This window comes from Thalassotalea fusca (genome assembly GCF_053485835.1).
The window spans coordinates 346,029-461,371 of sequence record NZ_JBQRUN010000002.1 but is presented as its reverse complement, the minus strand read 5'-3'; the positions used below and the strand labels follow the sequence as shown (position 1 = coordinate 461,371).

The following is a 115,343-nucleotide window of genomic DNA, read 5'->3' as shown; positions in this document are numbered from 1 at the left end:
ACCCCTTGAATTAGGCAGGAACTGATTTTCTACTTCAAGAATCTTATAATCGATACCGAAATCAATAACATGATCATCCAGTAAATAACTACCATCGAATTTTAAAATTGTTAGGTCATTGTTTAAGCTGTTTGAATGACGGAAAGCATCAGAACCAAAGGCTAATGAACCACGATCTCCATCGCCATCAATGTCAATATTGCGAATAGTAACGTCACCTAAACCTAAATCTTTTTTTAGTGATACTTGACCGGTCTCAACAGATTTTTGAGTAATACTGATTTCCGTTGAAAAATTGTCAGTCCAATCAGAGTAAAGTTTTGCACTAAAGTTATTTAACTCTTCAAATTTGTTATACCAATGTGTATCTAAACGTAATTCACGATCAGATGTTGTCATGTTACGCGTGTTGTTACCTTCGTTAAACATGTAAACGAAGTTAGCACGATGATAGTCATTGATATTCCAATCTAGCTTTAGAATGTATTTTTCATCATCCAACAAAGGTTGTGAATCATATTCACCAATATCAGAAACACCGTAAACACGATTCGCAATTTCACGCACGGCGTCTACTTCAGCTGCCGTAACAGTTGTTTGGTTTGCACCAATTGTGGTACCACCGGCACCATATTCAATAACTTGAGGCGATTTAAACTTTTCGTAAGCAGCGAAGAAGAAAAGTTTATCTTCGATGATTGGCCCACCAACTGTAAAACCATAATTTTCTTCTTCGAAATCGATTGGACGTTTTCCGTCATCGTCTTCATCTCGAGCCATAGAATCAACAGGCGTACCTGCTAATGCGTCACTTGTTCTTTCAAAGAACATGTTTCCATGGAATTCGTTTGTGCCTGATTTAAAAACGGCGTCAACGCTACCACCAGTAAAGCCACTTGATTTGGCATGTGTGGGAGCTACTTCTACTGAAACTTGATCTAAAGCATCTAACGGGAATGGATTACGCTGCGTAGGGTAACCATTGTTATTCAAACCAAAATCATCATTTAATGGAATGCCATCAATACTAATTGAATTAAAACGAGGGTTGCTACCCGCGATAGTCATCGCACTATCATCACCTGGTTGAATAACCACTAGAGGGTTATTTCTTACCACATCTTTTAAATCACGGTTTAAGCTAGGCGTATTTGCGATATCATCCGCACCAAAGTAACTTTTGTTTGCAGTTGAGTCATATACCACTCTAGAACCAGTAACTGAAATTACCTCTACGTTCTCTGATTTAAGTTGTTGATCAACTCGATGTGTTTCACCTAAAGAAAGGTAAATATTATCGATGTTAACGTCTTGGAACTTGTCAGAATCAACTTCTAATCTATAAGGGCCACCTACTCGTAGGCCTTTAACATTATAAGCACCACTAGCATTTGTAGTTACTGTACGTCGAGTACCAGTTGGTTCGTGGATAATAGTTATCTTAGTGTTTTCAGCTGCATTACCCTGAGGACCAACAATTGTTCCACGGATATTTGAAGCAGTGTCAGCTGCCATTGCGGACGTTGAAAGTCCTAGCGCAAATATTACCGCACCAGAGATGCGTGAAAGGCGATGGGTATTCATCTTTTTATTCCTTGGTGTATGTATAATATGTTTTTGTATAACTGACCAATTAATCAGTATTTTTCAAAAATTCTAATTATGCTTTCTAAAGCCAATTTTCTGTAGAATTACAGCAGACTTTTCTTACAGTTTGATTACAATATTTTACAACGAACAAAAAAACAAGTTTTATCTAACTGTTTAAATTTGACACATCTGACAGGTTTTAAATAACAAATCTTTTTGTAGCAACCCATAAGGCCACTTTACATTGATAAAACACACGTTTGAAAAAAATTAATATTTTTTGAACAAAGAGCGAATCACCAACCAATAAGCACATAAACTTACCAACTGGTCAGGTTTGAAACACCAAATACAATGACGCCATTATTTAACTGCCTGAGAGCACCTTTAATAAAAAGACTGATTGAACAGGTTACTTCTTAAAAACTTCAACAAGCACCCGAAAAATGGAACTTTAATCGAATTTAGTGAATAAACACCTCGTTACTCTCATAACAGCTATTTATTTCATATATATGTCTAGAATGTGTCATAAAATAGCGCTATGCTGTTAACTTATTTCATGGATTATAACATCAGGCTTAGTGCAATTATCTGACCTAATGGTCGACAACTTAGTAAAATAAGTTAATGACTTATGGCGTATAGATTGTTAAAAGTATCGGCAAATAAAAATGACCATTTCATTAGTGAATATGACGCAAAATAAATCGTCCGGTAAACAAGGACAAATCAGAATAAAAAGTCAGGAAAAAATACTTGCTGCTGCACAGGAAGAATTTATTTTACAAGGATATAAAGGCGCTACTGTGCAATCTATCGCAGATAGAGCAGGATTGCCTAAAGCCAACGTCCTTTATTATTTCAAAAATAAAGAAAACATCTATCATGCTGTGCTCGAACAAACGCTCAATATGTGGGATCAAGGAATTGGTGATATCCATTATGAAGACGGCCCTAAAATAGCGATTGAAAAATTTATTGCCGCTAAAGTTCGCATGTCTTTTGAACACCCTTCTGCCTCAAAAATATACGCAATGGAGATTATTCAAGGTGCTCAGCATTTAAAGGAGTTTGCGCGCACATACCTAAGAAAGTGGGTACGTGAAAAAGCCAAAATTTTTCAGCGTTGGGCTGACGAAGGCAAGATGAACGACGTAGATCCTATTAGCTTAATCTTTTTAATATGGTCAACAACCCAACATTACGCTGACTTTGAGACTCAAATTCTAACGATAATGAACCGAGCAGATTACGAAGAAGAAGACGTACAACACGTTACGAAGTTTCTAACTGATTTCATTCTGCGCGGTCTAGGTGTAAGTTAAAGTAAAATGAATAAAATTAAGTTGGCTGTAGCTACAGCATTATTTATGACACAAGTAAATGCCAGTGAAGTAAACACAATAAGAGTTGCTACGTTTAACGTGAGCATGGAAGCGCTGAATTACGTTGAACGTAAGAAAGGTGAGCAACCAAAAGTAACAGGAAACGAACTTTCTCACGCGTTAGCAAACCAACACCAGCAAATTAAAAACATTGCTGAAATAATACAGCGGGTAAATCCTGACATATTGCTGTTGAACGAATTTGATAATGTCGATAAAAACGCGCTGCAAAACTTTGTCAAAAACTTTTTAGCTGTGCCTCAGGCTAATCAAAAAGCTATTTCCTACCCATACAGTTTTCAGGCACCTGTGAATACAGGAGTGCTATTAACCGCGGACGCTACAGGTGATAACAGTATTACTCACCCTGCTGATACGCATGGTTTTGGTTACTTTCCTGGACACTTCGGTATGGCTTTGCTTTCTAAACACCCTATCAATAAAGATGCCGTTCGTACGTTCCAAAAGTTTCTTTGGAAAGACATGCCAAATGCCCTTGTTCCAGTTGACCCAGATACAAACAAGCCATGGTACAGTGACACCGTGTGGAAACAATTGCGCCTATCTTCTAAATCACATTGGGACCTTCCTATTGTAGTAAATGGAAGAACAATTCATGTTTTAGCTAGCCACCCAACCCCACCAGTGTTTGACGGGCCCGAAGATAGAAATGGAAAACGAAACCATGACGAAATTCGCTTTTGGCACGACTACATTTCAGACCAAAGCAGCGGCTATATCTATGATGACAACAACAAGCGTGGTGGTCTACCAACTAATAGCACGTTCGTTATTCTTGGCGACCAGAATGCATCAGCTAATGAAGGTGATGCCATTAATTCCGGTATTGCCAGTTTAACTAATCACCCACTTGTTATTGATCCTATGCCTACAAGTGAAGGCGGCAAAAAAAGTAAAGCTGATAACCCGAATGCTAAGTACCATACCGCATATTGGGGTATGCGTGCCGACTATGTATTGCCTTCTAAACATGGCTGGACAGTTACTGGCACTGGTGTTTTTTGGCCAAACGAGGACAGTAACGAATTCCGTCTTATTAAAGATCGACAAGCGTCATCTGATCATAGATTAGTGTGGGTTGATTTACAGATTAGCAAATAAATTATTAGGATTTTCGATGAAAAAATTATTGCCGTCTATTTTAAGCCTTGCAATGCTTTCTGCTTGTGCAAATACGAACACAGCGCATACGACGCGAATTGAAGCACAGCCAGTAAAAAACATCATTATGATCGTGGCTGACGGTATGGGGCCTGCGTACACTTCCGCCTACCGTTATTATAACGATGATCCTTCTACGGAAGTTATCGAACAAACCGTGTTTGAAAGACATTTAGTCGGAAGCGCCAGCACTTACCCTGCACCTATTTCAGGCTACGTAACGGATTCAGCAGCTGGTGCAACTGCACTTGCAAGCGGTATCAAGAGTTATAATGGTGCAATCGGTGTAGACGTAAATAAACAACCGGTTAAATCAGTGTTACATGCGGCAAAAGCGAAAGGAATGAAGACTGGCGTAGTTGTTACTTCGCAAGTTAACCACGCTACACCCGCTTCCTATATCACACATAATGAAAGTCGTAGAAACTACAATCAAATAGCTGACAGTTATGTTGATAACGGCATAAATACCGACTTGTTGTTAGGTGGCGGTACCTCATATTTCATTCGCGACGATCGAAACTTGGTTGAAGAGTATAAAGCTAAAGGTTTCCAATATATTGATGCTTATCAACAACTCAATGATATCAACACCAACCAACCTGTATTAGGCCTGTTCGCACCAGTTGGTCTGCCTTGGTCATTAGATGACACTGACAAACATCGTTTATCTACAATGACAAAAGCAGCAACAGAATATCTCATAAATGATAGTGGGTATTTTTTGTTGATCGAAGCTAGTCAGGTCGACTGGGCGGGACACGCGAATGACGTTGGCTCTGCAATGGCGGAGATGGATGACTTGGCGAAAACGCTAGAGTACTTAGAAGACTATGTACAGAAACACCCTAATACGCTAGTGGTACTAACCGCAGATCATAGTACTGGCGGGTTTACCATTGCTGCGAACGGCAAATACAAATGGGATCCGACAGTGCTGCGAACGCTTAAGCAATCAACTCAAGCAGTAGCGAAGGAACTAACCGAAAAAGAAGTTACCGTTGAGCATTTAAGCACTTGGTTGAATACTAAAATAACGCAGGACACTGTTGATAAAGTTAATGAAGCCAAGACAAACGCATTAAAAGCAATCGCGGAATACGAACAGTTGTCATCAGAACAACAAGCTAAAAAGCGTAAGCCAAACGTGACTGAAGCTATTTTCAAAGCTTTAACTAAAGTTGTCGATGAGTTAACTAACACTGGATGGACGTCGAGCGGCCATACGGGTATCGATGTTCCGGTGATAGCATTGGGTGCAGGCAAAGAAGCGTTCATCGGCGGACAAGATAATACAGACATAGCCAAGAAAATCTTTAAACTTCTTAAATAGATTTATTTTAGATACAAATACAAAAGCCACGGCAGTGATTCACTGAAGTGGCTTTTTAGCAATTTGGGTCAGGTAATTCTTAATCTCGTTAATGATAATTGCGCATGAACGTTTGAATTTAGGATAAAAATGAAACAGCACTATATCGATATCTATCAGCGAACAATCGATTATATCGAGCACAACTTGTTTGATGAACTCTCGTTAGAACAAATAGCCAAATCAGTCTATTGTTCAAAGTATCATTTACACCGAATTTTCAATTCAGTAAATGGACAAACCATTGGTCAGCATATTATTGAGCAAAAGCTAAATAAAGCGGCATACCAATTAGTGTTTCGTTCAGACCTCTCAATAACCGACATTGGTTTAGCAACAGGCTTTGCCAATTCTGAGTCATTTAGTCGTGCATTCAAACGTGTTTATCAGCAGACACCTCGAGAATATCGTAATAATCCAATACGTAAACCGTGGCTGTCTAGTCAACACGATCAAAAGGAATACTCTATGAAAAATCACTCGGACATCGCCCAAGTAGAAATTGTTTATCTCGATGATATCGAATTAGCAGTGTTGTCACATGTTGGCCACCCCGCCACATTACACGACACGCTGAACACGTTTATACAATGGCGAAAAGCAAATGGATTAACCCCAAACAAATACCGAACCTTTAACCTGTTTGAAAACGATCCAACTCAAGTGCCTCCCGAAGAATTCAGCGTAGGAATATGTACCCAAGTTCCTTCTGGGTTTTCAAATATTAGCGAAGATATAACACTTACATCATTACCTGCAGGTCGCTACGCCAAATTAAGACATAAAGGTAGCGAAGCACAACTACCTAACTCTATTAATACGCTTTATCGCGATTGGCTGATCAATTCAGATGAAATGCCAAAAGATTTTCCATTAATTTTAGAAAGATTAACGCTCTATCCTGATGTTGATGCTTGTGACAATATAATTGATATTTATGTAGCGCTTAACGATTAACTAAAGAGGGTTTGTATAAATACGTTCAACGGCATCTTGCGCAGCTTCCGCCCATTTTTCATAACCCAGTTCATTCGGATGAAAACCATCAATAGCAAAACCGTTAATATGGTCGTCAAGATCAGGTGTTAACAAGTGTATATAAGAGCGATCACGACTGTATTTAGCCAATGCATGATTAAGCTGGTTTGCACGCCAACCCAAAAGCCAATTCAACGGCCAACGTAACGCAGGGAAAGACGCCATAGGTGGTACACATGTAATTAAGATATGTGAACAATGATACTTATGGCGCAATAACTCAATCAATGAGTGCATTGTTTGTCGCCATACATTTATTGGACATCCACACGTGACTTCATTTACGCCAAGTGAAATAATCGCTATATCAACCTCATTGGTATAGAGGTTTTCTAGTCGACTAATAGCATCGTGAGTCCTGTCGCCGTTTTGCGCAATCAGCTGCCAGTTAACCGTATATTTTTTTGCTAATTTACGATTTAGTTTGCCAACCAAAGCGTTATCAAGATGATCAACTCCAACACCGGCAGCCGCCGAATCGCCTAGATAGAGTATATTTAATGAATCACCTTCTCCTATTGTTCCTTCCCTCACTCCACTCGCTTCTGGCAACTTAATTGTCGTTCGTCTCAAGTAAATAGATTGCCAAGCGATAATCGGTGATAACAAAAAGGAAGCAACATAAAACATACTTTTATAAAACCTAGTTACACCATGCAACTATTATGAAATGAAGCTGCTTGGAACGCACTATAGCTTTCAACTTTTTGAGAAAGTTGAGCCAACGAAGGAAAACACTCCTCGTCAACAACTTCAGGAATAACTTCACGCGCAAAATACCAAGCAACAGCTGTGCTAATGACCGCTTGATCAATGTTATCTTCAGTAACTGAATGCCATAGCGGCTTGATAGCGTTTTCAAGTAGTACAAATGTTTCTTTGGCTTGTTCGGTAACTCGCGAGAGCCATCGTTTGTCTTGTTTATCTTCGCTTCGTAGGTGTTGTTCATAATACACTTGAACGCTCTTTTCATTAGCGACAAGCGCTAACCCAACGATATGCAGTGTTTTTCTACGCTGTTCTGCATTGCATGGAACTAATCGTTGTTTTGGTGCAACCAGATTCTCGGCATAATCTAAAATAACAGAAGAATCCATCAAAACAGTACCGTCTTCACAGATAACGGTTGGCGCTTTAACAACAGGATTGTGTTGCTTAAATTCTTCGTAATTCTGAAATACCGATAAGGAGTGATGTTCAAAGGTTAACCCCAAATATTGCAAAGAAATAGCAACCCTTCTTACATACGGAGAATCTAACTTGCCAATTAACTTCATTTTGCTACTCCCTTATCAAAAGATTAGTCTGATAAATAATACTCTACAGTCGTGACGACTCTAATTTTCTTTATGTGTGGATTATTAGTATCTCGCGAACGGATACTAAATTGGCCTTGCGAAGCGCTTTTAATTTTTCCTAACTGACTATCTGAATCTTGAGCAAACTTTTGCGCTACCTCTCGGGCATTTTTTGTTGCTTCTTCTATCATAGCGGGTTTAATGTCATTGAGACGTTCGAACAAAAACTCTGTTTGTGTTTGATAATTATTACCCACAAAAACAATGCCTTGTTTTCCCAACACCGAAAGTGACGACATTAAAGAGCGTACCTCTTCAATACGCTCAGAATAGACTGTCACCGTTTGTTGTGCTGTATAGCGATATTCATTACGATTGTTTGAACCGTATTGTTGCGCTGAGCGATCATTGATCGCGGGTGCTGCTTGGGTTAGTTCTTTTTCAGTCAGGCCATTTAACAACAAATAGGCACGAATTTTATCGGCATTCTTTTCCATTTGAATATACAAGTCTTCAAGATCATTGCTTGCAGAAACAAACTGAATCGGCCAAATAACTATATCTGCTAGGTGTTCCTGCTCAGCTAGTCCCTTTACACGAACAACCCGGTCAAATTGCTTAAATCTTTCTATAGAGGCATACAAACTTACCGAGAGAATTAATGAGGCAACGATAACACCAATGGACAATGACAACTTAGCACCTGGAGTTTTTTCTCGCACTGCACTTCCTTATAACAGATATTATTTGGCTATTTATAACTTTAAACTACGCTCAATCTTCATATTTTTCAACACAGGAGCTGTCTTTTTATATTACGAATTGTTGTGCAAGTTAGCCTAATTTAGACCAATATATATGGAATACAGTTATTCATAGGAAGTTTAATGAAACACACGCGAATTGAAAAAGACAGCATGGGAGAACTTGAAGTTCCACACAAAGCACTATACGGTGCACAGACTCAACGTGCGGTGAATAACTTTCCTATCAGTAACCAATCAATGCCCAAACCGTTTATTGAGGCATTACTAACCATTAAACTCGTTGCTGCCAATACAAACAAAAAGCTGGAACTATTAGCACAGCCCGTAACTGAGGCAATTGTCAGTGCATGCACAGAATTACTCGCAAATAACAATCTAATGAGTCATTTTCCTGTCGATATATTTCAAACAGGATCAGGGACAAGTTCTAATATGAATGCGAATGAAGTCATAGCGACTATCGCTTCCCAGCATGCCAAGCAAGAAATTTCGCCCAATGACCATGTAAACTATGGGCAAAGTAGCAACGATGTTATCCCTACGGCCATTCATTTAACTGCTGCCCTATTGTTGGAAAATAGCTTACTGCCAGCACTAACTCATTTAGTAAAAGAAACCAAATATAAAGCGAAAAGCTTAACTGAGTGCATCAAAACTGGTCGAACGCATTTAATGGACGCGATGCCAGTCAGTCTTGAACAAACCTTAAATGGCTGGGCGGCACAGATTGAAGAACAAATCGCACTACTCAAACGTATACAACCTTCGTTGCACGCATTAGCTCAAGGCGGCACAGCTGTAGGTACAGGTGTAAATGCACATCCACAGTTCGCCGAGATTTTTGCGCAGGAATTAAGCCAACATACCAATATAGAATTTTCAGCGGCTGATAATTTGTTTGCACGAATTGGTTCACAAGACACTGCGGTTTCTTTATCGGGTCAACTAAAATCACTGTCAGTGACTTTAATGAAAATTAGTAATGATTTACGTTGGATGAATTCAGGGCCGTTGGCAGGATTAAGCGAAATCTCGCTAGAAGCATTACAGCCCGGTTCTTCTATCATGCCCGGTAAAGTGAACCCGGTAATTCCTGAAGCTACTGCGATGGTTTGTGCACAAGTAATAGGTAATGACACAGCCATCACCGTTGCAGGACAATCTGGCAACTTTGAACTGAATGTTATGCTTCCTATGATTGCCAATAACTTGATAAGCAGCCTAACACTGTTATCAAACGCTAGTACGCTTCTCGCAGACAAGGCAATCAAGAGTTTTTCCGTAAACAACGAAAACCTAACACGTTCATTAGCGAAAAACCCGATTTTAGTAACCGCTCTAAATCCGGTGATCGGGTATATAAAAGCAGCAGAGATAGCTAAAATTGCCTATAAAGAAAAGCGAGATATTCTTGACGTAGCCGCCGAGCATACTGATATTGATATCGACGAGCTAAAAACGTTACTTGATCCGAAACGCCTTATTTCAGGCGGTACTTAATTTTTGGTAACGACAGCAACCAATTTAAGTAGCCTGCAACTAGTTTTAGATATCATTCAAACCATTCAAGCCCTTCATAAGGGGTTTCTACTAAAGATCGTAGTCTCGTTGAAAGATCACCAACATGCAATTCTAATTTGTGTTGATCTGGATCCAGCAAATACAGTGAGTCACCTTCACTCGTGTTTTCCTGCCACAAGGGCAAGTTTATCGTCTGAATCAACGCGCTAACTTCATCTAATTCATGTTGAGTTAAGGTGAACGCAATATGAGAGTAATCTTGACTCGGTTTTGCTTCGCCAACAGCCAAACACAGCCAAATACCATTAGTTTGTAAATATGCGCCTTTTCGCCATTTACAGATAGGTTTAAACTTCAATACATTAACATAAAAATCCAAGGATACGTATAGATTAGTAACGCTTAACGTTATGTGATTTAAGCCTTTAGTCATTGATCAGCTCTTCATTTTTGGTTTATTAAGTAACTTCATACAACTCTAATGGCAAGTCGTCTGGATCGCTAAAAAAGGTAAACTTTTTGCCTGTATATTCGTCTACTCGGATTGGCTCTACATCAATATTATTGTCGTTTAAATAAGAAACGACTTTTTGAATGTCAGTAACGGAAAATGCTAGATGCCGCAACCCTCTAGCTTCTGGAAAACTAGGTCTTTTAGGTCTATAGGGAAATGAAAAAAGCTCCAATTGACTTCCATCTGGTAATAGTAAATCAAGCTTGTATGAGTCTCGTTCCACCCGATAATTCTCTGCAATTATCGGCAGTTGAAGTACATTCGAATAAAAGTCCTTAGACTTTTCGTAATCACTACAAATAATTGCGGCATGATGTATCCCTTTTAATAGCATAGTTAGACTGTACTGTTCCGCAGTGGCTTTCTAATTAGGACAAATTTAACTTCATGGGCAAGTCTTTAATACCGCCTCTGATTCGATACTCAGATACAGGCTCAAAACCAAGTTGCCGATAAAATTTAACTGCATTGAATGACGCATTCACTGTGATAGTATTTGCGCCAAGCTCGTTTATAGCAAAGTCACGAGCACAGTACCAAAGTCTCTTGCCAATACCACTTTTTTGCTCTCCTGGTAATACAAATAAATGATAAAGGTGACAATTTCTCCGTAAACCAATGACACCGATAATTCGTTGAGCTGACTTCGCTAGAAAGTACACTGTACCTTCTCGCATTTCAGACAAAATAGAGGTTTCAGATGTAGCGTTAAGCAACCGCTGGGCACCCTGTTCACTACACTCAGGTAGGATAAACGCTGTTAACGCTGCCTGAATAACAATCGACATGTCACTCGCGTTTACTTCTGTTGCTTTTACTATATCGATTACAACTTCTTCCATACTATCCTTTTACAATTGGTTCATTCCATACTTATGACAAATTCGCATTGGCGTACGGTTCAACAATAAGAGTGTGTTAAGTTAGGCAGCCTTAAACTGATTGTCTAATTGGCTATAGCCTAGGCCATTGTGCTTTTTAACGGCGATTTGTGTCGTGATACGCTCTTTTAATACATCTATGTGGCTAATTACGCCGATCATCTTGCCTTGTGCATTCAGGTTATCGAGGGCATCTAAAGCAACTTCCAACGTTTCATTGTCTAAAGTGCCAAAGCCTTCATCTAAGAACAACGAATCAATACTTGTTTTATTACTAACGAGGTCAGATAACGCTAATGCAAGTGCCAAACTCACTAAAAAGCTTTCACCGCCTGACAGCGTTTTGGTGTCTCTCACCGCGTCCGCCTGCCAAGTGTCTACAACTTCAATTAAAAGCTGTTCGCTGTTTTGGCGTTGTAGCTGATATCGCGATTGAATATTTTGCAATTGTCTATTGGCTAAAACTATTAAGTGTTCAAGCGTTAATCCTTGGGCAAAGCGCCTAAATTTCGCACCATCTGCTGAACCAATTAAGCCATTGAGTAATGTTAGATCCACTAACTGCTCACGCTGAGAATCAATTTGTTTTGCAATATCCTGTGCTTGTGACTGTAATTCTGATTGATTACTAATTTTTTGATTTAGCTGCCCTATTTTCTCTTGCATTTCATTCAACGCTGTTTCTTCAGTTGTGATATTCAGAGCAATTTCCGCTAACGTAGGTAATTCATTCGGTTCAGCAATTGATTTGGGCTTGTTCTCCTCAGACGTTTGCAGTTTAGCTTTATATTCTTTAATCAGAGACTGGTTCTGCGTCGTTTTCTCATCAAGCGCTTGTTTTAACGCAACTAAGTGACTTCTTTCTTCGTTACTTATTAAGGCATTAACAAATGCAGCTTCACATTCAAAGTCACTATCTATAATAGCTTGTTGCCATTGCTCGGTCAGTGTTTGATACTCAGCAGACATCGTCTGCAAATATTGCTGCTGTTGCTGTAGTTGCCCTTCAAGTGCTTTAATTTGTTGTAAGAGCTCCACTTGTTTGTCTTGAAACACTTGCCACTGGTGCTTAGCTTGTTCCGTTGCCTGTTTAAGTTGCTCACGTACCTCTATTACGACTTGTGTCCCAAACAATGCTGTGCGTTCCGCTTGTTTTTGCGATGCTTGCGCTAAAAGCGCGTTTATTGCTGAAGTTTGGCTGTCTATCAGTGCTACTTGATTTGTACGTTTTTCATTTAAAGAGATCGATTGTCGTTCTAGCTCGAGACTTTTGGTTTTCAGCGACTCTAGCGCATCTATGTGTTTTACATATTCCGCTTGTTGCTGCTCAAGATTAGCAACAAATGCTGCTAACTGTTGTTCGTTTTGAAATACATCCAAAGAGTGCTCAAGTCGATGCGAACTAAAGTCAGCCGACAGTGCTTGTTTTTCTTGTTCAACTTGCGCTGTTAGCTGCGCGATGCGTTCTTGATTTTCAATAAGCCCACGCTTTGTATTATCGAACTCTTGCTGAGTTAAGCCCAATTGCCCCGCCAACTCAGTTCTTGATTGAATCAAATGAGATAAGCTTTCCTGGGCTTTATTCATTGCTTGAGACAGCGTTGACCATTGTTCATGTGTCTGGTTGATCACGCTATTCAGCTGTTCACTCTGTGCTATTTGGCTAGATATCGCTTCATGATCTGACAAGCTGCACGGCCAATTTAGCTGCATCATTAACTCACTCCACTGCTCAACAATTTTAACGTTAGCTTGTTGTTTCTCTGCCAAAGTTTGTTGGGCAAGTTGAAGCTGTGCTGAAATCTGCGTTGCGTGATCTCTGGCATCTTTTCCCTGCTGCTCAATTTTCTGTAACTCAACGTCTAGTGCAGCTAAACGCAGCTCGTGCTCGTTGGCATTCAACGCACCATATTGTGCAATTGCGGGATGCTCTGTTGAACCACAAAGCGGGCATTCATCGCCGGGTTGTAATTTTGCTCTATGATCGGATAAGGATGCAATGGTACGTTGCTGCTCAAGAATGGTGGAAACATCGTTTCTACTTTGCTGTAGCCCTTTAAACTCGCCTCGTAACCGCTTGAGTTCTTCGTCTGCTATTACTTTCTGTTGTTCAAGTTCGCTGATACGAGTTGTGGTTTGCGTTAATTCAACAGCGAGTTGCTGATAGTGTTCATAACAATGCTTAACATTTACCAACACTGAGTTGGTGTACTGCATGTTAGTTTGCTTCGCTAACAATGCTTCATAGTCTGCACAATTTACCGAAGCTAATAATGACTGACATTGTTGGGTCAAACTTTGTTTTAATGTGTTAGCTTGTTCAATTTCAAGATCAAGCTGTGTGAGCTTTTTAGTTGATTGTGAGATGTTTTGCTCATTCTGCTGAATAGTTTTTTGTGAATTTACAATCACACTTTCAAGAGTAACCACTTCTTGATGTGATTTGATCACTGAAATTATCTGGTTTTGCCAAAGCGGGAGCTTTTGTTGTACAACATTGAGATGGCTATTCTCTTCAAGAAATTGTTGATGCTTATCGAGTTCCAATTGCAATAGCCGTGTACTCTCAGCTTTTGATTTAACCTCAATTTCAGTTTTTTCTTGTAGCTGATTTAGCTCATTTAATTGATTTTTCAGTTTAAGCGCTTGCTGATTGTCGTATTCAATTGCAGAATCGAGCGGTGCTATTTTGTCGACGATTAACGCTTCTGTCGTTTGTTGTTTTGTTGATTCTTCATCCCATTTCAGTTTAGCGTTAACCAACGATTCATCTGTTGATGACAGTTGTTGTTTGATATTACCTAAGTGCTCACCTAGCTGCGTTACTTGAGATTTGGCTGAAATGATTTGGTCGCCCAGCTTCGTTTTAGCGTCAAACTTATTGCGAAGTTTCTCAGCGGGATCACTAAGTGCTAGCGTGTCGAGTTGAGGCTGAGCTTGCTGAATTTCATCTTTTATAATTACTTCGTCAGCGATGAGTTTTTCTAAGGAATCAGTAATCGCTTGTCTTTCTGTTAGCCACCTTTCAGTTACACGTAACTCACCAACCTTTTGTATTGAAAGGTTTATTTCACTTTTCAATTTTTCTTGCGTAGCGACAAGTTCAGAGAGTTCGTCAGCACTCATTAAGGTTATGCCACTACGTTTTGCTTCAAGATTTTTTAATGCAGCAGTTGCCTCTCGATGATTCTCGAATACTTGCTGAGAAATCTCGCCGTAAATTTCACTCCCCGTTAGCTCTTCTAACAACTCGGCCCGCTCGTTTGCATGTGCATTTAGAAACGCTGCAAATTGCCCTTGTGACAACATCATTGAACGGGTAAATCGTGCAAAATCTAAACCCGTAATTTCTGCTATTTTGCTACGAACTTGCGAAACTTTGGTAGCTATAATCTCACCCGTCTTTAGTGCGAGTTCAGCAGTAGGCTTTTGAAGGTTTCCATCAACCGCATTTTTCGCTCGTCGTTGGCTCCAAAATGCACGATAGGCCACGCCCCTAACTTCAAACTCTACTTCTGCAACACAATGCGCAGTATAACGCGTCATTAATTGGTTATTTTTGTCTGAAATGGTTAGCCTTGGCGTTTGATGATAAAGTGCCAAACAAATCGCATCTAAAATGGTTGTTTTTCCTGCCCCCGTAGGCCCCGTAATGGCAAAAACGCCATGTTGATCAAACGGTGGCTGAGTAAAGTCTATATGCCAATGCCCTTTTAACGAGTTAACATTCTCAAATCGAAGCGTTAATATTTTCATTGAATCACCTCCGCAGTTTCTACGGGCAATTGCAGTGAGTTGGATTCGTCTTCTGGAGGTGTTTTAATTTGCTCAACGGTTTGCATGTAAAGTGTTTTAAGTCGGTCAGCCTGCGCATCATCACTGACGTCAATTGTGCTAAGTTTCGCATCAAATACCTCTGCAACCGACAACTCATCTAACGTTATTTTTTCTTCATAAATTGATGATTGTTCTTTCGCTGATTTTGTTCGACGAATTCGTAATACTTCTACCGGTAGTGACGCCGTTAATTCTTCTATTTTGGCGCCCAAGTCACTTAGATAATCAGCAGTAGATACTTCTATGTCTAACCATAAAATAGACTGTTCGGTAAAATTATCACCAAACGCTTCAATTGCTAGTTCTACATCATTAACCAGCGTTGACATACTCGTTTTGAGCGTAGCCAAAAATTGAAAACTAGGTATCTTTAGCGGTGTCACGTTTAACAATTGACCTTTGTCGAAACACACTAAATTAACTTGTTTTATCGTACTAGCTTCATCAAAACTTAATGGAATGGGTGAGCCGCAATAGCGAATATGCTCACTCTTGGCAACCTTTTGAGGGCGATGTATATGCCCTAACGCGATATAGTCAGCTGGGGGAAAGTCGCTAGCAGGCACGGCGTCTAGTGTACCTATATAGATATCCCGTACCGACTCTGACATTTTGGCCCCAACAGCTGTTAAATGACCCGTTGCAATAATCGGTATTGCATGATCACCCGCTATTTGGGTTGCCGCATTATATATTTCCAGATAATGCGCTGCTATCTGTTGACGTAAGTCATGCTGTTTTTCACTAGCCGACTGCCCAAAGCTACTTTGTTGGATGTCTTTAGGTCGTAAAAACGGTACTGCACAAATTACACCAAGCGGTTGATCGTTTGAGTCTGTTATCGTGACGATCTGATCTTGAATGTTCGCTTGCGGTTGAGCGATGACGTGGCAAGATAAATGCGACGCCATGCCCTTAGATTCTGCGAGCATTGATACTGAGTCGTGGTTGCCTGCTAATACAATGAGTTGACACGCTAATTGATGAATGCGAACAATAAAGTTGTAATACATTTCACGTGCATAACTTGGCGGCGTGCCCGTATCGAAGACATCACCAGCAACAATGATTGCGTTTACCTGATTGACTTCTACCTGTTCAACTAGCCAATCTAAGAATTCCGTATGTTCCTTTATACGATTTTTTCCATAGAAATTTTGTCCTAAGTGCCAGTCAGAAGTATGAAGAATTTTGAAGGTCATGAAATGTTTTTATCTTGTTGTGTTTATGCGGCAATGGGTTATATTCACTTATATGACGCGATAATTCAACGGATCTTACATGCAAATAGTCAGAGAAATAACTATTTGCGTTATTAATCTACAGCGTACTCAAGTTTTGACAAAATATAACAATAAATTGGAGGGAATATGGACAATCAGGTGGTTTGGGTTGACGTACCTGTTGTGGACTTAGACAGAGCAATTAAGTTCTATAGTGCAATACTGGGTGAAGCAGTAACTAAGGAGCAATTTGGCGATTGCGCTTTTGGCTTGCTTCCACACGCACAAACAAATGTTGCTGGCTGTTTAGCCGTAATGGAAGATCGTAAGCCTTCAGCGAATGGACCTTTAGTGTATTTTAATGCTAATGGTCGAATTGATGACGCTGTAAATGCAGCGAAGTCTTTTAATGTAGAAATCATAGAAGAGCGCCTCGAAATGGGCGAACATGGTGTTCGTGCTGTACTCTTTGATTCTGAAGGCAACAAGATCGCACTACACAGTAACAGTAAATAGCTTTACCGCGACGCACCCTATAGTTTTAGTGCTAAATGTAACCAAATATCAAATAGCTTTAGCACTAAACTATTCTCTACTTTGGTTTCTCTCACCTATTTTACACCGACCAAATGCGTTACATTCGTTTGAAACGAGCAGAATCTCTGTAGTTTATTATCATTTGTTTTAACTCAATAGTGAAAGTCTATATGGCTTATTTCATACGCCATTTCAGCGATATACTGCTAGTTTTCATCGCTATTTACCATTACGATGAACACGTAGAAACTAATTCCATTCGAGTTGAGAATCAGACGAATATGCAATACAAATCGATAGTGGCACCGCAGAATAAAGCAATCGCCCTAGTGGCACATGATAATATGAAACAAGCACTCATCAATTGGTGTGTGACCCATCAAGATAAACTTAAGATCCATAACTTATTCGCGACAGGTACTACAGGTTCGCTACTTGAAAAAGCGTCATCGATATCGATCAATAAGTTGATTAGTGGTCCACTTGGTGGCGACCAACAAATTGGTGCGTTAATTTCTGAACAAAAAATAGATTTGATGGTATTTTTCTGGGATCCTTTACAAGCACAACCTCATGATCCAGACGTTAAGGCACTTTTACGATTAGCGGCAGTTTGGAACATTCCTGTCGCCTGTAACATCGCAACAGCTGATTTTATGATTTCTTCACCATTATTTTCACAGACTTACGAAAAACAAATACCTGATTACGAACAATACATGGCAAGCAGGACCAAGTCTTAAATATTGAACCTAGACGGTGAGCCGTTGATGCCCTGAATAAACGTTGAATCCCTTTACGCTAACAAAGCCTATTAATGTAAGTCCGAATCGGTTCGCAGCATCGATTGCTAAACTTGACGCACCACCTACAGCCACAAGAACCGGAATGCCAGCGACCAATGTTTTTTGCACCATTTCTAAACTGATTCGACTACTCAACACAATCACCGCTTCATGCAAGTCTACTTTTCGACAATTGATCGCCAAATGCCCTAGTAATTTATCAAGTGCATTATGGCGTCCTATGTCTTCATGCAAAGTGATCAGCTTGCCATTTATATCGAATAAACTAGCGGCATGATTTCCTCCTGTCTGAGCAAATAAAGATTGGTGCTGCTTCATTTGCTCGGCATAATGATTCAAGTCATCAGCATTTAGCCATGCTTCTTTTGTAGATAGACAAATATCATGTTTTGTTTCGAACTGCTTAATTGATGTACTGCCGCACAAGCCGCAACTGCTATACGTTGGTTGATATTTTTGGCTAAGTTCTAATGCATTAAATTTGTCATCAGTTAACTGCACATTCCAACGATTTTGGCTTGCTTCATCGTCGTCCACCGCCAATTTGATTATATCTGTTGGTGATTTAATCACCCCTTCGCTTAAGAGTAGCCCTGTAATAAGAGCGCCATCTTCTCCAGGCGTGCGATAGGTGATGGTGTATACAATCGGCTTCGCCAGCGCTATCTCTGGAGATATCACCACCTGTAATGGCTGCTCAACGATAACGCTATCATTTGCTTTTTCAAACTTACCATGTCGATAACGAAACTTGGTGATTTTCTTAATAGCTGGCAAAAGTGATCCTTATGGCGTGAATCGACAAACAAAACGTATTATCAATCATATAATTATACACGTCTAACCCATAAATGGTGTTGGTACAGCATTTTTAGAAATTTACGCTAAACTGAATTAAAACCAGTTGAATTAAGATAATACTAGACATCAAGGATTGATATAGTGAAACCTTTATCCCCGACCCTTGTAAATACATGGCTTTATTTGCGTACTTGCAGCGACCCAAAGCTTGCTAAAGCGAGGTTTTTCGCGAACAAACAAATTATTAAGCATTTTGGCTCGTGCTTAATGGCAAATATTTATGTCGAGCAATGCCAAGATGAGACGATAGAAGTCTATATTATCTAGCTATAGACAAGAGACTTTGCGCAAATCGGATCAAGATATTATTTTCGCAAGTGTCTTTCACCATAAGCAAATTGAGTTGCTTATGGTGAAATTGTTGGTATTAATACTGTTTATCTACGCGTACAGAGCCATCTTTTAGATAGATCAAACGAATTTCGTCTTTTGCCTTGAATGACATTTTGGGATCGCGATCTTGTACAACCATATATTCATCGCCATTTTCAATCTTAAGCATCAGTTCAACCAGCTGAATACTTTTTTGACGGACCCGTGGTTTACTATTACTTGCCATAGAGCCACCAACAATCGCTCCCAAGATTGTCGCAACATCGCGGCCGCTGCCACTGCCGAATTGATTACCAATAGCCGCACCAATCAGCGCTCCGCCAAAGGTTTTCCAACCACTATTTTTATCTTCAATTAATTCTTGTTCCGTTATATTACGCACTGATTGTACGGTACCAAAAAGTACTTTTTCCACTGGAACGGCTTTATTTCTATCGTAATCAGCAAGTACATTGGTACTAAAAAATATAAACAACATATAGAGAAACGCTCTCATCGCTGCCTCCTATTTTATGCTTTAAACCATGGTATCTCGTTTTTACCAACCGATGGTTTTCTTCTCACTGGTTTTACGGATTTCAGTTTCGTCAGCCCACTCTACCAAGCCGCTCTCAAGATCCATTAGACGCAAAGTAAATTTGTAATAAACATCAGACTTATCTTGATTTGACTTTACAATGCTTGATAAGTTGCCATACAACATGTATTCAGCGCCAACTTGTTTACCAAATTGAATCGCCTTGGTTGCGTCAACCATGCCGCTTTCCTGTTGAAAGTCGATTTGTTTTTTAACGGCATCAACACGTGTCATGTCAACGAATCTGAATTTTCCTGATTGCAACAATTTAGTTGATAACGAATCTGTCACTGATTCAGTATCAATGTGTTCACTGGTCTTATTTTTAATTCGCTCGACAAATAAAATTGGCCGCTTGTTTTGTGTCATTGTGCCAACAACAGGTGAAGCAATGAGCGAATTTGCCATATTAGCTGCAACTTTTTGTAAGTCTGTTGAACCAAAATTAATATCTGTTGTTTCAACTGCTTTCTCATCACCGTATTGAACAACGGTACGTTGAGAGCAACCTGCAATAATCACGGCGCTAGCAATTGTTGAAATTAAAAGTAACTTTTTCATAATCGTTCCTATATTGAGTTTTCTAGCGTTAAAAAATATTCTTGTTAATAAGCCACCTGACGTGTACGAAGTTTTCCTCCAACGTCAATCACGTTCAGTAAATATCGGCTGCCTTTGCTGACATCTAGCGAAATGTTTGTTACATCACGCCCATTTGACAACGAAAGCACCTGATTACCTGCTTGTAGCGGCATCCTAATAACCTTGACGATTGCAGGTAGTGTTGACCAGCTTCGAGTATCTGCTTTTTCGGTCGTTACGTTATAAATACTCGCAATGATATTGCCAAGATCACCACCTTCTTTTGCCATTTTCCTGCGTAACTCTTCTTTCGCTACGACACGTACCACTTGGCGTGATAATAACCAAGGTAATTCATCAACGAGCGATTTAGCAGCAAGTGATTGTACTTGCACAATATCTTCTGCCCCATATGAAAGGCCCTTATGTGTTAATGCAAACTTGCTACTAACGGTGCTTTGTTTATAAACAGGTAAAGAGAAACTGAAAAATCGAATATCATTGTGGCGGGTAAATACGGGTAAATTTAGTGAAATGTTTTGGCGACTTGGTACCAATCCTTGTTCAACGATAATTATCGCTTCACCACCATTTGGATCAGTTTTTGATTTCCTTGGAAGTGTAACGTCTAGCTCTTTTTCAAACAATGCTAGTTCGTCTTGCATATTTAGAGTGTGTGCAAGCCTCAGCACGTCTTGTTGGATATATTTATTATCCGTTGAAATCTCTAACGCTCTTTTGTAATCAATGTATGCATCGTTCAAATCACCGTTTATTTCATAAAGCACACCAGACAAATAAAAAGTGAAAGCATTTTGAAAATTGTTTTTAACCCCCCCTATTACTCCTGACATATCAGGATAGGCAGAGTATAATTTTGTTACATCTACGCCTTCATTTAGTAACGAGCTTTTTGCTTTCTCTATCGACTGTTGATTATCGCGCAAAGCTTGTTCTTGAACTAAATTGGCCCGTCTTACTTCTACTAAACTAGCGGTTAGATCACCTTGAAAAGCAAAGTTTAATGCTTGGTAAGTATGTAGCATTCCTTGCTCATATGAAGGAATTTGATAATTTAACGCACTGTCATTACTCAATACGGCGCCAACATTTTGTACCCCTTTACTAATTTGATACTTCGCGGCACGGCTTTGCTTTTCTACCTCGTTGTATACGATGTCAAACGACTGTTGGCTTTTTTGCCAGTCACCCATCAAATAATGAAGCCTCCCTTCTTCTAGCTTGGCTAATGCATAGCTATTGTGACGCTCGTTATAATCCGGTAGTTTGTCTAGTGCCGTAACATAGTTGCCATTTAGCGCTGCTTGCTTACTTACCTGCATTTGTGAATGATAACTTGAGAACAGGTCATTCAAACCCATCGTGGCGCAGCCAGACAGTGTTATCATCAACATACAAGAAATCAAGAACGACTTATTCAATCTAAAATCCAATAAAACAAAGGTCTACAAAGCATCGACAACATATAAACAACATAATTCTATTATTGACTGCTAAATGAAAAATTTCCCCAATGCAACGAGGGTGTTTCAAAATATAACGGCCTAAAGCTTAATCAATGCTGAACATTCATAACTGAAGTTTATACGTTTGCTCATAATAAAACTGTTGAAAATTTGTAAGCACGTTGTATTTACTAGCCCAACTCATATATTGTTGCTTTTTTCATCGTTATTCACTTTGTGTTACATATTCATTAAAGAAATATAAAAATAGTACTTACACTGTAACAAAATTGTCATTATCATAGCCCGCGAATAATTATCATTTAACGGATGAATTGATGAAGTTCGTCCAATAACTATAAAATCTGGGTATTTCTAATGGACAAAAGAGTATCACTTTTTCTCGCTGCTATCGCAGCCACACCAAGCTCAGCTTTCGCTGTAGATATTTCAGCAAATGTCGGAATCACAAGTAACTACGTTTGGCGTGGTGTAACACAAAGCGATGACCATGTTGCGGTTTCAGCAGGCGTAGATGCTTCTCATAACAGCGGTATTTACGGTGGCATTTGGGCAAGTACGGTTGACTACAACGACGATACAAACGCAGAAATTGATTTTTATACCGGCTACCAGTTTAAAGCAAACGGTTGGGATTTCGATATCGGCTATATCTACTATGGCTACCAAGGCAATAATGATTTAGCGTTCAGTGAGTTTTATTCAAAGGCTGCTATCAACAATATTGAGTTTGGCTATTCTGTACTGGCTGATAGCAAATCTGGTGGCGATTTCGGCGATAGCCAATACTTTGAAGTTAACTACGAATACGGGTTAACAGAAGAAATAAGCCTAGGGTTGCACGCTGGGTATGCTGAATTTGATGACGCTGAAAACTATCAAGATTACAGTATTTCATTAAGTGAAGGTGGTTTATCAATTACGTATAGCAAAGCGACAGGTTTTGACGCGATAGAAGATAATATCTTATTTGTTAGCTATCAAATGGATTTTGAACTTTAGTCTGCTGCGCCACATAACACATGTGGCGCTATTGCGACTAGACATATAAAACTAGGAACAGCCGATGACAATTAAAAAGAAACTATTGTTGCAAGCTTTACTGCTTGCACTAGTACCCACGCTAATCACCGCCGTAATCATTACTTATCAAGCCAATCGCGCTACATTTGCTGCGCTTGAACACACAACACAAAGCCAATTGACTTCGTTGCGTGAGCTCAAAAAAGCACAAATTGAATCTTACCTGCACACCATTGAGCAACAGGTGTTGTCAATGACATCTAACGTGGCAATACAGCAAAGTGCTAAAGCCTTTACTGAGTCTTTTCATCAAGCGCCAATCGCTAATGATTCTCTAACAAATGCCAAATCAGCGTTAGGTAACTATTACCAGAATTCGTTTGATACCACTTTTCAAGCCAAAAACCCGGGGGTTAATAACTCGTCTTATAGCAAATTAAGTGCATTAGATAATAAGGCACTTTATTTTCAAAACCGCTACATTGCTCAAAACCAACACCCGCTTGGAAACAAGAACAAACTATTTTCTGCGGGTGGTGAAGCTTACGATAAATTTCACTCACAATACCACGGCATGTACGCAGACTTTTTAACACGCTTTGGCTATTACGATATATTCATTGTTGATGCTGCCTCCGGTCATGTCGTTTATTCCGTATTTAAGGAAATTGACTATGCCACGTCTCTTAGAACAGGGCCATTTGCTAACAGCAATTTAGCCAAGACCTTCAATAAGGTGATCAACAACCCTGCGAAAAATACCGCACAGCTTGTTGATTTTGAAAGCTACTACCCTTCATATAATCAAGCGGCTTCATTTATTGGTGCGCCAATTCTTGATCAAAACAATGCGGTACAAGCTGTATTAATATTCCAAATGCCAATAGATGGCATTAACTCAATAATGGTGAACAACCAAGATTGGCAAAAAGTAGGTTTGGGTGCTTCAGGAGAAACCTATCTTGTAGGCGCTGATAAAAAACTAAGAAGTGAAAGCCGATTCCTGATTGAAGACAAGAAAAATTATATCGCTGCGCTTATTGAGTCTAAGTCTCAACCTAATGTTCAACAAATAAGTGCAAACAATTCAGCGTTAGGCCTGCAATACGTGAATACTCCAGGTGTTGAGCAAGCACTATCTGGCCAATCAGGATTCGAAACTTTTGCTGATTATCGAAACGTTGACGTGCTATCGGCTTATACACCGATACAGTACGGTGAATTTAATTGGGCTCTTATGGCGGAAATCGACGTAGAAGAAGCTTTCGCAGATGCTGTGGCGTTAACCAATGATTTATATTTTTATATGTTTTGTTGCTTGGTTATTGTTGGTGTAATAAGTGTGAGCGCGGGTCTAATTAGCGCAAACAGACTAACTAACCCGATAAACGTGCTAGTACACCGAATCACTGAAATTTCACAAGGTGACGGAGACTTAACGGTAAACTTATCGCTAGCTAAACGAAAAGACGAAATCGGTGCTGTTGGCAAGGCATTCAATCATTTCGTTGGACAAATCCGTTCCATCATTGCCGAAATCGATCATCATGCAACACAACTGGCTTCTTCGTCAGAAGAGCTCTCTGCGGTGACAAACGAAACAAATAGCATTGTTATTAAACAAAAAGACAAGACTGGCGTAACATCGAATGTTATGTCTGAACTCAATGAAAATGTGGGTGAGATTGCCGATAATTCAGGATTAACAGCTCAATTAACTCATCAGGCTAATACAGAATCCATTAAAGGCGCTAACTTAAGCCAAGATGCTAAGAACGCTATTGATTCACTTGTAACATCTGTTGACTCTGCGGCTGTGGAGCTGAATCAACTAAACGAACAAGTAGAACAGATTACTGAAATCCTCACCGTAATCGACAGCATTGCAGATCAAACTAACTTGTTAGCTCTAAACGCTGCGATAGAAGCTGCTCGTGCGGGTGAATCTGGTCGAGGTTTCTCGGTTGTCGCTGATGAAGTCAGAACGTTGGCTGCGAAGACGCAAGAATCAACGGTAGAGATTCAAAAGCGCATATCAGCGTTAAAACTGTCGTCAAACAACTCCGTGAGCGCAATGGAGAATGCTTCGCTTGAAGCAAGAAAAGGCATTACCCTCGTTGAACATACAGCTAATAGTTTGCAGACAGTGTCTCAGTTAGTTGCCGATGTTAGCCAGAAAAATGCAGCAAATGCAGAAGTTGCCAAGCTACAAAGCGACAGCGTTACCAATGTGCATCAGAACATCATCGACATAGCCCAGTACACTGAGAATACATCAAGTGCTTCGCTTCAAACGTCACAGGCATCAAACGAACTCGCAAAACTTGCAGTAAATATGTCTTCAATCGTGCAGCAGTTTAAGTTCTAACTTTGCTATAACTCTCAAAAATACTGAATGTAGGCGTCTATGTTCAGTATTTTAACTTCCATCTTCTCCATTGCGCTGTACTCTAACAATAACATTATAGTTTGAACTACCAAGCAACGTTTCTATATGCTGACTATCGTACTATCAATAACTTAAAATAAAGTTTTACTTTAAACTACTTTAAACTACTTGAATCTACAGCTCGCACAGTTAAGAATAGTCTTATACCTCATTTAATAAGGATGCTAATGAAAAAGCTCAACACCTTAACAATTATCGTGAGCGCGCTAGCCTTGTCAGCCTGTGCACAAACAGCACGCGAAGCATATTCATCGCCAAATGAACGCCCGAAAGTATATAACGCTTGCGAAAAGATAGATGCCCTTGTTAACGAGCATGGCAATAACTTTGAGCGGGTGAAAGGAGACAAGATTCAGACACGTCTCAGTAATATCTGGAAGGCAAAACATCACCTTGTCGGACAAGATTGCCAAGTTTGGTCGTGGGGAGCTAATCACTCGACTTATTCTTGTAGTACGTCAGCTCCTAGTAAAGAGGTAGCACTGGAATATTTTAATAATGCGAAAAACACGGCAGCCCAATGCTTAGGAAAAGCGTGGACGCTTTCGGAAACACAACGCGTTAATGATGATGGCCTCAAGGCTGAATTCAGTCACCCAACCATCAATACTGTTATTGCGACGCACATTGTACCAACTAAAGGGTTGTTTAATTCTGAATGGACCGTGTATTACTATGTTGGCAGTGACAGAAAGTAACACGTAACTGAAGTCATATCGGCGTACCCTACTAACAAATGGCTTTCGGCATAACGCTGTTTATGTGAAAACGCTGTCGTTAAGCGCCACTTTTAAATCTTTATAAATGGCGCTTAAGTCTGTTCGTTACAGAACATTATTAAGTGCGATACCAATACCAAACCTTGTTTGCTTATAGTTATAGTCAATCATACTTTCACCATATCCTGTAAACGCGGTTGCGTATCCACGCAATTTTCCCCAAAGCGGAAATGTAAAACCTAACTCCAGAGAACCGTGATGTTCTCCAAAGTTTTGCCTACCTCCAAGACTAAATTCATAGTCATCCACTTTATAAACCATACCTAGTTGAAAGTGCCCCATATAATGGTCGATATCTGGATTGTCGTCCCCATCAGGGTCTAGCGGGTGCTCTTTTTCGTCTTCATTAATACGAATCCATGGTTTAAATGACAAAGCAAAATCGCCTTTCTCAAATAAAAAGCCAGCGTATACACGATTCCAACTGCGAGACAATAATTGACTACGGCCGTTAGATTGATGCTCTACCCCCAACACAAACCCAGTATTACCTTCAAATGGATGCCACTGTAATGGTGATAGATAAAAAAGTTCAGGACGGTAGTTTGTTTCTCTAAATGGTTTTGAAATGTTGTCTGAATAGACTTGCCACCACGCTTCCAACGTAAATGCGAACATGAGTGCATCACCACGCGTAAAAATATCACGGTGATTTAACGGTGCTTTTAAGCTCAACTGGAACTTTGACTCAATATCAACAAGATTGTCAGCATAGCCTTCAACGTGATCATAGGCTGCTTTGTTTATTTGGTTCGTTGTTAATACCGGTAAAACGTAATTCATTCGATGAGGCGTGATCACGTATGGGTCAAATGCCGTGCGACGCTCTTTTAACATACGTTCCGAAATCGGCCCTTTGGAATGCTTTGTGGGCTTGCGTTCTACAGATGCACTATCAACAACCTGACAAAGCATGCGTATTTCAGCGATAGACGTGTTTTCATCCATTGAGGACACTTTTTCGATAACACAATCGTTATCTAACTGAGCTTCTTGTGCATGTGTTACTGGTAGTGCAACGGCAGATGCTATCAAGAGCGCCAGCGATGATTTATTGAACGTCATATCATATTCCTTAGAGTTACAACGCAATTAAACGCAAGACTAACTTACAAAGACGTTGATTTTAATACAACTCTAATTCGCATACTACACCCATACGTAGATAAAGCTGGTTAATATAATCATCTTACCTATTGGTTAATTTAATGAATGGTTTCGTTTTAGCATGCGCAAATGTCTGCTTACTCGATGCAGGTATTTGCATGTGTCTGTTGTGCCGTACGTGAAATTTTGGCAATAAAAACACGCATGCGCTTTTGGTAACGATGATTAAAATTAAACGCCGGCAAATGAGAAGCCGGCGGGATATTAGACACATTTAATAACTCAAACAAGGTTACTCTATAAAGCTTAAAACATGTTATTAATTAGCCGTTTATTTACTTTCCGGCGCTGTGCTTTCTTGGGTTTGTTCTTTAAGTTTGTCAGGGTACCATTCCTGAATTTTAGTGATTCTACAGTGCAGTCCTTTAAAATCCTGAGAATCTGTATACAACTTGTCATGCTTAGTAATACAATGCGAAGCAATCTTGTTTTCTATCCCAATGGCAAAATTTGCCCATTCAGGCTGGCACGCCCCCACAAGGCTCAATTTATAAGATTTTTTGTGGCTTAAGTTAACAACAAGTGCGTTCCTGTCGTTATCGACTTGACTCCAACCTCGAATATGTCGAATTGAACATGCACGATCGACCTCTGGACCAATTCTGGGATCATCTTCTATTGCTACTGTTGGTTGATTTTCTGTCGTAGCGCAGGCCGCAATGACGCCCGTTAACAGTATAGAAATAATGACTTTTCTCATAAATACCTCTTCAATATTTAATCCATATAGCTACTAGTATACGCCATCAGCAATAATAACTAGGTAACTTTTTGTAATGATTCAACATTTAATTGTTCCTTAGGTTGTATTGCTGGTTTCTCATGCACAATTACTCCGTGCTTTACTGGCACTCCGTAATCGTTTGATTGCATACCCTGAAGTTATGTATGCTCGACATATTTGCATAACTTTTTCAGTAAATAAAACGATATACTCAATTAATCAATTGTGAATGAGGTAAAACGATGCGTTTTTGGGCAATAATTTCAGTCATGCTTTTGTGTGCCAATGTGACTTTAGCCAAGCAACTTACAATAAAAGCCAACATTGTAAATGAGTCTGATCTTCCGATTAGCTCAGCTTCGATCGTAATCAATGGTCAGGAGGCATTTTCAAGTGATTTAGGTATCTTTGAATTTCCCATGCCTCATCAAAATACCGTGAAAATTGAAATTCGCAAAGAAGGCTATTACCCAAGAATTCATACATTTAGCAAAAGTGAGCTTCAAAACAGCTTAAACAGTAAACTCAAATTTGAATTGATTGAACATAAGCAAGCACGCGTAATGTTTGCGTTTGGCGGTGATGTGATGTTGGGGCGTCGATACTACTCCCCTCATTTTAACGAAAGCCCTGCGATCAGCGAGCACAATCAATTAGCCGATAGCAAAGCGTTATTGGAGCAAGTAAAACCTTATCTTGAGATTGCTGACATAGCTGTGGTCAACTTAGAAAGTCAAATTGCAGATCAACAACCTGAACAACGCGCCAAAAAATCAGTAACATTTTTTTCTAAACCATCACTAGTTTCAACATTAAAGTGGGCAGGTATTGATTATGTAACATTGGGAAATAATCATACTTATGACTACTTGGACGAAGGCCTTAGTTCTACGCTCGCTGCTTTAGAAGGCGAACAGCTCCCCTATTCTGGTGCGGGCTTTACTGAGCAACAAGCGCTAAAACCATACCTATACAACATCAATGAAAATCAATTCGCGCTGTTAGGTTTTGTTGGGTGGCAAGGGTCATCAAAAATTAAACAAACAGCTACAAATTCGCAAGGCGGTGCTGCATATGGATCGCTGGCTAATATTACCAAAAGCGTACAAACTGCTTCATCTAACCGTCAAATTCCGATTGTGCAATATCATGGGAGCTTAGAGTACACAAACGAACCTACCGGTGTTACAGAACAGCGATTAAAAGCCGCTTTAGATCAAGGAGCCGCGTTAGCGATTGCACATCACCCACACGTAACACAAGGTATTGAGCTATATAATGAAAAGCTCATAGCCTACTCCATGGGAAATTTCATTTTCGATCAAAATTTCAGCTCGACACAACAAAGTTTTTTACTATACGTTTGGCTGGACAATGGAAAATTTCATCGCGCTGAAATTGTCCCATTGTATATAAAAGGATATAAACCGACACCGGCGATCGATGCCGAAAGAGTAGCTATACTAAAACGTATCAATACGCTCTCTTCTAAACGAAACACACCGCTGCGTGATCATCAAGGTCATGGCGTTATTAAGCTTGAATATGGGCGTCCGGTTCAGAATGAAGAAACTTCAATCCCTTTAGATATTAAAGTAAAAACAATCCATTCTTTGCAGGATCTTCCGTGGAATTCTACAGTCAATCAAGTCATCTCGAAAGACGACTCTTTGCAATATCGACTCGGTACAAATCTTATTAGCGGCAGCAATTTTGCAAGTCATACATGGTTCAATGCAGTAGAACGAGGTTTCCTATTAGATAAGAAAGTAGCAACGGCTGATAAGAATTCAAACATGTTTGAATCGATTCGTTTACCGTTAGACTCCTCTCAATGGCTTGGCATGAAATATTTTAGGCGCGTGTATAAGCCAAGCAATCCAATGACGCTAACAATGGATGTGAAAACAGACGCCAACGTGACTATTAATGTTTATTGGCAAGGAAGAAAGACTAGACAAAAATTATTTGATGCGCTCGAGAATAGTCCTAAAAATTTGATAAAAACTATCAAAATGAAGGCACAAGACAAATGGCATCATCTTGATATTGATTTCAACTCTCCTCGCATTGGATACCGTAGCTATCGTGTGCTTGTTGAGTTTGTATCAGAACAAGGTGACAACAAATATATTCAAGTGAACAACTTTTCACTACTTGAATGGCAAACGGCGTTTCAATCTAAACAACAACCCACATTCTTTAACGATGAAAGCCGAATGGCAACTCATATTGGCTTCAATAAGAATGCTGACCACCAAGTGATTTTGGTCGCAAAATGATGTTAAGAAAGCCGCGTTCCTCTTCTTGCGGTATGTTAGAGAAATTTAAAGAGCTGTTGTCTGAAAAACAATACGGCTCACAAAAAGCGTTGATTCGCGCCTTAACCTCTTTAGGTTTTGACGATGTTTCTCAAGCTAAAGTGTCGCGCATGATCAACAAAGTTGGAGCCGTCAAGATTAGGAATCAATTTAACCAATTGGTTTACTATCTACCTAATGCGGTTCCTTTTCCAAAGACTGGTCAGTCGATAGATTCACTGACAATCAAGTTAAGACGCAATCAGACGCACATCATCATTAAAACCGTTTCAGGAGGCGCTCGCATTATATCGCGCTTAATCGACGCCTTAGGTGAAAAACAAGGCATACTTGCAACGATAGCCGACGACAACACGGTTTTAGTCATCCCCACTTCTACAGAACGCATCGAGGAAATTATGACACATCTAAGCAACCACTTTAACGTGGCTTAGTACGTGACTCAGACACTGTTTTAGCACCTTAAAATTTCATCCACCTAGTTTTAAGGATGAAACACAGGTGATGGCCAAGATAAACCAATGTGAAAAGTATGTACTTAATCTGTTAGATGCGAGCGGCAGGATTTAATCAAACCTGACAGCGTATTGGTGTCAATTACAACTCTCACCAACTGCCATTAAGAGCAAGGATTGTAATATTCATTTTGTGACCGAAACATAGCTTCATTTACTATATTTTGAGTTGAGTCAATAGCATTAAACAGAGTTAAATTATCCAGCCAATGCTGAAATAAAGACTCATCATATTGAATTAGCGCTAACGTTTTTTGGTATTCATCAGATCGAATTCGCTCATGAATTAGTTTTATTTTTTCTGAAGTCTCTTGAAGATACTGATCATCTTTAAGATAGCTAAACGCGATTTTTTGTAAGTTCAAACCTATCATAGTACCTATTTCAGTTTTACTATTTTTTTCCAGCTTTTCACCAATAGATAAACATACATGAGCATTTTCGCCTTTTTCACTAATACTTTGTTTACAAAAACTATGTATTGCAAAAAATCCTTTCATAATATTAGAACCTGTTGCTTGGATAAGCCTTTCTCTAACCGAAAGGTCCGAATGGTGTATTAGAACATTGTTATTAAAATGAATTTGCTCTACGAAGTAGTCATTAAATTCAGGTGCATTGCTAGCATTCTCTAGCGCCTCAACAACCCCATTAGAATCTATATTTTTTAGCCTCAATGCTGCAACATTAAGCCACAATGCTGCATTAGTTTTATCAGTAGCTATGATGTCAGACTCGGTTTTTTCATCACAAACATTTGCCGATTGACAGGCAATTAATAATGCCCAATTAGATAATTTGGAAGGAGTGTTTTGTTGATTATAAGTTCTTAACAGTACGGCTCTTTCATTATGTTCTTCAAGTTGTGAAGCCATAGCGTAATACAGCTGTTCTTCTATAATTGGCGAATTTTTAAGTTTATCAAAAAATGTTTCCAATTTGCTTTTAGGAAGCTCATATTCCTGACCACAAGACACAATTTCGAGGCGATGATGTTTAATCTCTTTAATTTCTCGAGTTTCAGTTATTTCCGGGTGCAATGAATCTGAAGAACTGGTTTTGAATGAAATAGGCTTAACTTCTTGATTAAAATTGTTTTGAATACCTTCGATATTTTTAGGGGTAGAATATTGATTAACTAAATGAGATTCGTTATTCACTAAAACGTAAAAATAACAACCAAAACCAATAAGTAATATTGCTGCTGAAAACTTGACAAGCCGACTCAAACCACGCTTCCTTTCTTATGTAGTCAAACAATTAATGAAGCGCAATTATTAAATAGCTAAAAATTTTTATCTACTGATACTTACACTTACCTTAACTAATTTAGAATCAATGTAAGTTAATTTATTAGATTGTACTTACTTCGAAGAATCGTAAATTAGACAACTCGATTGTTTCTTATTCGCGGTAAGATCAATTGGTCTGAGCTAAGCTATTTTATTGACCAAAGCATCCTGCAAATCAGTTTGTTGATTAGTGGTGATCGCTTGGTTATCTTTAGTAGAAATTAAAAATACGTTTTCACTACTTTCACCTAAAGAGCTAATTTTTGCTGAATGAATCATCAGTTCATTTTGTTTGAACACCTGACAAATACGTTCTACAAATCTTGGATCATCCAACGCATTAATACGAAGTAAGGTTTTTCCCTTCTTAGCTGATGGCAAAAATTCGATGGTAGGATTGTGTTCAAAATTCTCGACAAATTTTGGTCGCACAGGTTTTCGCAATTGCTTCTTGTTGGCTACTGTTTCTTGAATTCGCTTCGTTATTTGTTCTATTCGATATTTATCACGAATTACTTCATCATATTGGTCAAGAAACTTTATGACTTCTAATACTTTGTTATTCTTCGTCTTCAAGATCTTGGCCGACTTCACTCGTACTTTCAGTGTTGCAAGCGTATTAAATAGATCTACAAATAACATGCTGCGGTCACTGGCGTAAACCAGCAAGTTATTACAACCAAAGCTGGCATCTTCATTGATTGAGACAACAGTATCATCGGCACTAATAATTAAATCAGTAAAGTCAGACAGTTCTTCTGCTTGATGTTCGATAAAGAAACTTGATGGTAGTTCTGTCCAAAGGGTTAACACCTTGCTTTCATCAAAGCCCTTATCTGTTAGCAACTGCATGGCGTCTGCTTTGTTTTCTCTAATCACAGTTCGTTGTTCAAAAACGTTTTCAAGCCCTTGTTTTAAGGCCCGCCTCAATGAAAAATACAGCTCGTTTAAAAGGCTCTCCTGCCATTCATTCCACATCAGGTCATTGGTTGCCATCATATCGGCAACGGTAAAACAAAATAGCGCATTAAGTTTTACTTCTGTACGTACCGTTTTTGCAATTTTATTTATAACATCTGGATCATGAATATCTTGCGTTTGAACAGTTGATACCAACAAGTGTTGCTGGTTCACCAACCATACAATAAGGTCAATTTCAGATTGCTTGAGTTGGTGCAACGTCGCAAATTCACGAGCGTGGGCAGCACTAACTTCATTTGATTCATTTGATTGCTTACCTGACAAGTCATGGCACATTGCTGCAATTACAATCACATGTTTGGAAACATTTTGCTTAAATACACTACTTGCAAGTAGTTTTGATTTGTCACTAGATTTAAAGCTGTCAATATACTGAATTAACTTAAATGCGTGCTCATCAACAGTATATGCGTTATGCATGTCAAACTGCATCTGACCTTCAATTGCACGCCATTGGGGAAAGTAAGATGCCAAAATGCCATATCGATGCATTAGACTAAAAGGTAGTTTCAAACCATTTGCATGCTTCAAAATACGTAGAAACTCTATCCTGCATCCGTGGTAATCTTGCAACTCTCCTAATAATCCTCTTCGCGTTTGGCGAATTAGACGAATCGTTTCCGGTGCAATATTGGTTATCTGTGGATATTCGGCGATATAGCGAAAAAGCTTAATTACATTAGTCTTATCATAAAATACTTCATCAAAATTTGCTTGAATCATGCCATTGCAAATAGAAAACCCATCGTCAATGTGCGTAACACTGGCATTTGATGACTGCTCACATATTTCGCGCAAAAATACATTACAAATAATTTGATTTAATTCGCGAACTCTAGTCATTGCTCTAAACAACTGACGCATCATTTTCTCAACGGCCAATTGCGCATTATTGCCATGCCCAAATTTCATAAACTCTGCGACATCCAATTGATGTTCAAACAGCAAACGCTCTTCCGCCCTATTTGCAACTGAATGTAATGCCCAACGAATTCGACAAATAAAATCGTATGATTCTCTCAATTCAGTGTATTCATCTTGCTTAAGAAACCCTAACGACTTAAGAGCGGCCGCATCAGCTACGTTGTAGTGCTTTCGTGCTATCCAAACAATCGTTTGGACATCACGCATACCACCAGGGTTATTCTTTAAGTTAGGTTCTAAGAAAAGTGCAGTATTTTTGGCTTTTTCATGACGACTGTTTTGTTCGTCAATTTTGAATTCAAAGAACGATTCACTTGTCCATAGGTTGTTTTCATAAATCAAGGCTCTAATATCACGTGCATGTGCTTGATTACCGTGCATTGTTCTAATATCCAACAAATTAGTAGCAATGCTAATGTCTGATTTTGCAGCTTCAATATTTTCTGCCGTAGAGCGAACGGCGTGGCCAATATCGACAGAGAAGTCCCATAAAGCGGTTAAAAACGAAGAAATCCCCTGCTTTTCATCTTCGTTTAACGCTTTATCATGCAGTATACAAAGATCAATATCTGATTTGGGATGTAAAGTACCTCTGCCATAGCCTCCAACAGCATTTAGGGAAATATGTGGGCGGTCAAGGTTAAACGATTGCCAAAGTCTGACCAACAACTGGTCGAACATTTGCGCTCTGGCCGCCTGCAAGTCTTGAATAGACATATCGAAAAATTGAGCGTTTAGCCACTGGTCGTATTCAAACAAAAAGGCTTTGATTTCTTTGGGGTTAGACAGATTGACGTTGTTTGTATCCATAAATTGAAGCGACATATCCTAGCTACAACCTCCTATTTTATTACACAGTGGCATTCAGTTTTCTCAGAAAGGTGCGACGTGAAATAGATTATCATAGACAGATCCCTTATTAAATTCCGGGCAAATACTATCAACTCTAAGTATAAATTTCAACCACCCCACTATTAATCGCAGTAGTTTCTAGGTAAAAAAGACAAGTTTGAGCACAACATATTAATTAGAGTTAAAAGCTTTATCACAGTCTCGGCATTTCAATGTAACGCTATGCAATCGATATTTATTTGAATTACCACAAGGCAGTAGCTATGAAAGGTAGTTTGCATTAGAATCATTCTCAAAAGACTTACTACCTAACCTATATGGAAAAACACGAAGAGCTACTAATATCAATACGCAAGGTAATACGCGCAATTGATTTGCACTCTAAACAACTTAATAAGTCATCTGGGCTCACTGGGCCACAACTCTTAATCATGCAGGAAATTTCCAAGCTTGATGGTGTTACTGCTGGCCAAGTCGCAAAGACGATTAATCTTAGTGCTGCAACGGTGACAAATATACTGGATAGATTAGAAAGTAGATCTTTAATAAAACGTGTACGAAATGCGCAAGATAAAAGAAGAGTTGATCTCTTTTTAACACAACAAGGTAAGCATTTATTAGTTGATGCTCCACAACCTTTGCAAGAGCATTTCATTAAAAAATTCAGAGATCTAGCGGATTGGGAGCAATCACAGTTGTTGTCGTCAATGCAAAGAATTGCGTCAATGATGGATGCGGAAGACCTTGATGCCGCGCCGGTACTTGAGCTAGAACCTATGCAACGAAGCAGTGAAAAACAATCGTAAAATTAAACAAATAACCTAAACCTAAGCTTCTCGGCGATTTGCCCCGATTGACGGGGCAATTCACAAACAAAGATTACCCAATTGCACTTAACGATAGTGGTTGTCTGAAATCCCTCCCCATAACTTATCGTTTAGTGTACTCATATTTCCTTGTTGATATTGAAAACCGTATTCTCTGTCTTTCGCCACAATCAATGGCCCATCAAGATCAACATATTTAGCTTGGCTGGAAAGTAAAAAAGCTGGCGCCATCGCAAGTGAAGACCCCACCATGCACCCAACCATAATTTCAAAGCCGCATTCAATAGCGTCATTGCATAGTTTAAATGCTTCGGTAAGACCGCCTGTTTTATCGAGCTTTATATTAATAGCGTCATATCGCCCTTTTAGATACGGCAAGTCTCGACGCGTATGGCACGATTCATCAGCACACAGCGAAATAGGAAGATTTAAGTCTAATAAAGCATCGTCTTTTCCAACCGCCAACGGTTGCTCGATAAGTACTACGTTTAACGCTGCCAATGCGTCAGCACTATTAACTAAGTCATCAAGCGACCAGCCTTCGTTAGCATCAACGATAAATTGGCTTAACGGTGCTGCTTCTTTAATTGCCGCCATTCGGTCAACAATGTCTTGGTTGTCCAATTTAACTTTGATTAATTTAGGGTGTTCTAACTTTGCTGCTGCTTCTGCCATTTTCTCCGGTGTATCTATGCTTAAGGTTTGAGCCGTCACACACGAAGCCATTGATTGTATGTCTAACAAACGATGAACTGGTTTTTGGTATTGTTTCGCTTTTAGATCCCATTGAGCACAATCTAGTGCATTTTTGGCCGCTCCAGGTGCCATGGAAGAGAGAATGTTTTCAATACTATACCCACGCGATAATTTATGTTGAACATAAGTGAGTTGATTTACAACACTATCTCTTGTTTCCTGATACCGATTGTATGGAACTGATTCGGCTCGACCAATGTTTACGCCGTCAGACAAATGAACTTCAACAACTTCTGCCTTTGTTTTTGCGCCCCTTGCTATTCTAAATTCGCTCGCGAGCGGAAAATCTACTTGCACAATGCGAAGAGAAATCATAGTAAATATCCTCTAACATTGTTCTACTAAGTATTTAACAATCTCATGGCTGCCATCACGCACCGGATCAACACATGGCACATTGAATTCTTTTGCTAATTTATTGCAATATAATCGCCCTTCTTCAGTAGATACGCTGGATGTATTTACTGATATCCCGACTACTTTTACGTTAGGGTTAGTAAGCTTCGCTGCTGCTAAATTCATCTGTATTGTTTGCGCAACGCTAGGTAATTCAGTATGCGGTAATCCACGCATATGCTCACGATTTAGCGCATGGCAAATTACAAGGGCATCAGGCTGCGCCCCATGCAATAAACCTAAGCTTACCCCCGCAAATGCTGGGTGAGATAATGACCCCTGGCCTTCTATAACGTCCCAGTGATCATCGCTATTGTTTGGGGATAAACTTTCCGTAGCGCCCGCTATAAAATCAGAGACTACACAATCAATAGCCACCCCCTGACCAGCAATCAAAATACCGCTTTGCCCTGTTGCCCTGAAATCTGCGTTTATTTGTAGCTGCTTCATCGCTTTTTCAATGCTTAGCGAGGTGTACATTTTTCCCACTGAACAATCTGTACCAACGGTTAAGAGACGCTTACCAGTTCGTTTGACTCCCGTGCCTGTTTTAAAATGAGCTGTTGGATGGCGTATATCAATTAATTGACAATTGTGTCTTTTAGCAACTGCGACTATTTCAGGAATATCGACAAGTTTGTCGTGTAATCCACTCACTACATCTAGCCCTGATTCTAAAGCATCGATGATAAATGGATACCATTTAGCGTCTAACACACCGCCACTGTTGGCAAAACCTAATACTAGTGTTCTAGCACCATCTTTAGCTGCGCTTTCGATGTTAGTTTTCGGTAAACCGGTCGTGACCGTGCACCCGTCAACTTTCATCTCTCCAATACAATGATCTGGTCGCCAATCTGCGACTCCTCGCGCCATTTTAATCGAAAGTTCATCTGTCGCGTCGCCGATAAATAATAAATAAGGAGCTGCTATTACCATGTTGATTACCTAAAAAATACTGAATAAAGTCAGCGTAAAATCGTATATGGTCAGCTTATTAGCAATGGCTTGGGTTGAAAAATACTATGAATTAGCTACGCCATAACTTTAGGTTATACCTATTGGTATAAGTGAATCATTAGACATGTTTTTTTGAAAAACTTTGCAATCAATTAACCCACAAGCTAACTGAAACAATGGAAAAAAATAATCTTAGATCATGTGTACAACATTAAAGTTGTGCAATTAAGTATGGGATGAAATCTTCTGCCACCCTTGAAATTCCACGACTTTCTAAATGAGAAATGCTAACGTTGAACGTCAATTTAGGTTCAAATGAAGCAAATGCGATATCTTCAGCCGTATTGCCAAGCGCGGTAAACTTGTCTACGACACAAATACCAGCCCCCTTCGCAACCATTCTCGCTGCAATGAAGTAGGTTTGTACCTTAATCGTTGAGTCAATAGCAACATTTTCTTCCATCATTCGTGTCCACAATAGATCACCTAATGGCCCACTATCACTAATATCAATGAAGGGATATGGAGATAACTCAGTTAACGTTAATGCTGAAGGACGATTAGGAAACAGATGTTTGGGATACATTACAACGAGTTCAGACTCTGCACAGGGTTTACAGGAAATACCTGCCATGGCTGATGGAGAGAACAACATGGCAAAATCACATTTGTGTTCAAACAAAGCTTGCGTGACTTCGTCATTATGAACTGTTTGTATTGTAAAATTGACTTTAGGGTGTTTTTCTTGAAAAGCAGCGATTGCACTAGGCAAAACATCAAAACCTAGTGCAGGGGTAACGCCAATACAAATATTACCAAAATCCGTTTTTTTAATATTTTCTGCCGTATTTTTAATTGACCTCATCTGCTGATAAATTTTGTCAACTTCATCAAACAGCATCGATGCTTCATTCGTCGGAATAAGTCGCCCTTTTACACGCTCAAAAAGCTTGAAGCCTAACTGCAATTCAGCATGAGATAACACTTTACTTACCGACGGTTGAGAAACGTGTAGAATCTTAGCCGCATTGGTAATAGAACCTGTTGTATAAATGGCATGAAAAACTTCAATGTGTCTAAGTCGCATAAAATTTAGCCTAGTAATTATCTACGTTAAAGCGCTTGCTTAAAACTTAAGTGAATCCGCATTAAGCAAAAAGCACCGCACATGCAGTCCATAAACAAGCCGCGATTGATGCGGCAAATGTTGCAGGTACAATTTGTGATTTAACATGATCCATTAAGTCACACCCTGTTGTCATAGAGCTCAGTATAGTTGTATCAGAAATTGGTGAACATTGGTCACCATACACACTACCATTTAGTACAGTAGCAAAACATATCATCATGAATATTTCAGGATTATCTAATAACTGGTTTTGGCTTAGAGCCCATGCTAAAGGCATTGCCAAAGGAAAAGCTATGGCATACGTTCCCCAGCTAGTACCAGTAGAAAATGCAATTATCATCGTAATCAGTTGCAGCGTTACAGGTAATAGCCAATAAGGCAGCTGCTCACCAAGCAACGAAACTAAATAAAGGCCGCCACCAGTTTCCTTACTAATAAACCCTATGATGACTGCCAGCATTAGGATTACAGACGCTACAACAACGCCTTTTAAACCATTACCAAAGCCATCAATTAGCGCCGTCAACGACATACCTTTAGCCAATGCCACTGCCGCAGATAAAACGAGTGCGACACCAAACGCCCAATTTACCTTCGGAGAACCTAACGCAATGAAAGTGACAATAGCGATACCAATCAAAAATATTAAAGGAATTATAAACTCTAAAAAATGTGGATTGTACCCTTCAGGCACTTGGCTTGATTGCAACTCTTTAGCACTCAAAGGTTTGGCGTTAGGTGCATCCAATTGACCGGTTGTGTTTGCTCTGTATTGGGCTTCTTTGATTCTTCTCCCTGCAAACGTTGTAATATTTAAACTTAATAACAACGTCCCAAGTACCGCGAAAATACCGTAAAAACTAAATGGGATACTGCTAAAGAAAAACGCGATGCGATCAGATTCTGTTGCTAGAAAACTAACACCAGGAACAAATATCAATGCTTGTACATAAGCTGGCCAAGCATTGAATGCTATGACAGAAGCAATAGGAGACGCGGTTGAGTCAACTATATAACTCATTTCTTCGTGGCTTACTTTTGCTTTATCTGCAAGTGGACGCACAGTAGTACCAACAAGCACTGTGCTCATTGTTCCCCCTTGAAAAAATAGTACGCCCAAAAACCACGAGACAAGTTTTGCTGAACGAGGGCCTGTTACAAACCTTTCCGTCATCATGCTCGCAAACGCTTGTGCTGCACCTGTTTTAGACCAAATACCGAGCAGTCCGCCAAGTAACCATAAATAGAGAAGTAATAATGCCGCCGTACCTTCTTGTGCTAAATTGGGAATAATCACGCTATCGGTAATGTCATACTCACCTAGCATGAGTGCGCCCGTGACAATCCCTGAAAGTAATGCAGTGATAGGTTCTCGCGTAATTAAACACAAAGCGATCGTAATTAACGCAGGCAACAAAGACCACAAGCCAAAATGAAATGCTGGTTTTAATAACTGTAACTGCCCATTACTCATTTCAACCCACTGTTGCGCAATGGTTGGCTGCTCACCTTTATTTAGATTTTGTTGATTAAGTACGGAATCTTCGTAGGTAACTTCGCCATTAATAATGACCTCTGCACCTTTATATTTATATGCATTTTGCCCTTTATCTGTTTGATAAACATCATATATGTACGCTTGTTCTAGCCAAATCTTTTCAACTGATGTATTTACGTACAATGCTGATAACATTCCAACAATAAAGATAAAAAATGCAAATTGATTATTTACTCTCACAACAATTTTCCAATAGTTATTTAAACAGGTAACACGCTTATTTTTATTTGTACTACTTAAACAGCACTACATTGCATAACACAAACATGCGTTTATTTATATTTCGGTCTTACGTTAGCAATTTATTTGGGCGCTGTATTTTAGTTTATGCTCCATTAGCTATAACCTTAGGTTATAGGTTGCATATGAACTGTCAATTGTATCTTTAAACATTTTTGCGCATGGTAAATATGAAAATAAAAAACAGTAAGTTAAAACTGTGTTGTCACTAACTCTGGGAAACATAACGGTGAGAGTCATGAAAAAACAAGTAAATAAACATCACAAGCTATCGCGCCTTAGCTTGTGTTTAATTGCAGCCTTATCTCCGCAACTAGCGTTGGCTCAAGAAAGTAGTACTGAAAAAAAGATCACTAATGAAGAAATCGAACAAATTACCGTTGTTGGCTCCCAAATAAGAGGAGGTGCAATTAGTGAAGCACTAGCAGTATCGGTTATTAATGCTGAAGATATTGAAAACCTTGGTATTGACTCAGGTGATGAGTTGATGAGCATGATACCAGAAAACGGCCAAAACTTTTTTAGCGAAGCAGAAAATATTGCGGGTGGCGTAAACTCAGCTCGTGGCGATGTAGGTGCTTTTAATTTAAGAAATATGGGCACAGGAAACACGTTAGTATTATTAAACGGTAGAAGATTGGTAAATTCTGCAACTTATCAAACAGAAGAAGTTGGTGGCAGCTTCGTCCCTGTAAACTCTGCCAACTCTAATGTGATCCCCGTTGTGGGATTACAACAAGTCGAAGTGTTACGTGACGGTGCCTCAGCCATCTATGGTGCTGACGCTGTTGCAGGTGTAATCAACCATGTACTCAAGTCAAACTTTGAAGGCTTAACCGTTAAAGCCAAAGGCTTTCAATACGACAATTTTAGCCGCGGAAGCAAGACGCTGACAATTGAAGCAGGTAAAGACTTTAACGACGGCAAAACAAACATTAGTACGTTTTTTAACTTCTACGACCGAGACCGTATCAATTCACAAGACGATAAACGATGGTCAACGTCAGATTTTCGCGATCGCCTGTCTGAAGATTCTCCTTGGTTTGGCAATACTAGATTTCGAAACGATAGTGCTAACTCAAATTTCGGGCAGTTCGATATCGTGCCGGGCAATGAAGGCGCACTCGACGACAATAACCTAGTAGATTCAAACGGAGAGTTTGAGACTTACCCCATTGGAGACCCTCGATGTGAAGGTGGTTATGTGCTCAACGCAACCACTTGTGCGGCTAAAGATGGTCAAGGAACATACCGATACAATCTCAATGAAAATAGAGACCTTCGCTCTGATTTAAAACGATATAACACCTTTGTTTTTATTAATCATGAATTTGACAACGAAATTGAGAGCTTCACAGAACTTTCTTATTACAAGTCAGAAACAAACATGTATCGACACCCTTCTGCTTCATTCTCTAGCTCCAAGCTACGTGTTGCTGCAGAAAATTACTATAACCCTTTTGGTGTCGCTGGATCGGTCAATCGATTACCTGAAGAAATAACTGGAGAGTTCCCAGCTGAGGGGTTTGATCTGACCATCGACAACTATCGATTCGCTGAAGTGCCACGTATCGTTGATAATGATGGAAGTACCTATAGATTCTTGCAAGGGTTTAGAGGGATTATCGGTGAATGGGACTGGGAAAGTGCAGTTTCTCATTCAAAAGCTAAAAAAGAAGATATCACACGCAATCGTGTATCAAATACGTTGATGCAAGAAGCATTAAATGATCCAACGTCAGCTGCATATAACCCATTTTCTGGCGGTGTTAATTCTAATATTGAACGTGCTTTAATTGACGTTAAACGTGTTAGTGAAACTAAACTGACAACATTCGACATAAAATTTTCAAATGCAGATTTATTTGAACTTCCTGCGGGTATGGTCGCGTTTGTAGCGGGATTTGAATGGCGCAAAGAGAGTTTTAATGACGATAGAGATGATCGCTTAGACGGCACAATCACCTTTACTGATTGGGAAGGCGATACATATCCATTTGTTTCTGACGTCGTGAATTCAAGCCCAACGCCTGATAACAGTGGCAAGCGTCAGGTAACTTCACTGTTTACAGAGTTGCAAATTCCAGTACTCGATAATTTAGACGTTCAAGCCGCACTTCGTTATGAAGACTTTGACGATATTGACGAGAGTACCACTGTTGGTAAAGTTGCTTTCGGTTGGCGTCCAATTGATAACCTGCTTGTACGTGGTTCATGGTCAGAGGCTTTCCGCGCACCGAACTTAGTAACAGTCAATGAAGACATCGTATCTCGAACCAATACGCGTACCGATTGGGCTTGTCAGTACGCTGCAGATTTTGGCGGTGATCCGAATGAAGACACACTTGATTGTACAAACTCTATTCAACGTACTGCTGAAGGGAGCAAAAATCTAAAACCGGAGCAATCTGAAAATACCTCTATCGGTTTTGTATGGACACCAACTAACAATTTTACGGTGACATTAGATTATTGGTCTATCGAAAAAGAAGACACTATTGGTCTTTTTGGAGAAGAAAACCATACCTTGCTTGATTTAGTCCACCGACTAGAGCAAGGCAATCAAAATTGTGGGTCTAATAGTTTTAATAGTGCGATTGAACGTGAAGCAGTAGACGAAGGAGAAGTTGCATTTTATGAAGCGGCGGGCATTTGCCCTGCTGGCGCTATTAAATATGTGAATGACCAATATGCGAACTTAGATAAACGCACGATTAAAGGACACGATTTAGGTATCTACTACAACGTAGAAACGGAAATCGGAACATTTGATATCAAATACAATGGTGCGTTTTTAGATACCTATGAACAGGACGCAGGAGGCATGGCACAAACCTTAGTTAATGCACAAGCTTCAGGTATTTTACCAGCCAATTATCCAGTAGATGGTTTTGCTGATCTAATCGGAAAAGACGGAAATCAAGACGAACGTCATTCAGCTAAATTCCGTTGGTACAACGATAGCTGGGGTTTCTCACTTAACATGTTTAAAGTTGGAAGCTTCTATCAAAGCTCATTAACCTTAGATGACGGCACCAAATACATCGTTCCATCGATGACTACGTATAATGCAAGCATTGATTATAAGTTTACATTAGCTGGTGCTGATTCTCGTGTTCGTTTTGGTGTGAATAACTTAACCGACGAACGAGCTCCATTGGCCGATCGCTACTTCGGATACTTTGCCGATGCACACAGCGACTATGGTAGAGGGTATTATTTAGAAGTAAAAGCTTCCTTTTAAGTGCCTACGCACAGCGAGGATCATTGGTTTTGTTTCTCGCTGCGCTTACCACTTAACAAATGACAACGCGCTTAGCGTTATGTTTTAACATTGAAACAAAGAGTGTACAACATGAAGCGAATTTCAGTACTACTTGTGTTAGCTTTTTTCCAGCTTCAGGTAGAAGCATGCGAGTCTAGTAGTATTAGCATTAAAAATAATTTCCCTAGTGCCACATCTGCAGCGCTACTTAAACAATGTGCTATCAACCAAGAAAGCAATCATATAACGGTGCATATTCAGCCTGAAAATACGCCAATTAACAATAGCCCATGGTATGCATTTCAAGTAGTCAGCGAACAAAAACAAACGGTCACTATGACAATTAACGTTGAAAATGGCACTCAACGCTACGAGCCTAAAATTAGTTCAGATGGTAAAACTTGGGACAAAATAGACTTTAGTAAGAGCGAACAAAGCATTCACTTTGACTTGCCTCTTACCAAACAAACGCTTTGGATTTCAGCGCAAGAAATCATAAATAATCAAGATTATATTGATTGGGGCAATGCACTTAGCACTAAGCAATATATCAAGCATGAAGTTATCGGGCACTCTGTCCAAAACCGCCCTATCTATAAGCTCAGTGCATTAAATAAGAATACTAACGACTGGCTTGTGTTACTTGGTCGCCAGCATCCGCCGGAGATTACAGGTGCCCTCGCCTTGTTTCCTTTTGCATCGTCAATACTGTCTGAAGACAAGTTAGCCAGCACATTTCGAGAACGATTCAACATTCTAATTATTCCGAATATGAACCCTGACGGTGTTGAATTAGGATATTGGCGTCACAATGCAAATGGTATCGATCTTAATAGAGACTGGAAAACGTTGAATCAACCAGAGGTTAAAGCAGTTGACTCATTACTCAAAAAAATAACGGCGAGCGGAGGGAAAATTGCTATGGCGGTTGACTTTCATTCTACACACCAAGACATTTTTTATACTATGCCAAATAATTACGGCGTTGAGCAGCGCTATTTGGTCAATAATTGGCTTGGTACGCTAGATAAACAACTCCCTGATTTCAACGTAATCGAAAAGCCCGGCAACAATCCTAATGCAGGCGTGTTTAAGCAATACATTGCAGATACATACAAAGTACACGCTATCACCTACGAAATGGGTGATCATACAGATCGTCAATTTATTGAAGCACTTGCAATCGATGCAGCGAATACGTTGATGTCTACTATGCTAAAAGACAACACAACTAAGCGTCACTAAAATGAACAATAATTTTAAACAAACGGTTATCGCTTGCTTATTTACTGCGGGCGTACTAGGGTGCAAACACACAGCACCACCTATCATGGCAGATATCCTTATTACCAATGGCAATGTATATATTGGCGATGGTAGCGGTGAAAATTCACTTGATATTGCCATATGTCAACAACACATATGTGCCGTTTCACCGAAAAACTCGCAGAGAATCATCGCAAAAAGAACCATTGATGCGCAACACCTTGTCGTAAGTCCTGGCTTTATCGATCCTCATACGCATTCATTATCTGAATTACTGAGCGATACCCAAAATGTAAACCTTAATTATCTAACGCAAGGTGTTACAACGGTGATTAACGGTAACGATGGTGCTGGGCCCTTTCAAATCAGCGAAACAGCCAAAGCGCTGGAAGAAAATGGGATCGGCACCAATGTCGCCTTGTTAGCTGGACACAATACAATTCGCAAACATGTTATGGGGCTTGTTAACCGCGAGGCAACGCTAGATGAATTGAAAGCAATGAATGCTTTAGTAGATAAAGCCATGAGTGAAGGTGCTTTGGGCTTATCAACAGGGTTATATTATGTTCCTGGCAGCTACGCATCTACACAAGAGGTGTTGTCTCTCGCTAAAACTACTGCAAAGTATCATGGCATTTACGACACTCATTTGCGAGATGAAAGTACATTCAATATTGGTTTACTCGCGGCTATCGACGAAGCTATCGATATCGCACAGCAATCAGGCGTGCACCTTCACCTAGCACACATAAAAGCCCTTGGTGTTGACGTTTGGGGGCAAAGCGAGCAAGTTGTCGATAAAATATCCCGCGCACAAGCTAATGGTTTCAGTATTACAGCAGATCAGTACCCTTGGTTGGCATCAGGCACAATGCTACATAGTGCGATTATCCCTAAATGGCTCATGGCAGATTCAAAAGACGCTTTTCACTTGCGACTTAAAGATCCTAACCTACAATCAAAAATCGAAAATGAAATAACAGAAAATATTCGTCGTCGTGGAGGCGCTAGTGCACTGTTGATCACTGCATCTTCTAATGAGCACATTATCGGCAAAACACTTAAAGATATTGCTAATGAGCAAAATACTACCGCAGCTAAAGCGGCAATTGAGCTCGTTCAACAAGGCGATATTCGCGTTGCATCTTTTAATATGGCCGAAAACGATTTGAAACGGTTTATGGTGCAACCATGGGTAGTAACCTCTTCTGATGGCACTGATGGCCATCCTAGGAAATACGCCAGCTTTCCTAAAAAGTTTCACGATTACGTAAAACAGACTCCGCTATTGTCTATAGAAGAATTTATTATCAAAAGTGCTTCTCAAACTGCTGAGTTGTTGAATATTGGTGATCGGGGATTATTAAAAGTAGGTATGGTAGCAGACGTCATCATTTGGGATCCTAACAACTACAAACCAAATGCTAACTTTTCCAAATGGAATCAATTATCTACAGGTGTTCATAGTGTTCTAGTAAACGGCAAGTTAGCCATAGAAAACGGCGAATACACGGGTGTGCTTGCGGGTAGGTTTTTAAAGAAGTCTAGGTAACTAAAATTAAAAATAGCTGGCTAATAATAATTAGCCAGCCTGCTTGCTTAGTTATAACCAAGTACATAATATGCATTCGCACTTTCATTAAATTCATAGCGTGTTTCCTCTTCGTCAATTCCTTTTTTAAAACAGCTCGCTATTTTAGCTTTTGATGGTGCAGCACTTTCTTGATTTACCTGAATTGCTTCGTCTGTTGCTTGATCTGTATTCATTTTTTAATCCCCTCATTAAATTACTATTTAATAACTATGCAACGAATAGCAGTAGATAAACATGAAATAGATTTTCGCACCCTATAAACTGATGTTATATCTTATAGGCACAGCTTCCGCGTCCTGCTCACGCTAAGTACCTACATCCTTGTAGGCACAGCTCCCGCGTCCTGCTCACGCTAAGTACCTACATCCTTGTAGGCATTAACCTTTTGGGGCTACAGGCCTTTAGCTTTACCCTTTTAGCGATGATAATCTTGCAGAAATGCGTTGTTTTCGTCGTTCGCTGGCTTCCTTTGCTAATAAATTAGTCAAATATTGCATTTGCGCCTCATTTAATGCTTCATCACTCGTGCTCTTCACGTCAGGAGTCACGCCTGTTTTCTCCCAATTTGTTTGCGTAACAGGGCTAACACCTCTGGCGGTAGGCAAAAACATACTAAAGTGGTCGGTAATCGCAACAAAGTCACCCGAGTTTGCTGCGCCACCTGTTTGCTCACCGACTATAGTAGCGCGCTTAAAGTGCTTCATCGCATAGCTAAAATCTTCTGCTGCTGAAACTGTATTTTTATCTACCAGTATGATCACTTCCTTATTTTCATTATATCTTGGCCCTTCTACATAAGTGGTTGTCCAATGTTGAACGGCCATATTTTCTTTAGGCGTAATCATTGTTAACGTATGCGTTGGTTGCTCAAAGAAATAACTAAGTAGTAATTGAACAGTTTGCTCTTCTCCACCAAAGTTACCACATAGATCAATGATCAGTGCATCAGAATTACTCAATAAGGTCATCGTTGATGCTAATAGCTTACCAACATGCTCAGTTGGACCAAAAGCGCTTAGCTTAAAGTAGCCAATGTTAAATGGAAGGCGTTCAATTTTTTCAAAGCCGAAGTTTTGCGCTTGCCACATTTCAAGTTCAAATGCTCCCTTGTCCGCTTCAGCATTGGGATCATCCGCAGGCACTGGATGCGCATTGTATTCAACCTGTAAATGCTTATCTTGTGAAAGTTCCTGCAGCTTTTCAGTTAGCAATCTAGCAAATTCGTCGCCTTGAGTGACGCTATTAAACTTCTCTATTTCAACATGCTTCAGCAATTGCTCAGATAACTGCTTTCCTTTTTCGGGGAACACATATTCTTGCGCCAATTTGTCAGCTATCGCCCGCACAACATTGTGGCTATTGAATGCTTTGTCAATTTGCCCAGATTCGTTTGCCGCGACGTTAGTACAATTAATCGACAAGCCAAACACAATTGCACTGACTAAGGGTTTGAAAATACCGTGAGTACTTGAGTGAATTAATTTCGTCATGTTGTTCTACCTCTCCAATTGGAAACTCGCTAAATCTAAACTACTTAATTTATTGAGTTATTTAGTTTATGGAGGGAATTGTATAGAATGATTTTCACCGTAAAATCGACAAATTGTCACTTTTTTGTCATCAACAGAGATATTCTGTTATTTAGAAAAACATCAACTATAAGAATAATAATTAAGATGCCCTATTTCCTGACCTTTGTTTTTTATCTCGTTTCCGCGGTTGGTATTATCAATGTAATCAATTTACTAGGCGTGTATTTTTACGGTCTCGATTTCTTAACTTGGTGGCCTTTAGGTAGTGCCATGTTATTTGGATTAGGTGGTGAGCCTCAATCGATTTTAGCAACTAATGTCTCCGGGTTATCAATCGATCTGCGTGTGCCTGGACTAAGCGACAACTTAACAACATATTGGCTTACTCGAACAGGATTATCTTTAATAACGATTGTGCTGTTTCTCACAATTTTAGGCACTTTTCGTCAAATGCTAAAAACGGTGAGTGTCGAAAAGCCTTTTGATTTAGCTAATATTAGACGCGTGCAATTTATCATTGCACTCGTGTTGGTTGAGATTATTGCACTCGACTATTGGCGAACCGAAAGCATGGCCCCCATTAAGACATTGGTAGACAACATGGGAGCACCAATAGTCAGCACCAATAGCAGCTACCAAAATGCCGATGCGTTTGCGTACATACTGCTGCTATTGTTATTAACATTGCTGTCGATATTTCGCAGAGGCCTTGCGCTATACCAAGAACAAAAAGTTCTCGAAGAACAACTTCATAAAAAAAATAAGTTTGCGGCTATTGGTACTTTAGCTACAGGAGTTGGTCATGATTTTAATAACATCCTAACATCGATAATCGGCTACACCGAAATGGCAGTTACAGCCAAAAATAAAGAAGAATCCCAGTACGCACTAAACCAAGTATTGGCCTCATCTACGAGAGCAAAGCGCTTAACACAACAATTGCGAGCAATCGGTAACCAACAATTTCACCAAAAGAATGATGAAGTGCTTGATTTAAAAAATGAACTATCCGAGTTATTAGTTTCGATAGAGCCAATGCAGCCGGATAACATATTAGTTAGAAAACACTTTAGTAATACCGACACTTACCCAGCTATTGCCGATTCAACCAAGCTTTATCAAGTGTTCTTAAATCTGGTAACCAATGCATTTCAAGCGATGAAATCAGGTGGTGAGTTAAATGTCGATATCAAGCATTGCGAATATCATGACCGACAAGGGTTTATTATTACCTTTAGCGATTCAGGTTGTGGTATTTCTGCTGAACACCAACAAAAGATATTTGAACCATATTACACAACAAAACATCAATCAGGGGGAACCGGTTTGGGTCTAGCAATGTGCTACAGCATTGTAGACGCCTACAAAGGTTATATCAGCGTTGACAGTATGTTGAATAAAGGCAGTACGTTTAGTGTTTGGCTGCCACAGCACCAATAATCACATGCCGCTTAGTTTGTATCCAATGCCAGAGACAGTTTTTATCAAGCTTCCTTTATTACCTAGTTTCTTGCGAAGTTTGTAGATCTGATTATCAATGGCGCGATCTGTTATGTAATAGTTATCACCTTTACTCAATGATATCAGTTCATCTCGGGAAAAGACTCTGTCAGGTGAATTAACTAAGAGCCTTAAAATATCAAACTCCATTTTTTGTAAAAGCACACACTCTTCATCAACTATTACCGTTCTGGAGTCGCCATCAACATTGATACCACTATACGCTATTATGTTTTTCGGTTTTGATTGCAGTGTAGAATCGTGTCTCCTCAAACTTGCTTTAATGCGCGCTACAAGCAGTCTAGGATTGAATGGCTTTGCAATGTAATCATCGGCAATTTCTGAAAGACCTTTTTCGATGTCATCGACATCCGCTAGATCTGTAAGCATGATAATGATCGGTAAATTGATATATTGTTTTTGTAACTGATCACAAAACTCGTAACCGTTCATGCCCGGTAGTTCAATATCTAACAGAATCAAATCAGGCATATTGTGTTCACACGCAGCCAAAGCATCTTCTGCGCTTGATACTGCGGTAACTGAGTATGATTCTTTTTCCAGAATATACTGCACCATTGTTCTGATGTGCTCGTCGTCTTCTACGATTAAAATAGTCGGCATGCGTGGGTTATAAGTCAGTTATTTTTATAATATTCCTAGGCATAGCATATGCGAAGCTAATACGGTAAGGAATAGCCAGAGCGAGTTTATTTGTAATTCGTGCCAAATTCATTCCAGTGATTGCAACGAAGCGTTAATGAAAATCCCGAGATTGCGTATTGAGAGTTTCGAGTTCATTGGTTAAATCAGTCAGCTTACCAGCTATTACATGAGTTACTTCTCCTTCTCTCTCCAGTATTCCTTTAACCATTAATATTTTAGCGGTCATAAAGGGTTCTTTTTGCGCTCTGGATGTAGCAGACCAAACAACCACATTAATATTGCCAGTGTCATCTTCTAACGTCACAAAAGTCACCCCTGATGCAGTACCGGGTGCTTGTTTCCCTGTAACCACACCGACTACGGTAACGAAGGACTTATGCTGTTTTTCTTGTAGCTCCACCATACGCGTGAACTTGCCGAGCTTGCCTGCGTCAGCCATCAAAGTAATGGGATGTTTATTCAATGTAAGCCCTGTCGACGCATAATCTTCTGTTAATGTTTCCAACTCACTCGGGTTAAAATCAAAAGCCTCTTGTTCAGCACAGCCATTTGCAGAAAATAAAGCGATTTCGTCTTCCGTATTCATAATTTGCCAGCGAGTATGATAACGATTTCCCGAAATAGAATGAAAAGCATTGGCACTCGCCAGTTGCTCAATCACAAAACGATTAATTCCTAATCGCTTCACATCACTGACAGTTTGAAAGCCGTCAGCTGGCCTTTGTGCTATCAGTAACTCAGCCGCTTGTTTAGAAAAGCCATTAATAATGCGTAAGCCTAAACGTATCGCCTTGTCATTTTGCTCATCTACTACCATATGATCATAGCTGGACTGATTCACGCAAACGGGAAGTATGGCTATATTATGACGCTTTGCATCCTGAATAAGCTGAGAAGCTGAATAAAAACCCATCGGCAAACTATTTAACAAAGAGGTATAAAATAATGCAGGATAGTAATACTTTAGCCACGCAGAAGCATATGCAAGCACCGCAAAAGAAGCTGAATGACTTTCCGGAAAACCATATTCACCAAACCCCAGTATTTGATTGAAAATTTGTTCTGCAAACTCAATTTTATAGCCTCGTGCTTTCATGCCATCAACTAACTTCGTTTTGAATTGCATCAATTTACCGTTCTTTTTCCAGCTGGCCATTGCCCGACGTAACTGATCGGCCTCGCCGCCACTAAAACCAGCGGCTACCATGGCTAGTTTAATCACTTGCTCCTGAAAAATAGGCACACCTAAGGTTCGCTCGAGCACCCCTTTTACTTCATTTGATGGGTATTCTATTGCTTCAGAGCCATCGCGTCGCTTTAGAAAGGGATGCACCATATCCCCTTGAATTGGACCTGGACGAACAATGGCAATTTGTATCACTAAATCATAATAATTCGCAGGCTTGAGCCTAGGCAGCATGCTCATTTGAGCACGCGATTCTATTTGAAACACGCCAACGGTATCGGCCTTTTGGATCATTGCATAAACAAGTGGATCATCATTTAATCGGGTAATATTAGCTATTGTAAGTGAACGATTATAATGATGTTTAATCAAGGCAAAGCACTTTCGTATCGCACTTAGCATACCTAATGCGAGTACATCTACTTTAAGTAGCCCTAATGACTCCAGATCATCTTTATCCCATTGAATCACCGTTCTGTCTGCCATACTTGCATTTTCCACAGGCACAAGCTCATATAAAGGGCCTGCAGAAATGACAAAACCGCCAACATGTTGCGATAAATGGCGCGGAAAACCTTTTATTTCATTCACCAAGTTAATAAATTGCTGCCCTTTCATTGAGTGAGGGTTCAAGCCAAGTTCAATCACTTGTGATTGCCAATCTAGCTCTTTATCACGGCGATTGATATTTTTAATAAAAAATTCTAGCTGAGTCACATTGAGACCCAGTGCTTTGCCTACTTGTCGAATGGCACTTTTTAGTCGATAAGTTATCACTGTAGCAGCGATTGCGGTACGCTCTCTTCCATACTTTTGATAAATATACTGAATAACTTCTTCCCTACGTTCATGCTCAAAATCAACATCAATATCAGGGGGTTCATCGCGCTCTTTACTAATAAAGCGTTCAAACAACACACTTATTTGCCGCGGATCAACAGAAGTTATTTCTAAGCAGTAACAAACAATTGAGTTGGCAGCGGATCCCCTTCCCTGATACAAAATTCCCTGCTGCTTAGCAAACATCACCACATCATGAATAGTAAGGAAATAGTAGGGATAATCTAACTCCTCAATTAACGTCAATTCCTTTTCAATGGTTTGCTGCATATCTGGTTTAATTCCTTCAGGAAAACGACGTTTAATTCCCTGAGCAACAAGCGCGCGTAAATGTCCCATTGGCGTTTTAGCTTTAGGCACAAGTTCAGCGGGATATTCATATTTGAGCTCTTTTAAATCAAACTCGCACCGTTCAGTGATTTCAAGAGACTCTATCAACCATTGCCGTTCAAATAGTTTGGTTAACTTGGCAATAGAACGTAGCGAACGCTCTGCATTGGCAAGACACTCATAGCCCAACTCACTGATCGGTTTTCCCACTCTGATCGCCGTTAAGGTATGTTGTAATGACAAACGATTCGCGTTATGAAATAACACACCACCACACGCAGTAATAGGTAACGCCATTTGCTTAGCGAGTAACAGGTTATGCTGAATATACTGCTGATCATTGTTGAGCAATCGTCTTTGCGTCCCCAGCCAAAGTCGTCCTTGATGATATTTATTCAGCCAATGTCCCCAATGTGCATCGCTTGAACGCCCTGTTGGTAGCCAAATAACGAAGCAATGTTTAAGTGAAATAACATCCCATTCCTGAAGATTGTAACTGCCTTTTTCACTACGCCTTCTCGCATTCGTAATAACGCGGCACAGCTCTGCGTAGGCCTTACGATTCGGACACAATAATACAAATTGTAACTCGTCATTTAGCCAAAACACGCTCCCCACAATTAACTTGATTGCTAATGAATGCTCTTTGATAGCCGCATAAGCGCGTACAACCCCAGCGACCGAGCACTCATCGGTTATCGCAATTGCTTGATAACCTAAAAAGTTAGCTTGGATAACTAACTCTTCCGGGTGGGATGCACCTTGCAGAAAAGAGAAGTTACTTTGGCAGAATAGTTCACTATAGCTCATCAACTAAACACCCCATGCACAAACCATTGCTGGTTATGGTCTTTAAACAACCACAGCCATCGGCCACTCTCTGTTCTGCCAATGAAATAGTCTCTAATAACTTGATGGTTGTCCCACCAGCCCGTTATTACTCTTTCTGGATAGGGCATTAACGTGATTTGTTCATGAAGCGGTACAGGAGATGAAAACAACAGGCTAGGACGCAATTTTTTATCCATACACTGTGAAGTATATGTCGACAATGGTTCACCTAGCTGGTTTGCTACCTCAGGCCTGTGATCTTGTACAACCTGTACGCCTTTTACGCGATTTTGGCCAAGTTTAGCCGTAAGTATTGCAACTAATTCTTCTGGTGATTGCTGTCCTTTTTCCCCCTGAAATAAGTCAGTATGTTGCACATATTTATTGAGTATACGTTGCGCTTTTAAAGTGATCCCAATCACTGGCGCATTAAGCACAACAGACTCCAACTGAAGCGTTGAAAGCTGTAACCATTTCTCAGCTTTATATTCTCCTTGTGCGGCAATTATCGATAAGCTTAAATCGTCACAATCACGTTGATGCAAAACGACGATAAGCTCACTGGCAGTTTTGTCTTTTAACCGTAAATAGTGCTCCAACAGTTTATACAACTTCAGTAAGGGCTTTTCTAAATACTGACTATTCGAGACTTCATGATATAGCTCTAAATACTGTTCGAAATGTTCCGGTGGTATATAAAAAGTCACATGGTGCCGAATATGCCCTGTTAATTGACCTATGTAATTAACAACGTCCAAACTAAAGCGTTTAGATAATTGAGGAAGCGATAAGGATAATAGTTCAGAAAACGTATGTATGCCGACTTTACGCAAACGAGACACCACTCTTTTATCTAAATCAGCACTGGCCAAAGGCTGCTTTTTTATCTGTTCAATAAGCCAATTTTTATCTGCTGAAATTCGATTTAACCCTTGCCTTGCCAGTATACGTGCGGCGTACGGCGAATAGCCTGTCGCATATTGGTAGCTAAACCCCAAACATTCTAAATGCTGAGATAACACGCGCCAATATTCAGCCAAATTGTGATGTAAACTCAGCATGCTACTAGCGCCAATCAATAAGCCGTTGGGAGGATATAAGGCGATATCAGCGGTTACCGAATACAGCCAATGTGCAATACGTTTTAATACCTTATTCTCAACCATTTGATCATAAGGTTTCACCTGAAGCTCAGCACAAAGCGAAGAAGCAGTGCCTAGCCCCATACCAACTTTTATCCCTTCATTAGCTGCCAATTGATTTAATTGAACAACTTCATTCTGTTTATCATGGACAATAATCAATGGGTATGTCTGAGCATCAGCTTGCTGATACATAGCATCAAGCTGCAATGACGGAAAATGAAGATAAAGCCACAGCGCCATACTTAACCTACATTGGCACTTGGAAAATGAATCAAATTGTTGGGTGCAGGTTGTAGCGTCAATGACGGCCACTGTTCAACCATATTCACAATAAAGCTATCGGTAGGCCAACCGCCTTTACGTTTATTCACTCGAACCGACAATCCCTGAGCATGAGGACGTAATGACAAGCTCAAATCAAAAGGCAGTGAAAGTGATTCAGCCTTCTTCGTACGTAAAATAAACTGGTGACTACACCCTACCTCACTCGCCACTTGTAATCGCTTAATTTGGTGAACTTCTAACGCGCTGTCTGTCCACATAACAACACTGTGGCAAACACCACTACGAAGACATTGTTCAGCCGCCCACAGTGCTTCTTGCTGCTTATCAGGATACACAACAATCACTTTATCTAATGCAAAGCCCTGCGCTATTAACGCCTGAGCACCAACAATACCCGGTGGCGAAATAAACACAATTAATCGCTCTTCAGTAACAGCACGCTTTAATACGGGTAGCAAAACACGAAGTTCGCCAATACCATAATTGGCTTGTATTTCTGTTACCCCTTTTTGAAAGCCCCCGTCAAGGCGTTGGTCTATCTCGCTATAACCTGTAGCATCAACATCCCGCACAGACATTTTTCTTGTGCCCTGCCAAACGAGTTGTTGATGCTGAAGTAAGTCTATTAAATTATTCATATAAACACCTGTATATTTTTACAGTATACAAATAATATTAGTAATTTTCTAGCGTATATTCTGATTAATTTTTAATTTCATTAATTAACAAAGACCTAATTCGCTAGCTAATTCATTGTCCAGCTTCAAGATGAAAACAATCGTGGTGATGCAATGAGATTAGAAGCGACTTACAAGATGCACAATCGCTCGATAAAAAAGTAATAAGCTCTGCAAAACAGGTAGCAAACAACCAATCAACTTAACAAGTAAAGCGGCCTATTTTTGGGAAAGCCTCCCTAATTTTGTTAAACTAAATATTGAACAGAACTAATTATATTGGTGAATTAAGATGTCGCAGTTTAATGTTACTAATATAGTGTTTGAATTGGATTGGATGAAGATACTTAATGACGCTATAAAATTACAAACAAATCAAACAAGTATGAATGAACAAGAGTTGACGATTCATCGTGATTTATGTATCGATGCTTACGGCTATCTTGTATCGTTAAAACAAGAGTTTAGCCTTAGAAGTGAACTTGACGTTGCTGATCAAATTCAAAAATGCTTGCTTAGCCTATCAAAATGTTTAATGTTCATTACCCAAACACTAGATACAATAAAGCAAAGATAAGGTAGCTTAATCACTACCTTATACCAATCCGCATAAGAGATTGCTCACTTAGCGAGAATTTAAAGGTTTAGAGGCAAGGCATTGATTGCTAAGAATGGTTATTCTCGGCAACTGCGTCCTGCGTTGCCCTAATGTCCCACATCCATGTGGGAACCTTGATAAAATCAATAACGCAGCATATAAGCCTTTAAAACTCGCCCTTTGGGAATGCATGGGCAACATGATAACTGCACAAAATAAGCTTAATGTAGAGCAACTATATCTACACTTATTTCGTTTGTTCTAATGTCGCCCATGTCATTCTAAGTGGGCAATTCTTTATACGGATTGGTATTATCTAATCAGGGTTAGTTCTAACCAAATAGCCCTGTGATCACACTAATGGCATCGTTTACGGCGTCACTTAAAACAGTGACAACGCTATTAGCTGAGCTAAATATGTCACCAAAAGCATTGGCAATCCCATCAAGCGCGTTGGTATATGCCTGATTCATTTTAGGAATAAGCGTCAACACAACCTGTTGTAAATTCTTTTGCTCATTCTTATCTAGCCGTTTAGAGTGTGTTTCCAAACTATTAATGAACTTTTCATTAGCTTTACTACACTGTGCGTTCATTTGGTTGAGTAAATTTAACCAGCCTTCGTCAATATTTTTAGTTTGTTGTTCTCGAACTAGCTCACCATGCTCAATAAGCTTAGGTTTTGCTTTTTGAATCATTTGACATACTTCATTTTTCCAAGCTTCCAAATAACCATCAAGCATTTTTTTTGTGTCAGCGTGTAATGTAATAGTAGACTTCTCATCTGCAACAGAAATAGATTTTTTTCCCTGCAAATACAACAGTAAATCATTCCACTTCAATTTTTGTTCAGTAATAACATCCATCATCAATATCCTTATTCCAATAGATGCCAATCCTTAACTAATACTGAGTTTTCTGTTACCTCAGCTTCAGCTTCAATTTTATGTCCGATAGCCGCATCAAACTCAGTATTTTGAAAAGGGTTAGCACCTATTTTTCTGATTAAATAAGGTTTCTTAAAATTTAATGCTTCTGTAGTACCATCACAGTAATCTATGTTTATTACTACAGCCAAATTCTCACTTTTAGAACCTGGTGCATAGTTAATCTTTTCTAAAAAACCAGTAACTTTCATTAATTAACCCTTCGAGTAAAGTATGTCTTTTTTAACCACTTTACCTTGCTCCTCAACTATATGTAATACAACATTACTCACTTGTCCTACAGCGACCCTTTCTACATTAGTATAAATAATAGAGTGAAAATTATGTTGTCGTGCAGGTCGCAAATTTTTGGCCGTTACACTTTCTTGCACTACATTGAGTTGACCGCTGTGAACAACAGGTTCCGATTTTATGCCTAACTTTTCAGTAATGGCATAAATTTCATCTTTTACCACATCTGGCATTGCCATAGATTTACTCACACTATAGTAAGCAATATTAGACTCTGTTAAATCAAAAGCTTTAGCCTTAGCCCTAGCTTTATCAGCTATAACAGGTGCTACTGTTGAATCCCCATAACAAACGAATTGTGCAATTGTTTTTAAATCTGCTGGTGTTAGCGGTGAACTTTGATGAATAAATTGCTGTCTGGCAATTAACATCGCATCAGCTAAATCATGACCTTGTCTCAATGCGTTAACATAAAACTGAGCAATATAATCGGCTTGCCCTTGACCACTTGCTGGGCCATAAGCAATATTCGTACTTCCGCAAAACGTTGACGCTTTGTTTTCTAAATAGCAATTACACAAGCCTGATTGTCCATTAACAGCATAAAGTTGTGCCCCATAACAACATTCCGCCGCAACAATTGCGAACTCTGCACTCTTTCCGGCAAGCTTATCTACAGAAAGAGCCACTGGATAATTTAACCCTTGTTGTCCATACCATTGTTGATCGTGGTCTGCGCCATGACAGTTGATAAAATGACAAGGTGCCCCAAGTTGACTATCAGACCAGTCGTTATTTTCTGGTGGGCAGTATTGGAGTTCATCATCATTACCAAATATATGCGTTACGCTTTCAGCCGTTGAACCTTGCCAAACTTTTGCCGAAATGGCTAAGTAATTATCATAATGAGATTTCTTTTGAGGTACTGAATTAATTGCCGTATCTAGTGCATTAAGCAATGCCGTTGCTTTAGTTGCTTTGATCACGTCAGGCAATCTTGTAATCGCAACAACCGGTTTTAAAAAGTCGGTAATTTTTTCGCTAAATGGTTCACTGCATGCGTAAGGTAAATCGGACGGTACGGCGTCATCTCCATCCGTTGTCATAGGGTTTTCTAATCGTTGAAATGGCACTACTTCTGGACCACCTAAGATCGTAACACTAGCGGGCTTTAATGCTGCTACCAGTGCGGTAATAGCGTCTTTATTTTGTTTCTCATCTTGCGAGTTAGTAACCACAGGCGCTTTAAATCCTTGCATTTTCGCGCTATCGTCAAGATAAATTACCTGAGAATCAATACCTCTTTGGTTATCCGCTTTGATCAGTGCGTTTAGCGACTTTTCAATTAAGCCAATTTCAGATACATATTTATGATTAAGAACAGACAAGTTTGAAATAATAAGCTTTTGTTTCATTGTTAATATCCTATAAACAAATACAAAAAAGCCGGAAATAACTGCTCCGGCTTACAAACATAACGGGAGGTTACGCTTTAGCGGTCTTAAAAAATACTCTCAATAGCACCTACAGCACTTTTGATGGCACCAGTTACAGCATTAATCACAGACTCAACAGCAGAAACTATTGCATTCCAAGCATCACTCAAGAAGTTAAGTACTTTGCTATAAATCCCCATCATAGGACCGATAGCAGCCATCGCTAATTGCTGAAGTGCAGTTTGTTGTGCAGGAGACATATTTGAGGAACTAGATTGTAAATTACTTACAAATTTTTCGTTTGCAGCTTTTGATTCTGCGTTCATTTTATCAAGAATGTTTTTCCAGCCACTTGTTGCTTCTTGTGTATTTCCATCTTTATAAGCATTTCCTTGTTCTTCTAGTGAACTTTTCTTATTTTCAACGTTTCCTTTTGAAGTTTTTTTCCATACACCTTGTTGCTCTGTAAGCAACGCTTCAACTTCCGGATCTTGCCCCTTGCTAGTTGGTAAAAACTTAAAGCTGTGTTTTTCACCATTCAGCATTTTAGTCAGTTCAACCCAATTCTTATTCACTTGGTTAATCAGTTCTTTTTCTTGAGGCATTGCAATTGTTGTCATTTGGATTCTCCATATCTATTTAAATGATTTGTGTGGCTAAAACCACATCAACAAGGTTAGTTGAGAGTGTCGCTATTTCAAGGAAACAACGAAAATAAAATAATCATTTGTTTACAATAGCTTAGAGTGAAGAATGATAGCCATTAATCTTAAGTTTATGAAATCAGTAGGTAAAAAAATTAAAACTATATTAATAAGGCAAACCATTTAAATTACATTTTTTATACAAAACTTCATCGAATATATAGCTATTTGTTAACGCTATTACCCCCTAGATGCTTGCTACTTACAAGAACACAGTGAGACACAATTAATTTAGCTAACCATTCAATACCTCAGCGATACTTTAGTTTCGATGCCGCGTGATATTGGCTGAGCTCAAAAATCATAGCTGTGATTAAATTGGAGAAATTATTTTAGCGGAAACCATCTATTAAAAGACGGCACAATTTACGAACGACAAAATAGCACAAAAAAAGGGCTGTATTTCTACAGCCCTTTATTCGTAATTTGGTGCGGATGGCGGGACTTGAACCCGCACGCCGTGAAGCACCACCCCCTCAAGATGGCGTGTCTACCAATTCCACCACATCCGCGAAACTTTTAGTTTGGAACGTCTGACGTATTATCTTGCTCAGTTTCTGTTGATACTGGAACGTCATCGTTCGCTGCTGCTTGAGGCTCAGCACTATCAGTAGGCACGTCGTCAGCAGGAATTGTTTGTTCAACTGGCGTTGCTAAATCATTCCACTCGTCAGTTGCTTTTACACGGTTAGCCGTTAAGTTACCAAGCACTAAGCTGATCGCGAAGAATGCGATGGCCAACCAAGTTGTTGCCTTAGTTAGGAAGTTACCTGAACCACTTGAACCGAAAATAGTTGCTGAAGAACCTGCACCAAATGATGCGCCCATATCAGCACCTTTACCTTGTTGAATTAACACTAAACCGATTAAGCAAAGCGCAACAAGTACGTAAATGATGATTAAAACTTGATACAACATTATGTCTTATCCTTTATAGGTTGAACAAATTTCTGCGAATTCGTCAACTTTCAAACTCGCACCACCAATAAGACCACCGTCTATATCTGGCTGTGCGAACAATTCATTACAGTTAGCGCCATTAACGCTACCGCCATACAATAATGAAATGCCTTCTGCAATTTCACTATCTAATTGAGCTAAGAAATGACGAATGAAACGATGAGTTTCTTGTGCCATTTCTGGCGATGCTGTTTTGCCAGTACCGATAGCCCAAACAGGCTCGTACGCAACAACAACACGCTTAAAACTTTCAATACCAATTGCATCAACAACCGGTTGTAACTGAGCGGCTAAAACTATTTCAGTTTGCTCTGCAGCTCGCTCTGCTTCACTTTCACCAACACATAAAATGGGTGTTAAGCCTGCCGATAAAACCTGTTTAACTTTATCTGCAACGTGAGTGCTTGTTTCTTTAAAGATGCTACGTCTTTCAGAATGGCCAACTATAACATAGTTAACATTCATTTCCTCTAACATATTTGTCGAGACTTCGCCGGTATAAGCACCCTTTTCGTATTCGCTAGCGTTTTGTGCGCCCAGAAATACGCGTTCATTTAGGTTTTTATGTTCTGCTTTTGCAGAAAACAAACCTAAATAAGGAAAACTAGGACAAACTACCACATCTACACTGTCAGCAATGTTGATTGAAGAAAGCTTATCGATCATGCTATCTACAAGTGATAAGTTTCCATTCATTTTCCAGTTTGCAGCAACTATAAAACGTCTATTCATTTGTCATTCCTTAATTGAAGCGGCGAGATATTATCGAACTCGCGATAAAGTTACAAGCATTTCGCTTAATAACTTTATCGTTTGCTCATATTTCAATCACTTAGCACGCAAGTTTTACGGCTTCTGCTATTTCATTAGCCAATTCGGTGACTTCTTCAACTTCAGGTCCTTCAACCATGACTCGAATTAACGGTTCAGTGCCTGACTTTCTTAACAATACACGACCTCGTCCGGTGAGTTTTTCGTTTACACGATGTACTGCACCAACCACATTGTCATCTTTGAGCGGATCTGAATCACCCGAAAAGCGTACATTGACCAATACTTGTGGAAGCTTGTTCATACCTTGACGGAGTTCGTATAACGACTTTTCTGAGCGACATACCGCTGTTAACACGTTTAGTGCCGCAATTATACCGTCACCTGTTGAAGTATGCTTAAGATTGATTACATGGCCTGAATTTTCAGCACCTAGCTGCCAGCTATTTTCTTTTAGCATTTCCATAACATAACGGTCGCCCACTTTACTTCGCGCAAATGGCACGCCCATATCAGCTAATGCAAGCTCAAGCCCCATGTTACTCATAAGTGTGCCAACAACACCGCCACGAATTTTACCGGCTTTAAGATCGTTACACGCAATAACATAAACACACTCATCACCGTCGACTACGTAGCCTGTATGATCGACCATCATTAAACGATCGCCGTCACCATCTAAAGCAATGCCTAAATCGGCTTGATGTTCAACAACTGCCTTTGAAATAGCATCCATAGAAGTCGCACCAACACCGTCATTAATGTTAGTACCATTAGGAGATGCACCAATCACAATAACTTCAGCCCCTAGCTCTCTGAATACGTTAGGAGCAATATGATACGTTGCACCATGCGCACAATCGACAACAAGCTTTAAGCCTTTTAATGAATAGTGGCTCGGGAAATTACTCTTACAAAATTCAATATAGCGACCAGCTGCATCGTCAATACGCGTCGCTTTACCCAATTTAGCTGAATCCACACAGCTCATTTCTTTGTCTAACTCGGCTTCAATCGCTAGTTCAACGTCATCAGGTAACTTAGAACCGTCTTGAGAGAAAAACTTGATGCCATTATCGTAGTACGGATTATGAGAGGCACTGATCACAATACCCGCTTCTGCTCTAAACGTTTTCGTCAGATAAGCGATACCAGGTGTTGGCATAGGACCAAGTAAACCAATGTCTACGCCCGCAGCGGAAAACCCAGCTTCTAGTGCAGATTCAAGCATATAACCTGAAATACGGGTATCTTTGCCAATTAACACTTTTTTCGTGCCCTGTGCAGCCAACACTTTTCCTGCTGCATACCCTAACTTCATGACAAAGTCAGGAGTAATAGGATATTGGCCTACCAAACCACGTACACCATCAGTACCGAAATACTTTCTTTCTGACATTATTGTCTCCTTGTCAGTATCTTGTTATTTATTGTTTTGTGTTGCATTCAACACTTTTAAAACATCCACAGTTTCTTGAACATCGTGAACGCGAATAATAGATGCACCTTGCTGTGCAGCAAGTAATACCGTTGCCAAACTGCCAGCCAACCTTTCATCGGGTGCGCGTTGAAGTAAATTACCAATCATAGATTTGCGTGAAGTGCCTGACAAAATAGGCAAACCAAAACTTTGAAATTCTGACAACCGAGCAAGTAACGCGTAGTTTTGTTCTAACGTTTTACCAAAACCAAAGCCAGGATCGAGAATGAGGCGCGACTTACTTATCCCAGCATTTATACAGGCTTGAATTCGTTCTTCAAAGAATTGTTGAATATCGCCTACTACGTCGTCGTATGTTGGGTTTTGTTGCATTGTTCTTGGCATGCCCTGCATATGCATTAAGCACACAGGAACATGGCTATTTGCCATTACTTCTAAACAGCCATCATTTTGCAACGCTCTTACATCATTAATAATATCTGCTCCGCTACTAAGCGCAGCAGTCATAACCTCAGCTTTACTGGTATCGATAGAGACTTTGATATCAAAACGCGATTTTATCGCTTCAAGTACGGGTACTACACGTTCTATCTCTTCGTCAGTCAAAACATCTTGAGCACCTGGTCGCGTAGATTCGCCACCGATATCAATAATAGACGCGCCCTGCTTGATCATTATATCGGCTTGTTCAATAGCTGCATCTAGTGTTTGATGTTTGCCGCCATCTGAAAAGGAATCTGGGGTAACATTTAATATCCCCATAACCTGAGGCAATGTGTTGTCTAATGTCATATTAGCGATTTTATTTTATTTGTATGCTGTGAAATATATAGGATTCTTTAATAACAAAAAAGCCTCGATTAACGAGGCTTTAGTTATTCTATCCTATTTTGCGGGGATATCGCTAGGATTGTTTAAATCTGGCTCAACTTTCGCTTCAGATTTAGGTGGTTCATTTGAATCTGAATTGGTGTTTCCACCGTCTGCTGGCGGTCTTACTTCACGTCGTGCCATTAAGTCATCTATTTGTTTTGCATCAATTGTTTCATACTTCATTAATGCATCCTTCATAGAATGAAGAATATCCATATTATCTTTAAGAATTTGCTCTGCACGGTTGTAGTTACGTTCTACAAACTCTTTGATTTCTTCGTCGATAGCTTTTGCTGTTTCATCAGACATATGAAGTGACTTAGCCGTAGTACGTCCTAAGAAAACTTCACCTTCTTCTTCAGCAAACAACATTGGTCCCATTTTCTCAGATAGACCCCATTGCGTTACCATCTTGCGCGCTAAATTCGTTGCGCGTTCAATATCGTTAGAGGCGCCCGTAGACACTTTTTCTGGACCATAAATAAGTTCTTCAGCAATACGACCACCATATAATGACGAAATATTACTTTCTAAATGCTGCTTACTATGGCTAAAGCGATCTTGCTCAGGTAAGTACATCGTCACACCAAGTGCACGGCCACGAGGAATAATACTCACTTTGTACACTGGATCATGCTCAGGCACTAAACGACCAACAATAGCGTGACCTGCTTCATGGTAGGCTGTCATTTCTTTTTCTGACTCGCTCATTACCATCGACTTACGCTCAGCTCCCATTAGGATCTTGTCTTTCGCCTTTTCAAACTCTTCCATCGATACAAGTCGACGTGAACCACGTGCAGCAAATAGCGCAGCTTCATTAACCAAGTTAGCTAAGTCTGCGCCAGAGAATCCTGGCGTGCCACGTGCAATAACTGACGCTTTTACGTCATCTCCTAAAGGCACTTTACGCATATGTACTTTAAGAATCTGTTCACGACCACGAATATCAGGCAAACCAACCGTTACTTGACGGTCAAATCGACCAGGTCTTAATAATGCTGGATCAAGCACGTCTGGGCGGTTAGTCGCAGCAATCACGATAACCCCTTCGTTACCTTCAAATCCGTCCATTTCAACTAGCATTTGGTTCAATGTTTGTTCACGTTCATCGTGTCCACCACCTAAACCAGCACCACGTTGGCGACCTACTGCATCAATCTCATCGATAAATATGATACAAGGCGCAGATTTCTTCGCTTGTTCAAACATGTCACGTACACGAGAAGCACCTACACCAACAAACATTTCAACAAAGTCTGAACCAGAAATTGTAAAGAAAGGTACTTTTGCTTCACCAGCGATTGCTTTTGCTAGTAACGTTTTACCTGTTCCAGGTTGACCCACCATTAACACACCAGAAGGAATGCGGCCGCCAAGTTTTTGGAATCTTGAAGGATCTTTTAAGTAATCCACCAATTCTGACACTTCTTCTTTCGCTTCATCACAACCAGCAACATCAGCAAATGTCGTTTTAATTTGGTCTTCACTTAACAGGCGAGCTTTGCTCTTACCGAACGACATAGCGCCTTTGCCGCCACCGCCTTGCATTTGTCTCATGAAGAAAATCCAAATACCAATTAGCAGCAACATTGGGAACCAAGAAATAAATAACGTGGTTAAAATACTCTGCTCTTCAGGTGCCTTGCCTTTCGCCTTCACGCCATACTTAACGAGATCATTAATTAAATCACGATCGTAAGTACCTGGAATTAAGGTCGTAAATGCTTCACCACTACGCTTAACACCGCTAATAACTGAATTGTCTACCGTAACTTCTCTAATTTGTCCTTGTCTTAAATCTTGTACAAACCGAGTGTAGTCCATTAGTTGTTCATTGTTCTGTCCCGGAGTAAAGCTCTGAAAAACAGACATAAGAACAACGGCTATCACTAACCATAAAATAAGATTTTTTGCCATATCGCTCAACTTAATGACCTCTTGCTATATTGCTAACTGGTGCGATGTATAGATAACATCTAATTTACTACAATTTAAAGCCCGTCGCCACTAGATAAACTTCTCTAGATCGCGCACGTGATGATTTGGGCTTTCTCGTCTTTACTACAGAAAACATTTGTTTAACGTCTTTCATAAAGGCGTCAAACCCCTCTCCTTGGAACACTTTAACGACAAATGAACCATTTTTCTTTAGCACCTGATTACACATATCCAGTGCTAATTCAACTAAATACATACTACGCGCAGAATCTGCCGTATCATTGCCTGTGAAGTTGGCAGCCATATCAGACATGACCACATCGATGTTTTTACCATTGATTTTGTCGAGTAGTGCTTCAAGTACGGCTTCTTCTCTGAAATCACCCTGAAGAAAATCAACGCCGGCGATTGGGTCCATAGACAAAATATCACATGCAACCACTTGACCACTTTCACCAACGGCTTTTACTGCATATTCAGACCAACCACCAGGTGCAGCGCCTAAATCGACTACCTTCATCCCCGGCTTTATTAAATTGTCTTTTTCGTTGATTTCTTCAATCTTAAAAACGGCACGAGACCTCAGCCCTAATTTTTGCGCCTTTTTTACATATTCATCGTCAAAATGCTCTTGCATCCAACGCGCACTACTATTTGTTAACTTCTTTTTACTCATTTATTCGCTTTTTAATAATTTGGACATCATTCATGAGGAGTGATGGCTATTTATACACTTGCCGAATTTTCAGACATCATTCATAAACAACATTAGTATTACAGAGTAGATAAGGGTAAAATAGTGTTAATTCAAGCTAACTTGTAACGAAAATTGTTAATGACTTTAAATAAAAAACAAATTCAACACTTAAAAGGCCTTGCCCACTCACTTAAACCCATTGTTTTACTTGGCAGTAATGGCCTGACTGAAGCCGTAATTGCTGAAATCGACTATGCCCTGAATCACCATGAATTGATCAAAGTAAAAATTCCTACTGATGATCGTGAAGTAAAAGGTCTTATCGTTGAAGCTATCTGCAGAGAAACAAGCGCGACTAAAGTGCAAGTAATCGGCAAAACGTTAATTATTTACCGCCAATCTGACGAAAAGAAAATTCACATTCCTAAGCTTTAGTATGCTTTCGTGAATTCTCGACACAACTGATAATCCTCATTAGCCATCACCTCTGTGGTTTCTTGGCTAATGTTGGGATTATTCAGTAATATGAATTCCCGCTTAGATTGACTCAGTTCTTTTTTAGCTCCCTGTATCAATTCACTCTCATCATAGAACTTCGATAAGCTTCCGTCTTGTTGCGCAATACGAAAACCTTCCAATAATCTATTGGCAAGTCGCTTGTTTTCTCGCGAAACAAAAAAATAGAATGGCGCAGGATAGTAGAACACGAAACGTTTTTCTATCTCCAGATCGGGATACAATGTCTCTTCATGCACTGCTTCAAAAATTGAACGTAAGAATAAATCAAACCGCTTATGAGCCAGCATGCTAAACAAGCCAGTGTGAATGTGGCCCAACACTACTTTGTAGTTATTGGCTATCAGAATATCCGCGTCAGGCCAGTCGTGTCCTTGGCCGATCGGGACAGATTTTAACAGCGCATGTGAAGATATTTCATCAAATAATACTTGTTCGTCTTTTCTGATTAGTCCGACTCTACATCCCCCTAACCCCTTCATCAGAGGCACTCTAATTGGTAATAAGTCCACTTCACGCTGAATATTTGTCACGGTCCAGGCCACAGATAGCTTTTTGTTGTTCTTGAGAAACTCAATCACACGCCCTTGATTAAAAATAAAATCTAAACGACGTATTTCATACGCACCAAAAGTTTCATTTGTCTTGCTTAATGCAAGATCAAGTAAACCAACAAAGTGTTGTTCAAATTTGGCATTGCTTTCACCCGTCCAAGGGTAAACCACGATATCCTTAGCGATAACAACTTTACTAACAACCAATAAGAGCAATGCAACAGCACGTAACATTCAGGTTCCTTTCGTCCTTTGTAATACCATTAGTATAAATAAGAATCACACTATGAAAAAAGGCGCTAAACGCGCCTTCTTACTAAATAATACTGAAATTACTTATGCTCAACAGCAATCACTTCGTATTCCACTGGACCACGAGGCGTTTTAATTTCTATTTCTGTATCAACATTTTTACCGATTAAACCGCGAGCAATTGGTGAATTAATTGAGATACGGTTGTTCTTGATATCCGCTTCATCGTCACCAACGATTTGATACGTTACTTCTTCGTCAGTTTCAATGTTCAACAACGTTACCGTAACACCAAAAATCACTTTACCTGTGTTTGGTATTTTAGTGACATCAATAATTTGAGCATTACCCAATTTGCCTTCGATATCTTGAATTCTTCCCTCACAAAAGCCTTGCTGCTCGCGTGCTGCATGGTATTCAGCGTTTTCTTTTAAATCACCATGCTCTCTCGCTTCAGCAATTGCTTCGATGATTTGCGGGCGCTTTACTGATTTTAAATGATTTAACTCTGCTTTTAGTGCTTCGGCACCTTGTACCGTCATGGGATATTGATTCATTATTCTCTTCTTATCCTAAATAATTAAAGGTGGCCAATGGACCACCTTTAATAAATTTACTTGTCTTTGCCAATAGCATAACAAAACTGTTTGCTATCGACAAAACATTGTTTATCGACTCACACTAACAACGCTTATGAAGTTCCTGAATCGATGTGACTTTATTACGGTCATCTGCAGCGTGAGCCTGACAAGCGGCAAACGCAGCGTTAAGTGTTGTAGTATAAGCTACTTTATAACGTAACGCGCCACCACGTAAAACTTTTGAGTCTTCAATCGCTTTACGACCTTCGGTTGTGTTAACAATGTAGCTATACTCGCCGTTCTTGATTCTATCAAGAATATGTGGACGACCTTCGTGAACCTTATTCACCAAGCGACATGGTATCCCTGCTTCACCTAACTCAACCGCTGTGCCATGTGTAGCATCTAACTCATAACCTAATTCAACCAGTTGTTTTGCTAGCGATACAACACGCTCTTTATCACTGTTACGAACAGAGATTAATGCACGGCCAGACTTAGGAACAGTAACACCAGCGCCTAGGTTAGCTTTGGCGTAAGCTTCTTCAAACGTGTCGCCAACGCCCATAACTTCACCAGTCGAACGCATTTCAGGGCCTACCAATGGGTCACTACCGTGGAACTTGTTAAATGGAATAACCACTTCTTTAACCGAGAAGAATGGCGGAATCGTTTCCTTAGTAATACCTTGTTCAGTCAATGACTTGCCTGACATTACACGAGCAGCAACTTTTGCCAATGGCACTGAAGTCGCTTTCGAAACAAATGGTACAGTACGGGCAGCACGCGGGTTAACTTCAATCAAGTAAACCTCGCCATCTTTAACCGCCATTTGCGTGTTCATTAGGCCAATTACGCCCAACTCAAATGCAAGCTTAGTTACCTGTTCACGCATAACATCTTGAATTTCTTGAGATAAGCTATAAGCAGGTAATGAACATGCTGAGTCACCAGAGTGAACACCCGCCTGCTCAATGTGTTGCATAATGCCGCCAATAACGACATTTTCACCATCACAAATTGCGTCAATATCTACTTCAATCGCATCGTCAAGGAAATGGTCAAGCAATACAGGTGAATCGTTAGATACGCTTACCGCTTCGTTCATGTAACGACGTAAGTCTTGCTCATCGTATACGATTTCCATTGCACGGCCACCTAGTACGTAGGAAGGACGTACAACTAACGGATAACCAATTTTAGCCGCTTCAGTTACTGCTTCTTCGAGCGAAGTAACCGTTGCATTTTCAGGTTGTAATAAGCCTAAACGTTCAACCGCTTGCTGGAAGCGCTCACGGTCTTCTGCACGGTCAATCGCATCAGGTGAAGTACCAATAATTGGTACGCCAGCAGCTTCCAGTGCACGTGCTAGTTTAAGTGGTGTTTGACCACCGTACTGAACGATTACACCTTTTGGCTTTTCAAGGTTTACAATTTCTAATACATCTTCAAATGTGATTGGCTCAAAATATAAACGATCTGATGTGTCATAATCAGTTGAAACTGTTTCAGGGTTACAGTTAACCATGATCGTTTCATAACCGTCATCACGCAAAGCTAGTGCAGCATGTACACAACAGTAGTCAAATTCGATGCCTTGACCAATACGGTTTGGACCACCACCGATAATCATGATTTTTTCTTTATCAGATGGTGCTGCTTCACACTCTTCATCGTAAGTAGAATACATGTAAGCCGTATCTGATTTAAATTCCGCTGCGCAAGTATCAACACGCTTGTAAACAGGGTGAATGTCTGCAGCATGACGCTTTTTACGAATCTCTGCTTCACTTACACCAATAATCTCAGCTAAACGTGCATCAGCAAAACCTTTACGTTTCAATTTACGTAGGTAGCTTGCCGTTAAACTCGCCATGCCACCATCAGCAAGTTTTTGCTCTTCCTGAATTAGATCTTGAATCTGAACTAGGAACCAACGGTCAATTTTAGTGGCATTAAACACTTCATCAAGCGTCATGCCCATACGGAATGCATCACCGATATACCAAATTCGCTCTGCACCAGCTTCTTGTAATTCATGCATAATTGTTGAACGCGCTTCAGGGTCATTCAAATCAACCATAGGATCAAAGCCTGATGCTCCAACTTCCAATCCGCGTAACGCTTTTTGCATTGATTCTTGCTGGTTACGACCAATTGCCATCACCTCGCCCACTGATTTCATTTGCGTGGTTAAACGATCTTCAGAGCCAGCAAATTTCTCAAAGTTAAAACGAGGGATCTTAGTTACTACGTAGTCAATTGTCGGCTCAAACGATGCTGGTGTTGCACCACCAGTGATATCATTTTGTAGCTCATCAAGGGTAAAACCAATCGCAAGCTTCGCTGCAATTTTAGCAATAGGGAAACCTGTTGCTTTAGACGCTAGTGCTGATGAACGTGAAACACGTGGGTTCATCTCAATGATAACCATACGGCCAGTATTAGGACACACACCAAATTGTACGTTTGAACCACCCGTTTCAACGCCAATCTCACGCAAAACGGCTAGCGAAGCGTTACGCATGATTTGGTATTCTTTATCTGTCAACGTTTGAGCAGGTGCAACTGTTATTGAGTCACCTGTGTGAATACCCATAGGGTCAAAGTTTTCGATTGAACAGATGATGATACAGTTGTCGTTTTTGTCACGAACAACTTCCATCTCGTACTCTTTCCATCCAATTAATGATTCATCGATTAATAATTCATTAGTTGGCGAAAGATCTAATCCACGAGTACAGATTTCTTCAAACTCTTCACGGTTATAGGCGATACCACCACCAGTGCCACCCATTGTAAAAGACGGGCGAATAATACATGGGAAACCAATGCGTGTAGAAGTGTCTAGTGCTTCTTCCATTGTATGCACAATTTCAGCACGAGGTGTTTCTAAACCGATTGCTTTCATTGCTTTGTCAAAACGATCACGATCTTCCGCTTTATCAATCGCGTCCGCCGTAGCGCCAATCATTTCAACATTGAATTCTTTCAATACACCGTGCTTTTCTAAGTCAAGCGCACAGTTAAGCGCCGTTTGACCCCCCATAGTTGGCAATACAGCATCTGGGCGCTCTTTTTCGATAATCTTACGAACCACTTCCCAATGAATCGGCTCAATGTAGGTAGCATCAGCCATTTCTGGGTCGGTCATGATTGTCGCAGGATTCGAGTTAACCAAAATAACACGGTAACCTTCTTCACGCAGCGCTTTACACGCTTGTGCACCTGAATAATCGAACTCACACGCCTGTCCAATTACGATTGGACCTGCACCTAAGATTAAAATACTTTTTATGTCAGTACGTTTTGGCATAGTAAATAGTCTCTCTGTGCTTAAGCTTTGCGCGCTTTGATTAAGTCAATAAAGTGGTCGAATAATGGTGCAGCATCGTGTGGTCCTGGGCTCGCTTCTGGATGCCCTTGGAAACTAAATGCAGGTTTGTCTGTGCGGTGAATACCTTGCAACGAACCATCGAACAATGATTTATGCGTCACTTTCAATGTTTCAGGTAATGTATCTTCGTCAACGGCAAAACCGTGGTTTTGTGACGTGATCATTACCACATTTCGGTCATAATCTTTAACTGGGTGGTTAGCACCATGATGACCAAATTTCATTTTAACGGTACCAGCACCACTTGCTAAGCCAAGAAGTTGGTGACCCAAACATATACCAAAAATTGGTAAATCGGTTTCTAAAAACGTCTTAATCGCACTAATTGCGTAGTCACATGGCTCTGGATCACCAGGTCCATTTGATAAGAAGATACCGTCAGGGTTCATTGCTAACACTTCTTCTGCAGGCGTTTGAGCAGGAACTACCGTTAAACGACAACCACGGTCAACCAACATACGTAAAATATTGCGTTTAGCACCAAAATCGTATGCAACCACGTGAAAATCTAACTTTTCTGGAGAAACATGGCCAGAACCTAACTGCCAGCTGCCGTCAGTCCACTCATAGCTTTCTTTAGTAGAAACAACTTTTGCTAAGTCCATTCCTTTAAGACCTGGAAAGTCTTTCGCTTGAGCGAGTGCCGCCGCTTCGTCGATACTCTCTCCCGCTAAGATACAACCGTTTTGCGCACCTTTTTCTCGTAAAATACGAGTCAATTTACGTGTGTCAATGTCAGCAATACCTAAGATATTGTTACGCACTAAATATTCACTTAAATTTTCTTCATTTCTGAAGTTACTTGCCAAAAGAGGTAAATCGCGAATCACTAACCCTTTAGCCCAGATAGTGCCAGACTCTTCGTCTTCAGCGTTTGTACCTGTATTGCCAATATGAGGATAAGTGAGGGTAATAATTTGTTCTGCGTACGAGGGATCAGTAAGAATTTCTTGGTAACCTGTCATTGAAGTATTGAAAACTACTTCCCCAACAGCCGCCCCTTCTGCACCAATTGCGGTACCTTTAAATACAGTGCCGTCTTCAAGCACTAAAATGGCAGATTTAGTCAATTTAACCTCCGAAAAGAAGAATATAATCTTAACAATTACCACCGCAAAAAACGGCGGAATATTAAGCGCGTTATTATGTCGTTAATCCGTCTAATACCTTGCCGAAAGCAAATTTTTGACAAATTCCGCGCATTCTACGCTTATCTTAGCAATTCGTCCAGTCTAAATTGCAAAAATTAGCGTTTAACTCTATTTTTACGTTTAAAGCCCTAAAAGCAGTAGTTATCTCTTTATTACAATTGCTTTAATCCCAATACGTCCTGCATATCGTAGTAACCATTTTCAGCATTCGCTAACCAACTAGCAGCGCGCATAGCGCCTAATGCAAACGTCATTCGAGAGCTTGCACGATGCGTTAGTTCAAGTCGTTCGCCCAAATCTGCAAAAAATGCAGTGTGCTCACCTACAATGTCACCGGCTCTTACCGTAGCAAACCCAATGGTGTTTGGGTCTCGTTCATCAGTTATGCCTTCTCTGCCGTATACAGCACACTGTTGCAAGTCTCTGCCTAGCGTATCAGCAATCACTTGCCCCATTTTCATTGCCGTTCCTGAAGGCGCATCTTTTTTGAACCTGTGATGCGATTCAAAAATTTCTATATCAGTATAGTCGCCAATTGCTTTAGCGGTAATTTCAAGGAGTTTGAAAAGCAAATTAACACCAACGCTCGTGTTAGGTGCCAATAAAACTGGCATTGAATCCCCTGCATCCACTATTTGTTGCACTTGCGTTTCATCAAAGCCGGTAGTACCAATAACCAAAGCCTTTCTATTTTCTTTACACCACGCCATATGCTCAAAAGTAGATTCTATCGATGTGAAATCAATGAACACGTCTGCTGTACTTAATTCATTAATCGTAGTGACTGTTTTAGTACCTATCGAACCGATACCAGCGAGCTCGCCTAAATCAAATCCATTGAATGATGAGCGCTCGCGTACAGTGCCGCCAATTAGTTCTATATTGTTGTCATTGTGAGCTGCTTCGATGAGATTTCGCCCCATGCGACCGCTACAACCTAAAATTGCTACTTTGATTGTCATTTTCATCTCTTTAAAACTTGAAGGAATGGGCAAGTTGCTGATATTGGCCTTCATCGTATGACATAACGTTGACGATTCGCCATTGAGCGTCAATCTTGTGAATCACATAAAACGCGCAGAACGTAGTAAATACTTGTTGATTGGCATCGATAAATTGCCAGTCAACACAGGCGTTAATGAGGGTGTCGCTCATTTGATTATAGCTAGCTCGCGGAGAAACAATATCTGCCATATTCGCACCTTGCAACTGAGCAAAAATTTCACTGAATGCATCGTTAAATGAGTCGTCTGATGTAAGCCATTTAACTTCATCTGGCGTCGCTAGTAAGCAAGGCCGGGAATATAATTTCATTACAGCAGACAGATTATATTGTTTGAACGCTGCAACATAGCTACTGAATAGATCTGTAATCGCCATCGAGGATGACTCTTCCTTTATTAAAGCCCAAAAAAAAGCCGGAAACTCCGGCTTTCAATATTATAAAATGTCTAATAATTCAACGTCGAATACTAACGCTGAATATGGAGGGATCGCGCCCTGTGAGCCACGCTCACCATATGCCAAGTTGTAAGGAATGTACAAACGCCATTTAGCACCAACCGACATTAATTGTAATGCTTCAGTCCAACCAGCGATAACGCCGCCAACTGGGAACTCAGCAGGCTGACCACGATCGTATGAACTATCGAAAACATCACCGTTAATAAAAGTACCATGGTAATGTGTGCGAACAGTGCTTTGTGCCGTAGGCTTGTCGCCTTCGCCAGCAGTCAATATTTCGAATTGTAAGCCTGATTCAGTAACAGTCACTTCGTCACGCTTAGCATTTTCAGCTAAAAATGCTTCGCCTTCTGCTGCTTTTTCTTTTGCAGCAGCCATTTCAGCTTCCTGAAGTTTCTGAGAAACAATACCAAAAGCTTCATTTAATGCTTCGTCTGAAACTTGGCTAGCAACGTTAGCTAGTGCATCAGCTAAACCAGCTTGTACAGCTGTTACGTCGAAATCTTTAAAAGGATTATTGCGCAATTGGTCACCCAATTGACGACCAACGCCATAACTTACACGTTGCTCGATTGATTCAAATTTATTGTCAGACATAAGAAGCTCACTTAAAAGTTAGTGATAAAAATTTCGCGCAAGAATAGCATACTCTCACGCGTATCTGTAGAGGCAATAAGTAACAATCTAGTTATTTGTTATAAATTTCGGATAGGTTGCGATAAATTGCTCAATATTTCGCAATAACGATTTAAAACAGGCGTATAAAGCTGATTAGCTTTGGCAAAGTCAAAAGGGTATTGGCATAAAGCATCAAACTCACCAACCTTTCCCACATATAAATCTCTTTGCAATGAGGTAGTGCTATTAGCAGGTAGTTTGTTAACCGCCTCAAATATCTTTTCTGCGGCATTATCGTTTAGTGTTACGCCATGTGCTTCGGCAATAGTGACATATTCGGCGATCAAGGCGTTCAAATCACTGCGCAAATTATCGTCAGCTAATATTTCACCAATGGGCAACTTCACTGCGCTTGCCAACACGCCCCAAGGAGCAACAAAACAAAATTTTTGCCATAATGAACGACGAATATCTGTCTTTATACTAAAGTCTATATTCGCTCGGGTAAGCGCTTCATTTAATCGCTTAAATTTTTTGTTTAGTAGATCACCACACAGCTCCTTTGATTCGAGTGTAATATGCGGTACCACGCCTGTATGCTGAATATCCCCTACTGCTTTCTCTGACACGATAATGTTAGCGATTGCTGTGCATATGTTATTCATAGGTAAGTGTTTTGAAAGCCGCTCTTTTTGATGAACACCGTTTAACAGGCTGATCAACAATGTATCTTCTTTAACGATTTTTTTGAGCAAGTTAATAATGTCTGGCACCTGCGGGGATTTTATAGCCAACAACACTACATCGAAACCTTCATTAGTCGCTAATAGTTCAGACTCAGTCAGCGTATTCACGTTGGCTATGTGTGCATCACCACATATACTGGTTATTCGAATTCCATGCGTTCGATATAGCTCGGCTCTTTTTTCTCGTGCGAGAAAACTCACACTCTCGCCAGCTTCAACTAATCTCGCACCGAAATAGCTTCCTATTGCGCCAGCACCAACAACAAATACTTTCATTATCAATTACTCTATTCAAATAAATTCAATTTTAACGCCTTCAGATGGACGTCTAGAAATCTAGATTGACACACTATTTTTGCTACTTATAATAATGCCAGTTATAGACTTTTTCTCTGATTCGTTTATTGTCAAAGAATAACAATTAAAAGAGCACGTTGCATGACACAACCACCAATTTCGCATTCTAGCCATTCAAATGCTGATCAAAAACAAAACAAAAATCTCATCAGCCTTTTACCGTTTGGCGTATTTCTCGGGCTATTTTTAGGTACCGGCATCATTTTAACCCTGCAAGGCGTTGAATTTGCGTTTTACCAACTACCTGCAAGTATCGCGATAATTCCGGCAATTTTATTCGCAATTGTTTTGGGTAAGCCGTCAATTAGTGAGCAAATCAATCAATTTATCCAAGGCGCTGGTCACCCAAATATTATTACTATGTGTGTGATTTATCTGCTTGCAGGAGCGTTTGCAACCGTTGCCAAAGCTACTGGCAGTGTGGATGCAAGTGTTCAGTTAGGCTTGTCTATCTTCCCTGATTATTTATTACTGCCAGGTTTATTTATTGTTGCAGCACTTCTTTCTACCGCGATGGGCACATCTATGGGCACCATCGCAGCAATAGCACCGATTGCATTAGGCTTTATAGAATCAGCTGAAATGAGCGCTGCAATAGTTGCTGGGTGTATTATTTCAGGTGCAATATTTGGTGATAACCTATCGATAATTTCTGACACAACGATTGCTTCAACTCGCAGTCAGGGAGCCAGAATGAAAGACAAGTTTAAAGTGAACTTTACCTTTGCCGTACCAGCCGCCATCGTATGTATTGTGCTCTTTGGTTTTTTAGGAGAACCCGTTACCAGAGACGTAACAACCGATTACGCAGTATTAGGTATTGTGCCTTATATAGTCATTCTTGCGTTGGCACTTTCCGGTGTTAACGTATTTGTTGTGTTACTTGTTGGTATTGTGTTGGCGGCAGCCATTGGCATGATGACTTCAGACTATGCATTAGGTCAATGGATTAAAGACATCAATGCAGGATTTGCTGGTATGCAAGACATATTCATATTGTCATTGTTTATTGGTGGGTTAAGTGAATTGATAAAAAACCAAGGTGGTTTAGCTGCGCTAACACATTATATTGAAAAGTTAGCGAACAAAGTAAGCCCAAACAATAAAAAACGCGGTGCTGGGATCGGCATTGCCAGCCTAGCATTTAGCTGTAATTTTTTTACTGCAAATAATACCGTTTCAATAATTGTAGCCGGACAAACGGCGAAAGATCTAGCCGAAGACGGTGAACTAACGCCTGCACAATCAGCGAGTTTGTTAGACGTTTTTGCTTGTATTAACCAAGGATTATTACCTTATGGGGCCCAGGCCTTACTACTCGGCGCCACATTGGGTATTTCACCCTTAGAAGTAGTTACTTGTGCGTTTTATCCGATGATTTTGTTCTTTACGGCTATGTTTGCTTATAGGCGAATGACCAAATAATTAACCACTACCCTTCGATACGTCGTGCCTCCTACTCATCGAACGGAGACACGAGTAGTAGTATTATTTTGGTTTAACACAATTTGGTCGTTGCTTAACGTCAAAATGCCTTTCTGCTTTAGGTAGATGTGCTGTCAATGCAGAAATACGTGTTTTATGTGACGGGTGAGTTGACATAAATTCAGGTGGAGCGCCTTTAGAAACTTTCGCCATATTTTTCCATAATGTAATCGCTGCATCAGGTTTAAATCCGGCTTTGGCCATTAAATCCTGTCCAACAATATCAGCTTCCGATTCGTGTGTTCTGCCATACGGGAGCAAAATGCCATATTGCACCCCCAACCCTAATCCAGCCATATAGAGGTTCTTGTTTTCTACATTCTGGCTTGTCATTACGGCATTAGCAGCAGCTAGCCCTATCTGACTAAACTGATTTGACGACAAACGTTCATTCGAATGTCGCTCAATGACATGCCCTACCTCATGCCCAATAATAGCCGCAAGTTGATCGGCTGAAGTTGCAACGCTTAGAATTCCCGTATAAACGCCAATTTTGCCACCAGGCAATGCGAATGCGTTTACTTGTGGCGAATCAAATACCACGACTTCCCAGTCGCCCGCATGGGCAGAAGATGGCACATGTTTTGTAATACCATTTGCTACGCATTGCACATATTCATTAGTCGTTTTGTTTTGGCTAATTTTTTCTTTCGCTTTCATTTCCTCAAACGACGCTACGCCCATCTTGCCGAGTTCGCTTTCTGAAAATAACGTCAGTTGGTTTCTACCAGTTGAAGATTTAGCACAACCACCTAATAATATTGCCGCGGTTAATGCACAGGTAATTAATCGTTTATTATTCACAGTCTTCCCATATGTTCATTTCAGCATTGGCAATAGTGTATGAAAAATAACGTTTAATATCGAACAAAAATCAGGATTCATGGTTCAGCACCTGATAGTTATTGAATCGAATAATTCACTACGAATTACTAAAACTTGCCTTGCGCACGGTAAACGAAAACGCACTACCTCTACCTAATTCGCTATGCACTTTAATATCTGTTTGTAATAGTTCTAATAGTTTTTTAGTTATCGCCAACCCAAGTCCGGTATGACTTCCATCGCTTTTTGTTGCGTTACTTGCTCGGTAACGCGTATCGAAAATATACGCTATTTCGTCGGTTTTAATACCTGAACCATTGTCTTCCACGATAAGCTGGCAACTGTGATTGTCTACTTCTATCGCTCGTAGCGTAATCGTCCCATTGTTACTTGTATGACGTAACGCATTTTCCAACAAGTTACTCAATACCCTTTCCAATTTAGCGATGTCTGTATGGATCATCAAATCATGTCTTGTACATTCAACCTTAATAGCAATATTTTTTTTGTTGGCGCTGAGGCTGAATTTTGCCACTACATCATAGAGCAATTCAGCTAAATTAATTGTTTCCAGTGAAACAGAAACCTGTCCTCCTTCTAAATGTGCCAATTCAAAAATTTGATCTATCATAGTTTTCAGCTGTTGCGCATTGCGTAAAGCAGTAGTTAGGTATTGTTGTTGATGTTCAGTTAGGGTGTTATCACGGCTGATGGTCAAAGTTTCAATGTAACCCGTTAATGATGCAAGAGGTGTACGAAGATCATGGGAAATATCTGCTAACAGCTCTCTTCGTCGAGTGTCGTTTTCATTTAGCATTTTGAGCTGGTAATTTATCTGTTCAGCCATCTTTTGAAACGCCTCACCCAACTGATGCACTTCATTACTTGAACCTTTTTGCCAGCTTTGCAGTTGAAACGTTTGTAAATCAAATCCGTTATTTATGAGTTGTTGTATATCCTGATTAAGCTTTCGTAAAGGTCGAGTGAAATAGGCAAAAATCCCCATCATTACAATAAATAAGAACGTGATTGCCGCCACAGCGACAGCCATAGATAATTGATTATCGTGAACACTACTGTTTTTCGCGTGAACAGAATCGTATCGTTCACCTGCTACAATCACGTATAAATAACCTTGTAATTGCGCCCCATTAAATAGAGGTGCTGCTGAAAATACTTTTTTACGTTCAAGATGCTTTGGATCGTCTCCATAGATAGGCAAAGGAGCACGATTTTGAGTTAATTGAATCAGCGGCAACAAGTCTATTGTGTTTCGTTTCACATAGGATTGAGGTAAAGAATGTGTGAGTATCTTGCCGTTAGGATCAACAAAATAAAACTCGAATGCAGGCCCTAGAACCATTAGCGTATGGAACAGATTTTTTAGCGCTTCATGATCATATACGCCTTGTTGTAGTAACGGATTATCTCGCGCCAAATTGGCTGCCAAAGAAAGATGTAGGTGTTGCTGAGATTCATAGCGAGTACGTTGGGCGAGTTCTTTTGTCCACAGGTGAATAATCGTAAGCATCGCGACAAAGACAATAAACAGTGAAATTGAAAGCCGCTGATACAGTGACATTTTCACGCTGCCACGCCTTGCCGATTGAATTTATATCCGACACCCCACACTGTTTGAACAATTTGAGGCTGCGCAGCGTCTTGTTCTAACTTATTACGTAGCCGGTTTATGTGAGAATTAACAGTGTGTTCATAGCCACTGTGATGATAACCCCACACAGAGCTTAACAATTGATCACGTGAAAATACCTGTTCAGGATGAGAAGCGAGAAAATAAAGCAGGTCATACTCTGTCGATGTTAGTTCCAGTGGTTTTCCTGCCAAATACGCTGAATGAGTTAAATTATTTATCGCAAGATCACCAAGAACAAGCGTCTGATTTTCTTCAGTCGCAGTTGTTAGCTCATGTTGACACTTGGCTTCCAGCGCATTCAACAACTTAAAGCGTCGGAGTTGTGTTCGCACTCTCGCTTGCAACTCTCTTACGCTAAAGGGCTTGGTCATATAATCATCTGCTCCCAATTCCAGTCCTAGCACTCTGTCTAATTCGGTATCTCGAGAAGTCAAAATAAGAATCGCTTGTTCAGGTTTCTGATCTCGAATTTGACGACAGACATCTAATCCGGAAATGCCCGGCAGCATAACGTCGAGCAATACGAGCCCGTAGTGAGACTTTTCGAATTTTTTCAGTGCAACTTCTCCTGTCTCTGCGTAATCTACTTCAATTGATATCTCAGCAAGGTTTACCGAAACCAATTGAGCTATATCATTGTCGTCTTCAACTAAAAGAACTCGTTCCACTTCTGCTCTCCTCAAATAATTCGATGAGAAAAATAGTGAAACAAGGCGACTTTGAGCCGCCTTAATCTTAGGTTGCACGCTGCAGCTATTCGATACGGGTTACCGTAATCGCCAAAGTCGGATTATCAAACCTGTGCGCTTGTGTTAACACAGAACTGGCTAATCCATCATCTGCCGTAACTACACCAGGATGCATTGCAACGAAGTCAACATCATCTCTTGCCTCGTTATACCCTTCACCTGAACCGCCACTCGCAGGGCCAGGGATCGTGGCAGAAGACTCACTGTTTTTCTCAGTACCTGCATCATAAGAACCCGTTCTTAACGAAATACTTTCGCCAACTGCCATATTTGATATATCCATGGCATTGAAACCGGAAAATGCATCATTTGTGTTAACCAGCATTGTTACTGTAGAGAGCAATTGTGGTGGGGTGTTGCTTGTTGAAACTTCAAGTGTTTCACTTGCACCGGGCATCAAAATTCCTTCACCACTTTGACCTGCAAGCACAAAACCTTCTGCAAGTAATTCGGTATTATTACCACTCTCCGCTAATTGCTCTAACGAAGCAGATGCAGGCATACCCACTTCCCAAACATTTGCTTCGTTGTGAAGCAAAGTAGCAATTGGTGACATTGGCTGTGCATGAGTAAGGTTAACCACAGTCACTTGGTATCTATAGTTAACGACTGGCATTGGCGTTATGGGATCTGGCATTGCAACGCTAGGCGTATCATTATCACTACAGCCACCAATCGCTAACGAAGACAATAATGTGGCAACGAGTGTCAACGAATTTAAACGTTTCATAGTAGCCTCCTATTTCACCACTACAGTGACACGTGCAACCGGGTTGAGCCAACGATGTACCGTATTATCGAGATCACTTTTTCCTCCCGACAAATCATCATCACCTAAGTTGCCTCTATGTACATGTATCATTGTGTTTTCTTCCATGCTGGTTACGCCCGCTCCGCCTGCACCAGCGTCATTGCCAGGAGCGATTGGAATTCCAGCAACGCCCGGAGCGCCACCTCCATTAATGATTTCGTCGTTAGCCTCAGTACCAGCATCATATGCGCTCAAGGTGAAAGAATACGTACCTGACTCGCTCGGTATCATCCAGCTATCAAGGCCAATAAAACCATCATTAGTAGGTAACATCATAGACACTAAGCTTAGATGGGTGTTTCCTTCCATCGTATTCAAGGTAGTCGTTGTAGACGAAGCAGGCGCTAAAAGCCCGCCAGCCGGGTTTTCAACGATATCGGCATTGCCGGCAGTCACTAAGGTAGACAACCCACTAATGTCGCCTCCTTCCGCCATTGCTTGTAATTCATTAGACGCTGCTTCTCCGACTGTGAACATGTCAATATCGGTGTTATGCGCAGCAATTAGGATCGGGGTGTAATAAATTCCTTGTGTGAGGTTAGTTACCGTGATTTCAAGCTCTTGTGCCTGAGTCGCCACCATAAACGACGACGCAATCACACCAGCTAATAAAGTTAATCTTTTCATTTTTATTCCTTTGCAGTAGTAATCCTGTTCAGTATGCAAAGGAAATATCCGCTTTGAATCACAAAGTTCTCACGAAATTATCACAAAAGAAATCGGCGAAAGTGATGAAATTTATCTCACAATTAACGTGTCTACTCCTTTTCGGACATCGTAAATATCACTCGGTGAAAACCCTAAAGTTACATGAAAATCCTTTTCTTTAAGCAGCAACTGTTGGCGTAAAAATTGTCCATCAGGTGAAGAAGCCACAACAAAGTACGTGGTTTTGCCATCTTTACTCACCTTGCCCAAGCCTTGCAACATGACCTTAATCGGTTTTTTAATGTCGATATCATGTGTAACGATGGTTTGGTATTCATAAGGGTTAACTAAGGTTAAGTGAAATAGGCTATGATCTCTTGCAGCTTGGTTTTGTCTAAATTTTTCATGTTCAATGCCAAGTGAGTCCTTCATTTGAACCAAATATCGCTGGAGTTCCGCTTTTGGTACTAACCCGCCTAAATACACTAGCCCTGTACTATCCGTTAATTCAACGGGCTTGATAACAATGTGCTTTGATTGTTTCAGTACTTTTAGCGATGGTTTATTGGGTTGATCGTACGCATGTGTAAACGAACCTAAACTGAAACTTACTGCGACGACAATTAAGTACTGTGAGATTTTTTCGAGGGGCTTCAACATAAGTAGTTTGCTCTAGTAGTTTTTGCTTATTCTTAATTTAATTAATGATACACTTATAATGATGACTTTGATAAAAGGTGCTCTAATTTTTCTATGTTCTCGTGGCTGACTCCCGAAGTTTTTAACTCTGTTGCAATTACCCTATCGAACTGGCGGTGGCGGTTGTTACTATGGAGTCTGTTAGCTTTTGTTTTGTTTCATGTATTGCATAACTTTACGGTTAGCGGCACACCTGACACCTTAATTCTTGTTTTATTGTTCATTTTATTTTTTGCGCTTCAATCGTTGGTATTGGCGGCATTTATATTCTTTTTTCAGGTTTTACCGTCAACCAAAGCCGAAGATAAACATTGGGGTAAATTCTACCGTGCCATCGAATGGTGTGAAACTATTCTTTTTAGTGTACTTCTGCCGCTTCCCATACTACTTTTTATATACGCTTCGTTTTTAATATAGCTTTTTCTTAAATGCTTGGTTCAGCTAATCAGAAATCCGCTAATGAAAAACGCTCCGCTTTAGTCATCGGGAGCACAGGCCTAACTGCGCAACATTTAATTGAACTTCTATTTAACTCTCCTAAATATCAAACTGTCTATGGCTTGCAACGTCGTAGCACTGAGATTAGTTCACATTACACCAGTGTAGTATGTGATTTTGATCAATTATCTGAATACAGTATGTGCTTTGAAGTAGATGATGTATTTTGTTGCTTAGGTACCACACAAAGAGCGGCTGGCAGTAGAGAAACATTCAAGCGTATTGACGTCGACTACGTTGTTTCTTGCGGCGAGTTAGCAGCCAAAGGAAACGCAAAAAATTTTGTGGTAATCAGTGCAACCAATGCTGATGCAAATTCATTATGGTTTTACAATCGAATGAAAGGAGAAATGGAACAGCAATTACAACAATACTTTAAAAATTCCGATTCAACTTTGCATATATGCCGCCCAAGCTTGTTAATAGGCAAACGAGATGATAAACGATTAGGTGAACAACTAGCACAATCCATTTTTGGCCGCCTACCTTTTATTTGGCATGGGCCTTTAACCAAATATCGCCCTATCAAGGCCGCGCAGCTTGCGAGTGCTATGGTGAAGTTGACCGCTACGCATTTTAATCACAAGATTAACATCCATGAAAATGATCAACTAATAAAACTTGCAAATACAAGCGCTGCACATGCAGATTCTCGCTAACTACACTTTCTATATTTGTCGTTGTTTTTGTGCATAAACACCTAGTCCAACAAATATCGAAACAACGAGCGGTACAATATAGACATTAGGTATTTGTGACAGCTGAGCACTGAGCAGTTTAGTTAGCCAAACTGTCAGCAATCCATAGCCAAATGCACAAATAACAATAAAAGCTGTCGTTCTTACAATAAAATGCTGCTTTCGAATTAGCCCTTTAATTGCGTTGTTAATATCATTGCCAAACAACACTAACAGCGTCGCAATGATGGCCAACGCTGCTTGATATTGATACGGCCTAAATTTTTGGCCTAGCTCGATTAACACATCTGTCATTAAACTTGCCCATATTTGCTCAGCAGTGAAACCAGCTCGTCTTCTGTCATAACTGAAACGCCTAAGTCCTGCGCCTTAGTTAATTTAGAACCGGCTTTTTCACCAGCCACTAAATAATGGGTTTTAGCAGATACACTGCCAGACACTTTGGCACCAAGGGCCTGTAATTTAGCTTTGGCGTCAGAGCGCCCCATCTGGCTCAATGTTCCCGTTAAAACGAACGTTTGATCTTTTAGCGGCAAAGCATCTTCATCGCGCTTTTCAATTGCTGGCCACGTTAGAATATCGCGTAATTGTTCTACGACTTCCAAGTTGTGAGCTTGCTTGAAGAATGAACTGATATTCTTGGCAACCACTTCGCCAACATCATCAACTTCCTGCAATTGCTCAACAGACGCATTGATCAAATCATCTAACGTCAAAAAGTGATTCGCTAAGTTGCTGGCGGTAGCCTCGCCTACCTCTCTAATACCAATTGCGTAAATAAACTTCGAAAGTGTCGTTGAACGTGATTTCTCGATGGACTGTATTAGGTTACTCGCTGACTTTGCCCCCATTCGCTCCATCGTACTAATTTGCAGCTCAGTTAATGTAAACAAATCCGCAGGCGTTTTGATTAAGTTTTCATCTACCAGTTGCTCTACCAGTTTGTCACCTAAGCCATCTATATCAATCGCTTTTCTGGAAGCAAAATGCTTTATCGCTTCTTTGCGTTGTGCGGCACAAAATAGGCCTCCTGTACAACGCAGCACAGCTTCACCTTCTTGCCTTACTACGGCAGATTCGCAGATTGGACATGTTGAAGGAAAAACAATATCAATCGCATTATCAGGCCTACGTTCATCAACTACGCTTACTATTTGCGGAATTACATCTCCTGCGCGCCTGATGACAACCGTATCACCAATCTTTATCGACAAACGTTCGATTTCATCCTGGTTATGCAATGTTGCGTTACTGACAGTGACACCGCCAACAAAAACCGGCTTTAATCGAGCCACTGGAGTAATAGCGCCTGTTCTACCAACTTGAAATTCAACGTCTTCTAGCACAGTGAGTTCTTCTTGCGCTGGAAATTTGTATGCAGTCGCCCATCGTGGTGCTCTAGCCACAAACCCTAATTGTTGCTGCAGTTCAACGTTATCAACCTTCAATACCGTGCCGTCTATTTCGTAAGGCAATTCATCACGACGATTAAGAATATCCTGATAAAATGCCTGACATTGTGCTGGCGATTCAAGCAACTTAACATCAGGACACATAGGTAAGCCAAGGTCTCTAATCTGGCAGAGACGTTGATAATGTGAATCCGCTAACCAATCATTATTCGCTAGCCCATCTTTGGTTCCAATAAACCCAATACCATACGCGTAAAACGCCAATTGTCTTTTAGCGGTGATACGTGAGTCCAATTGACGCAAGCTACCAGCAGCTGCATTTCGTGGGTTAGCAAAGGTTTTTTCACCTTTTTTTATCGCCTGCGCGTTTAACTGCTCAAAACTACGCTTAGGCATAAATACCTCGCCCCGCACTTCAATTACTTCAGGTAGGTTATCGCCTTGAAGCCTTAGCGGGATAGACATTATCGTTCTGATGTTTTCAGTAATATTCTCACCAGTGGCGCCGTCACCGCGTGTCGCAGCCTGTACAAGAACGTTATCTTCGTAGCGTAAGCTTACTGCTAAACCATCTAACTTAGGTTCAGCACATAGCGCCAGAGATTTTTGTTCACCGACTCTATCAAATACTCGCTTTACAAACGCCTGCCACTCTTGCTCAGAAAATACGTTATCAAGTGATAACATAGGGATTTGGTGCGTGACTTGGGTAAATGCCTTTAACGGTTTACCACCGACTTTTTGGCTAGGTGAATCGGGAAATTTAAGCGCGGGAAATTCAGCTTCAATATCGTTTAATTCGCGCATTAGCCGATCATACTCAGCATCAGGCACAGACGGGTTGTCTTCTACGTAGTATTGATGATTATATTGATTAATTAAACGATGAAGTTCTTCAACTCGTTGTTGCGTTTCAATTTCTGCCATAGGAGTACTTTTTGATTATTCTTTATAAATTAAAGCCTCCGAGAAAGAGGCTTTGCTATTGGAATGATTAAGCAGTTGCAATTCGATTCATTCGCTCGAATTCTCTTATCTTACTAATGTAGTGTTGCTCTGTTTGTTTTGTCATTACACTACGTTTGTCGTCTAATAATTGTCCATGAAATTCCATAGCCAGCTGCTTAGCCGCAGACATCATTTGTTCAAACACTTCAAAAGGATCACCAGCATTTGGTAATGTCATAAACAAACTAATGCCTTGTGTGGTAAATGTTTCTAATTGGTCTAAATCAAATGTGCCGGGATTCATCATGTTGGCAAGACTAAACGTTACTTTACCGTTTCCTGCGTTATCTTCATGACGATGGAATATATTCATTTCGCCATATCGCAAACCAAGTGTTAACAATGACGGTAACAACGCAGCCCCTGAAATAGTTAAATTTTCAGGCATGACTACAGAAACTACGATTACTTGCTGTTCTATTTCGTTCGCAGGCTTTGTGTCTTCTTGTTTATTCTTTTGGTGAGATTGCTGCTGAGCATTTTCTTCAATTGCATCGTACTCATCACCAAAATTAATTTCCATTTGATTGCGTTTTGCGTTTGCCCCAGTATTTCTGACGTTCTTTTTACGAACAGATGGCTTAGCCTCTGATATTGGGCTTTCATATACCTCTTGTATAGGCTTTTCTTCACTAACTTGCGCAGGCAATGGTGTATCGTCTACTGGCGGCTGTTCATTGATATCCGATAAATCACCTAAAGATGGTTCAAGCGTTAGCACTTCCTGATTATCTTCTTTGATATCTTTAGGTAAAGGTTCAGGCTCGTAAGTTGGCGCAGGAGCTGGTTCTTTTGGTATTTCATCTTCATTCAGTGTATTGGCACTTACAACGCGTGGCTTTCCTACACCATCTTGATCAAAGCCTGAATTGTCAAAGCCCCGAACCTCTGGTTCGGCAGTTTCATGTTTAGCCTTCAACTTGTATGGATTTTTATTCTTGCGAATTGTCCAAAATCCGTGTACGAAAATGGCTGCTATCACTATAGCGCTGATAATAATTAATGCGTTTCTGAAATTATCTTCCATCTTGCCTTGCCTGTTTTAAGATACTTCTGCCATTGCGATAGCTTCATCAATATCAACCGCAACCATTCTAGACACACCAGGTTCAAACATGGTCACTCCAGTCAAATGTGTTGCCATTTCCATCGCTATCTTATTGTGGCTTATATATATAAATTGTACGGTATTTGACATTTCTTTCACCAGATTACAAAACCTTTCAACATTCGCATCGTCCAAAGGCGCGTCGACCTCATCTAACATACAAAATGGTGCAGGGTTTAGCCTAAAAATGGCAAATACTAATGATAAAGCGGTTAATGCTTTTTCACCACCCGATAATAAGTGAATCGTACTATTTTTTTTACCCGGCGGTCGAGCCATAATTGTAACACCGGTTTCTAGTAGATCTTCACCTGTCAATTCTAAGTAGGCTTGTCCGCCACCAAATACTTTAGGAAACAGCTGTTTCAAGTCTTTATTGACAATATCGAATGTTGCCTTAAATTTTTGGCGACTTTCTTTATCAATTTTATCTATCGCTGATTCTAACGTTGTAATTGCAAAATTTAAATCCTGATCTTGTTGATCCAGATAGTTTTTACGCGTTAATTGGCTTTCGTACTCTTCAATAGCTGCCAAATTAATCGTTCCGAGATTTGCAATATCTTTTGTAATTCGAATTAATTGCGCTTGCCATTGGCTTTCTTTAGCTTCTTTCGGAATTGTTTCCTGAACTTGCGCTATAGAAACGCCTATATCTGCAAGCTGCTCCATAGCACTTGACGCTCGTAATTTAGCGCCCTCACTATCGAGTTTTAACTGTGAACTTTCATGCTCTAACGCTTTTAGTTTTAACGAGAGCTCTTTCAACTGGGACTCGTGTTTATCTACGTCTGATTGTTCTTGCGCCAAAGATGTTTGTAGTGTCAATATTGCAGCTTCTACGTCAGCCATCTCCGAAATCCAAACAGCGAGATTCTCTTCGTCTTGCTGCAAAGCGTTTCTGTTGTCATTAAGAATGGTTTGAGCTTTACTTTGCTGTTCGATGAGGTGCTTAATATTCTCTTGAAGTCGAACAATTGTTGCTTCACCTTGCGTCACAATACTATGTTCTTTTTGTAGTTCGAGTGCTAGTTCGTGTAACTTCTGGCGTAGCTGATTGAGTTCAGTATTTTTATTTTCTACTAAGGACGCTGTTTCGTTTAAGCGCTGATAAAGTACTTCTTCTTGGTTACTTGCATTATCGCTTTCACTGTTTGCCGTGTGAGTGCTTAGTGCTTGCTGCAGTGACTCTACTTCTTCAGATAATCGTTGACAGCTTAACTTCAATTGCTCTACTTCTGCCAACTTTTCGGCTTTTTGCTGCTTTGTATGTTGCTGATGGTGCGTTGCAATCGACATTGCTTTGTCATTATCGACTAACTTCTGATTCCACTGAACTAGCCTCTGCTCAACTGCGTTTTGCTTATCGCTTAATTTGGCAATATCTGCATCAACTCTTTCAAGTTCTTTAGTACATAGTTCAAGTAAATACTGCTGTTGAGGTATCTGTTCCGAAACTTCATGGAGCTTAGCGGATATTGCAAGATAGGGTTCTTCTTGGTTTACAAGTGCCTTTCGAACAAAGTCGCTAGATTGCCACAAACCTTCTTTAGTTATCACTGATTCTTGGTCGCTAAGTTGCGAGAGTTTATCAGCCACTGCTTCCTCAGATTCAACAATATGAACGAGGTTAAGTATTGAATAAAATTGTGCTGCTCCTTTAACTTTCTCTGCTAATCGCCCTTTAATAGCTGGTTCAAACGTATTATTTCGCTTTATTAAGAAAAGCTGCTCTAAGTCTGAGTTTTCTGGCAGTTCAGCAACCCATAACGCGGAAAGGTGTTCGGCTAATACCATTTGTACGGCCGCCTCCCAACCTGGATCAATTGTTAACTGACTTTGTACACTGCCATAGTGTGCAATCTGCTTTTCATCAAGAAACTCAACGGTCGTTTCAAGCCATGAATCCACATTCTTTAAGCTGAACGTAAATTCTTCCTTGCGATCATGTAGAAGCTTAATTTTGTTCTCTAAAGACAGCTTGTCTGTAGATAGTTTCAACCGATGTTGTTGTAAAGCAGCGGAGTGCGATTTGATCTCGGTTAGTTGATATTCCTGATTAGCAATTTCCTTGCTATATGAATCATGTAAAGCCTGAAAGGAGACAAGTTGGTCAGATGGAAAATCAGGTAATTGAGCCAAAGATTTTTCTGCCGCACTTAATTGTTGCATTGCCTGATGATAAACAGCTTCTTTTTTAACCAGTTCTTTTTGTAATCCGTGCCGTTGTTCTATATATTCGTTCGCTTGTTGACGAAAGCCACGTAACTGCTCTTCAACTTGAGATTTTTGTTGTACAAGCTCTTGAATATCTTCTTTTATTTTTACTTCCTGTAAATTCAACGCATCTATTTGTGGTTGTATGCTTTTTAACAACTCTTGGTTACGCGATACCTTTTCTTTTTCCTGAAGCAGCATATTTTGAGCATTAATGAGTTGCTGTTGCGACACTTCATTGTCTTTCTCTAATCTAGATGTATGCTGCCTAATGTGTTTGGTATTTTGTTCTGCATGTGCAATTTTTTGCGTTAACGCAAGTTTCTCGTTCTGCTGATTTGACAGCAACTTGAATTGATCACTCGACTGTTGTTTAAGTGAAAAAAGTGCAATATCAATCTCTTTTTGCTGATTAATTAGACTTTCTATGGCAGTCGATTTTTCCTTTAATAAACGTTCATAATTTGTGTGTTGCTGATCGTACTTTTGCCACCTCAAATAAGCTAACTCAGCTTTTAGTTTCCGCTCTTGTGCTTTTAGCTTTTTAAAACGTTTAGCAGCTTCCGCTTGCCCATAAAGCTTTTCGATTTGATTAGCGAGTTCAATGCGAAGATCAGTAAGACGAGATAAATTTTCTCGCGTATGTTTGATACGTAGTTCCGTTTCCTTACGACGTTCTTTATATTTGGAGATCCCAGCAGCTTCTTCAATGAATACGCGCAGTTCCTGAGGCTTAGATTCAATTAATCGAGAAATAGTACCTTGTTCAATAATAGCGTAACTTCTAGGCCCTAAACCTGTACCCAAGAAAATATCAGTGATATCACGGCGGCGGCATTTAGAACCATTCAAGAAGTAACTATTTTGCCCATCTCTATTTACTAATCTACGAACTGATATTTGTGATCGGTCAGCTAAATTTCCTTTGATGCGGCTATCAATATTATCAAAAACAAGCTCAACACTCGCCTGCCCAACTGGCTTTCGGCTAGCAGCACCATTAAAAATGACATCAGTCATTGCGTCGCCGCGCAGATTTTTTGCTGAACTTTCACCCAGTACCCAACGTACCGCATCAATTATATTTGACTTTCCACACCCGTTTGGACCAACAATCGCTGTCATTTGTTGCTCAAATGGCACTTTTGTCGGATCGACAAACGATTTGAATCCTGACAGTTTAATGTGCTTAAGTCGCATTCGAGGGACAAACCTTGGAAGTTGAGGTGATGATTGTTCTAATTGAAATCACTCTAACAGAAATTGATTTACTTTGTAACATTAAGCATCTTTTATCAGCGCGATTGAACTTCTATAATACGAAACACGCTTAGTTTTCATTCAACAACAATAACATGACTTCAACTACTAACGCCTATTCATCGAGTGGCTCACAATATTTTATGCGTGGGTTTACGTTAATTAGACAAAAAGGTCTTCGTCGGTTCGTTTTAATCCCTTTATCTGTCAATCTTATTCTATTTTCCGTCGCCTTTTATTACGTGGTTCAGCAGCTCGACCATTATATGACAATGATTGAAAGCGCCTTACCCGAGTTTTTGTCTTGGCTCAGCACCGTAATTTGGCCAATCGCAATCCTATTTATTTTATTTACGTTTTCTTTCATATTTAGTTCTGTTGCTAACTGGTTAGCAGCGCCATTTAACGGGTTGCTTTCTGAAAAAGTAGAGTCATTACTGACTAAATCGACGCCTCCCTCTGGTGGTTTCGCAGACATAATAAAAGACATACCTCGCACACTAAGTCGCGAGTGGTGTAAATTTCGCTATTACCTACCCAAGGCGCTCGGTTTTTTCATCTTATATTGGATAATTCCTGTAGTAGGGCAAATAATCTGGTTCCTATTTTTGGCTTGGATGATGGCCATTCAATATAAGGACTACCCTTTTGATAATCATAAAATTAATTTTGACGAAATGCGTTCCGCTTTGAAAGAAAAGCAAAAACTGAGCTACAGCTTTGGTGTTACAGCTGCCGTTTTTTCAATGGTGCCGATAATCAATATGATAGTGATGCCTGTAGCTATTTGTGGTGCAACTGCACTTTGGGTGGAGCAGTATAGAGATGAATACGTGTAGATTTCGCCCATAAAGCGGATTTAAACTTAACTACACCATTGTTAAAGCTCGCTTTTTTACATCTGGTGGTTATACTAAAATCACATCTAATGTTCGTTTTATCATTAGATGTGTGACCAAAAATAGAATGCGTTGGCTATATAGATATAACCGACTCGGCATAACCCCTTTGGAGATCCTATGCAAATATTGAAACAAATGTCGATAAAATACACTCTTGCGATGGCATTGTTATCTTTTGGTTGTTATGGCGAGATGACGAGTGACGCAGTTGATATTCCTACGCTAGAGGCAACGAATATATTTGCACACGAAACAACGCTACCTGCTGTTGTTAACTATTACACAAAATCGACCGTGGAAGAAATAAGCGCATTTTACGTTGCTAATTATGGTGATATCACTACGCAAGAAACTAAACGCGGAAGATTAATGCTTAAGTTCAATTCAGGCATGCATAAAATTAGAGTAATAATTTCTGATCAAAATAAAATGCGACAAGTAGACGTAATCGTCACAAGGTAATATTTATAGAACCTGAATGTTATTGCCAAATTTAGGTATTAAAAAAAACCTGCGAATGCGCAGGTTTTTTTTATGTTCAACTCACTAGTGCTTGTCTGCAACTAGTCTTTATCTAAACCAAGGACACCGTCTACTGTGCCTTGTGCTAATGGATGGTAACCAGGTCTGGCTTCATTATAAACATCCGTTACCCATGCCTTTCGTTCAGGGTCTTCCGCCAGCTTTTTATAAATAGGCACGATCAATTTTCTCCGACCGATAGATTCTAGATACTCAGCGACAGCAGGATAAACTTTCTCGTAACCAGCGCTTAAAGCTAGCATATACCACGCATGGGCAATTTCGGCGTTTGAGCTTTTGGTAAGATTAAATGCCGCGTCTAATGCGTTCATTTTATCAAGCGTTAAGTTTAATGGGAGATTGTTGATGAAATGCAACCATTCGTGCACTGTCCATTGTTGCGTAGGAATATCGCTAATAGTAATTGTATCAGCGACGAAACCATGAATTAACTTATCAATATTTAAAAAAGCATCAGATTTAGGACGTGGCACAAAACTCGGTAGCCCTTGACCATAAATCCACTCATTTAGCTCTTGGTTACTGACAACGCCTGGATGAACGTCTAGTAAATTCTTAGTAACATACTTTACAAACTGTTCAGTACCAATGCTTTGAAATGCATGCTCATCAAAATATTTATTGATGAATGCATCAAACTTTTCTCGACCAAACTTATCTTCCAAGTAAATTAGAAACAACTGACCTTTGGTATAAGGCACACCAGAAAACGCGTCATCCGGATCGCGGCCTTTTAAATCAATATAAAGTTGAGTATCACCGGGCGTGAGTTCTGCAATTTCATAACTAAGTTTTTGAGCATCCAAAGCTTGCTCCATTATTGCTCTATCACGACCAAATACATCTTCCATAATGCGATTTTCAACATAGCTAGTGAAACCTTCGTTTAGCCATAAATCACGCCAGCTTTCATTAGTTACCAAGTTGCCTGACCATGAATGCGCAAGTTCATGAGCAATTAGGTTGACCAAACTTTTATCACCAGCAACAACTGTAGGCGTAATAAAAGACAATCTTGGATTTTCCATACCACCAAATGGAAAGCTAGGCGGAAGAATCAATAGATCGTAACGTCCCCAGCGGTATTCTCCGAAGAGCTTTTCAGTTGAATCAATCATCGCTTGCGTGTCATTAAATTCAGCCACCGAACGATCCAAAATGTATTTCTCAGCATATATGCCTGTTTGCTCACTCATTGCCTTGAATTCTAAATCGCCAACTGCAATTGCAATTAAATAAGGCGGAATGGCCTGTGGCATTGAAAAGAAATAGTCGCCATCTCTGGAAGTTTCAGGTTCATTGTTTGCACTCATAACCGCTAATAGAGATTTCGGCGTATTGATTCGAGCAGTATATGTCATGCGCACACTGGGTGTATCTTGAATAGGGATCCAAGAACGCGCATGAATTGCCTGATTTTGGCTAAACATAAAAGGATGGGTTTTACCGGCAGTCTGATTAGGTGTTAACCATTGTAACCCTGAGGCTTTTTCTGTTGAACGGTAATAAATACGCAAAGCTTCAACTTGTGTTTTAGTATCTACAGTTAATTTTGCACCTAATACGTCGTCTCTTGCTGCCAGCGTATGACCTACAGGATACCAAGTACCACTTTTCCTTTTTGCCAGTACCTTATCGATAACAAGATCGCGGGTATCCAGTACAACAGGTACCGGTTGCGAAGTTTGCCAATTCAGTGACAATTCGGCAAAACCATCAAGTGACTTTTCTTCAAAGTTAACACTTAGGTCTAAATATAAATGGCTAACTTTTACTTCATCATAATTTGCATAAGTGTATACATCATTTACTTTTGCATACGCTGTATGCGTAATAAATACTAACGCTGCTGCTAACTTATATACCAGCTTCATAAATTTTCCCCATAAAAAAATAGGTCTGTAGCTTATGCTAAGCGACAGACCTATTCAACTGTATATTGTATGTGATTTCTTAATTAAAAACTTATGGCTTATCCATTCTAATAACAACGCGACGGTTTTTAGCGCGACCTAAAACTGTGTCGTTTGACGCAACGTGACGCTTTTCACCGTAGCCAGTAGAATCAATCAAGCTTGGCTCTACGCCATTGTTTACAAAATATTGCTTAATCTGATCAGCACGTTTTTTCGACATTTTCATGTTGGTATCTCTACCACCATAACTGTCGGTATAGCCATCGATTAGTACTAAGTCTAATTCAGGATCTAAACTCAAATATTCAAGTATCATCGCAATGCGTCGACGCGATGCTTTGGTGAGTTTGTCACTACCAAATTCGTAATTAAGCACCGTGTATTGAATATCTTCAAAGCTATAATTCAAAAGGTTACCAACGCAGCTGACAAACTCGTTATAGGCTTTTTGAAATCTAGCAGTAGACAAACCAACAGAAATCTTGTCGTTATCGTTATACCAGTCATCGTAATAAAATGTTGGACTCATCCCCTGCTCTAGTTCACTCAGCATAGTCCAAGCAACTTTCTTTGAAAGGCCTGGGGAAAACTGTCTGTGCAACTTCATATCAGCTAAAGTACGACCCGGAGTTCCTGGTCGCCACTTAGGCGCTACTGAGCGAACTTTTGATAACGAGTAAGTATCGGGTAGACGCAACATGTCCAATTCAAATTCCATATTCATGTTGCGATTTGCCGTACTATAAAATTTGGCTTCGCCATAATTAGGGATTTGATGAGAAAGCGTGCAAGCCAAGCGAGAATTTTGACTTAATTGCCACTGAGAATTTTCAAGATCAGCGCTATATTGCCGCATACCAGCATAGCTGCTGCAAGCAAACAACGAACATAACAAATAGGTCAGTGATTTCTTCATATCAATGCTCAACGATTCGAACTACTTATTAGATATCGGCACGGCGTTGTTTAACTTTAACAATTTATTCCAAATTTTTACAGTGTATTGGACATAGTGTTAGCTATGTTTTTCTGAGATAATGGCAAAAATTGACGTTTAATTTATCCAAGTTACGATTTATGCCTGAAAATACGACAGTGGCGAAACAAGAACCTGCTACCAACACATCATTTGCAACAAGATTTAGAGGGTACTTCCCAGTGGTAATTGATGTTGAAACTGCGGGGTTCAATGCACAAACTGATGCCTTACTCGAAATAGCCGCCACAACACTTTCGTTTGATGAACAAACGCAGTGTTTTAGTTTGGATGAAACCATACAATTCAATGTAGAACCATTTGAAGGTGCTAACCTTGAACCTGCTGCACTGGATTTTACTGGCATCGACCCAAGCAATCCATTGCGTGGTGCAGTTGACGAAAAAGAAGCACTAACAGAAATATTTAAGCTTGTGCGCAAGAAAATGAAACTAGCAGGATGTCAACGTGCGGTTATGGTGGCACATAATGCTTCCTTTGATTTGGGATTTGTAAACGCAGCAACTGAAAGAGCAAATATTAAACGTTCACCGTTTCACCCATTTGTTAGCTTTGATACAACGACATTGTCTGGTCTCGCGTTAGGACAAACTGTTTTAGCCAAAGCCTGTGAGGCCGCAAATATCGAATTTTGTAACAAAGAAGCGCACTCTGCGCTCTACGATACAGAAAAGACCGCAGAACTCTTTTGCTATATCGTTAATAAATGGCAAGCGTTAGGCGGTTGGCCACTTCATTCAATGGATTAAGCTGAAATTTTATACCAAGCTAAACTTTGATTTTCATTAAAAATGTATAGTTTGTCTATTACGGTTTGCATGACGACACATAATGTTGCGTAAACCGTACACGCACCAAGTAAATGCGAAAAACTGAATAACTTCCTGATCTACAATTATTATCAGTAAAATTCCAAGTCCGATATAACCGTAAGGCAAATATTCGTATATTACCTCTGGTAGAACTTCTTTAGTTGAATGCAAATTCCGTTTGTCTCTCCTTCTCCTGGCAGATCTCGCCACTAATGTAATACAAGCTGCACAATAAAATATTATCCCCGAAAAGATATATAACCCCCCATTCCCCAATATCACTAAGCCACCGCTAATAACAAAATAAAAACTAGGTAAATTTTCATACAGTCTTTCGGGAAAATACACAGCTCGTCCTTTTTCACGCAATAGTTCTACAAGCTTAGACCATGAAATTAGCAGTTGTCGAATTTCAGGTAAAAAAAAGCCGCTTTATCAGCGGCTTAATTATAAATTTGGATACAGATTATAAGCTTTCAGCGTTATCTGTAAGGTAAGAAGCAACACCGTCTGGTGATGCTGTCATACCTTTGTCACCTTTATTCCAGCCAGCAGGACATACTTCGCCGTGCTCTTGGTGGAATTGTAACGCATCAACCATACGCAACATTTCGTCAACGTTACGGCCTAATGGTAAGTCATTTACTACTTGATGACGTACATTGCCTTCTTCGTCGATTAAGAATGAACCACGGAAAGCTACACCAGCTTCTGGGTGCTCTACATCGTATGCTTGACAGATTTCATGCTTTACATCTGCAACTAAGGTGTACTGAACCGGGCCAATACCACCTTCGTTAACAGGTGTGTTACGCCATGCATTGTGAGAAAATTGAGAGTCGATAGAAACACCGATAACTTCAACACCACGGCTCTTGAATTCTTCCATGCGATGGTCAAATGCAATTAACTCTGAAGGGCAAACGAAAGTGAAGTCAAGTGGATAGAAAAATACAACAGCTTTCTTACCTTTGATTGCTTCTGATAATGTGAAGCTATCAACAATCTCACCGCTACCTAAAACTGCTGCTGCTGTAAAATCCGGAGCAGGACGACCTACTAATACACTCATTTTGTTCTCCAATTAAAATTGTGATTATTTATTTGTCTTGTTCAATACCATCATAGTATTGGTTTTAAATTTGATAATTCAATACTGAATCGAAAGAAAAAACTGAATAGCGCTAACTGGCTATTCAGCTTCATTTGAATCTGCGTGCTTCGCTGCAGATTCTTTGATCAAGTTTTGCAATTCACCTTGTTGGTACATTTCTAATATAATGTCACAACCACCAATCAACTCACCGTCTACCCATAATTGTGGGAAAGTTGGCCAATCTGCATAAGCCGGTAGTTCGGCTCGAATGTCTGGGTTTTGTAAAATGTCAACGTAAGCAAACTTTTCACCACATGCCATTAATGCCTGTGATGCTTGAGAAGAAAAGCCACAGCTTGGTAATTTAGGTGAACCTTTCATGTATAACAAAATGTTGTTTTCAGCAATTTGTTGCTTAATACGCTCTATCGTATCCATCTTTAACCTCTAATTTAATGCTTGTTAGCTAAAATATGTAGACTAATAGTCAAAATTTCAATGCTCAAAGCATTATTAATAATAAATTTTTCATATATTAAAACCTTTATACCAATTTGACTCACAATTTTGTCTTTTTTGTCACTCTAAGCAAAAAAATTGTGAACCAACTTAGTATTCAACTTGATAATTACACTGGCAATACCCATATTTTTGAGTAAACTATGCAAGGTTTTAAATACCTGAGTATTTTACTTGGTTTTTAATAAAAACAAACTATCTTTTTATTTTTGGGCAAAAATAAAATTTTCTAATAATTCTTGGAGAAAATAATGGCTATCGAATTACCAGCTCTACCATATGAAAAAAATGCTTTAGAACCGCACATTTCAGCAGAAACTCTTGAATATCATTATGGTAAGCACCACAACACTTACGTAGTTAAGCTTAATGGCTTAATTGAAGGTACTGAATTTGAAGGTAAATCATTAGAAGATATCGTTAAGTCTTCTTCTGCTGGCATTTTCAACAACGCTGCACAAATTTGGAACCATACTTTCTACTGGAACAGCTTAAGCCCTAATGGCGGCGGCGAGCCAACTGGTGCGTTAGCTGATGCAATCAACGCTTCATTTGGTTCTTTCGCAGAATTCAAAGCAAAATTCACTGACAGTGCAATTAACAACTTCGGTTCTAGCTGGACTTGGTTAGTTAAAAACGCTGATGGTAGTTTAGCTATCGTTAATACATCAAATGCTGCTACACCATTAACAGAAGAAGGCGTTACCCCGTTACTAACAGTAGATCTATGGGAACACGCATACTACATCGATTACCGTAACTTGCGTCCAAACTACATGGAAGCATTTTGGGCACTTGCTAACTGGGATTTTGCTGCTACTAACTTCAGCTAATCACAGACAATGTCTCATTCAAAAAGCCAAGGCATTCGCCTTGGTTTTTTTTGGTTTCAAACATCATATTTTTTCTATCATTTATCACGCCTAAAAGTTCAATCATCCATATTTTTGAAAAAATATAATGATCATCCCCTTTAATTCAATGTTGTGAATATCCCTGTCGAAATTCAAAAACGCGCTTAGACAAAAAACAAATTATTTCATTATTTTTCAACCAAGTTACCAAATAACAACTAAGCTTATTAATAGACATCCAATTTTTCCGGTCTAAATAAATAGACACCTAAAATTTTTTAGGAGGCGTTCATGAGCATTTTTCAACATTACCAGTCTCGATATGACGAAGCACAAGAAGAACGTTATACGATTCAGGAATTTTTAGCGATATGTCAACAAGACAGATATGCCTATGCCAGTGCAGCTGAAAGGTTACTAAAAGCTATTGGCGAACCAGAAATGGTAGATACTTCAACAGAGCCAAGATTGAGTCGAATATTTTCAAATCGCGTTATTGCTCGTTACCCCGCATTTAAAGAATTCTTTGGCATGGAAGAGGCTATCGAACAAATCGTTAGCTATTTAAAACATGCCTCGCAAGGGCTAGAAGAGAAAAAACAAATTCTGTATTTACTTGGCCCAGTTGGTGGCGGTAAATCTTCGTTGGCTGAAAAACTTAAAGCGCTAATGCAAAAAGAACCAATTTATGTACTTAGTGTCAACGGTGTACGTTCTCCCGTAAATGATCATCCTTTCTGTCTATTTGATGCAAATTCTGATGGTAAAATACTGCAAGATGAATACAACATCCCTGCGCGGTATTTAAATACCATCATGTCTCCTTGGGTTGCCAAACGCCTGCATGAGTTCAAAGGCGACATTGCCAAATTTGAAGTTGTAAAAGTATACCCTTCAATTCTTGATCAAATAGCCGTGGCAAAAACAGAACCTGGCGACGACAATAACCAAGACATTTCTGCCTTAGTCGGTAAAGTGGATATTCGACAACTTGAGCACTACGCACAAAATGATCCAGACGCCTATAGCTATTCAGGCGCGCTGTGCCGAGCGAACCAAGGCTTAATGGAATTTGTTGAAATGTTCAAAGCCCCGATTAAAGTTTTACACCCATTATTAACCGCTACGCAAGAAGGCAACTACAACCCAACTGAAGGGTTATCTGCACTACCATTCGACGGAATTTTGCTTGCGCATTCAAACGAATCTGAGTGGCAAACATTTAGAAACAACAAGAATAATGAAGCTTTCTTAGATCGAGTATATATCGTTAAAGTACCTTACTGTATGCGTATGTCAGAAGAAGTGAACATTTATAAGAAACTATTACAAAATAGTGAATTAGTTGACGCTCAATGCGCACCTGACACGCTAGAAATTTTGGCACAGTTTTCCGTGCTATCACGACTAAAAGATCCTGAGAACTCCAGCATTTATTCTAAGATGCGTGTTTATGATGGTGAAAGTCTCAAAGATACCGATCCAAAAGCTAAGTCTTATCAGGAATATAGAGACTATGCAGGTATCGAAGAAGGCATGTCCGGTTTATCTACGCGATTTGCCTTCAAAATATTGTCACGTGTATTTAACTTCGATCACTTAGAGGTCGCAGCAAACCCCGTGCATTTGTTCTATGTTTTAGAGCAACAGATTGAACGTGAACAGTTGCCCAAAGAAACATCTGATCGTTATTTAGAATTTATCAAAGAGTATTTAACTCCACAGTATATCGACTTCATTGGTAAAGAAATTCAAACGGCCTACTTAGAGTCTTATTCTGAATATGGACAGAACATCTTCGATCGCTACGTTACCTATGCTGATTTTTGGATACAAGATCAAGAATATCGCGATGCAGAAACTGGCCAGCTGTTCGACAGAGAAGCACTTAACAACGAGCTAGAGAAAATCGAAAAACCAGCAGGCATTAGTAATCCAAAAGATTTCCGCAATGAAATTGTCAATTTTGTTTTACGTGCAAAAGCTAACAATAACGGCAAGAACCCCAATTGGACTAGTTACGAAAAGCTGCGCACAGTTATCGAGAAGAAAATGTTTTCTAACACAGAAGATTTACTCCCTGTTATATCTTTCAACACGAAAACATCTACAGACGATCAACAAAAACATGATGATTTTGTTGAACGTATGATGACCAAAGGCTATACCAAGAAACAAGTTCGATTGCTATCAGAGTGGTACTTACGCGTTAGAAAATCTTCATAAGTTGTAGCTTGAGGAGGTCATTTGATGGCGAATTTTATCGACAGACGACTGAATAGTAAAAATAAGAGCACTGTCAACCGTCAACGATTTATACGCCGCTATAAACAGCAGATTAAGAAATCTGTTGAACAGGCGGTGAATAAACGTGGTGTTACGGATGTTGATAGCGGTGAAAATATTTCGATTGCCCGAAAGGATTTAAGCGAACCAATTTTTCATCAAGGCCAAGGTGGTATCAAAGACCGCGTTCACCCTGGTAATGATCAATTTACGGCAGGAGACAAGATTAAACGACCACCGCAATGCCAAGGGCAAGGAAGTGGCCAAGGGGATGCAAGTAATTCTGGTGAAGGTGAAGATGACTTTGTCTTTTCTATATCTAAAGATGAATATCTCAATCTGTTATTTGAAGATTTGGAACTTCCTAACCTAGAAAAAAACCAACTAGACAAGCTGGTTGACTACAAAACCGTACGTGCGGGATTCTGCTCAGAGGGCGTCCCTGCCAATATCGATATTGTTAAATCGCTACAAGGATCAATCGCAAGGCGTATAGCAATGACGTCAAGCAAACGCCGTGAATTAAGAGAGCTACTACGTCGTTTAGAAGAATTGGACAATGGTCAACATGAAAATACTAAGGAGCGCAAACAACTATTGCGCGATATAGAAGAGCTTAAAGCGAACATTAACAAAGTCCCCTTTATCGACACTTTTGATTTACGATTTAGAAATTATGCCAAGGAACCAGTACCAACTTCTAAAGCAGTAATGTTTTGTTTAATGGACGTTTCAGGTTCAATGGACCAAGCCACCAAAGATATCGCTAAACGATTTTACATTCTATTGTACTTGTTCTTAACGCGAACATATAAAACGATAGATGTGGTTTATATTCGACACCATACTCAAGCCAAAGAGGTGGATGAACAGGAATTTTTCTACTCCCAAGAAACTGGCGGTACCATAGCTTCAAGTGCGTTAGAGTTAATGTCCAAAATTGTGAAAGACAGGTATAACCCACGGGAGTGGAATATTTATGGTGCTCAAGCGTCAGACGGTGACAATTGGGCAGATGATTCACCCCACTGTAAAAAAATCTTACTTGAGGAGTTATTGCCACAATCTAGGTATTTCGCCTATATTGAAATCACTCAGCGCGCACATCAAACACTTTGGCAGCAGTATTTACAAGTTGGGGAAGTTTGTCCTCATTTCGCAATGCAACACATCAAATCTGTTGAAGACATATACCCTGTCTTTAGAGAATTATTTAAAAAGAACGCTCACCAAGCGGCTTAGTGGAATTAGTAAGGAGACGTTATGGCAAAGCGAAAACCTCTATCAGATTGTGCTGATTGGACATTCGACTTATTAGACAAATATCAAGCCGAAATTGCCCGTGTGGCCGAGCATTACAAATTAGACACTTATACCAACCAAATTGAAGTTATTACCGCCGAGCAAATGATGGATGCATATGCCAGTGTTGGTATGCCTATTGGCTACAACCATTGGTCATTCGGGAAAAAGTTCATTCATACTGAACAAACATATAAGCGCGGGCAAATGGGTCTGGCTTACGAGATTGTTATCAATTCAGATCCTTGTATTTCTTATTTGATGGAAGAAAATTCAATGACGATGCAAGCGCTCGTGATGGCTCATGCATGTTATGGACACAATTCATTCTTCAAAGGGAACTATCTGTTCAAATCATGGACAGATGCTAGTTCAATTATCGATTACTTATTATTTGCTAAAAATTACATTGCCGAGTGTGAGCACAAATTTGGTATTGAAGAGGTTGAGAATTGTTTAGATGCTTGTCATGCATTAATGAATCACGGTGTTGACCGTTATAAACGTCCACAAAAAATATCGCTTGAACAGGAGCTGGAGCGTCAAAAAAGTCGAGAAGAATACTTGCAATCTCAAGTGAACACCTTGTGGCGTACACTGCCTAGCAGAGACAAGAAAAAAGGCAAAAAACCAAAATCATTTCCAAAAGAACCCCAAGAAAACATTCTCTATTTCATAGAAAAAAATGCGCCACTGTTAAAGCCTTGGCAGCGAGAAATTGTTCGTATTGTTCGGAAAGTGTCTCAGTATTTTTATCCGCAAAAGCAAACACAAGTCATGAACGAGGGTTGGGCATGTTTCTGGCACTACACGATCTTGAATCACTTGTATGATGAAGGGTTAGTTACCGATCAGTTCATGATGGAGTTCTTACACAGTCACACCAATGTTGTTGCCCAGCCTAGCTATAACAGCCCATATTATTCTGGCATAAATCCCTATGCCCTCGGGTTTAATATGTTTATTGATCTACGAAGAATTTGTGAAAACCCCACAGATGAAGACAAAGAATGGTTTCCTGACATAGCCGGTAGTGATTGGTTAGAAACAGTACATTTTGCCATGAAGAACTTTAAGGATGAGAGTTTTATCAGCCAGTTTTTATCGCCAAAACTTATGCGTGATTTTAAGTTATTCCACATACATGATAACGTGGCCAATAATTTCATAGAAGTGTCGGCGATTCATGATGGCAAAGGCTACCGTCAAATAAGAAACACACTCTCTAACCAATATAACTTAAGCAATCTAGAAGCTAATATTCAGATTATTAGTGCCGATATTGAAGGCGACCGCTCATTAACACTTAAATATACACCTCACCAAGGTGTACCACTTGCAGACTCGAAAGATGAAGTATTAAAACACCTACATTACCTGTGGCAGTTTGATATACGCATGGTACAAGAAAATAATGAAGGTGAGATTGAGGTAATTGGCGAATGCCCAGTAAAACCTAAAAAGGCAAGCGAATAGCGCTTGCCTTGTTATCTAATTACTTTGTAGTTCGTTATTCAGATAGCTCCTTAAGCACATCTTCTTTTAATTCTGACCACAATTTACCCGATTCAACACCATATTTACGTACGGCAAATACAGATTCATCAAATTTATTTTGTTTGGCAAGTTCGATTAATTTGTTGTAATAATCTCTAGAAACTTCACGGCCTTTAGGGTGTGAAAAATACAAACTACCTAGACGAGAGTACAACCCCCTAAAGCCGTTTAAGATTAACAAGTAAATTGAATTGCCAGAGGCTACTACCAATTCTTTATTTAGCTGATAATCAAAATCTGCAAACGCTTCACCTGTATCTTCTATTTCATGATGCTTACTCAGGAGCTCAATCGCTTTTTCAGGATTATTCTTTAGCGCACCACGCACATAAATTGCGCTAATATTGGTTCGCGCTGACATTAAGTTATCAACTAGTTCTGGAATTCCTTCATGATCTAACTGAGCAAGAGTTTCAAGGATATTCAGACCCGAAGTTTCCCAAAAATTATTCACACGTGTAGGTTTACCATGCTTAATGGTTAACCAGCCATCACGGGCTAGTCGTTGTAACACTTCTCTTAACGTTGTGCGAGTCACACCGATTAATTCTGACAATTCTCGTTCAGCTGGCAAAATAGAACCTGGGGGGAAACCTCCGTTCCAAATAGACTCAACTATATATTGTTCAGCAAATCCAGCAGGACTATGAGCTTTAATGACCATGCGACTCCACATTGATGTTATTTTAAAATTCAAACTGATTGTACCAGAAGAAAATTTTGGCACAAGCATGTCACGCAAAACGATAGGCACAACGTATAAGGTCGTCGCATCAGAGCCACAATATCTTATATTGATGTAAAACTGAAGTTCATCAGCACAAACTAAACTTTAAGCGACTGTCGTATCGAAAACATATGTAAAAAGATCATACACGACTGCAATGAAGTTGATCTAAAGCAAAGAATTGAACCTGTGATTTTACAATAATTTCGTCATTGAATTAGCATCCGCAAGCGTGCAGTTTGGAGGCTTTATGTATTCATCGTCTTAATCGCTACAATCTACTTAATTTGGCTATATTTCCCGGTAGCTTATAATACAAAAAACTTATGCTACAAATCGTTAATGACATCAATGAATTCTTATTTTATTCATTGGGCTAAATGAGGATGTTACTACGATATTGCAATTTAATTGCAAATTTTAGTATGTTCTTATACAAATGGATTATAATTTACAAGGAATGTGATTATGCTTAAACTACTGTGAAATATTAATAAAAACCAACGTCAATATTAATAGCAATATTAATGTAAGACATAATAAATAACCGACAATAAGGTTTATCATGCAACAGACATATTCAGGTGCGCTTTATAGCAATTTCTTAGGGTCATCACCCAATTGGTACAAACTCGCGATTATCGCATTTCTTATTATTAACCCAATACTGTTTTTCTTTATAAGTCCCTATGTTGCAGGTTGGGCACTCGTATTAGAGTTTATTTTCACGCTTGCAATGGCATTGAAATGCTATCCTCTCCAACCTGGTGGCCTACTGGCAATTGAAGCGGTTGCCATTGGCATGACGACTCCATACCAAGTGCTTCATGAACTTACACTAAACCTAGAAGTTATTTTATTGCTTATCTTCATGGTTGCAGGTATTTATTTCATGAAGAATCTGTTGCTATTTTTGTTTACTAAGATAGTAACTAAAGTAAAGTCTAAAACAATGGTTTCCCTACTGTTCTGTTTTGCTAGTGCATTTCTTTCTGCATTCTTAGATGCGTTAACAGTAATTGCGGTCATCATCAGTGTTGCAGTGGGCTTTTACTCTGTGTATCACAAAGTAGCCTCCGGTGCCGATAGAGGCGCTGATCACGATCATACATCTGACCACGAAGTAGCCGAATATTCTCGCGAAGATTTACAAGCATTCAGAAACTACTTACGCAATTTGCTTATGCATGCAGGTGTCGGTACTGCGCTTGGTGGCGTTTGTACAATTGTTGGTGAGCCACAAAACCTTATTATTGGCCAACAAGCTGGATGGGACTTCATCGAGTTTGCCATTCGCATGTCGCCAGTTACAGCACCAGTATTAGTTGCTGGTTTAATTACTTGTGTGCTACTCGAGAAACTTAAATGGTTTAGCTATGGCGCTGTGTTACCAAATAGTGTTCGTAAAGTATTAAACGACTTTGATGAACAGCAAACCAAAGAACGTACGAGAAAAGACAACGCTAAATTAATTGCTCAAGGTATTGTTGGCATTTGGTTGATCATCGGCTTGGCATTGCATTTAGCTGCTGTTGGTTTGATCGGTTTAACCGTTATTATTTTAGCGACATCATTTACTGGTGTAACAGAAGAACACCAAATTGGACATGCTTTTGAAGAAGCACTACCTTTCACTGCCCTACTAGCCGTATTTTTTGCAGTCGTCGCGGTAATTATTGATCAACAGCTATTCACACCAGTTATTACTTGGGTACTAACATTTGAAGGCAATATGCAGTTAGTTATGTTTTATTTAGCTAATGGCTTCTTGTCTATGGTGAGTGATAATGTATTCGTTGGTACGGTCTATATTACTGAAATACAAAAAGCTCTAACGGCAGGTCAAATTACCCGTGACCAGTTTGACTTATTGGCAGTTGCAATCAATACCGGTACTAACTTACCAAGTGTAGCTACACCAAATGGACAAGCAGCATTCCTATTCTTGCTGACTTCAGCGTTAGCACCGTTAATTAGACTATCATACGGTCGTATGGTTTACATGGCGCTCCCTTATACAATCGTCTTAACAATTGTAGGCTTGCTAACTATATATTCCGGTTTGCTCGAGTCAAAAACACAAGAGTTTTACGAGATGGGTATTATCAGCCATCACACAGCTGATAGCGCTGCGCCTGCAAATCACCACTAGTATTTGCAGAATTAAATAAAAATTTACAGTTAAAAAGCGCCCTTTTGGGCGCTTTTTGTTTATTAACTGTTATAAGGCTGCTAAATTACGGCATAAATTTTTAGTGACACATATAGGATGTATTTTGAAGTTACTCAGTAACCTATGTACCAATACAAAGGCATGGCAACTACTCGCTGTTAGCGCACTTGGATTAGAATTAACTGCGCTCTATTTTCAATATGTTATGGATCTAGCTCCGTGCATCATGTGTATCTATCAGCGCGTTGCCATTTGGTCGATTTTCTTGGCCGGTGTCGTTGGTTCTATCGCCCATCAAAATGTATTTGGCAGAATTGCCGCCTACGCGTTACTTGGTACAGGCGCTATTTGGGGACTACTCATCGCTATTGAGCATGTCGAAATGCAAACCTCTACAATGGCATTTTTATTTTCTTGCGAAATCGTACCAAATTTTCCAAGTTGGGCACCGCTACACGATTGGATACCTGCACTTTTCGCAGCAACTGGCGATTGTGGAGTTATCAGTTGGCAGTTTCTTGGCTATAGCATGCCGCAATGGATGATAGTTGTTTATGTTATATATACTGCAATATTTTCAACGGTCCTTTTATCGCGACTTTATGACAAAAAAATGTTCTAACGCCAAGTTACTGCTTAGCTAAGTTGGCGTTCAAATAACAAATAGGCAAATTGGCGATATTCCGATTTGCTTATTTTTTTAACTTACGATAAATTGCATACAATATACTCAAAATAAAAATAAATGAATATGCAACGATCTAAATTCCCCAGCGCTTTCTACATTGCTAATACCATGGAAATTTTTGAACGATTAGCTTGGTATGGCTTTTTTACCGTTTCTTCCTTGTATATGACAAGCCCAAAGACCCAAGGAGGGCTAGGATTCTCTGATATTGAGCGAGGTTTTTTACAAGGCATTATTCCGTTCATGCTTTATTTACTTCCGGTTATTACAGGTGCTCTAGCAGACCGTTATGGTTATAGGCGCATGTTTATTCTTTCATTCGTCATTATGACCCCCTCGTATTTTATGCTAGGTCAAGTAGAGTCTTTCTGGTCATTTTGTCTTGTTTTCATGTTAGTCGCGCTCGGCGCTGCCCTATTTAAACCCCTAGTCGTTGGAACAGTTGGAAGAGTAACAGATGACTCTAACCGTGGCCTGGGATTCGGTATTTTTTATACGATGGTTAACATAGGTGGTTTCTTAGGACCACTAATAGCAGGTTACGTAAGAATTATTGGGTGGGACATGGTGTTTGTCATGTCTGCATTATGGATTGCAGTAAACTTTATTCCCGGAATTTTTTTCTTTAAAGAACCTGTAGCGATAGAAGATTCAAAAAACAAATCATTGTCTACAGTCTTGCATGAAGCTCAATTAGTACTAGGGAATGGCAGACTAGCGCTTCTCGTAATTCCTATCATCATACTGCTAATGTTATCGGCTAAAGTTGGCCTGACACTCACTAATATCCTGTCATTTATTATTGGCTGGGTAATCTTAAATTTAGTGTGGGATCGAATTTTTACTCATGACAATGCTAGCAAATGGTACACGAGTCCAATCAAAGTAGGTAACAAAGCATTTTTAAGTTATTTGTTAATTTTAACCGGATTTTGGACAATGTACTTGCAGGTGTTTATAACGACCCCGTTATACATTAGAGACTTTGTTAATACACAAGATGCTGTTATTTGGCTGCAGCAATATTTTCCTAGCACCGTAGATTTTTTAGCCGCAGTTAACAAAGAGTTTTTAGTTGAATTCTTGAATACTCAACTCACTTCGCAACTGTGGTTAAGTGAGCAAGGCCTTCAAACACTTTATACTGAACTTGTTAGTTTAAAGGTAATGGTGCCTCAAAATGATATCTTAATTGGTTTTACATTATTGGCTAATCAAAGTACAACGTCAGCTGAATTAGCGCAGCAATGGATAACACAATATAGACAAATTAACCCTGAATTTATTATCAATATCGACTTCGCAGCGATTATTTTATTTCAATTGTTCATCAGTCATATTTGTAAAGGTCGCAGCCCTATTCCAGTCATCGTTGTCGGCACTTGCATCATCGCAGGTTCATTCTTAGTTGGTGGCCTAGCACATGGAGCTGCCATTGGCGGTGCTATCATTTGTAGCTCAATTTTCTTATTTGCCGTTGGTGAAATGGTTGCATCGCCAAAAAGCCACGAGTATGTAGCCGCATTGGCGCCTAAAGAGCACACCGCGATGTATATGGGCTATTTCTTCGTATCCATGGCGCTTGGTAATTTATTTGCTGGCCTGCTTTCAGGTTGGAGCTATAGTTATTTTGCTAAAGATCTCAATAGCCCGATGATGTTGTGGGGTTTTTTCGCTGGCATCGGATTAATAAGTGGTGCAATGCTGCTGATACTCAACAGCTATTGGTTACCTAAATGGCGTAAAGAACAGCATCAATCATTGTCGTTAGCGACAGAATAAAGAAACGATTGTTCCATAAAAAAAGCGACCAAATTACTATGTGGTCGCTTTTTTTAGGTGCAATCACTTGCTGTTATTAGTGTGCAAGCAACGCGTAACAAATTAGCGCAATTATCACAGCCACCGTAAAAGATAATATCGCCCCTTCTTTTACCATGTCCTTAATTTCAATTTTTCCAGTACCGTACGCTATAGCGTTGGGCGCTGTTGCAACAGGAAGCATAAAGGCACAACTTGCGCATATGGCTGCTGGGATCATGAATAATTCAGGTGGGTGCCCAGAAGAAATGGCAGCTACGGCAAGAATTGGCATTAATAGTGTTGCAGTGGCAGTGTTACTGGTAATCTCTGTTAAATAGGTCACCACTAAACAAATGGTTAATATCATCAGAATCCCCGGTAAGTTAGACAACGAAGTTAACCAATCACCTAATATGTCACTCAGTCCCGACGCAACAAAACCCTTTGCAATCGCAATACCACCGGCAAATAGTAATAGCATTCCCCATGGAATTTGTTTTGCACTATCCCAGTCAAGAATTCGTGATCCTTTACCGTTTGGTACGATAAACATGAGTACTACAGACGCAAGTGCTACCGTACTGTCACCCGCATTTGGCACGCCAAACAACTCGCTCCAACCACCGAATGGTTCTTTACGTGTTATCCACGCTATCGCCGTTAATCCAAAAATAATTAATGTCCGTTTTTCTTCCTTACGCCATTTGCCCAATGCAGGTAATTGAATTTTTTGCGTTAAGTGAATGTTTCTTGTCAGCCACAAAGCGATTAGTGGTACAACAACTAACACGATAGGAACACCGATTTTCATCCAGCTCAAGAAACTAAATTCTTTGCCGGTGTGTTCTTCATAAATCCCCATAAAAATAACATTAGGCGGCGTGCCTATTGGCGTGCCAATCCCCCCAACACTTGCGGCATAAGCAATACCTAAAATTAACGCTACCGACAGCCGCTTGTTGTCAACATGCGCTAATATTGCGAGTGCTATGGGTAGCATAATTAGCGTGGTTGCTGTATTTGAAATCCACATACTCAATATTGCTGACGCCATCATGAACCCCAATACCAATCTGCGGGCACTTTTCACGCCGACCAATCTCACCATGTAAACGGCGAGCCTTTCATGTGTTCCGCTCTTTTCAATTGCTTTTGACAACATAAACGCGCCCATTAGCAATAAGATCACATGGCTACCGAGTGCAGACGCGGCAGTTTTGTGATCGAGAACGCCAAATAATGGCAATAAGGCAAATGGTACCAATGATGTTGCCGGGATTGGGATGGCTTCTGTTACCCACCAAATAACGGTAAGGATAGTTATTGCTGCTGCAATAGCTGGTTGTTGTGCTAAGCCAGTTGTAGTTAATCCCCAATAGCTTATCAATGCAATGAGTGGCGCGAGCCATAAAAAATGTGATTTTGTTAGACGTATCATATTATTATTTTCTTTGTTTAGAGAGTCTTGTTGTATGAGCTGAAAATTTCATTTCACTTGCGCACGTTGTGGTCGCAGTTCTAAGAATGCAGTAACAAATTTGAGCATTGCCCTCGCGTCCTACTTTCGTTCATCTTTCCTCCAAAAAGGCAAAGTGAGCAAACCATGCGCTATGTAATGTATGTATTTAACTGACTATTTAGATTTTGCCATTTTGCAGAGGCTTTCATTTCTTGCCAATTAACCATTTCTTTTGACAACATTCGATTCAGTCTATGTGCACTTTTTGCGTCAACATAAATGTTGGCCTTATCCAATACGAGTTCGCTCGCCTCGCGATTATTGCAAACCAGCAACATATCGCACCCAGCTTCCTGAGCCGCCTCACACCTTTCAACATAACCGCCAATTGATGCAGCACCTTCCATAGATAAATCATCACTAAAAATAACCCCATCGAATGATAAACTTTCACGTAGAATTTTTTGTAGCCAGTAATGGGAAAAACCGACTGACTGTTCATCAACGCTAGGATAAATAACATGTGCAGGCATTATTGCATCTAATAGGTTATTACCAATTAGCGCCTTAAATGGTTGCATATCGAGATTAGCAATTTCGTCGAAAGATCTTTCGTCGACTGGTTTGGCAACGTGAGAATCTGCAACGACGCTCCCATGGCCTGGGAAGTGTTTACCTGTTGCGCTCATGCCTTGCAAATGCATGCCTTTAATAAATGCCGATGCTAATAAGGCAACGTCGTTAGGTTCACTTGAAAATCCTCGGTCGCCAATGACATCGCTAACCAAATTCAGATCTAGTACAGGTGCAAAGCTAATATCTACTCCAACAGCCTGAACTTCGAGTGCCATGAGTTGGCCACATATTTGTGCAAGTCGCTTAGCTTCTTCAATGGAGTCTGTGAGTGAAAGAAGGCTTCCCATAGCAGGAATGCGAGAAAAGTGCTCTCGAAAGCGTTGCACGCGTCCACCTTCATGGTCAACAGCGATTAAAATGTCTTGCTTTTTGGCGCAACGAATTTGTCGTGAGAGTTCAGCAACTTGCTCTGGAGATTCATAGTTGCGTGTAAAAAGAATCAGGCCACCAACTAACGGGTGTTGAATTAACTCTTCATCTTCTTTAGTAAGAGACGTGCCGAGCACGTCAATCATAACTGGTCCCATAAACACTCTTTAACGTTTGATATTGGCGCTACTGTACCCAAATATCAAGAAAATACAAAGTGCTCATGTGATTTAAACAAACTTATAACGGTTTATTTATTTGAGCGGTGCAGCGACACCTGCTGCTATAAACGGAATGAGCTTTTCGATAACCCCTTCGATTTTTAACGCATTATTGAAATCATTAGCGGCAATATCCATCAAGGCATCACTCGACGACATGGTGAAAACGACCGTCCCCATAACAAAATGTAGTCGCCAAAAGATGTCTTCGGCTGTTAGTTCAGGGTAAGCTTTTTGCACAGCTTGAACAAAATAGTTAATTACCCCTGGATATTGCGTGGTAATAAACCAACGTAAAAAACCTTGGCTGTCTGTGTATCCCCGACCAATTAATTGCAGAAAGTTGCTCGTACCGTTTTCGCGAAATACGTTTAAAGACAGCAATGGTGCGGTAAAGGTAGTAAACACATCATCTAAACTTGGTTGTGCGTCTTGATCACACAAGACTTTCAATGCCGACTCTAATTTAGGTGCTAACTCATCTAAATAACGAGACATTACCGCTTTGATAAGCTCCTTTTTAGAGCCAAAATGGTAATTAACCGCAGCCAAGTTTACTTCTGCTAAGCTTGTAATCTCCCGCAGTGACGTGCCTGTAAATCCTTTATCAGCAAATAGTGCTTCAGCCGCATCTAATATTTTACGTTTAGTACTCATGATATTTTCAATGATTTCGCGAATTGGCCTAAGTTTAAACAAGCGTTTTAAATAACGCAACTCCCAAATAAATTATGGTCGGTTACAAACTATAACTGAATTCAAACAGTAAGAAACCTTCCGCTTAGTTAAAGTACACTCACTGACCAGCAATGCTGTGTAAGTGACTTTGTTATACTCTCCCTTAAATTGAATAGGCTTCATATTGAATTTCCTTCCTGACCTGCCCCACGGCAGGTTTTTTTTTATCCTTTAAAAATGTTTATTCAAAATTACAAATGATTACCGAATGGGAACAGTAAAAAACTCGTCTCTTGGGTAAAGTGAACACACTGACCAGCAACGCTGTGTGAGTGACATTGTTATATTCTCCCTTGAATTGGAAACGTTTTATTTAAACTTCCATATTGACCTGTCTTTTGGCAGGTCTTTTTTTTGCTAAAACCTCACCAAAAATCTCAATTCCACGTTAAGAACCACAAGCAAAAAAACTAATTTACAATGTAATCCAGTGCCTTACCAAAAATAGATTAATTTTTGCACACATTCGTTACTAATTCGTATATAATTCATTCAACTCTTTAAATGGTGTTCATCTATGGAATTCTGTCACATTTAAAGAGACTCTAAGTTTCATGAAGTTTAAGCCCGGTAAAGTTATTACCGGGCTTTATATTTGTGCTCCCCTAAAATTATCCCCTGCTTTTTTTACTAAAAATGATTGTGAACAAGATGTAATTACATATACTAGTTGTTCAATTTTAATGATAATAATTATTACGACATTAACCATGAAAACAATTTTTAAGAAAACAGGTATTGCCCTGTGCGTTATCGCGGGACTTGCTGCCTGTAATAACGAAACAGTTGAAAACAAATCTGCCGCTGCCACTAAAGCGCAACCAGCACCTCTTACAAGCAACGATGCACAAAAATTTTTAGATGATGTTGAACAACAACTTGTTAAGCTCAACCTTGAAGGTGCGCGAGCAGAGTGGATATATTCTAACTTTATTACTGACGATACAGCTTCACTCGCTGCAGAAGCGAGTCAGCGCTCTACTGAAGCAGGCGTAAAGTTTGCGATGGAAGCAGCAAAGTTTGACGATGTAGAAGTTACAGCGGATCAACGTAGAAAACTAAACATTCTAAAGCAAAGCTTGGTAATGCCCGCACCTCAAGATCCTAAGAAATCAGCTGAACTCGCTAAGATAGGTGCTGAATTAGGCAGTATGTACGGCAAGGGAACCTATGAAACTCAAGCTGGCGAAACACTAAGCTTGGGTGACATGACAGCAAAAATGGCGAGTTCACGCAACTATGACGAGTTACTTGAGTTATGGCAAGGTTGGCGCGAAGTCAGCCCGCAAATGAAGCCTTTATTCGTACGCCAAGCTGAATTAGGTAATGAAGGTGCCAAAGGATTAGGTTACTCAGACTTAGGTGCTATGTGGCGTTCAAATTACGATATGCCGGCTGACGATTTTGCTAAAGAACTTGATCGATTATGGGGTCAAGTTAAGCCACTATACGAAGATCTACACTGTTACGTACGTTCTGAACTTGGTGAACAGTACGGTGAAGATAAAGTACCACAAGATCAACCAATTCCAGCGCACTTATTGGGCAATATGTGGGCGCAAACATGGGGTAACATCTACGACCTCGTGGCACCAGAAAACGCCGATCCAGGTTATGATGTAACTGAGCAGCTTGCTAAGCATAATTATGACGAAATTAAAATGGTTGAAGGTGCAGAAGCATTTTTCACTTCTCTTGGTTTTGACCCTCTCCCAGAGACATTTTGGAAACGTTCATTATTTACTAAGCCAGCTGACCGTGACGTAATATGTCACGCATCTGCATGGGATTTAGATTCTAAAGATGATATTCGCATTAAGATGTGTATTCAAAAAACAGGTGAAGAGTTCAATGTAATTCACCACGAGCTTGGTCACAACTTTTACCAACGCGCGTACAAGAACCAACCGGTATATTACCAAGCAAGTGCTAACGATGGCTTCCATGAAGCAATTGGTGACACTATTGCCCTTTCAATTACGCCTAAATATTTGAAAGCAATTGGTCTAATCGACACTATTCCTGATGAGTCTAAAGATATTGGCTTATTAATGAAAATGGCATTAGACAAAGTCGCGTTTATCCCATTTGGGCTTCTAGTAGATCAGTGGCGCTGGAAAGTATACTCTGGCGAAGTTGCACCTGAAGATTACAACAAAGTTTGGTGGGAATTACGTGAGAAATATCAAGGTGTAACTGCACCAGTTGATCGTAATGCAAATGCATTTGATCCAGGCGCTAAATACCATGTTCCAGGTGGTGTGCCATATTCTCGCTACTTCTTGGCACATATCCAACAATTTGAGTTCCATCGTGCCTTGTGTGAAATCTCAGGCAACACTGACCCAATTCACCGTTGTTCAATCTACAACAGCAAAGAAGCTGGTAATGCGTTAAACACTATGCTTGAAATGGGCAGCAGCCAACCATGGCAACAAGCCTATAAAGTGCTAACAGGCAACGAGCAAATGGATGCTACAGCTATTTTGGATTATTTTGAGCCACTACATAAATGGTTGAAAAACAAAAACCAAGGTAAGCAATGTGGTTTCTAAAAAACTACTATGAATTATTAGCGGGCTTTAATTCTTATTAACGCCTGTCATACTCTTAAGAAAGCGCGAATTATTCGCG

95 protein-coding genes and 1 tRNA gene (1 of these 96 only partly in view) are annotated in these 115,343 nt (G+C 39.9%); 32 read left to right on the top strand and 64 right to left on the bottom strand.

Annotated elements, in window-relative coordinates; translation table 11 throughout:
* Positions 1-1,584, bottom strand: the 5' portion of a protein-coding gene (locus ACSLUK_RS04280; protein WP_448547279.1) for a TonB-dependent receptor. Its footprint begins 1,608 nt before the window's first position; the window shows 1,584 of its 3,192 coding nt (coding positions 1-1,584); the start codon lies at positions 1,582-1,584; its stop codon lies beyond the left edge, outside the window.
* Between the two features lie 680 nt (positions 1,585-2,264).
* Here ACSLUK_RS04280 and ACSLUK_RS04275 point away from each other — a divergent pair.
* The 4 genes from ACSLUK_RS04275 (at position 2,265) to ACSLUK_RS04260 (ending at position 6,489) form a co-directional block, all read left to right on the top strand.
* Complete coding sequence (locus ACSLUK_RS04275) at positions 2,265-2,918, top strand: TetR/AcrR family transcriptional regulator (protein WP_448547278.1); 654 nt, start codon at positions 2,265-2,267, stop codon at positions 2,916-2,918.
* A 6-nt stretch (positions 2,919-2,924) separates the two neighbouring features.
* Positions 2,925-4,100: an endonuclease/exonuclease/phosphatase family protein gene (locus ACSLUK_RS04270; RefSeq protein WP_448547277.1), complete on the top strand. Its 1,176-nt coding sequence runs from the start codon at positions 2,925-2,927 to the stop codon at positions 4,098-4,100.
* A gap of 16 nt (positions 4,101-4,116) precedes the next feature.
* Positions 4,117-5,493, top strand: a complete 1,377-nt coding sequence (locus ACSLUK_RS04265; RefSeq protein WP_448547276.1) for an alkaline phosphatase — start codon at positions 4,117-4,119, stop codon at positions 5,491-5,493.
* Positions 5,494-5,622: 129 nt separating this feature from the next.
* Entirely contained in the window at positions 5,623-6,489 is an 867-nt protein-coding gene (locus ACSLUK_RS04260) for an AraC family transcriptional regulator (RefSeq protein ID WP_448547275.1), read from the top strand.
* On the opposite strand, the gene ACSLUK_RS04255 is transcribed toward ACSLUK_RS04260, so the two are convergent.
* From ACSLUK_RS04255 to ACSLUK_RS04245, 3 genes are read right to left on the bottom strand one after another with little or no spacing between them, the layout of a single operon-like run.
* Entirely contained in the window at positions 6,490-7,200 is a 711-nt protein-coding gene (locus ACSLUK_RS04255; protein ID WP_448547274.1) for an SGNH/GDSL hydrolase family protein, read from the bottom strand. It abuts the gene before it with no gap.
* Positions 7,201-7,217: 17 nt separating this feature from the next.
* Positions 7,218-7,847 (bottom strand): glutathione S-transferase, encoded by a 630-nt coding sequence (locus ACSLUK_RS04250; RefSeq protein ID WP_448547273.1) that lies wholly within the window; start codon positions 7,845-7,847, stop codon positions 7,218-7,220.
* Between the two features lie 23 nt (positions 7,848-7,870).
* Entirely contained in the window at positions 7,871-8,590 is a 720-nt protein-coding gene (locus ACSLUK_RS04245; protein WP_448547271.1) for an SIMPL domain-containing protein, read from the bottom strand.
* Between the two features lie 165 nt (positions 8,591-8,755).
* Between ACSLUK_RS04245 and ACSLUK_RS04240 the strand changes: the two genes are divergently transcribed.
* On the top strand, positions 8,756-10,135 hold the full coding sequence (locus ACSLUK_RS04240; protein ID WP_448547270.1) for a class II fumarate hydratase: 1,380 nt from the start codon (positions 8,756-8,758) through the stop codon (positions 10,133-10,135).
* Positions 10,136-10,187: 52 nt separating this feature from the next.
* Here the strand turns inward: ACSLUK_RS04240 and ACSLUK_RS04235 are convergent, their stop codons facing one another.
* The 5 genes from ACSLUK_RS04235 to sbcD form a co-directional block, all read right to left on the bottom strand.
* On the bottom strand, positions 10,188-10,589 hold the full coding sequence (locus tag ACSLUK_RS04235) for a VOC family protein (protein WP_448547269.1): 402 nt from the start codon (positions 10,587-10,589) through the stop codon (positions 10,188-10,190).
* 25 nt (positions 10,590-10,614) lie between these two features.
* Positions 10,615-11,004, bottom strand: a complete 390-nt coding sequence (gene gloA2, locus ACSLUK_RS04230) for an SMU1112c/YaeR family gloxylase I-like metalloprotein (protein WP_448547268.1) — start codon at positions 11,002-11,004, stop codon at positions 10,615-10,617.
* A gap of 34 nt (positions 11,005-11,038) precedes the next feature.
* Positions 11,039-11,512 carry a GNAT family N-acetyltransferase gene (locus tag ACSLUK_RS04225; RefSeq protein WP_448547267.1) on the bottom strand — a complete coding sequence of 158 codons (474 nt, stop codon included), beginning with the start codon at positions 11,510-11,512 and terminating at the stop codon, positions 11,039-11,041.
* A gap of 81 nt (positions 11,513-11,593) precedes the next feature.
* Positions 11,594-15,307 (bottom strand): AAA family ATPase, encoded by a 3,714-nt coding sequence (locus tag ACSLUK_RS04220; RefSeq protein ID WP_448547266.1) that lies wholly within the window; start codon positions 15,305-15,307, stop codon positions 11,594-11,596.
* Positions 15,304-16,590 (bottom strand): exonuclease subunit SbcD, encoded by a 1,287-nt coding sequence (gene sbcD, locus ACSLUK_RS04215; RefSeq protein WP_448547265.1) that lies wholly within the window; start codon positions 16,588-16,590, stop codon positions 15,304-15,306. The genes ACSLUK_RS04220 and sbcD overlap by 4 nt, the downstream gene beginning before the upstream one ends.
* Before the next feature lie 168 nt (positions 16,591-16,758).
* Here sbcD and ACSLUK_RS04210 point away from each other — a divergent pair, with 168 nt between their 5' ends.
* Together ACSLUK_RS04210 and ACSLUK_RS04205 are read left to right on the top strand one after the other, a co-directional pair.
* Positions 16,759-17,127, top strand: coding sequence for a VOC family protein (locus ACSLUK_RS04210; protein WP_448547264.1), 369 nt, complete (start codon positions 16,759-16,761; stop codon positions 17,125-17,127).
* 302 nt (positions 17,128-17,429) lie between these two features.
* On the top strand, positions 17,430-17,891 hold the full coding sequence (locus ACSLUK_RS04205; RefSeq protein WP_448547310.1) for a methylglyoxal synthase: 462 nt from the start codon (positions 17,430-17,432) through the stop codon (positions 17,889-17,891).
* Between the two features lie 9 nt (positions 17,892-17,900).
* On the opposite strand, the gene fdhD is transcribed toward ACSLUK_RS04205, so the two are convergent.
* From fdhD to ACSLUK_RS04185, 4 genes are all read right to left on the bottom strand, one after another.
* Positions 17,901-18,731 (bottom strand): formate dehydrogenase accessory sulfurtransferase FdhD, encoded by an 831-nt coding sequence (gene fdhD, locus ACSLUK_RS04200; RefSeq protein WP_448547263.1) that lies wholly within the window; start codon positions 18,729-18,731, stop codon positions 17,901-17,903.
* Between the two features lie 451 nt (positions 18,732-19,182).
* Positions 19,183-19,644 (bottom strand): outer membrane lipoprotein, encoded by a 462-nt coding sequence (locus tag ACSLUK_RS04195; RefSeq protein ID WP_448547262.1) that lies wholly within the window; start codon positions 19,642-19,644, stop codon positions 19,183-19,185.
* Between the two features lie 42 nt (positions 19,645-19,686).
* Entirely contained in the window at positions 19,687-20,286 is a 600-nt protein-coding gene (lpoB, locus tag ACSLUK_RS04190) for a penicillin-binding protein activator LpoB (RefSeq protein ID WP_448547261.1), read from the bottom strand.
* 44 nt (positions 20,287-20,330) lie between these two features.
* Positions 20,331-21,749: a COG3014 family protein gene (locus ACSLUK_RS04185; RefSeq protein ID WP_448547260.1), complete on the bottom strand. Its 1,419-nt coding sequence runs from the start codon at positions 21,747-21,749 to the stop codon at positions 20,331-20,333.
* 402 nt (positions 21,750-22,151) lie between these two features.
* On the opposite strand from ACSLUK_RS04185, the gene ACSLUK_RS04180 reads away from it, so the two are divergent.
* The 3 genes from ACSLUK_RS04180 to ACSLUK_RS04170 all read left to right on the top strand — a co-directional run bounded on the left by ACSLUK_RS04180 (position 22,152) and on the right by ACSLUK_RS04170 (position 25,964).
* Positions 22,152-22,796 carry a TorF family putative porin gene (locus tag ACSLUK_RS04180; RefSeq protein WP_448547259.1) on the top strand — a complete coding sequence of 215 codons (645 nt, stop codon included), beginning with the start codon at positions 22,152-22,154 and terminating at the stop codon, positions 22,794-22,796.
* A gap of 64 nt (positions 22,797-22,860) precedes the next feature.
* The gene (locus tag ACSLUK_RS04175; RefSeq protein ID WP_448547258.1) at positions 22,861-25,185 is read left to right on the top strand and encodes a methyl-accepting chemotaxis protein; all 2,325 of its coding nucleotides are present in this window, start codon (positions 22,861-22,863) and stop codon (positions 25,183-25,185) included.
* Positions 25,186-25,433: 248 nt separating this feature from the next.
* Positions 25,434-25,964 carry a hypothetical protein gene (locus ACSLUK_RS04170; protein ID WP_448547257.1) on the top strand — a complete coding sequence of 177 codons (531 nt, stop codon included), beginning with the start codon at positions 25,434-25,436 and terminating at the stop codon, positions 25,962-25,964.
* A gap of 126 nt (positions 25,965-26,090) precedes the next feature.
* Here ACSLUK_RS04170 and ACSLUK_RS04165 read toward each other — a convergent pair whose 3' ends face one another.
* A complete protein-coding gene (locus tag ACSLUK_RS04165; RefSeq protein WP_448547256.1) occupies positions 26,091-27,110 on the bottom strand; it encodes a phospholipase A in 1,020 nt (339 codons plus the stop codon).
* Positions 27,111-27,483: 373 nt separating this feature from the next.
* The gene (locus ACSLUK_RS04160) at positions 27,484-27,912 is read right to left on the bottom strand and encodes a DUF6491 family protein (RefSeq protein ID WP_448547255.1); all 429 of its coding nucleotides are present in this window, start codon (positions 27,910-27,912) and stop codon (positions 27,484-27,486) included.
* A gap of 266 nt (positions 27,913-28,178) precedes the next feature.
* Between ACSLUK_RS04160 and ACSLUK_RS04155 the strand changes: the two genes are divergently transcribed.
* On the top strand, positions 28,179-30,218 hold the full coding sequence (locus ACSLUK_RS04155) for a CapA family protein (protein ID WP_448547254.1): 2,040 nt from the start codon (positions 28,179-28,181) through the stop codon (positions 30,216-30,218).
* Entirely contained in the window at positions 30,215-30,691 is a 477-nt protein-coding gene (locus tag ACSLUK_RS04150; protein ID WP_448547253.1) for an arginine repressor, read from the top strand. The genes ACSLUK_RS04155 and ACSLUK_RS04150 overlap by 4 nt, the downstream gene beginning before the upstream one ends.
* 185 nt (positions 30,692-30,876) lie before the next feature.
* Here the strand turns inward: ACSLUK_RS04150 and ACSLUK_RS04145 are convergent, their stop codons facing one another.
* On the bottom strand, positions 30,877-32,001 hold the full coding sequence (locus tag ACSLUK_RS04145) for a hypothetical protein (RefSeq protein WP_448547252.1): 1,125 nt from the start codon (positions 31,999-32,001) through the stop codon (positions 30,877-30,879).
* 204 nt (positions 32,002-32,205) lie between these two features.
* Positions 32,206-34,794 carry a [protein-PII] uridylyltransferase gene (gene glnD / locus ACSLUK_RS04140; protein WP_448547251.1) on the bottom strand — a complete coding sequence of 863 codons (2,589 nt, stop codon included), beginning with the start codon at positions 34,792-34,794 and terminating at the stop codon, positions 32,206-32,208.
* Positions 34,795-35,138: 344 nt separating this feature from the next.
* Between glnD and ACSLUK_RS04135 the strand changes: the two genes are divergently transcribed.
* Positions 35,139-35,627, top strand: coding sequence for a MarR family winged helix-turn-helix transcriptional regulator (locus ACSLUK_RS04135; RefSeq protein ID WP_448547250.1), 489 nt, complete (start codon positions 35,139-35,141; stop codon positions 35,625-35,627).
* Between the two features lie 87 nt (positions 35,628-35,714).
* Here the strand turns inward: ACSLUK_RS04135 and dgcA are convergent, their stop codons facing one another.
* The 4 genes from dgcA to ACSLUK_RS04115 form a co-directional block, all read right to left on the bottom strand.
* Positions 35,715-36,719, bottom strand: coding sequence for an N-acetyl-D-Glu racemase DgcA (dgcA, locus tag ACSLUK_RS04130; protein ID WP_448547249.1), 1,005 nt, complete (start codon positions 36,717-36,719; stop codon positions 35,715-35,717).
* Positions 36,720-36,731: 12 nt separating this feature from the next.
* Positions 36,732-37,739: an N-acetyltransferase DgcN gene (gene dgcN, locus ACSLUK_RS04125; RefSeq protein WP_448547248.1), complete on the bottom strand. Its 1,008-nt coding sequence runs from the start codon at positions 37,737-37,739 to the stop codon at positions 36,732-36,734.
* A gap of 232 nt (positions 37,740-37,971) precedes the next feature.
* Positions 37,972-38,847, bottom strand: a complete 876-nt coding sequence (locus tag ACSLUK_RS04120) for a LysR family transcriptional regulator (protein WP_448547247.1) — start codon at positions 38,845-38,847, stop codon at positions 37,972-37,974.
* 61 nt (positions 38,848-38,908) lie between these two features.
* The gene (locus ACSLUK_RS04115; RefSeq protein ID WP_448547246.1) at positions 38,909-40,627 is read right to left on the bottom strand and encodes a Na+/H+ antiporter NhaC family protein; all 1,719 of its coding nucleotides are present in this window, start codon (positions 40,625-40,627) and stop codon (positions 38,909-38,911) included.
* 298 nt (positions 40,628-40,925) lie between these two features.
* Between ACSLUK_RS04115 and ACSLUK_RS04110 the strand changes: the two genes are divergently transcribed.
* The 3 genes from ACSLUK_RS04110 to ACSLUK_RS04100 all read left to right on the top strand — a co-directional run bounded on the left by ACSLUK_RS04110 (position 40,926) and on the right by ACSLUK_RS04100 (position 46,770).
* A complete protein-coding gene (locus ACSLUK_RS04110; RefSeq protein ID WP_448547245.1) occupies positions 40,926-43,931 on the top strand; it encodes a TonB-dependent receptor domain-containing protein in 3,006 nt (1,001 codons plus the stop codon).
* A gap of 111 nt (positions 43,932-44,042) precedes the next feature.
* The gene (locus ACSLUK_RS04105; protein WP_448547244.1) at positions 44,043-45,197 is read left to right on the top strand and encodes a M14 family metallopeptidase; all 1,155 of its coding nucleotides are present in this window, start codon (positions 44,043-44,045) and stop codon (positions 45,195-45,197) included.
* 1 nt (position 45,198) lies between these two features.
* Positions 45,199-46,770: an N-acyl-D-amino-acid deacylase family protein gene (locus tag ACSLUK_RS04100; protein ID WP_448547243.1), complete on the top strand. Its 1,572-nt coding sequence runs from the start codon at positions 45,199-45,201 to the stop codon at positions 46,768-46,770.
* Between the two features lie 47 nt (positions 46,771-46,817).
* On the opposite strand, the gene ACSLUK_RS04095 is transcribed toward ACSLUK_RS04100, so the two are convergent.
* Together ACSLUK_RS04095 and ACSLUK_RS04090 are read right to left on the bottom strand one after the other, a co-directional pair.
* The gene (locus tag ACSLUK_RS04095) at positions 46,818-46,985 is read right to left on the bottom strand and encodes a hypothetical protein (RefSeq protein WP_448547242.1); all 168 of its coding nucleotides are present in this window, start codon (positions 46,983-46,985) and stop codon (positions 46,818-46,820) included.
* A gap of 234 nt (positions 46,986-47,219) precedes the next feature.
* The gene (locus ACSLUK_RS04090; RefSeq protein WP_448547241.1) at positions 47,220-48,302 is read right to left on the bottom strand and encodes a S41 family peptidase; all 1,083 of its coding nucleotides are present in this window, start codon (positions 48,300-48,302) and stop codon (positions 47,220-47,222) included.
* A gap of 186 nt (positions 48,303-48,488) precedes the next feature.
* On the opposite strand from ACSLUK_RS04090, the gene ACSLUK_RS04085 reads away from it, so the two are divergent.
* Positions 48,489-49,784: a sensor histidine kinase gene (locus ACSLUK_RS04085; RefSeq protein ID WP_448547240.1), complete on the top strand. Its 1,296-nt coding sequence runs from the start codon at positions 48,489-48,491 to the stop codon at positions 49,782-49,784.
* Here ACSLUK_RS04085 and ACSLUK_RS04080 read toward each other — a convergent pair whose 3' ends face one another.
* The 4 genes from ACSLUK_RS04080 to imuA all read right to left on the bottom strand — a co-directional run bounded on the left by ACSLUK_RS04080 (position 49,785) and on the right by imuA (position 55,765).
* Positions 49,785-50,468, bottom strand: a complete 684-nt coding sequence (locus ACSLUK_RS04080; RefSeq protein ID WP_448547239.1) for a response regulator transcription factor — start codon at positions 50,466-50,468, stop codon at positions 49,785-49,787.
* Positions 50,469-50,601: 133 nt separating this feature from the next.
* A complete protein-coding gene (locus ACSLUK_RS04075) occupies positions 50,602-53,676 on the bottom strand; it encodes an error-prone DNA polymerase (protein ID WP_448547238.1) in 3,075 nt (1,024 codons plus the stop codon).
* The gene (locus tag ACSLUK_RS04070) at positions 53,676-55,082 is read right to left on the bottom strand and encodes a Y-family DNA polymerase (RefSeq protein WP_448547237.1); all 1,407 of its coding nucleotides are present in this window, start codon (positions 55,080-55,082) and stop codon (positions 53,676-53,678) included. Before ACSLUK_RS04070 ends, ACSLUK_RS04075 begins: the two co-directional genes overlap by 1 nt.
* A gap of 2 nt (positions 55,083-55,084) precedes the next feature.
* A complete protein-coding gene (gene imuA / locus ACSLUK_RS04065) occupies positions 55,085-55,765 on the bottom strand; it encodes a translesion DNA synthesis-associated protein ImuA (protein WP_448547236.1) in 681 nt (226 codons plus the stop codon).
* 331 nt (positions 55,766-56,096) lie between these two features.
* Between imuA and ACSLUK_RS04060 the strand changes: the two genes are divergently transcribed.
* On the top strand, positions 56,097-56,381 hold the full coding sequence (locus ACSLUK_RS04060; RefSeq protein WP_448547235.1) for a hypothetical protein: 285 nt from the start codon (positions 56,097-56,099) through the stop codon (positions 56,379-56,381).
* A gap of 353 nt (positions 56,382-56,734) precedes the next feature.
* On the opposite strand, the gene ACSLUK_RS04055 is transcribed toward ACSLUK_RS04060, so the two are convergent.
* From ACSLUK_RS04055 to rlmE, 11 genes are all read right to left on the bottom strand, one after another.
* A complete protein-coding gene (locus ACSLUK_RS04055; protein WP_448547234.1) occupies positions 56,735-57,271 on the bottom strand; it encodes a hypothetical protein in 537 nt (178 codons plus the stop codon).
* 8 nt (positions 57,272-57,279) lie between these two features.
* Positions 57,280-57,540: a hypothetical protein gene (locus ACSLUK_RS04050; RefSeq protein WP_448547233.1), complete on the bottom strand. Its 261-nt coding sequence runs from the start codon at positions 57,538-57,540 to the stop codon at positions 57,280-57,282.
* A gap of 3 nt (positions 57,541-57,543) precedes the next feature.
* Positions 57,544-58,995 carry a hypothetical protein gene (locus ACSLUK_RS04045; protein ID WP_448547232.1) on the bottom strand — a complete coding sequence of 484 codons (1,452 nt, stop codon included), beginning with the start codon at positions 58,993-58,995 and terminating at the stop codon, positions 57,544-57,546.
* A gap of 86 nt (positions 58,996-59,081) precedes the next feature.
* Positions 59,082-59,636, bottom strand: coding sequence for a hypothetical protein (locus ACSLUK_RS04040; RefSeq protein WP_448547231.1), 555 nt, complete (start codon positions 59,634-59,636; stop codon positions 59,082-59,084).
* A 511-nt stretch (positions 59,637-60,147) separates the two neighbouring features.
* Positions 60,148-60,232 (bottom strand) — tRNA-Leu (locus ACSLUK_RS04035).
* A 7-nt stretch (positions 60,233-60,239) separates the two neighbouring features.
* The gene (secG, locus tag ACSLUK_RS04030; protein WP_448547230.1) at positions 60,240-60,638 is read right to left on the bottom strand and encodes a preprotein translocase subunit SecG; all 399 of its coding nucleotides are present in this window, start codon (positions 60,636-60,638) and stop codon (positions 60,240-60,242) included.
* 6 nt (positions 60,639-60,644) lie between these two features.
* Positions 60,645-61,412 (bottom strand): triose-phosphate isomerase, encoded by a 768-nt coding sequence (tpiA, locus tag ACSLUK_RS04025; RefSeq protein ID WP_448547229.1) that lies wholly within the window; start codon positions 61,410-61,412, stop codon positions 60,645-60,647.
* Between the two features lie 100 nt (positions 61,413-61,512).
* On the bottom strand, positions 61,513-62,850 hold the full coding sequence (gene glmM, locus ACSLUK_RS04020) for a phosphoglucosamine mutase (RefSeq protein WP_448547228.1): 1,338 nt from the start codon (positions 62,848-62,850) through the stop codon (positions 61,513-61,515).
* A 24-nt stretch (positions 62,851-62,874) separates the two neighbouring features.
* Positions 62,875-63,684, bottom strand: a complete 810-nt coding sequence (gene folP / locus ACSLUK_RS04015) for a dihydropteroate synthase (RefSeq protein WP_448547227.1) — start codon at positions 63,682-63,684, stop codon at positions 62,875-62,877.
* Between the two features lie 93 nt (positions 63,685-63,777).
* Positions 63,778-65,694, bottom strand: a complete 1,917-nt coding sequence (ftsH, locus tag ACSLUK_RS04010) for an ATP-dependent zinc metalloprotease FtsH (RefSeq protein WP_448547226.1) — start codon at positions 65,692-65,694, stop codon at positions 63,778-63,780.
* 58 nt (positions 65,695-65,752) lie between these two features.
* Positions 65,753-66,382, bottom strand: a complete 630-nt coding sequence (rlmE, locus tag ACSLUK_RS04005) for a 23S rRNA (uridine(2552)-2'-O)-methyltransferase RlmE (protein ID WP_448547225.1) — start codon at positions 66,380-66,382, stop codon at positions 65,753-65,755.
* Between the two features lie 159 nt (positions 66,383-66,541).
* On the opposite strand from rlmE, the gene yhbY reads away from it, so the two are divergent.
* Complete coding sequence (gene yhbY, locus ACSLUK_RS04000) at positions 66,542-66,838, top strand: ribosome assembly RNA-binding protein YhbY (RefSeq protein ID WP_448547224.1); 297 nt, start codon at positions 66,542-66,544, stop codon at positions 66,836-66,838.
* Here yhbY and ACSLUK_RS03995 read toward each other — a convergent pair.
* The 8 genes from ACSLUK_RS03995 to ACSLUK_RS03960 all read right to left on the bottom strand — a co-directional run bounded on the left by ACSLUK_RS03995 (position 66,835) and on the right by ACSLUK_RS03960 (position 75,958).
* Positions 66,835-67,707 (bottom strand): hypothetical protein, encoded by an 873-nt coding sequence (locus ACSLUK_RS03995; protein ID WP_448547223.1) that lies wholly within the window; start codon positions 67,705-67,707, stop codon positions 66,835-66,837. The genes yhbY and ACSLUK_RS03995 overlap by 4 nt on opposite strands.
* Before the next feature lie 98 nt (positions 67,708-67,805).
* Positions 67,806-68,282, bottom strand: coding sequence for a transcription elongation factor GreA (gene greA, locus ACSLUK_RS03990; RefSeq protein ID WP_448547222.1), 477 nt, complete (start codon positions 68,280-68,282; stop codon positions 67,806-67,808).
* A gap of 124 nt (positions 68,283-68,406) precedes the next feature.
* Positions 68,407-71,622, bottom strand: a complete 3,216-nt coding sequence (gene carB / locus ACSLUK_RS03985; RefSeq protein WP_448547221.1) for a carbamoyl-phosphate synthase large subunit — start codon at positions 71,620-71,622, stop codon at positions 68,407-68,409.
* A 20-nt stretch (positions 71,623-71,642) separates the two neighbouring features.
* Positions 71,643-72,773, bottom strand: coding sequence for a glutamine-hydrolyzing carbamoyl-phosphate synthase small subunit (carA, locus tag ACSLUK_RS03980; RefSeq protein ID WP_448547220.1), 1,131 nt, complete (start codon positions 72,771-72,773; stop codon positions 71,643-71,645).
* A gap of 233 nt (positions 72,774-73,006) precedes the next feature.
* Entirely contained in the window at positions 73,007-73,816 is an 810-nt protein-coding gene (gene dapB / locus ACSLUK_RS03975) for a 4-hydroxy-tetrahydrodipicolinate reductase (RefSeq protein WP_448547219.1), read from the bottom strand.
* Positions 73,817-73,826: 10 nt separating this feature from the next.
* Positions 73,827-74,234, bottom strand: a complete 408-nt coding sequence (locus ACSLUK_RS03970; RefSeq protein WP_448547218.1) for a DUF6841 family protein — start codon at positions 74,232-74,234, stop codon at positions 73,827-73,829.
* A gap of 60 nt (positions 74,235-74,294) precedes the next feature.
* Positions 74,295-74,915: an FKBP-type peptidyl-prolyl cis-trans isomerase gene (locus tag ACSLUK_RS03965; RefSeq protein WP_448547217.1), complete on the bottom strand. Its 621-nt coding sequence runs from the start codon at positions 74,913-74,915 to the stop codon at positions 74,295-74,297.
* Positions 74,916-75,013: 98 nt separating this feature from the next.
* A complete protein-coding gene (locus tag ACSLUK_RS03960) occupies positions 75,014-75,958 on the bottom strand; it encodes a ketopantoate reductase family protein (protein ID WP_448547216.1) in 945 nt (314 codons plus the stop codon).
* 162 nt (positions 75,959-76,120) lie between these two features.
* Between ACSLUK_RS03960 and ACSLUK_RS03955 the strand changes: the two genes are divergently transcribed.
* Positions 76,121-77,464, top strand: a complete 1,344-nt coding sequence (locus ACSLUK_RS03955) for a Na+/H+ antiporter NhaC family protein (RefSeq protein WP_448547215.1) — start codon at positions 76,121-76,123, stop codon at positions 77,462-77,464.
* Between the two features lie 63 nt (positions 77,465-77,527).
* Here the strand turns inward: ACSLUK_RS03955 and ACSLUK_RS03950 are convergent, their stop codons facing one another.
* The 6 genes from ACSLUK_RS03950 to ACSLUK_RS03925 form a co-directional block, all read right to left on the bottom strand.
* Complete coding sequence (locus ACSLUK_RS03950; RefSeq protein ID WP_448547214.1) at positions 77,528-78,328, bottom strand: M48 family metallopeptidase; 801 nt, start codon at positions 78,326-78,328, stop codon at positions 77,528-77,530.
* Between the two features lie 118 nt (positions 78,329-78,446).
* A complete protein-coding gene (locus ACSLUK_RS03945) occupies positions 78,447-79,931 on the bottom strand; it encodes a sensor histidine kinase (protein ID WP_448547309.1) in 1,485 nt (494 codons plus the stop codon).
* A gap of 2 nt (positions 79,932-79,933) precedes the next feature.
* Positions 79,934-80,671, bottom strand: coding sequence for a winged helix-turn-helix domain-containing protein (locus tag ACSLUK_RS03940; protein WP_448547213.1), 738 nt, complete (start codon positions 80,669-80,671; stop codon positions 79,934-79,936).
* 85 nt (positions 80,672-80,756) lie between these two features.
* Positions 80,757-81,482, bottom strand: a complete 726-nt coding sequence (locus ACSLUK_RS03935; RefSeq protein WP_448547212.1) for a spondin domain-containing protein — start codon at positions 81,480-81,482, stop codon at positions 80,757-80,759.
* A 9-nt stretch (positions 81,483-81,491) separates the two neighbouring features.
* Positions 81,492-82,190: a spondin domain-containing protein gene (locus ACSLUK_RS03930; RefSeq protein WP_448547211.1), complete on the bottom strand. Its 699-nt coding sequence runs from the start codon at positions 82,188-82,190 to the stop codon at positions 81,492-81,494.
* Between the two features lie 111 nt (positions 82,191-82,301).
* On the bottom strand, positions 82,302-82,871 hold the full coding sequence (locus ACSLUK_RS03925) for a hypothetical protein (RefSeq protein WP_448547210.1): 570 nt from the start codon (positions 82,869-82,871) through the stop codon (positions 82,302-82,304).
* Between the two features lie 467 nt (positions 82,872-83,338).
* Between ACSLUK_RS03925 and ACSLUK_RS03920 the strand changes: the two genes are divergently transcribed.
* The gene (locus ACSLUK_RS03920) at positions 83,339-84,067 is read left to right on the top strand and encodes an NAD-dependent epimerase/dehydratase family protein (protein WP_448547209.1); all 729 of its coding nucleotides are present in this window, start codon (positions 83,339-83,341) and stop codon (positions 84,065-84,067) included.
* Between the two features lie 9 nt (positions 84,068-84,076).
* On the opposite strand, the gene ACSLUK_RS03915 is transcribed toward ACSLUK_RS03920, so the two are convergent.
* The 4 genes from ACSLUK_RS03915 to smc form a co-directional block, all read right to left on the bottom strand.
* Positions 84,077-84,400 carry a DUF3392 domain-containing protein gene (locus tag ACSLUK_RS03915; protein WP_448547208.1) on the bottom strand — a complete coding sequence of 108 codons (324 nt, stop codon included), beginning with the start codon at positions 84,398-84,400 and terminating at the stop codon, positions 84,077-84,079.
* Entirely contained in the window at positions 84,400-86,445 is a 2,046-nt protein-coding gene (gene ligA / locus ACSLUK_RS03910) for an NAD-dependent DNA ligase LigA (RefSeq protein ID WP_448547207.1), read from the bottom strand. The genes ACSLUK_RS03915 and ligA overlap by 1 nt, the downstream gene beginning before the upstream one ends.
* A gap of 67 nt (positions 86,446-86,512) precedes the next feature.
* Positions 86,513-87,553 carry a cell division protein ZipA gene (gene zipA / locus ACSLUK_RS03905; protein ID WP_448547206.1) on the bottom strand — a complete coding sequence of 347 codons (1,041 nt, stop codon included), beginning with the start codon at positions 87,551-87,553 and terminating at the stop codon, positions 86,513-86,515.
* Positions 87,554-87,568: 15 nt separating this feature from the next.
* Complete coding sequence (gene smc / locus ACSLUK_RS03900; protein WP_448547205.1) at positions 87,569-91,051, bottom strand: chromosome segregation protein SMC; 3,483 nt, start codon at positions 91,049-91,051, stop codon at positions 87,569-87,571.
* A 155-nt stretch (positions 91,052-91,206) separates the two neighbouring features.
* On the opposite strand from smc, the gene cysZ reads away from it, so the two are divergent.
* Positions 91,207-91,950: a sulfate transporter CysZ gene (gene cysZ / locus ACSLUK_RS03895; RefSeq protein WP_448547204.1), complete on the top strand. Its 744-nt coding sequence runs from the start codon at positions 91,207-91,209 to the stop codon at positions 91,948-91,950.
* A 180-nt stretch (positions 91,951-92,130) separates the two neighbouring features.
* Positions 92,131-92,475, top strand: coding sequence for a hypothetical protein (locus tag ACSLUK_RS03890; RefSeq protein WP_448547203.1), 345 nt, complete (start codon positions 92,131-92,133; stop codon positions 92,473-92,475).
* Between the two features lie 101 nt (positions 92,476-92,576).
* Here the strand turns inward: ACSLUK_RS03890 and ACSLUK_RS03885 are convergent, their stop codons facing one another.
* Together ACSLUK_RS03885 and ACSLUK_RS03880 are read right to left on the bottom strand one after the other, a co-directional pair.
* Positions 92,577-94,430 carry a M1 family metallopeptidase gene (locus tag ACSLUK_RS03885; protein ID WP_448547202.1) on the bottom strand — a complete coding sequence of 618 codons (1,854 nt, stop codon included), beginning with the start codon at positions 94,428-94,430 and terminating at the stop codon, positions 92,577-92,579.
* Between the two features lie 91 nt (positions 94,431-94,521).
* Positions 94,522-95,388, bottom strand: coding sequence for a flagellar protein MotY (locus tag ACSLUK_RS03880; protein WP_448547201.1), 867 nt, complete (start codon positions 95,386-95,388; stop codon positions 94,522-94,524).
* A gap of 161 nt (positions 95,389-95,549) precedes the next feature.
* On the opposite strand from ACSLUK_RS03880, the gene rnt reads away from it, so the two are divergent.
* Complete coding sequence (gene rnt / locus ACSLUK_RS03875) at positions 95,550-96,218, top strand: ribonuclease T (RefSeq protein ID WP_448547200.1); 669 nt, start codon at positions 95,550-95,552, stop codon at positions 96,216-96,218.
* A 529-nt stretch (positions 96,219-96,747) separates the two neighbouring features.
* On the opposite strand, the gene ACSLUK_RS03870 is transcribed toward rnt, so the two are convergent.
* Both ACSLUK_RS03870 and ACSLUK_RS03865 read right to left on the bottom strand, forming a co-directional pair.
* Positions 96,748-97,353 (bottom strand): peroxiredoxin, encoded by a 606-nt coding sequence (locus ACSLUK_RS03870; RefSeq protein ID WP_448547199.1) that lies wholly within the window; start codon positions 97,351-97,353, stop codon positions 96,748-96,750.
* A gap of 120 nt (positions 97,354-97,473) precedes the next feature.
* Positions 97,474-97,815 (bottom strand): Grx4 family monothiol glutaredoxin, encoded by a 342-nt coding sequence (locus ACSLUK_RS03865; RefSeq protein WP_448547198.1) that lies wholly within the window; start codon positions 97,813-97,815, stop codon positions 97,474-97,476.
* Between the two features lie 332 nt (positions 97,816-98,147).
* On the opposite strand from ACSLUK_RS03865, the gene sodB reads away from it, so the two are divergent.
* From sodB to ACSLUK_RS03845, 4 genes are all read left to right on the top strand, one after another.
* Positions 98,148-98,729, top strand: coding sequence for a superoxide dismutase [Fe] (sodB, locus tag ACSLUK_RS03860; protein WP_448547197.1), 582 nt, complete (start codon positions 98,148-98,150; stop codon positions 98,727-98,729).
* A 312-nt stretch (positions 98,730-99,041) separates the two neighbouring features.
* The gene (locus tag ACSLUK_RS03855; RefSeq protein ID WP_448547196.1) at positions 99,042-100,976 is read left to right on the top strand and encodes a PrkA family serine protein kinase; all 1,935 of its coding nucleotides are present in this window, start codon (positions 99,042-99,044) and stop codon (positions 100,974-100,976) included.
* A gap of 24 nt (positions 100,977-101,000) precedes the next feature.
* Positions 101,001-102,278: a YeaH/YhbH family protein gene (locus tag ACSLUK_RS03850; RefSeq protein WP_448547195.1), complete on the top strand. Its 1,278-nt coding sequence runs from the start codon at positions 101,001-101,003 to the stop codon at positions 102,276-102,278.
* A gap of 21 nt (positions 102,279-102,299) precedes the next feature.
* Positions 102,300-103,814, top strand: coding sequence for a SpoVR family protein (locus ACSLUK_RS03845; protein ID WP_448547194.1), 1,515 nt, complete (start codon positions 102,300-102,302; stop codon positions 103,812-103,814).
* A gap of 34 nt (positions 103,815-103,848) precedes the next feature.
* On the opposite strand, the gene fadR is transcribed toward ACSLUK_RS03845, so the two are convergent.
* The gene (gene fadR / locus ACSLUK_RS03840; protein ID WP_448547193.1) at positions 103,849-104,559 is read right to left on the bottom strand and encodes a fatty acid metabolism transcriptional regulator FadR; all 711 of its coding nucleotides are present in this window, start codon (positions 104,557-104,559) and stop codon (positions 103,849-103,851) included.
* 628 nt (positions 104,560-105,187) lie between these two features.
* Between fadR and nhaB the strand changes: the two genes are divergently transcribed.
* The 3 genes from nhaB (at position 105,188) to ACSLUK_RS03825 (ending at position 109,265) form a co-directional block, all read left to right on the top strand.
* Positions 105,188-106,774 carry a sodium/proton antiporter NhaB gene (nhaB, locus tag ACSLUK_RS03835; RefSeq protein WP_448547192.1) on the top strand — a complete coding sequence of 529 codons (1,587 nt, stop codon included), beginning with the start codon at positions 105,188-105,190 and terminating at the stop codon, positions 106,772-106,774.
* Positions 106,775-106,898: 124 nt separating this feature from the next.
* Complete coding sequence (dsbB, locus tag ACSLUK_RS03830; RefSeq protein ID WP_448547191.1) at positions 106,899-107,417, top strand: disulfide bond formation protein DsbB; 519 nt, start codon at positions 106,899-106,901, stop codon at positions 107,415-107,417.
* A 123-nt stretch (positions 107,418-107,540) separates the two neighbouring features.
* Complete coding sequence (locus tag ACSLUK_RS03825) at positions 107,541-109,265, top strand: MFS transporter (protein WP_448547190.1); 1,725 nt, start codon at positions 107,541-107,543, stop codon at positions 109,263-109,265.
* Positions 109,266-109,341: 76 nt separating this feature from the next.
* On the opposite strand, the gene ACSLUK_RS03820 is transcribed toward ACSLUK_RS03825, so the two are convergent.
* The 3 genes from ACSLUK_RS03820 to psrA all read right to left on the bottom strand — a co-directional run bounded on the left by ACSLUK_RS03820 (position 109,342) and on the right by psrA (position 112,628).
* Entirely contained in the window at positions 109,342-110,724 is a 1,383-nt protein-coding gene (locus tag ACSLUK_RS03820; RefSeq protein ID WP_448547189.1) for an SLC13 family permease, read from the bottom strand.
* 170 nt (positions 110,725-110,894) lie between these two features.
* Positions 110,895-111,908: a beta-N-acetylhexosaminidase gene (gene nagZ / locus ACSLUK_RS03815; protein ID WP_448547188.1), complete on the bottom strand. Its 1,014-nt coding sequence runs from the start codon at positions 111,906-111,908 to the stop codon at positions 110,895-110,897.
* Between the two features lie 96 nt (positions 111,909-112,004).
* Complete coding sequence (psrA, locus tag ACSLUK_RS03810) at positions 112,005-112,628, bottom strand: TetR family transcriptional repressor PsrA (RefSeq protein WP_448547187.1); 624 nt, start codon at positions 112,626-112,628, stop codon at positions 112,005-112,007.
* Between the two features lie 791 nt (positions 112,629-113,419).
* Between psrA and ACSLUK_RS03805 the strand changes: the two genes are divergently transcribed.
* Positions 113,420-115,264 (top strand): M2 family metallopeptidase, encoded by a 1,845-nt coding sequence (locus ACSLUK_RS03805; RefSeq protein ID WP_448547186.1) that lies wholly within the window; start codon positions 113,420-113,422, stop codon positions 115,262-115,264.
* Positions 115,265-115,343: the final 79 nt, after the last annotated feature.

What these genes read in the sequence shown, in the direction of transcription:
- ACSLUK_RS04275 (WP_448547278.1), top strand. Translation starts at nt 2,265, where the DNA reads ATGACCATTTCATTAGTGAATATGACGCAAAATAAATCGTCCGGTAAA.
- ACSLUK_RS04270 (WP_448547277.1), top strand. Translation starts at nt 2,925, where the DNA reads ATGAATAAAATTAAGTTGGCTGTAGCTACAGCATTATTTATGACACAA.
- ACSLUK_RS04265 (WP_448547276.1), top strand. Translation starts at nt 4,117, where the DNA reads ATGAAAAAATTATTGCCGTCTATTTTAAGCCTTGCAATGCTTTCTGCT.
- ACSLUK_RS04260 (WP_448547275.1), top strand. Translation starts at nt 5,623, where the DNA reads ATGAAACAGCACTATATCGATATCTATCAGCGAACAATCGATTATATC.
- ACSLUK_RS04255 (WP_448547274.1), bottom strand. Translation starts at nt 7,200, where the DNA reads ATGTTTTATGTTGCTTCCTTTTTGTTATCACCGATTATCGCTTGGCAA.
- ACSLUK_RS04250 (WP_448547273.1), bottom strand. Translation starts at nt 7,847, where the DNA reads ATGAAGTTAATTGGCAAGTTAGATTCTCCGTATGTAAGAAGGGTTGCT.
- ACSLUK_RS04240 (WP_448547270.1), top strand. Translation starts at nt 8,756, where the DNA reads ATGAAACACACGCGAATTGAAAAAGACAGCATGGGAGAACTTGAAGTT.
- ACSLUK_RS04235 (WP_448547269.1), bottom strand. Translation starts at nt 10,589, where the DNA reads ATGACTAAAGGCTTAAATCACATAACGTTAAGCGTTACTAATCTATAC.
- gloA2 (WP_448547268.1), bottom strand. Translation starts at nt 11,004, where the DNA reads ATGCTATTAAAAGGGATACATCATGCCGCAATTATTTGTAGTGATTAC.
- ACSLUK_RS04225 (WP_448547267.1), bottom strand. Translation starts at nt 11,512, where the DNA reads ATGGAAGAAGTTGTAATCGATATAGTAAAAGCAACAGAAGTAAACGCG.
- ACSLUK_RS04220 (WP_448547266.1), bottom strand. Translation starts at nt 15,307, where the DNA reads ATGAAAATATTAACGCTTCGATTTGAGAATGTTAACTCGTTAAAAGGG.
- sbcD (WP_448547265.1), bottom strand. Translation starts at nt 16,590, where the DNA reads ATGACCTTCAAAATTCTTCATACTTCTGACTGGCACTTAGGACAAAAT.
- ACSLUK_RS04210 (WP_448547264.1), top strand. Translation starts at nt 16,759, where the DNA reads ATGGACAATCAGGTGGTTTGGGTTGACGTACCTGTTGTGGACTTAGAC.
- ACSLUK_RS04205 (WP_448547310.1), top strand. Translation starts at nt 17,430, where the DNA reads ATGCAATACAAATCGATAGTGGCACCGCAGAATAAAGCAATCGCCCTA.
- ACSLUK_RS04195 (WP_448547262.1), bottom strand. Translation starts at nt 19,644, where the DNA reads ATGAGAGCGTTTCTCTATATGTTGTTTATATTTTTTAGTACCAATGTA.
- lpoB (WP_448547261.1), bottom strand. Translation starts at nt 20,286, where the DNA reads ATGAAAAAGTTACTTTTAATTTCAACAATTGCTAGCGCCGTGATTATT.
- ACSLUK_RS04180 (WP_448547259.1), top strand. Translation starts at nt 22,152, where the DNA reads ATGGACAAAAGAGTATCACTTTTTCTCGCTGCTATCGCAGCCACACCA.
- ACSLUK_RS04175 (WP_448547258.1), top strand. Translation starts at nt 22,861, where the DNA reads ATGACAATTAAAAAGAAACTATTGTTGCAAGCTTTACTGCTTGCACTA.
- ACSLUK_RS04170 (WP_448547257.1), top strand. Translation starts at nt 25,434, where the DNA reads ATGAAAAAGCTCAACACCTTAACAATTATCGTGAGCGCGCTAGCCTTG.
- ACSLUK_RS04165 (WP_448547256.1), bottom strand. Translation starts at nt 27,110, where the DNA reads ATGACGTTCAATAAATCATCGCTGGCGCTCTTGATAGCATCTGCCGTT.
- ACSLUK_RS04160 (WP_448547255.1), bottom strand. Translation starts at nt 27,912, where the DNA reads ATGAGAAAAGTCATTATTTCTATACTGTTAACGGGCGTCATTGCGGCC.
- ACSLUK_RS04155 (WP_448547254.1), top strand. Translation starts at nt 28,179, where the DNA reads ATGCGTTTTTGGGCAATAATTTCAGTCATGCTTTTGTGTGCCAATGTG.
- ACSLUK_RS04150 (WP_448547253.1), top strand. Translation starts at nt 30,215, where the DNA reads ATGATGTTAAGAAAGCCGCGTTCCTCTTCTTGCGGTATGTTAGAGAAA.
- glnD (WP_448547251.1), bottom strand. Translation starts at nt 34,794, where the DNA reads ATGTCGCTTCAATTTATGGATACAAACAACGTCAATCTGTCTAACCCC.
- ACSLUK_RS04135 (WP_448547250.1), top strand. Translation starts at nt 35,139, where the DNA reads ATGGAAAAACACGAAGAGCTACTAATATCAATACGCAAGGTAATACGC.
- dgcA (WP_448547249.1), bottom strand. Translation starts at nt 36,719, where the DNA reads ATGATTTCTCTTCGCATTGTGCAAGTAGATTTTCCGCTCGCGAGCGAA.
- dgcN (WP_448547248.1), bottom strand. Translation starts at nt 37,739, where the DNA reads ATGGTAATAGCAGCTCCTTATTTATTATTTATCGGCGACGCGACAGAT.
- ACSLUK_RS04120 (WP_448547247.1), bottom strand. Translation starts at nt 38,847, where the DNA reads ATGCGACTTAGACACATTGAAGTTTTTCATGCCATTTATACAACAGGT.
- ACSLUK_RS04110 (WP_448547245.1), top strand. Translation starts at nt 40,926, where the DNA reads ATGAAAAAACAAGTAAATAAACATCACAAGCTATCGCGCCTTAGCTTG.
- ACSLUK_RS04105 (WP_448547244.1), top strand. Translation starts at nt 44,043, where the DNA reads ATGAAGCGAATTTCAGTACTACTTGTGTTAGCTTTTTTCCAGCTTCAG.
- ACSLUK_RS04100 (WP_448547243.1), top strand. Translation starts at nt 45,199, where the DNA reads ATGAACAATAATTTTAAACAAACGGTTATCGCTTGCTTATTTACTGCG.
- ACSLUK_RS04095 (WP_448547242.1), bottom strand. Translation starts at nt 46,985, where the DNA reads ATGAATACAGATCAAGCAACAGACGAAGCAATTCAGGTAAATCAAGAA.
- ACSLUK_RS04090 (WP_448547241.1), bottom strand. Translation starts at nt 48,302, where the DNA reads ATGACGAAATTAATTCACTCAAGTACTCACGGTATTTTCAAACCCTTA.
- ACSLUK_RS04085 (WP_448547240.1), top strand. Translation starts at nt 48,489, where the DNA reads ATGCCCTATTTCCTGACCTTTGTTTTTTATCTCGTTTCCGCGGTTGGT.
- ACSLUK_RS04080 (WP_448547239.1), bottom strand. Translation starts at nt 50,468, where the DNA reads ATGCCGACTATTTTAATCGTAGAAGACGACGAGCACATCAGAACAATG.
- ACSLUK_RS04075 (WP_448547238.1), bottom strand. Translation starts at nt 53,676, where the DNA reads ATGAGCTATAGTGAACTATTCTGCCAAAGTAACTTCTCTTTTCTGCAA.
- ACSLUK_RS04070 (WP_448547237.1), bottom strand. Translation starts at nt 55,082, where the DNA reads ATGGCGCTGTGGCTTTATCTTCATTTTCCGTCATTGCAGCTTGATGCT.
- imuA (WP_448547236.1), bottom strand. Translation starts at nt 55,765, where the DNA reads ATGAATAATTTAATAGACTTACTTCAGCATCAACAACTCGTTTGGCAG.
- ACSLUK_RS04060 (WP_448547235.1), top strand. Translation starts at nt 56,097, where the DNA reads ATGTCGCAGTTTAATGTTACTAATATAGTGTTTGAATTGGATTGGATG.
- ACSLUK_RS04055 (WP_448547234.1), bottom strand. Translation starts at nt 57,271, where the DNA reads ATGATGGATGTTATTACTGAACAAAAATTGAAGTGGAATGATTTACTG.
- ACSLUK_RS04050 (WP_448547233.1), bottom strand. Translation starts at nt 57,540, where the DNA reads ATGAAAGTTACTGGTTTTTTAGAAAAGATTAACTATGCACCAGGTTCT.
- ACSLUK_RS04045 (WP_448547232.1), bottom strand. Translation starts at nt 58,995, where the DNA reads ATGAAACAAAAGCTTATTATTTCAAACTTGTCTGTTCTTAATCATAAA.
- ACSLUK_RS04040 (WP_448547231.1), bottom strand. Translation starts at nt 59,636, where the DNA reads ATGACAACAATTGCAATGCCTCAAGAAAAAGAACTGATTAACCAAGTG.
- secG (WP_448547230.1), bottom strand. Translation starts at nt 60,638, where the DNA reads ATGTTGTATCAAGTTTTAATCATCATTTACGTACTTGTTGCGCTTTGC.
- tpiA (WP_448547229.1), bottom strand. Translation starts at nt 61,412, where the DNA reads ATGAATAGACGTTTTATAGTTGCTGCAAACTGGAAAATGAATGGAAAC.
- glmM (WP_448547228.1), bottom strand. Translation starts at nt 62,850, where the DNA reads ATGTCAGAAAGAAAGTATTTCGGTACTGATGGTGTACGTGGTTTGGTA.
- folP (WP_448547227.1), bottom strand. Translation starts at nt 63,684, where the DNA reads ATGACATTAGACAACACATTGCCTCAGGTTATGGGGATATTAAATGTT.
- rlmE (WP_448547225.1), bottom strand. Translation starts at nt 66,382, where the DNA reads ATGAGTAAAAAGAAGTTAACAAATAGTAGTGCGCGTTGGATGCAAGAG.
- yhbY (WP_448547224.1), top strand. Translation starts at nt 66,542, where the DNA reads ATGACTTTAAATAAAAAACAAATTCAACACTTAAAAGGCCTTGCCCAC.
- ACSLUK_RS03995 (WP_448547223.1), bottom strand. Translation starts at nt 67,707, where the DNA reads ATGTTACGTGCTGTTGCATTGCTCTTATTGGTTGTTAGTAAAGTTGTT.
- greA (WP_448547222.1), bottom strand. Translation starts at nt 68,282, where the DNA reads ATGAATCAATATCCCATGACGGTACAAGGTGCCGAAGCACTAAAAGCA.
- carB (WP_448547221.1), bottom strand. Translation starts at nt 71,622, where the DNA reads ATGCCAAAACGTACTGACATAAAAAGTATTTTAATCTTAGGTGCAGGT.
- dapB (WP_448547219.1), bottom strand. Translation starts at nt 73,816, where the DNA reads ATGACAATCAAAGTAGCAATTTTAGGTTGTAGCGGTCGCATGGGGCGA.
- ACSLUK_RS03970 (WP_448547218.1), bottom strand. Translation starts at nt 74,234, where the DNA reads ATGGCGATTACAGATCTATTCAGTAGCTATGTTGCAGCGTTCAAACAA.
- ACSLUK_RS03965 (WP_448547217.1), bottom strand. Translation starts at nt 74,915, where the DNA reads ATGTCTGACAATAAATTTGAATCAATCGAGCAACGTGTAAGTTATGGC.
- ACSLUK_RS03960 (WP_448547216.1), bottom strand. Translation starts at nt 75,958, where the DNA reads ATGAAAGTATTTGTTGTTGGTGCTGGCGCAATAGGAAGCTATTTCGGT.
- ACSLUK_RS03955 (WP_448547215.1), top strand. Translation starts at nt 76,121, where the DNA reads ATGACACAACCACCAATTTCGCATTCTAGCCATTCAAATGCTGATCAA.
- ACSLUK_RS03945 (WP_448547309.1), bottom strand. Translation starts at nt 79,931, where the DNA reads ATGTCACTGTATCAGCGGCTTTCAATTTCACTGTTTATTGTCTTTGTC.
- ACSLUK_RS03935 (WP_448547212.1), bottom strand. Translation starts at nt 81,482, where the DNA reads ATGAAACGTTTAAATTCGTTGACACTCGTTGCCACATTATTGTCTTCG.
- ACSLUK_RS03930 (WP_448547211.1), bottom strand. Translation starts at nt 82,190, where the DNA reads ATGAAAAGATTAACTTTATTAGCTGGTGTGATTGCGTCGTCGTTTATG.
- ACSLUK_RS03925 (WP_448547210.1), bottom strand. Translation starts at nt 82,871, where the DNA reads ATGTTGAAGCCCCTCGAAAAAATCTCACAGTACTTAATTGTCGTCGCA.
- ACSLUK_RS03920 (WP_448547209.1), top strand. Translation starts at nt 83,339, where the DNA reads ATGCTTGGTTCAGCTAATCAGAAATCCGCTAATGAAAAACGCTCCGCT.
- ACSLUK_RS03915 (WP_448547208.1), bottom strand. Translation starts at nt 84,400, where the DNA reads ATGACAGATGTGTTAATCGAGCTAGGCCAAAAATTTAGGCCGTATCAA.
- ligA (WP_448547207.1), bottom strand. Translation starts at nt 86,445, where the DNA reads ATGGCAGAAATTGAAACGCAACAACGAGTTGAAGAACTTCATCGTTTA.
- zipA (WP_448547206.1), bottom strand. Translation starts at nt 87,553, where the DNA reads ATGGAAGATAATTTCAGAAACGCATTAATTATTATCAGCGCTATAGTG.
- smc (WP_448547205.1), bottom strand. Translation starts at nt 91,051, where the DNA reads ATGCGACTTAAGCACATTAAACTGTCAGGATTCAAATCGTTTGTCGAT.
- cysZ (WP_448547204.1), top strand. Translation starts at nt 91,207, where the DNA reads ATGACTTCAACTACTAACGCCTATTCATCGAGTGGCTCACAATATTTT.
- ACSLUK_RS03890 (WP_448547203.1), top strand. Translation starts at nt 92,131, where the DNA reads ATGCAAATATTGAAACAAATGTCGATAAAATACACTCTTGCGATGGCA.
- ACSLUK_RS03885 (WP_448547202.1), bottom strand. Translation starts at nt 94,430, where the DNA reads ATGAAGCTGGTATATAAGTTAGCAGCAGCGTTAGTATTTATTACGCAT.
- ACSLUK_RS03880 (WP_448547201.1), bottom strand. Translation starts at nt 95,388, where the DNA reads ATGAAGAAATCACTGACCTATTTGTTATGTTCGTTGTTTGCTTGCAGC.
- rnt (WP_448547200.1), top strand. Translation starts at nt 95,550, where the DNA reads ATGCCTGAAAATACGACAGTGGCGAAACAAGAACCTGCTACCAACACA.
- ACSLUK_RS03870 (WP_448547199.1), bottom strand. Translation starts at nt 97,353, where the DNA reads ATGAGTGTATTAGTAGGTCGTCCTGCTCCGGATTTTACAGCAGCAGCA.
- ACSLUK_RS03865 (WP_448547198.1), bottom strand. Translation starts at nt 97,815, where the DNA reads ATGGATACGATAGAGCGTATTAAGCAACAAATTGCTGAAAACAACATT.
- sodB (WP_448547197.1), top strand. Translation starts at nt 98,148, where the DNA reads ATGGCTATCGAATTACCAGCTCTACCATATGAAAAAAATGCTTTAGAA.
- ACSLUK_RS03855 (WP_448547196.1), top strand. Translation starts at nt 99,042, where the DNA reads ATGAGCATTTTTCAACATTACCAGTCTCGATATGACGAAGCACAAGAA.
- ACSLUK_RS03850 (WP_448547195.1), top strand. Translation starts at nt 101,001, where the DNA reads ATGGCGAATTTTATCGACAGACGACTGAATAGTAAAAATAAGAGCACT.
- ACSLUK_RS03845 (WP_448547194.1), top strand. Translation starts at nt 102,300, where the DNA reads ATGGCAAAGCGAAAACCTCTATCAGATTGTGCTGATTGGACATTCGAC.
- fadR (WP_448547193.1), bottom strand. Translation starts at nt 104,559, where the DNA reads ATGGTCATTAAAGCTCATAGTCCTGCTGGATTTGCTGAACAATATATA.
- nhaB (WP_448547192.1), top strand. Translation starts at nt 105,188, where the DNA reads ATGCAACAGACATATTCAGGTGCGCTTTATAGCAATTTCTTAGGGTCA.
- ACSLUK_RS03825 (WP_448547190.1), top strand. Translation starts at nt 107,541, where the DNA reads ATGAATATGCAACGATCTAAATTCCCCAGCGCTTTCTACATTGCTAAT.
- ACSLUK_RS03820 (WP_448547189.1), bottom strand. Translation starts at nt 110,724, where the DNA reads ATGATACGTCTAACAAAATCACATTTTTTATGGCTCGCGCCACTCATT.
- nagZ (WP_448547188.1), bottom strand. Translation starts at nt 111,908, where the DNA reads ATGGGACCAGTTATGATTGACGTGCTCGGCACGTCTCTTACTAAAGAA.
- psrA (WP_448547187.1), bottom strand. Translation starts at nt 112,628, where the DNA reads ATGAGTACTAAACGTAAAATATTAGATGCGGCTGAAGCACTATTTGCT.
- ACSLUK_RS03805 (WP_448547186.1), top strand. Translation starts at nt 113,420, where the DNA reads ATGAAAACAATTTTTAAGAAAACAGGTATTGCCCTGTGCGTTATCGCG.